A 115,343-nucleotide genomic window follows, 5' to 3' on the forward strand; every position below is an offset into this window, starting at 1 on the left:
CAGGTGACAACGTTCAAATTAACCCATATTTAGGAATATTGGATAATTCCATGTTAGGTTTGACGCATCGCTAGTGCGGCCAGAGCCGCTTTTTGTCCCAAAATCGACATTTCCGGATTCTAACGGAAGCCACAGCCGTTATTTTCCCCCAAACAGGCGCTTATTGAGGCTGCACAGGCCAAATAGCGGCGCGCTCACTTCCGTTAGATTTCCAGTCTCCCGTTTTTCCGCCCGATAAGGGCTCTGGCTTCCGTTAGTGACCTCCGTCTCCGGTAATGTGACCAAGATCCGGGCGCTTCTTCGTTTGGAAGAAGGATTTTCCAATGGGAATGGCGAATGGATGATTATGGTTCTCATTATTACAAATTTACGAAGGATACGGAGAATGAAATGAAGGATTCATACATTACGGTTTTTGATTTTGAAACGTCGGGGCTGGATGCGGAGAAGGACCGGGTGATAGAAATTGCGGCTATCCGCTGCAAAGGCGGCAAGGTGGTCAGCGAGTTTTCCACCTTGGTCCGGTTCGACGGGAGGCTCCCTCCCAAAATTACCGAGATTACCGGAATCCAGGATGCGGATCTGGTGGACGGTATGGATGAGGATACGGCTTTCCGGATCTTGAACCGGATGGTGAAGGACAGCATATTGGTGGCCCATAATGCGGCCTTCGATCTGGCTTTTCTGCACCACACCCTGATGCGGTTGGCCAAACGGAGCTTTGACAATGCATTCGTGGATACCTTGACCATCAGCAGGGATTTGCTGTTTTATCCCTACACGCTCCAGGAAACCTGCAATCAGTATGCCATTACGCTGGAGGGCGCACACCGGGCCATGAACGACGTGTACGCCTGCTGGGAGCTGTTCCAGCGTTTCTCCCAGGAGGTGGACATAGGCGGCTACCTGAATAAGCTGTCCTATCTGAAAAAGTACGGCCCGCCCAAATGGACACCGCCTCATGCGGTTCTTTATCCCACGGAAAACCGGTATCGGTCATAGAGGGGCATGGGTTGGGTGAAAAGGCGGGAAAACAAACAGGCCCATGCATTTGCGCATGGGCCTGTTTGTTGTACATCGTAAGGATTAACGGCTGTAGAACTCGACGATTTGCTTTTCGTCGATGTCTTGGGACAGCTCGGCGCGTTCCGGATAACGGACGAAACGGCCTTCCATAGCGGATTCATTGAATTCCACATAGCTCGGGATGAATGCGCGGCCGGCCATAGCTTCCTTGATAACAGTCAGGTTGCGGCTTTTTTCACGCAGACCGATTACGTCGCCTGTTTGAACCAGGTAGGAAGGGATGTTAACCTTCTTGCCGTTTACGGTAATATGACCGTGAGCGACCAATTGGCGGGCGCCTGCACGGCTGTTGGACAGGCCCATGCGGTAAACCAGGTTGTCCAGACGGCTTTCCAGCATGAACATGAAGTTTTCGCCGTGGATACCCTTGATCTTGGCGGACTTGTTAAACAGGTTGCGGAATTGCTTTTCGTTCAAACCGTACATTTGACGCAGCTTTTGCTTTTCTTGCAATTGAACGCCATAACCGCTCAATTTCTTCTTTTGGCCGGGGCCGTGCACTCCGGGAGGGAAAGGGCGCTTTGCCAATTCTTTACCTGTGCCGGACAGGGAAATTCCCAGACGGCGGCTCAACTTAAACTTAGGACCTGTGTAACGTGCCATGTATCAACGAACTCCTTTTAATTTTCAATTTGTTGGAGTGATCCATGGTGAACGTAAAGTGCCTGACTTTGTTTAAAGGCCTGTCCCCAAGGGGGCCTGCCTGACAGGAAAGTTCAGCCGCTGTCCCATCAGCAACAAAATCAGTAAGGGTGACACTTGTCATTCCACCTGCGGAAAAATTCCGCGTGAACTCAACAAACTATATTATAAGAAATGGGGCTAAAAAGTCAAGCGGCAGAATCATCATTTTTTATTAAATGCTTAGGTGCATCTTGGTTAAAAAAATAGTATCATAGAACTAACTGAAAAATTCAGAGAGGCACCCCAGTCCCATGGGAGTGCCTATCGGGTATTAAAGAAGAGGGATTCGTAATGGAAAGCCAGAGCATACGCCGGGAGCCGGCATCCGAAGAGAGGTTACGGGAGAATGGAGCAGCCGATGCCGCCCCGGTCAGTTTGCAGCTGATCCCTGATTACTGTGATGCTTCGGCTGCATTGTTTGGCAACGATATACAATGGATTGCTCTGGCCAAAGCCGCATTTTCCGATTGGGCCAAGCAGGCAGAGCCGGTTATGCATGCGGAAGCCAAGGGCTGGTTTATCCGGGACGTATCGGGCAGCTGGCTGGAATTCCGGGAGGCGGAACTGTTTGGCTGCGCGGCGGAGGAGCTGCGGGAGGGTTTGCTGGGGCTTGGCCTGGAAGAGCCCGGCAATGTCCTGTTCCAGCTGTCAGGGGAGCGGATTGCTCAGGTTGTGCTGCATGACTGCCGCGGCAACCCCGCCCTGCTGTTGGGGATGGTCATGCGGGAAGGATATCCCGCAAGCCTGGATAATTTAATGAGGCTTGCATTGGGCTTCCCTAGCTGGCTTTACGTACATATCGAAAAAACGGCAGGCGCCTTTTTACGGGCTGAGCGGCTTGTGGAGGAGCGGGAGGCCCGCAAGAAGGACATCCTGTTCCAGATGGCCCTGGACCTCTATTCCAAAATCGATACGGACGAGGTGCTTGGGGGCATCATCCGCCGGATTAATGAGCTGTATCCGGAGGCGCGGATCGACCTCCTCATGACCCAGGATCAGCCCCGTTCGGGACTGCCGGTGAAGGTTCTGAATTTTACGGGCATGGACGAGCATGTCTGCACCAGAGCGTTTATGGAGGGCAAAATCGTCATTGACGAATGTTTGCAACCCGGTGAATTTCAGATGGCCGTTCCCATCAGCGGGAAACAGGGGATTTACGGGGTCATGCACCTGCATTCCCATAAGGGCAACTTCGGCCCGTCGGATGCCCAGATCATGAAGGTGCTCTCCAGCGCCGCCGGATCGGCCTTCGAGAATGCCAAGCTGTATGAGCAGTCCAATCTTCTGGTGAATGAGCTGCGGCTGATTAATGAGCTGACCAAACAGCTGAACCAGAGTCTCAAAATGCATGATATTTTCAACTTCGCCTCAGCTGAGCTGATGCAGATATTCAAGGCGGATTACTGCTGCATCCTCCAGCTTGACCAGGAGACCGGCAAATTTGCGGTGCATGCGGCCAATGTTCCGGCCATCCTGCATGAAACCTTCGATGAAAACTCCGGCTTCGCGGGAATGGTGTGCAAATCCAAGGAGCCGGTGATCATCTCCGACTATTGGGCCAAGCCGCAAGCCCCTGTTTCCCGGCTGATGCAGCTTACCGGCGCCCGCTCCCTGATCGTGGCTCCCCTGATTGTCCATGAAGAAGCCAAAGGGGCCATTCTGGTGGCCCATCAGCAGCCCGGTTTCTTTTCCTACGACAATTACAAGCTGCTGCAGGTTCTGGCCGGGCACATCGGCTTGGCGCTCACCAACGCCTCCCTGCATGCGGAGGTGCGGCGGATGGTGATCACCGACAACCTGACGGGGTTATATGCCCGCAATTTCCTGGACGAGCAGGTGGGCAACCATCAGAAGAAGGATATTTGCGGCTCCCTGATTGTGGTGGACATCGACTATTTCAAGCAGGTCAACGATACATACGGGCATCAGGTGGGAGACGAAATCCTGATCCAGGTAAGCAAAATCATCCGCTCCTGCATCCGGGACACGGACATAGCAGCCCGGTGGGGCGGCGAGGAGCTGGCCATCTACTTGCCGCAAGTGATGACGGAGCAGTCCCTGAAGATTGCCGAACGCATCCGCTTCCGTGTGGAGAAGGATACCCGCCCTTCCGTGACCGTTTCCTGCGGGGTGTCCGAGTGGCACTGGAAGGATGACAAAATCAGTGTGGAGAGCCTGTTCTACCGATCGGATATGGCGTTGTACAAGGCGAAGCATGTGGGGCGCAACCGGATCATGATCGGGTAAAATTCCAGAGTCACAAGAAGACCGAAACCACCTTAGGGTGGTTTTTTGCGTTTTAAAGACGGGTAAACAACCCCGGCTTGGGATAAGCTAACTTATCTGTTGAGCGGTTGGCATTGAATCAATGGTTCGAAGGAGGGCTGTTCATGCGTGGTATGAAGCCTGCAATAGCGGCAGCGGTCATCGGAGCGGGCATGTGGCTCTCCGGGGGCTGCAGCGGAGCGGAAGGGCCGCAGATGGCCGGTGATTCGGACAGGGGAGAGAGCCTTCTGGTCAGAGCCTTATCCGAGCTGGACAAGGGCAGAATCACGGTGAAGGCGTCCGGGGCGGAAATTGTCACCGACGGTATCGTCCTGCCTGCGGTTCAGCCGGATCTACTGGCTTCTACTTGGGGCCGCTGGTCTGCAGACTACCGGGAAGCGGTCAAGCTGGTGCAGCTGATGGACCGCTCCGTTGAGATCCAGCGGCCCACGGCCCAGCTGCAGGCGACGACTCTGGTGGTTTCCTTGGCGCCGGAAAGCTGGAGCCGTGCCGTGAAGGAAGCAATGGAGCTGCGGCTGGCGGAGCTGCGGCGGGCAACGGAGCTGCTGGCGGACCAACAGGCCCGAGGCGCAGCAGAAAAGGAGCTCGATGCCTTAGAGGCAATGGCCCGATCCTTGACAGCGGAGGGCAGCTGCACCATCCGTCTGAACCCGGCTACGGGGAAGCCGGAGCGGCTCATTATGGAGAGCCGGATGGTTTATGGGGAAACGGGCGGGGCGCGGGGGGAAACAGTTCGAACAATATACGATTTTTAAGGCGTTTACATCATGTGCAAACATGGTACAATAGGGGAGGGAATTGGACAGGGGGTTAATTTTTTGGTTAAAAGCTGGCAAAAGGCGGGGCGGATTCTCCTCCCGGTCTGTTTAATTGCGGCGGCGGTGGCATTTATTCTGTTTACCGATACCGGCAAGCATCTTACCCGTATGAATGTGCAGCAGCTCTCGGACTATTTGCGCTCTTTCGGAGCCTTTTCCGTCATTTTGGGAATGGCCATTGTTTATGTTCAGGTTATGGTGCCGTTTATTCCGTTTGTCCTGGTAGCCGGAGCGAATGTGCTTGTATTTGGGCTGGGCTGGGGGATTGCCATCAACTATCTGATGGCCGTGCTCGGGGCCATTACAGCCTTCGGGTTCGCCCGTTCGGCAGGCAGAGCCAAGGCTGAGAAAACCCTGTCGCGTTACAATGCCGTCCGCGTGTTCAACAAGCGGATGGAGGAGAACGGCTTTTTTTACGTCCTGCTGGGCCGGCTGATTCCGGTTATCCCCTCAACTGCCGTAAGCCTGGGGGCAGGGGTGGTCAAGATTAAGGCGCGGGATTATATTCTGGCTACCGTTATCGGCAAGCTGCCCATTGTTCTGTTGGAATCCTTCATCGGCCATGATCTGCTCCACTTCAGCCAATACAAAGGCAGGCTGGCCATTTTATGCGCCGTCTTTGTAATGCTGCTGGCTCTCGGCACGGTGTTCAAGAACAAGCTGACCGGCAAGCCGGTCAAATAACCGGGGCCGCTCTGTCGCAGCAACTGCGGAGGAGCGGCCCGTCATGTGAAAGGAGACATTATGCGCGATCCCAGACTTCAAACCTTGGCGAAAAACCTGATTGAATATTCCCTGGATGTACAGCCGGGGGATAAGGTGCTTATCGATATGTTGGGCTCCGAGAAGGAAATTGTCCGGTGCCTGGTGGAAGAGGTCTACAAAAGGGGCGGTATGCCGTTTGTGGAGCTGCGTGATGCCGCTGTGCTTGCCAGCATCCTCAAAGGCTGCACCGAGGAGCAAATCCAAACCTGGGCCAAGCTGGATCTGGCCCGGATGAAGGAGATGCAATGCTACATCAGCATCCGCGGAGGAGACAACCAAAGCGAGCTGTCGGATGTGCCCGAGGACAAGATGAAGCTGTACAGCCGGCTGTACAGCCATCCGGTTCATATGGAGCAGCGTGTGGAGCATACCCGCTGGGCCATTCTGCGTTATCCCAATGCGGCTATGGCTCAGCTGGCGGGAACCAGCACTCAAGCCTTCGAAGACTTCTACTTCGATGTATGCAACCTGGATTACGCCCGTATGGCGGAGGCCATGGACCCGCTCCAGGAGCTTATGAACAAAACCGACCGGGTGCGCATCACCGGCCCGGGCACGGACATTTCCTTCTCCATTAAGGGCATCGGCTCAGTCAAGTGCTGCGGCCGCCGCAACATCCCGGACGGAGAGCTGTATACCGCTCCCGTACGCAACTCCGTGAATGGTGTCATCAGCTACAATACACCCTCCATCAATGGTGGCGTAACCTATGAAAACATCCGGTTTGTCTTCAAGGACGGCAAAATTGTGGAGGCCACCGCCAACCATACGGACCGGATCAATGCGGTTCTGGATGCGGATGAAGGAGCCCGGTATATCGGGGAATTCAGCTTCGGCTTTAATCCGTATATCCAGCATCCGATGAAGGATACCCTCTTCGATGAGAAGATAGACGGAAGCCTCCATTTTACCCCCGGACAGGCCTATAAAGCTGCGAACAACGGCAATGTGTCCAGCGTGCACTGGGATCTGGTGCTGATCCAGCGTCCGGAATACGGCGGCGGGGAAATCTGGTTTGACGATGTGCTGATCCGCAAGGACGGACGCTTTGTTCTGCCGGAGCTGGAGGTTTTGAATCCGGAGAATCTGAAGTAGAGAAAGCTGAAAAGTTCAGCTTGCTTGTAACCCTTTTCACATGTATTATTAAGGTAAGTTTTTCTAGGGTTCACCCAAAAATAAAAAGTTGCTTAACTATGGAGGGATTACAATGCCTAATGCCAATAACGCTGCGATTGTAGAAATTTCCCAAACTGCCAACAAATTCCGGTCTTCCATCGTCCTTCAATACGATAACAAGTATATCGACGTGAAGAGTATCCTCGGATTGTTCACTACGCTTCTGGCAAGCGGTACATATAATCTGCATGTTCACGGTCCGGATGCGGACGACGCCAAGAAGGCCATGGTTGAGGTGTTCGCCAAGCACAACATGACCGTAAACGCGGTTAACGACTAATTTCTTAGGAGCGGCCGCCAACGGCTGCAAGTGAAACCTGCCTGTAGAGGGCAGGTTTTTTCCTATTATCCGAATTCTGCAAAGGCCTTAGGGTGTGTTTGAAACTCCGAGGGGAGCAAATTTTAGCGAGTTTTCGTTCCAGGCAAGGCACTTGCCCGCGGGCGTACCGGGCGTACGTCAAGGGGAAGTAACGAAGTCAGGGGCGAAAAGGCGTTGAAAGGTGCCCTCAAGCGAGTTTTCAGACACGCCCTAGGGCGGCTTACTTGTTTATTCTTTCATTTTCGAATAATATAGAGCATAAGAGATGTTTTTTTGGAGGCAGGGGGAGTTCTAGAATGCAGCAGCCGGAAATCATGCGGGATCTCAAGCAGAAGTCTCTCAACCTTTTGCAGGAAGATGCGGAGCGCATTGAGAAGCTGATTGAAATACAAATGGAGAATTTGACCACCCGAAAGTGTCCCCTCTATGAAGAGGTGCTCGACACCCAGATGTACGGGCTTTCCCGTCAGGTGGATTTTGCCATACGTGCAGGACTGGTGGTTGAAGAGGACGGCAAGCAGATCATGAGCAGGCTTGAGCGGAATCTGGCCCTTCTGTTTGAAGCACAAAGCCCGAAGGAGTAACCGGCAGGTTGCTTCCTCGGGCTTTTTTTTGTGGGTATTTATGGGGAACGGTCGGCTTCAGGCTGTAAATGACATTACATCAGGAGAAAGAAGGCAAAACCGAGAATCACGTAAACGGTCAGCAGCAGGACACCCTCGTACCAGTTAGTGGAGCCGTCCCGGGAAATGGAGGAGGCAATAAAGACAGCCACCCCAATGGCCACCAGCTCGTGGATGGTGAACACAATATCCATGGTTTGACCCATCAAGGCGCTGACGATTACAAGAACCGGAGCCACAAACAGGGCGATCTGCAGGCTGCTGCCAACAGCGATTTCCACAGCGGCGCCGATTTTGTTCTTCAGGGCCAGCATAATGGCGGCGGAGTGCTCTGCAGCATTGCCTACAATGGCGATGACGAAGGCGCCCACGAACAGCTCGGATAAGCCGAACCGGTGGGAGAAGTCCTCCAGCGTCCCTACCATCCACTCGCTGACCAGGGCTACCATAACGGTTGCCAGGACCAGAAACAGGATCGAGAGCTTTTTGCTCCAGGCGGCTTCCCCATGTTCTACCGCCTCGTCGGCCAATTCATTCTTATGGGTGACCATGGAAAACAGCAGCCAGAGAAAATAAGCGGCCACCAGCAGAATAGACACCGTCAGGCTCAGTGTGGTCAGATGCTCGTGGTTCATCCGCGAGGCGAACATAGCCGGGATAAACAAGGCGATGACCGACAGCAGCATCAAGGACGAGCTGTGGGAAGCCATCCGGATGTTGTAGGTCTGGTTCTTGAATTTGAGCCCACCCAAAAGCACGCTTAATCCCAATACCAGAAGCAGGTTGCCGATAATGGAGCCGGTAATACTGGCCTTGACGGTATCGAACAGGGCGGGTTTGCCGTTAACGGCATCCTTGATCAGGATGATGGCGATAATCAGCTCGGCGGCATTGCCGAAGGTTGCATTCAGGAACCCTCCGAGCCGGTCACCGGCATAGTGGGCGACACTTTCCGTAGCCCTGCCCAGGAATCCCGCCACAAAAATAATCGCAACGCCGGCCAAAGCAAACTGGAGAATCGACGACAGCCCCAGATAATGGGCACTGCCGCTGGCAATAAAGGTCAGGCCCAAGGCGAGATAAAACCAATTTTTCTTCAACAGCAACATGCAGCATGCGCCACCCTTTCCGTATGAATAAAATGCGTCCTCTGCCCGCTTTTTGGAGCGGGAATAAGAATCCTAATCGATTATATACAGGACTGGCTTTTTCTGACAAGCTGAAATTGCGGGGAAGAAAGGAGACCGGCCTGTCTGTCTCGTTGACGTTGGACGGCTTCCGTTATTATAATGAAGGGGAAACGATTGCAGCAAAGGAGTGGAAGCCATGTCCGACATGATTGAAACGGGATTGATCCGCATATCCGATGATGTGGTGGCAACCATTGCAGGCTTGGCGACCTTGGAAACGCCGGGTATCACGGCTATGTCCGGAGGAATCTCCGAAGGGTTCGCCAAACGGTTGAGCGGCAAAAATGTGCAGAAGGGGATTACCGTGGAAGTAGGCCAGGTAGAGGCCATTGTCCATCTGCGCGTAATCGTCCAGTATGGCTCGAAAATTCAGGAAGTATGCCGGGAGCTGCAGTACAATGTCCGGGAAGCCATTGAGAATATGACAGGCCTGCGGGTTGTGGAGGTCAATGTCAAGGTGGAGGGTGTGTCTTTCCGTGAAGAAGAGACGGAGGAGCCCCAGAAGCTGCTAAAATAAGTGCTCCGGATACGAAGAAGGAGAGGCTCCGATTGGGGCCTCTCCTTCTTTTCCCGATTTACCGGGATACCGCCTGTTTCTTCCGGTTATTGTGCGCCGCTGTACCGCGGCTGTGGGCTTCCTCCGCCTCCCGGTTATAATCCCGGGATATCCCCAGGAGTATGCCGAGGCTGGCCAGAGTGACCAGCACCGAGGTGCCCCCGTAGCTGATCAGCGGCAGCGTCACTCCTGTCAGGGGAATGGAATTGGTCACTCCGCCCAGATTGATTAACGCCTGAATGGCAATGGTGCCGATAATGCCGATCCCCGTCAGGCTGGCGAAGGTGTCCGTTGCACGCAGCGCCACAATGATGCCCCGCCAGATGAACAGGAGATAAACCAGCAGGAAGAGGGAGCTGCCGAGAAACCCCAGTTCCTCCCCGATAATGGAGAAAATAAAGTCATTGTGGGGCGCGGGCAAAAAATGAAGCTTTTGGATGCTTTGGCCGAAGCCCGCTCCCGTCCAGCCGCCATGGCCAAAGGCATAAAGCGATTGGATCACATGAAAGCCCGAGCCGGTTTCGTCCGCCCAAGGGTCCAGGAAGGTGGTAATTCTCTCCATCCGGTAGCCGAATTCGGAATTGGCCAGGAACATAATAACCAGGACCACAGAAACCAAGGCTCCACCCACGGCTCCCAGGAAAGCCAGCTGCTTCAGATTGGCTCCTCCGACAATGATGACCAGGAGCGCCCCCATGGAGAGGATCACGGCAGAGCCGAAGTCCGGCTGCAGCATAATCAGGAACGCTACCATACCTACGATGAACAGGGCGGGAAGCAGGCCTTTTTGGAAGTCGCGGAACTTCTCTTCCTTCTTGGCGATCAAAGCGGCCAAGTACATCACAACTGCAATCTTGGCAAATTCCGAGGGCTGCAGCTGAAGAGGTCCGATGGGAAACCAACTCCGTGCGCCTTTTACTTCTTTGCCGATAAACGGGACCAGGACAAGAGAGATCATTACGATCATGAAAAAGAGGGGAGTCAGCTTCTTCAGCTTGGTATAATGGATATTCATGCAAAAAATCATGCCGATAATGCCCAGCACGATGCCGAGAATCTGTTTCTTGGTAAAAAACAGGGCATCCCCGTTGTAATAGGCTGCCGACATGGAGCTGGCGCTGAACACCATAATGAGTCCGAATGCAACCAGGGCGAAAGTCAGAATCAGCAGCAAAAAATCGGGAGTTCCCCTGCGGGTTGTATTCATGGCGTTGCATCACGCCCCCTACCTATGTAATCGAATCTCAGAACCTTAAGAATCCGGCTCCCAATGGGAGTACGATTCATGTTATCATGATAGTATGTTTCCGGCACTTCCGCAAGGTGATGAAGCAAGAGAAAGAAGCGTCTTGGAATAGATAGATTCAGATCAAATAGTCGGAGGAGCTTTGTCATGGGAGGACCAATAACGCTTGAAGCACTGTTTCCGGATATGGTTGCCTGGCGCAGACATTTGCACCAGAATCCCGAGTTATCATATCAGGAAGAAAGGACATCTGCTTTTGTGGCGGACCATCTGGAGGCGTTGGGGCTTCAGGTGAAGCGACATGTAGGCGGCTACGGTGTGGTCGGGGAGCTGAAGGGCGGCGGAAGCGGCCCTGTGATTGCTCTGCGTGCGGACATGGATGCGCTGCCCATTCAGGATGAAAAAAGCTGCGATTATGCCTCCGCAGTGCCCGGAGTGATGCATGCCTGCGGCCATGATGGCCATGTAGCCGCGCTGCTGGGAACCGCCCGGTATCTGGCCTCCCGCAGAGGGGAGCTGAACGGGACGGTCCGTTTTATCTTCCAGCCGGCGGAGGAGCTGAGTCCCGGCGGCGCCCAGCCCATGATTGCCGAAGGTGTGCTGGACGGTGTGGACGAAATCTACGGCGCACACTTGTGGACGCCTTTTCCCGCGGGGGAGATTATGACCCGCAGCGGGCCCATTATGGCGGCTGCCGATGAATTCCTGCTGGAGATTATCGGCAAGGGCGGACATGGCGGCCTGCCCCACGAAACCATTGACAGTCTTATGGTGGGGTCCCATCTGGTGGTGAATCTGCAGTCCATCGTCAGCCGCAGCCTCAATCCGGTGGAGCCCAGCGTTATCTCAGTGGGATCCTTCCATGCGGGCTCTGGCTTTAATGTTATTGCGGAAAAAGCCATCTTAAACGGCACCGTCCGGACCTTCGAGCACGGCCTCCGTATGCTGGCCCGGGAACGGGTGACCCGGGTTACGGCCGATACCTGCTCCATGTTCGGAGCCGACTATAAGCTGGATTACAAGCTTGGATACCCTCCGGTTATCAACCATAAAGCAGAGACCGAATGGCTGAGGGGGACCGCGGCGGAGCTGTTCGGAGCGGATCGGGTGAAGGAATGCCCTCTGATTATGGCGGGTGAGGATTTCTCCTTTTACCTGGAAAAGGTTCCGGGCTGCTTCTTCTTCGTTGGCGCCGGCAACAGGGAGGCGGGGATAACCGCCCCGCATCACCACCCCCGTTTCGATATTGACGAGTCGGCCATTCTGCAGACCGCCAGACTGTTCTCGGGCCTTGTGCTGCGCAGGCTGACTGGGACATTTTAAACCGGGTAAAGGACTGTCTCCGCGGGAACTCTAGAGCTGCACCTTTTAGCTACCCTATAGGACCCCTAAGGAGGCAGGAGACCCATGAACAAAACGGTAAAGGATATTATGACTACGGACTGTGCCACCGTTACGCTGAAGGACAATGTGTATGAGGTGGCTGTGGCCATGTCCAAGCAGGATGTGGGCTTTATCCCTGTAGTGGAAGGCAAGCAGCTGATCGGCTGTATTACCGACCGGGACCTGGTGGTCCGCGGTTATGCACAGAAGAATGAAGGCTCGGCCAAGGTGGAGAAGGTGATGAGCCGCGATATCACCACCGTAACGCCGGACACCTCCGTGGATGAGGCTGCCCAGCTTATGGCCGATAAACAAATTCGCCGTCTGCCGGTTGTGGAAAACGGCAACCTGGTAGGTGTGGTCTCCATCGGCGACCTGGCAGTCCGCAGGAATTTCGAGAATGAAGCCGGAGACGCCCTGAGCAAAATTTCCGAGAAGGAATTTGCCGGCGCGGTGCACTAGCAGCTGCAGCTCCTCCGTAAGCCCTGTCCCCCTGTGGGGATGGGGCTTTTTTTGCGTGGGCATACTAGGGAGTGATTGAGAAACCGGAAGCGAGGATACACATATATGGAATGGAAAACCGGGGAGCCGCCTCTTTGGCTGCAAAAAGATCTCTCCTTATGGCTGGAAGCCGACCATCCGGAGGCTGCGGAGGCTGCAGCCATGCTGTCGGGGTTCGCCGAGCTGGTCAAAACACCGGGCAGCATGCACCAGTACCGGATGACCCCCTTTACCTTGTGGAATGCCGCAGCATCGGGCTTAAACGCCGACCGGATCTGCCGCTTCCTGCACGGGGCAAGCCGTTTTGGGCTGCCGCAGACGGTGCAGAATCAGATCCGCACCCTGATGGGCCGCTACGGCATGTTCCGGCTGACCCCAGCGGAGAATGGCCTTCTGCTGACAGCAGAATCCGGTGATGCACTTGGTCTGCTGGAGCAGCTGCCCGGGGTAAGCCGTTTTTTCGGCAGGCGGATGGACGAACGGAGTGTGGAGGTTGGGACAGCCTGCCGGGGGCTGCTGAAGCAGGAGATGGCCCGGGCCGGTTATCCGGTGGTGGATGAGGCGGGTTTTCTGCCCGGGGAAGCGCTGGCTGTCCGGTTTAAGGATAAGCTGATGAGCGGAGCCCCTTTCAGCCTGCGCAGCTACCAGCAGGAAGCGGTGGCAGCCTTCACCCGGCCGGATTACGGGGGCGGCAGCGGCGTTGTGGTGATGCCCTGCGGGGCGGGCAAAACGGTGGTTGGTTTGGCGGTGATGGCCAAATATGCCTGCGAGACCCTGATTCTCACGGTCAGCGGCACCTCCGTCAGCCAATGGAAGCGGGAGCTTCTGCAGAAAACCTCCCTTTCCGGGGAGTTCATCGGTGAATACAGCGGCGAACGCAAGGAGGTCCGTCCCGTAACGATTGCTACCTATCATATCCTGACCCACGGGGCGGGGCGCAAGGAAACCGCCCATCTGGACCTGTTCCGCAGCCGGAACTGGGGCCTGATTATTTATGATGAGGTGCACCTGCTTCCGGCGCCGGTATTCCGGATGACGGCGGACCTGCAATCCGCCCGCAGGCTTGGCCTTACAGCCACCCTGATCCGGGAGGACGGGCTGGAGGCGGATGTGTTCGGGCTGGTGGGGCCCAAGCGCTACGAAATCAGCTGGAAGCAGCTGGAGAAGGAAGGATGGCTGGCGAAGGTGGAGTGTACGGAGGTGCGGGTTCCTTTTTCCGGGGAGGACCGGGAAAGCTACGATCAGGCGCTCCCCCGGGAGAAGATCCGGGTGGCGGCGGAGAATGCCCGCAAGCTGGAGATTCTGCGGAAGGTTCTGGAGGACTGCCGGGGGGATCGTGTGCTGATTATCGGACAATACCTGAACCAGCTGCGGCAGGTGGCGCAGGAGACAGGGATTCCGCTGATATGCGGAGATACGCGGCATGAGGAACGGGAGCGGCTGTTTCAAGCCTTCCGGCAGGGAGAGGTGCAGACACTGGTGGTTTCCCGGGTGGCCAATTTTGCGGTGGACCTGCCGGATGCTTCCGTGGCGGTGCAAATCTCCGGCAGCTTCGGCTCGCGCCAGGAGGAGGCCCAGCGGATGGGCAGGATCCTGCGCCCCAAATCCGGGGCGAATGCCGCCCGTTTTTATACGCTGGTGACCGAGGACAGCCGGGAACAGGATTTTGCCGTCAACCGGCAGCTGTTTCTGCTGGAGCAGGGGTACCGGTATGAGGTGAAAAGCGCTGCTGAGCTGGCAGAGGCGGCGGCCGGCCGGGAGCCCTTATGAGCGTTCATGATCCGGACCTTGTCGCCATGAAGGAGGAGCTGGAAGCCGCATATAACGGTCTCCGGCCTTGGGCGAAGGAGGTTCTCCGCCTTCTGGTGGCCCGTTTCGGCCCTTTGCCGGCTGAGCAGGAGGAGCTGGCCCGGCTGGCTCTGCGGGAGGGACTGAGCGGAGCCCATGTCCGGGCTTCTTTGCGTCTTCTGCAAAGCAACGGACTGGTTCATGCGGTTCCCAAAGGCTGGAGGGAGCACCAATACCGGGTGCCGGAGGGGCATGCGGCCTTTTGGCAGGAGAAGCTGTTCCCGCGGCTGGAGCCGGAACCGGAGGAGGCGAGCTTCGGAGCGGAGGGTGTCCGTAATGAACCGGGAGATGCGGTGAAGGATGTGCTGCAGGTGCTTTTGGCTGCCTCACGGGGAGAGCTGAAGCTGCTGAAGTCGGGGGGATTGTCAGGCCAGTCCGTTCGCAGGCTGGAGCAGGTGCTACTGGCCCGGGATGGGGAGCTGGAAGCAAGCGGACTTGCAGCAGCCGTCCCCCACCGCTATGGCCCGGCTGTTGCGGGAGCACTTCATATGGCCGCGGCCTCCGGTCTTCTCCAGGTGGAGAACGGCTTGGTAAGGCCGGCAGGTGAGGCTGCTGCGGCTTGGCTCGGGAAGCCCTGCCGAGTCCTCCATCAGGAGCTGTATGCCATCTGGAAGAAAGCGGTTGCCCCCACCTTCAGCGGTTGGGAATTTCATGCCCTGTACGCGTTGGAGACGGCGGAGCCCGGACGCTGGTATCCCTTGAATCATCTATTTGACTGGTTGCGGGTGTGTGGTATGATGGATTTAGACTGCATGGCACAGATGGGTTTCATTTCCACACGGCTTGTTCCGCTGGGCGCGTGGGGATGGCTGTGTCTGGAGCAGCGGGATTCCGGCATGGCGTTTATGCTGCCGGCGCCTGTTGCCGCCCTGCGGGAGAAGGATTTTGAGCCCCGTTTTGCGGGGATTATCGTACAGCCTGATCTGGAAATCATTGTCCCTCCGGATCCGCCCCCTGGATTATGGTGGGTCCTCCTCCAATGGTGCGAATGGACAGTCCGCGGGGAAATTTCCGTGTTCCGTTTGACTCCCCGGAGCATAAATGCGGGACGGACTGCCGGAGGCTCTGTGGAAGCGCTGATTAGGCAGATGAGGGATTACAGCAAGGTTGATATAGATGAAGGAGTCATCCGCTTTATCCGGGAGCAGGGCCGAGCCCGTCCTGCGGAAAGCACTGCTGGCCCGGATATTCATGCCAAGGAGCCACCGGGTCCGGTCCGTGCGCTGGAGCCGCTGTTTGCCGGAGCGACGGCAAAGGATGGGCTTGTCCGGGAGCCCGGTGTTGCTGATGCGGCAGCTCCGGAACCGGAACCGCTGCCTGCGGAGGTTCCTGCCGCGTGGTGGACCTTGAACAGGCGCGGGCATCCCTCTACGGAGAAGGAGATGGTCCGCAGGGCCATCGCCATGAAGACGGCTCTCCGGGTCGGAACCGCCTGCGGAGAAGTGATGCTGGTGCCGCTGCGGATTCATGAAGAGGCGGAGGACTGGGTGCTGTACGGTATGCAGGGCAGGCTGGAGGTTAGGCTGAAGCCCCATGAATGGACAGGTCTCCGGCTGGTTTGGCCGGGGATACATGAATAGATGAAAGGCGTGAGGCTGCCGTGAGCATAATGGAGAAACAAGCATTGGATATGTCGGCCCTGCTGCTTCGCGCATATGAATTGGGCGATCTGATTCTCGCCTCGCAGGAGGCGGCGCGGTATTTGGCCGAAAAGGAGAGGCTGTCGGGGGATCCGGTGGCCCAGGAATTGATTGTAACGCTGGGGAAGAAGAAGGAGCTTTTCGAGGAATGCCAGCGCTTCGGGCATTTTCATCCCGAGTATCATAAAGCTATGGATGCGGTTAAGGAGATTCAGGACCGGCTTGATGCGCTGCCCAGTGTGCAGGGTTTCAAGGAAGCGGAGAAATCGCTGGATGATTTGCTGTACGAGGTATCCGCACTGATTGCCGGAGCCGTATCGGATACGGTGAAAGTGCCCTCTAACGACCCGCTGCCCAAACAGGGCGGCTGCAGCTCCGGAGGGAGCTGCAGCGGGCGCTGCGGTTAAAGGCTGCGAAGCCGGCCGGAGAGCCTTGATCTCAACAAGGAGAACATCAGCCTTCCTGCCGGAGACGGAAAACAGGGAGGATTTCTCCTACCTCGGTGCCTTTCCAGTTGCGGACAACCGGTTTATGGAAGCCGGAGAGGGCGTCGCTTTCAGGTCCGGTCAGCCAGCCTAACTGAACCAGAGCTTCTGTGACGGCGGGGTAGATGGCCCGCTGGGCTCCGTCCTCAATCTTGAGGGCCAGTCCCAAGCCAAGCTCCGGTGCTGCCACGGCGAAGACGCCTTCGGCGCCCATCTTGCCGATGAGCCGGCCTTGGGTCACTTCGATCAGCCGGGTATCATAACGCCCGGTTCCCGCCAATTGGCCAGGGTGGGCGGCGATGGCCGAGATAATCCGCTTGGCTGCTGCGGACAAGCGGCCGGGCTGTTGCTCCGGACTCCGGCTAAGCTCTCCGAGCCGGGCGTAAGCTGCCGCCAGCCGGACCAGCGGCAGACCGAAGACGGGCACGCCGCAGCCGTCGGTGCCCAGCACAATCTTGGCAGCCGGGTATCCGGACAGCAGGCTGACCGTCTCCAGCATCCGCTGCTGGACGGGATGCGCCGGGTCCATGTAGGTGCCGGTATCGGCGCCGAGGTGCAGAGCCAGCGCCAGCATTCCGGCATGTTTGCCGGAGCAGTTGTTGTGCAGCTCCGAGGGTTCGATGCCCGCTTGGGCCAGACAGGCGGCGCTTGGTGCATGGTAAGGCGCGTGGGGACCGCAAAGCAGGCAGTGCTCGTCTAATCCCAGCTTATCCAGCATGGATGAAACGGTTGCGGTGTGGAACTCCTCCCCGTTGTGGGAGGCGGCGAGAATGGCGATTTCCGCATCCGTAAAGCCGTATGCGGCTGCTGCCCCCGTTTCCAGAACCGGCAGCGCCTGAATGGGCTTCATGGACGACCGGGCAAACATGAAGACTTCCGGATTCCCGGCGGAGGCAAGGATCCGCCCGGCGGAGTCAGTAACGGCAATATGGCCTCTGTGGAGGCATTCCACAAGCGCCCCCCGGGTAACATGAAGCAGGATTTCTGAGTTGTGCATCGTAAACATCTCCGAATTCGTGATAAAGTAGCATACTCGCGCGAGAAGCGCATTGGCGACCAGAAAAGAGGGAGAGCAATGATTACAGAAAGAACCGGACTGATTATATGGGTGAACGACATTAAACCGGCCAAGAACCTGGAACGCTTCGGCAGTATCCATTATATCTCCAAAAAGATGTCTTATGTAGTCTTGTATATTTATTCCGATAAACTCGAGGAAACCTTGAAGGGGTTGCAGCGCCTTCCGTATGTGAAGAAGGTGGAGCGTTCCTTCCGCAACGAAATCAAAACGGAATACAGCCGCAATAACCAGGAGGGGCTGGAAAAAAGCCTGAATCCCCAGGAAATCAGCGAGTCGTAGGTGTTTGTTCGTCCCGGATTGCCGCAGATCAGCAATACCAAAAAGACACGGCCGCGGCGGCAGTGTCTTTTTGGTATTGGATTCACATAGGCCAAGCAGGAAATCAGCTCAGCGACACCTGAACCAGACTCCGCAGGTACTGGTCGCCTCCGGGAACCTGGATCAAATCCCGGGAATACCCCTTCAGCGGTCCTACATAATCCAGTTCGCCCTCTACAAAAACCGTTACATTGCATTTGTTGACTACCGCATACTCCAGATCCGTATCCTTTTGCAAATATCCGCCTACTGTCATGATGAAAATCCTCCTTGTGTGGTTTTGTTATACAGACACTTCGAAACGGCAGGGTGTAACGGCGTTCACAAAACCTTCAATATTTAACCGGATAACGGACAGAAAAAAAGGCGGATACCCGTCTATCCGACTTGGAGACCATGGCAATTTTGCAATATAGCGAAAATAATGATTGCGTTATCGTGCAGTAATGTGATAAATATAGGAAAAGAAGGATATTGGCTTTTGATTTTATTACCAGATTTAAGGGGATTGTTTATATATTTGAATAGAATTTTAGTTATAATCGGGATGATTTAACTTGGAATTCAACGTTGCATCAGGTATCATAATTATATAGCCTAGACCATCCGGGTCTAAAGTCCTTCCAGGGTTATTAAGGAGTGAAGAGCATGAGAGATAAGCAAATGGATAGATGGAGCACTTACGAGCCCTTTTTCGTTGTTTTGGGAGAGAAGAAGATTGCCGATATAGTGATTACTCATCATGCCCGCTCCCGTTGGTTGGACCGGGTGGAGAGCCAAAAGGCAGGATACGAGGATATTTCTTCTTTTTTATGGGATAAGCTCAAAAACGGCCAAATCCGCAATTATTACCGTCATGAGCAGGATGTGTATCTGATTGATGAAGATCTGGTGATGGTAGCCGAATTTGTTCCGCTGGATAACGAAACGGATCTCACCGGAGGCCCGGTGTTCAAGATGATTGTGGTCACCTTCCTTGGGCGTATGTCGGAAACCATGGAGCTCCGCGATCTGAAAACCTATTATTCCTGGCTTCGCCATTCCCGTCGGATGACGCTGGTGAAAAACAGCCGCAAGCGCAAATAATCCAATCTGCCCCTGTTGGCCTATGCCATAGCCAGATATCACTATCAGCATTCCCCAAAAGAACTCATTGGAGACTTCTTTTCGCGGGGATGCTTTTTATTTATATGTGGGAAACGGTAGCACAGAAGCTTTTTACGCAACTTTGTTATAGAATGGGAAGGAAGGGACGGTGGGCGTGAATGGCGTTAAATTTCCATCAGCTGCATATCTTCTATACGGTGTCCGAGAAAGGCAGCTTCTCCGGTGCAGCCCAGGCGCTGCATATGACTCAACCGGCAGTGACCATGCAGATCCAGTCGCTGGAGGATTATTTCGGGGCCAAGCTGTTTTTGCGCACCACCAAAAAAATTGAGCTTACCGAAGCGGGGCGGGCGCTCCTTCCCTTTGCCAAACGGAGCATTGAGCTCATGCGGGAGACGGAAACCGGCATGTCCCGGTTCACGCATATGCTGGAGGGCCGGCTTCAGCTGGGAGCCAGTTTGACCATCGGTGAATATATTCTGCCCCGGCTTTTGGGTCCCTTCGGGCAGGAGTTTCCCCATATTTCAGTCAGTCTCAAGGTGATGAATACCGCCCAGATTCTGGAGGAGATCATGCAGCATCAGCTGACCTTCGGGCTGGTGGAAGCGCCTATTGAGCATCCGGATGTGCTCATGGATCCCGTATTAAGCGACGAGCTTCTGCTGGTGCTGCCTGCCGGCCACGAGCTGGCACAGAAGGAGGAAATCACACTGGAGGATGCGCTGCGCTATCCTTTTGTGGTCCGGGAGAAGGGCTCCGGCACCCGCCGGGTGATGGAGGAGGAGCTCCTCCGGCGCGGGATGGATCTGTCGGATATGAAAATCCTCATGGAGCTGGGCAGCACAGGGGCTGTCAAATCGGCGGTGGAGGCCAATCTGGGCCTGTCCATTCTGTCCCAATCCTCCATCAAGCATGAGCGGGCCCTGGGTGTTCTGGCGGCCAGAAGCATAGAAGGCATCCGCTTTATGCGGAGTTTTTATTCCATTCATCTGAAATCAGCATTGCTGCCCATATCGGCGGTTACCTTCCTCACCTTTATGAAGGAACGGGATTTGAAGCAGTGGCTGTAGTGTTATCTATATATCCATACGATTTTTGGGGAAAGGACTGCTGCAGGTATGAGTGAAATTATGGAAGGGTACGCTGATTTACATACCCATACCCGGGCTTCAGACGGGACGGGAACCCCCTCGGACAATGTGCGCCTGGCCGCGGCGGCGGGTTTAAGCGCCGTATCCATTACGGACCATGATACGGTGGCCGGTCTGGAGGAAGCGTTGGAGGCTGGCAGGGCTGCGGGGATCACCGTGGTGCCGGGAGTGGAAATCAGTTCCTCGGAGAACGGCAAGGATATCCACGTGCTGGGCTATTATATGGACGTGGCTGATCCGCTCTTTCTAAGCAGGCTGGAGGAATTGCGGAATGTGCGGGAGGGACGCAATGAGCGGATGCTGGAGCGTCTCCGGGAGCTGGGTTATGCCATTACACTGGAGGAAGTGCTGGAGCGCAGGGGACCCGTGGAGCACAAGGATACCACTGTGGGCCGCCCGCATATTGCCCAGGTGCTGGTGGACAAGGGCTATGCGGAGTCTCAGCAGGATGCCTTCAACCGGCTGATCGGTGAAAACGGAGCTGCCTTTATTAGCCCGAAGCGCATCTCCCCGGAGACGGCCATCGCCTGGATTCATGAAGCGGGCGGTGCTGCCGTTTTGGCCCATCCCGGGCTGTACGGCAACGATACGCTGGTGGAGCGCCTGGCAGGCACTGGCCTGGACGGCATAGAAGCCGACCATTCCGACCATTCCCCGGAAGAGGTGGAGAAGTACAGGGAGATTACCCGGCGCTATGGGCTGGTTGCTACGGCAGGCTCCGACTATCACGGGGAAAGAGGCGGCGAGGTGTTTCACGGTCCATTAGGCGGAAGGCGCGTAGAGGCTGCGGTTCTGCCGCTGCTGCAGGAGCGGGCAGAAAATCGTTCCGGGGGTATGAGCAAGTGAAGGAGGTTTAACACATGCGGATTAAAAAGGCCATAATTCCTGCTGCGGGTTTGGGCACCCGGTTTCTGCCGGCCACCAAAGCCCAGCCCAAGGAGATGCTGCCCATTGTGGACAAGCCCTCCATCCAATATATCGTGGAAGAGGCCATCGCGTCCGGCATCGAGGATATTATTATTGTCACTGGCCGCAATAAGCGGGCCATTGAGGACCACTTTGACAAATCGGTGGAGCTGGAGCTTATGCTCTCCAAAACAGGCAAGGATGATCTTCTGCATATGGTGCAGACCGTATCCAATCTGGCCGATGTCCATTATATCCGCCAGAAGGAGCCGCTGGGGCTGGGGCATGCCGTGCTGTGCGCCCGTAAATTCATCGGGAATGAGCCCTTTGCCCTGCTGCTGGGGGATGATATTATTGCCTCGGAGCCGCCCTGCCTGAAGGGAATGCTGGATCTCTATGAGCAGGTGGAGACCTCTGTCATAGCGGTTCAGGAGGTGCCCTGGAGCGAGGTGGACAAGTACGGCATTATTTCACCTGCCGGCATGGAGAGGGAAGTGGAATTTATCCGCGATCTGGTGGAAAAGCCGGAGCGGGAGTCAGCCCCCTCCAACCTGGCGGTCATCGGCCGGTATGTCATCGAGCCGGAGATTTTCGCTATTCTCGAGCATCAGGAGCCGGGCCGGGGTGGGGAGATTCAGCTGACAGACGCCCTCCGGGTATTGAACAGGGTTAAGCCCATGGCGATCTTCCGCCAGACAGGGGACCGGTACGATACCGGCGACAAGCTGGGTTATATCCAGGCCACCATCGAATTCGCATTGAAGCGGGAGGAGCTGGCCCCGGCGCTCCGCAGCTATCTGCAGGAGCTGGTGCGTCGAATGGAATAGGAGTCTTTGCCCCCCATAAAAAAACACCCCCTCCACTTCCGCCGGATTTCCGGTGAAGGAGAAGGGGGTATTTGGCGCGCGGGATAGCCGGTTCTGCCGGTTAACCTAAACCCGGAGCGGGTTCGTTGTCCTGGAGGAGAAAGCCGTAGTGTTCGCGGATAAAGGCCAGCACACGTTCGGAGATGATACGGTGCCCGTCCTTATTGGGATGGATCCCGTCCATACAGATGAACCGGGTAAAGTCGGGATGCTCCAAAAAAGCGCCGCGGATATCAATATATTTGGTTTTGGTAGCTTCCGCCACCTTCACAATGGTAGAATTATAGCGTTCCTGCCACCAATAGATTTTGGTGACGCTACCCAGCCACTGGAGAATATTCCGCTCCGCCTCCGGATTGCTGCGGCTGACCCACTTGAAGTATTGATCCGCATTCAACGGGGGCAGATTCATGAGAACGGGGACAACGTCCTTGCTGCGCAGAAACTCGATGGTTTCGATCAGCATCTTTTCGAATACATTAAAGTCTGTTTTTGGGGTATGGTCCCCACCTGGATTCTCGGCAATTTCGTTCCAGTTGAAGTCGCAATCATTCCCGCCGTATTCGATCAGCACCACGTCCGGCCTTTCGTTAACCACATCCCGCTTCAGGTGGCCAATTCCCTTCAAGAGGGTATTGCCGAACCGCGCAGTATTGTGAATGACCCCCTTCAGCTTGTCCTGCAGCAGGGCCACATAGTTCTCTTCCAATACCACATATTTGTTGCGGACCTCGTCAAGCACCACACCCTTGGAGATGGAATCTCCGGAAACCATATACTTGGCGATTTTTCCCGAAAGCGGATTGTTCATGCTCTTCACCTCTGTTTTTTTCCTGTTTTCTATTTTCTACTGTAGCATAGTCCGACCCTCAAGTAAAAGCCTTCCTGTCTATGAAAGCGGGTTGACGACAAGACCTCCAGAGACTGATCAAAAAGGGTGAACCGGTTTTGCGCACGAAACAAAGAGGCCGTTTTTATATAAAATTATTGGTATTCTGCTTTATTCTGGCATCCCTTCCCGTTTTGCTCCTGGGTATTATTTCGTACGGCAAATCCGCCCAGGTGGTGCGGATGAAGGTGAGCGAGCAGAAGGCGTTAAGCCTCCGCCAGACCCAGCTGGGTGTGGAGGAGACGCTGAAGGTGGCGGACCAGGCCATGAGCCATTTTTTCAGCTCCCGGCTGATGGTGTCCGTCCTGTCGGAGCCGCTGCGCCCCGACCAGTTCCAGCTGTACAACCAGGTCCGCACGGAGCTGACCAATATGCAGCGGCTGGATACGGGGATCGAGGAGGTGCGGGTGTGGAGTGTGGCCGGCAACTGGATGATCACCAACGAAGGACTCTCCCGGCTGGATGCCTGGACACAGGGCCACCCGGAGGTCCGAATTCCTGAGCTGGCGGAGGTGACGGTGCACCGTTCCTCCGGGAGCACTGCTGACGACGGAGAGGCCGGCTGCGGCAGCTATCTTTTGCTGCAAAAAGGCCTGCCGTTGACGGCCTATTCCAGTCTAGGCATGGCAACAGTGAAAATCCCCGCCTGCCGGCTAAATGAGGTGTTTATGGCGGAGGAGCAGAAGGAGCCGCTGTACCTGTTTGATGACCGGGGGGAGCTGATCCTGCAAAGCGGCAATACCAACGCCCAGCTGAATGCAGCCGTTGGGCAGACAGCCGGGGAACTGGCTGTTGCTGACGGGAAGCCCTTTGTGCTGAAGGCGGGAAACGAAAGGTATGCGGTGAATTATCTGGTTTCGGAATATAACGGCTGGACATATGTATCCGCCGTGTCCCTGAATGAGCTCAACCGCAATTCCCGGGAGATCGGCTGGTTTACCTTTTATATCTGTCTGGGTCTCCTGATGCTGTTTATCCTGCTGGCTTACCTGGGCTCCAAGAAGCTCTACCGCCCCATCGGCAATATTGTGAAGCAGGTTATGGCGGGGCAGCCTCCGTCAGGAAGCGGAGCATCGGGGGATGAGCTGGCTTTCATCGGGGAGCAGGTGCATGTGCTGTTTGACGCCAAAAAAAGTCTCGAGGAACGACTCTCCGGCCAAGGGGAACTGTTGCGCAGCTTCTTCATGATCCGGCTGTTTCTCGGCGGATTGAAGGAGGAGGAGGTGACGGAGCGCCTCCTGGAGTACGGTCTGAATGCAGACCTGCGGTCCTTCTGTGTGGTGGCGGTGCAGACGGGCAATTTGCAGGAAACCCGTTTTACCGAGAAGGACCGGGATCTGCTGCTGTTTGCGGTGAACAACATAATCGGGGAATTGATTCCTGCCGGCCGGCGGCTGGAGCCAACCGTATTGGGCAAAACCCAGCTTACGGTGATTACGTCCTCCGGTGGAGAAAATCTGGAGGAAGAGGCGTACCGGATCGCCAAGCGGATTGTGGACACCCACACGGAGCTGCTTGAGCTTCCCGTGGCGATAGGCATCAGTCTTGTCCACTCCGGAGCTTTCTTCATCCCGCAAGCCCATGATGAAGCGGTGGAGGCTCTGCAGCGCCGGGCGGCCTTCGGGAACCAGCCCGTGGTCCGGTTTGCCGACTTGGGTGAATCCCATGCCCTGCATGACCGTTATCCCCGTAAGCTGCAGGAGGAGCTGTTCCAGTCCATCAAGCTGCTGGAGCGGGAGCAGTCGGAGGCGCTGGCGCTTACGCTATTGGGACAGATACGGGAGGCGTATCCCGTTTTGTATGACCGGCAGTTCCAGTATGTCCGTCTGCTGGTAAATCTGCTGGCTCTGGCTAACAGCATTGCCCGCCAGGCGGTGCCGCCGGAGCAGCAGCAGGTGCTTATCGACCAGCTGTTTGCCTTGGACAAGGAGGATGCGGCAGCAAGGTGGTTCATGGAGAAGATGATCGGCCCGCTTCTGGACAATATGGAGGAGCAGTCCGAGGTCCGGCATATGGCCATCGCCAAGGAAATGGTGCGGATGGTCCAGGAGGAATACGATTCGGATTTAACCTTGGATACCTGTGCAGACCGGCTTCATTACCAGAGCGGCTATGCCGGGACCATTTTCCGCAATTGTATGGGGATGACCTTCGCCGCCTATTTGGCCCGCTACCGCCATCAGATCGCCCTGCAGTGGCTGAAGGAGACGGATATGCCTGTTAAGGATATCGCAGCCAGGCTGCAGTATAACAACCCGCAGAATTTTATCCGCTCCTTCCGCAAGCTGGAGGGTGTGAGCCCGGGCAAATACCGGGATAACCAGGCCGATGGTTTAAAACCGGAATCAGGTGACGGGGAGGAGGCAGAATAGATGAGGCTTTTGCAAAAAGCGGTTCCCGCTCAAGTCCCGGAACATGCTTACGATGCGGCTGATCGGGTGACAGAGGGATGGATGTTGCTACTGAAAGGCCCCCGTTTGGTCCTGATCCCCGTTATACTGTCCGCCATGTGGCTGCTGACGTCCTGTCAGGATAGCAGCAGCGGGCCGACTCCCACGGATAAGCCGGCGGAGGAAGCGGTAATCCGGATGATGCTGGTGCAGAATACCGGGGACCCGCCTCTGCCGGGCATTGTGCCGGAGCTGGAGAAGCAGACCGGCAAACGGCTGGGCCTCACCTGGGTACCCGAAAATCTGTATTCCGACCAGATGGTTTCGGCTTTGGCCAACGGGATCCTGCCGGAGGTCCTGTCCGTCAAGGCGGTGGACCTCAAGCATCCGTCCGTAGTCAACGCTATCCGGGCAGGCGGATTTTGGGAGATTGGCCCGTACCTGTCCCGTTTTCCGCTGCTTACCCGTTATCTGGACCCGGAGGTCCTTCATAACGGCTCGTATTTCGGGAGGGTCTACGGGCTGTATTGGGAACGCCCGGTCTCCCGGCAGGGCATCCAGTACCGCAAGGATTGGCTGGAGCGCCTGGGGCTTGCCGAGCCGCGGACGGTGGAGGAGCTGTACCGGGTGCTGCGGGCCTTTACCTCTGATGATCCGGACGGCAACGGCAAGCAGGATACCTACGGTTTAATGGACCGTAACGATCTGGTATACGGCGCCTTCCGCAATCTGGCGGTTTATCTGGGGGCTCCTAACGGCTGGGCGCTGCAGAAGGAGGGATTGGTCCCGGATTTTTATACCGAGGCTTACCGGGACGCCATGAAATTTATGAAGACGCTGTATCACGAAGGTATCCTGAACCCGGATTTTACTGTGACCAGCAAGTCCCAGCAGGAGGAGCGGTTTGTCCGCGGGGAAGCGGGAATGATGATTACCAACATTTTGTCGTCGGGCACTCAGGATAAGATGTCCAAGCTGAATCCCAAGGCTGTTATCGGTATCCAAAACCGTATATCCGGGCCCCAAGGTGACCGGGTGTGGGGCGGTCCGGGCTTCGGCGGACTGTTCCTGTTTCCGAAGAGCAGTGTCAAGACGGAGAAGGAGCTGCTGGACATTCTTGACTTTTTCGAAAAAACGCTGGCTCCCGAGGTTCATAATTTGCTGTCCTTCGGCATCCTGAACAAGCACTACACCCTTCTGGAGAACGGGAGGGTGAAGATTTGGCCGGATACCAAAACCATGCGGGAGCGGGAGGTGGAGCCTTATACCACGGCACTGCGGCTCATGCAGATCCCCTACCTTAGCCAGGACAAGCTCAGTGTGGCTCAGGAGCAGATCAATGCCATGACCGAGGATAACAAAACCATCGCGGTAGCGGATCCCGCCACGGCCCTGATTTCCCAGATGCAGGCGGAACGGGGCAATGAGCTGGGGGAGATCATCACCAATGCCACCTATCTGTACATTCTGGGCCAGTTGGATGACGCGGGTTTTGACCGGGAGCGGGAGCGTTGGAAGGAGGCTGGGGGAGCGCAGGTGATCCGGGAGCTGAACGAAAGCTATAAGGAATCGGAACGGCGCAAGCATTAGGTAAGGGCTGCTTTCTGCAAGGCCTCTGTGGAGATGATCCGCAGGGGCTGTTTTGTCGTGGGAGGGATGGGGGGCGGTGCGGGCCGAATGGGGGAAGAAGCGGCGTAGAGACCCCACGGGTTTACGTGTAATGAACTGAGCGCCGGTTAGCTGTTAAACACATCCGGAGCATGAGTGGCTGTAACGGAACTGAGCGCTGCTTAGAGGCTGAAAATCCAGCGATCGTAGCTGTAACGGAACTCAAAAGCTGTTACAGCGGGAAAACGTCTGCCTGGAGCTCTTTTTGTGCTGCTAAGAGCCGCTTGGCTCCGTTACGCTGTTAAAACCATGATTTTCCGGAGCGAAGAGTCAGATAGTTCCGTTAGCGCTGAAGACGGAGGCATATCCGCCGGCTTTGCGTGAAAAAGCCCGTCACAACAGGCTTTTGCTGCCGATAATCATGCAAGTTCATAGGAAATGATTATAGTCACGTCCGTGGTTGGCGTCCATAATGATAACCGACCGGCCAAGCGTTTGCCCTATTCCGGCAAGCGCGGACGGCGGTACATATACCACAAAAAAAGGGAGAGGAAACGCCAACCATGAAACAGAAGAAAACATGGAAGCAGGCCGTTAGCGCCATGCTCACAGCAGCGCTGCTGCTGGGCTCCATTCCCCTGTCAGGGGGAACGGCCTATGCATCCCCGGTCGCCCCTGCGGGGAGCACGGTGCTGCTGCAGGAGGATTTTGAGGGAACGTATGCGGATAACGCCCCTCTGAACGGACTCGCCAATGGGGATAACCAATCCTCCATTGCCGGGTTTGGAACGGCCTTTACCGGTACGCCGGGAGCGGGGGAAATGATCGAACTGGAGGCCCCCAACACTGTATTGTCCTCCAAGGCCTTGAAGATTTCACAATCGAGCTCCGCCGTCTCCACATCCGGTATTAAACGCAGCTTTTCCGCTAACGGTGTCGCCACAGGAACCGTAACGGCAGAGTTGGATTTCGTTTTGTCCGACGTCTCCAAAAACGGAATGATTCTGCAGGTCCTGGATACAGAGGGCAAGGTGATTGCCGATCTCCAAAATAAAAATAATCCTGCCTCTGGGTATTCCGGAAAGTTCGTTTGTTTCGTGGATGCAGGCGGAGCCTTTGTCCCCGTGGGAAAAAAAGACTCGGCTGACGCGGCCATACTCAGCAAAACCGGCTATCATCTGAAGGCTGTGCTGGATATGGATGCGAAGAAAGCCAATTATTATCTGTATTCTCTCTCAGGCACGCTGCTGGGAGAACTGGCGGGCCAGCCCTTTAAGACGGAGCCGTCCGCCGGAGGACTCAAGTCCATCGCTTCTTTTACCAAGTCGGGCAGTTCCGGAGCTTGGAGCCAGGTTCTGGACAACATCCTGGTTTACCACAGCCTGCTCCCCAAAGCCCCTGAAGGTGTAAAAGCCACTGGCGGCAACAGCAAGGTGGAGCTGGGCTGGAATTCGGTAACGGACGCCACCTACTATACGGTCAAACGCAGTCTTGAGAGCGGCAGCGGGTATACCGTTATTGCGCCTCAGGTTGCGGCTCCGCAAGGTGTGACAGAGGTCACCTACACGGATGCTTCGGCCGTAAACGGCACCACCTACTATTACGTGGTCACTGCTACAGCGCCAACGGGAGAATCTGCACCGTCCGCGGAAGTGAGTGCTATTGCGGCGGCAGGGCCGATTTTGCCGGCAGCACCCCAGAATGTAAGTGCAGCAGCGGGGAACGGCCAGGTTGACTTAAGCTGGGCGGCCGTGAACAGTGCTTTGTCGTACACGGTCAAACGCAGCAGCGACGCCCAAGGCACGTACACGGCTGTAGCAACCGCAATAACCGGTACCAGCTATAAGGACACCGGACTAACCAATAACAAAACCTATTATTATACGGTGACCGCCGTTAATGCGGCAGGGGAAGGAACTCCGTCCCAGCCGCTGGCAGCGACACCGGGCGATTTCCTGATCGGCGACAGCTTTGAAGGCAGCGCCTTAGGCACACTGCCCGCCGGATACCGCACACCTTTGGGCAGCGGTGTCATTACCAAATTTGATGCAAGCAATAACACAGCTGTGATATCCAATGCCTATCCGGCCAACAGCTACGGCAATATCTCCGGCACCATCGCCGGCAACGACAGCAACGTGCTGTGGATCAACGACGGAGCAGGACGGGGCGGCTTTAACCGGCCCTTCACCCCGGTAACCGCCGACAGCAACGAAGGCATTACTGCAACCCTGGAGTTTATGCAGCCTAAGAAAGTCGGCGATTCCTATATGCTGGAGCTGTTGGACAGCAGCAACAAGGTCGCCCTCTCTTTCAACATTAATTCTTCACCTGTCAATATCGAAATCAACAAGTGGTACAAGGTTACCTATGTGGCCGATGTGAAGGCGAACACCGCCGATCTCTATATCACTGCCAAGGATAATGATAAGGGCGAATTGGCGGCGTATTACGGGAATGTGGTATTTTCGACGCCCGTCACCGATATCGCCTCCTTAAACGTTCGTATGGCCGGCTCCTCCACCGGATCGGCTTATGTGGATAATATCCAGGTTTATGAGCAAAAAACAGCGGTTCCCCAAGCCTTGACGGGAGAAGGCTCCGACCGGAAGACGCGTCTCACCTGGAATGCTGCCAGCGGTGCAGAGACCTATTCCGTCTACCGCAGCGCTGAGGAAAACGGCGTATTCGCGAAAATTGCCGACGGTATTGAAACCAATGAATATACCGATAACAGCGGCTTGGAAAATAACACGCCTTACTATTACAAGATAACGGCAGTCCGTACAGGCCTCGAAAGCGGCTTTTCGAATATCGCCAAGATTAGTCCTACGGATAAGAAACCGCCTGCCAAGGAAGTGGAGGGGCTGCATGCATTGGTCAGAGATGGCCAACTGACCGTAGCCTGGAATAAAGCAGAGACAGCCGAGTTTTATACTATCGAACGGGCCACCAATCCCAACGGGCCGTTCCTGCCTCTTTTGCTGAACGGCAAAACCAGGATTTATGCTGAATCCTATCTGGATATGGGATTGCGTGAGGACACAGCGTATTACTACAAAGTGACACCGGGCAACCCCGGCGGCATGGGCCCAGGTAAGGTGCTGGAGGCGGTTTCCCCTGCTTCCGCCCTGCAATCTCCGGTTTTGCTTGCGGCTGAAGCAGTAAACGGCGCAGTGGAGCTTCAATGGTCCTCTGTTCCAGGAGCTGAAGCTTATCATGTGGCACGAAGCACGGTAAACGGCGGCCCTTATGAGCGGATCAGCCAGGAAGCCGTTACGGCAGCCACTTATACAGACAGCAAGGCAATAAGCGGAGTGACCTATTATTATGTGGTGTCCGCAGCCAATGCCAAGCAGGAGAGCAGAAGCTCCAACCAGCGCAGTGTTTATGCTTATACAGCTCCTGCAGGTGCCCCGGTTGCACCGGTGAATGTGCGTGCCGAAGCCGCTACAGGCAAGGTAACGCTGAATTGGCAGGCGTCAGCTGCTGCGGAAGCTTATCAGGTGGAGCGCAAAACAGCCAGTGGCGCTTTTGAGATGGTGGGAACTGTAACCGACACCGTTTTTGAGGATGTCTCAGCTGCTAACGGCACCATCTATACGTATCGCGTAACCGCCCGGAATGCATCCGGAGCAAGCGCTCCATCGGCAGAGGTCCAGGCTTTGCCTGCCCAAGTGCTGAAGGTAGACGGCAAGGCAACCGCCAATGGTACGGATGTATTCCAAACTGTACAGGCTGCAGTTAATGCGGTGCCTGCCTCCAATACGGAGCGTGTGATCATCTCCATTGCACCAGGTACGTACACGGAAAAGCTCGTTGTCACAAGCCCCTACATTACCTTGGTGGGAGCCGGCATGGATGAAACGGTGATTACCTATGGCGATTATGCCGGGACCACCGCCACTACAGGCCAGACCGGTCATACGGGCAACACCTTCCTGAGCCAGACGGTGGATGTGAAGGCGGACTATTTCCAAGCGTTTAATCTGACCATTGAAAACAGTTCCGCGCCCCGCTCCAAAGTGGCTCAAGCTGTGGCCCTTTCGCTGAAAAGCGACATGGCTGTTCTGGAGGGTGTCCGTCTGAAGGGCTACCAGGACACTCTATACAACGGTCTAAACGGGCAAAATGCGGGCCGCCACTATATCGCCAACAGCATCATTGAAGGCGATGTGGACTTTATCTTCGGCGAAGCGCCTACTGTGGTGCTGGACAATGTGACCATGCTTCTGGTCAGCACAGAAGGCGGAGGCGGGCATATTACGGCCGGTGCCCAGAAGAACGTGGATGATATCGGCTATGTGATTATCAACTCCCGGGTGGAGGATCATGCTTCTGCCCAAGGCGCTTATGATTTGGGACGTCCCTGGAAGGATTACGCGGATGTCAGCTTCATCAACACCTTCATCAATTCCGAAAAAATGATTTCCGCCGGTTGGGTGACCGCATGTGCGGGAACCTGCAAAACCAGCGAGCTGTCCGAATACAACAGCTATGGCCCCGGTGCAGCCGCATCCAGCCGTACGGCAGCCGTGATGGAAACGGCAGCGGAGGCGGACCGGACCATTCCCCAGCTGTTCGGCGGATGGGATCCGACAGTGGCCGTTGCGATGCCCGGGCTCAGCTACCGTCCAGCTCTGGCTTCCACGTATGCCCGTTTTGACGGTCATGCGGCCCGGCAGTCCGATGTTTATCTGATGGCGGAGAGCCAGGGGCAGGCCTTGAAGAAAGTAACCCTGAACGGAGCAGAGCTGCCAACGTCCGCCTATGCATTGCAAGGTGATGTGGTTGTGCTGCGCCAGGAATATCTGGCCGGACTTCCGTCTGGCACGGCACGGTTTGTTTTCCATTTTGACAATGGGACTGTGGAGTTCCCTGTGCAAATTGCCGATACCTCGGTAGTGGAGCTGGGCAGGCAGGTGCTTCCTTCCAATGACGGCTGGGCCTCACTGGGGACGGGTACCACTGGCGGCTCCGCTGCAAGCAGTGCCAATGTGTTCTATGTAAGCAAGCGCAGCGAGCTGATTAAAGCGGTCAGCGGCAACACACCCAAAATCGTGTATATTACCGGCACCATCGATATGAACGTGGACGACCAGGATCAGCCGGTAGGGTTGGAATTCTACCAGGATCCTGCTTACAATCTGGAAGCGTATCTGGCTGAGTACGACCCGGCTGTATGGGGCAAAAACCTCCCCTCCGGCGAGTTGGAAAATGCCCGTTCCCGCTCTGCAAGCAATCAGGGAGCGCGGATCAAGATCACGGTTGGCTCCAACACCACTCTGGTGGGTCTTCCCGGCGCCAAAGCCCAAATTCTGGGCGGCAATGTGAACCTGGATAAGGTGGATAATGTCATCATCCGCAACATTGAGTTCGCCAACACCTTCGATTATTTCCCGCAATGGGATCCGACGGACGGTGAATTCGGCAACTGGAACTCGGCGTACGACAGCATTTCTGTCAAGGGCTCCACACATGTGTGGGTGGACCGCAACACCTTCAGCGATACTGGCGGGCTGGATGATCCCCACCATACGTATTTTGGACGGAAATTCCAGCAGCATGACGGAGCGGTAGACGTAACCAACGCCTCCGATCTGGTAACCGTGTCGTATAACTACTTCCACGATCATGACAAGCTGAATCTGGTGGGCGGAAGCGACCAGAACACGGCCGATGACGGCAAGCTCCGGATTACGTTCCACCATAACTATTTCAAAAATGTGGGCCAACGTGCGCCGCGTGTACGGTTCGGTCAGGTCCATGTGTACAACAACTACTATGAAGGTTCGGCACAGGCATCCACGTACCCGTCGCTGTACTTCATGGGTGTGGGCTACAAATCGCAAATTATCGCCAACAATAACTATTTTGTGCGGGAAGCGGGCGCCCTTTCCCAATCCCTGATCCAGGTTTCACCTGGCGGGACCATGTTTACCGATACAGGCTCCTTGTTGAACGGTGTGCCTGTGAATATTGCGGCAGCCTACAACAACGCATCCGCCGCCGCACCGTTGAGTCCGTCTGCGTGGACGCCGACGCTGTTCACAGGGATGGACGCCACTGCCGATGTACCCAAAGCCGTCCTGAGCGGAGCCGGCTCTGAAGGCACCCTGAAGTGGGTGGAGCCTGATGATTCCGACTCTGGGAGCGGAACCACTGCACCAGTTGTACCTTCCGTACCGCAGTCGGATGCTGTGAAGCTGACGCCTGCTTCTGTTCCGGCAACACTTGCCGACGGACGGAATGCGGAGAAGTTCACGCTGACGGACAGTGAAGTGGAGAAGGCGCTGCAAGGACTCAAGGCAGAGTCCGGCAAAACCCCTGTGCTTACTGTAGAAGCACAAAGCAAGGAGCCCGTGGCACAGGTGGAGCTGAGCGCAGCTGCCCTGGATTTGGTCAAGGCGAAGGCTCCGGCTGCACTGCTAGTCATAAATGCATCATCGGGAAGCTACCGGATTCCGGTCCAAGCGCTTGATATGGATAGTCTGGCAAAACGTTTGAATGCAGCTAAAACAGATCTTGTACTGACACTGCAAGTTGGTCCGGCAGGGGCGGAAACGGCTGCCGCCATTGCCAAAGCAGCGGAAGGAGCGGCTGGCCTGCTGTCTGCTCCCGTCGAGATTAAGCTAACGGCTGACGCCAAGGGTTCCATCGAAGAAATAAAGGATTTCGGTACCCGTTATGTGGAACGGATTCTCCGGACAGAGAAGGCGGTTAACCCCGCTCTGGCAACAGCAATGAAATATGATCCGGTGAAAAAGACCCTGCAATTTGTGCCTGCCCTGATTACCCTTGATGGCAGCGGCTTGCAGGCAGTCATCAAACATCCGTCCAACGGCATCTTTGTCCTGGTGCAGACTGCGGAGAAGTCCTTCGCCGATCTGGCCGGGCATTGGGCAGCCAAGGATACAGAGCTTCTGGCGACAAAGGGGATTATTGACGGCATCGCCGACAATCGTTTTGCCCCTGAGGGTGTCCTGACCCGTGCGGAAATCGCCTCACTCCTGGTCCGGGCTGCCGGTCTGGAGGAAAAGGCGCTGTCTGCGGCCACTATGAACGATGTTCGGGGGGACGACTGGTACGCCGGTTATGTGCAGGCTGCCGTTTCCGCCGGCTTGATCGACGGTTACGAGGACGGCACCTTCCGGGCAGGAGCAGCTGTTACCCGAGAGGAACTGGCTGTGCTGCTCACCCGGGCGCTGAAGCTTGCCGGCCGTCCCGCTGAGGGAACCGGCACTGCAGCAGCCGCATTCACCGACAGCACTAGTGTAAGCGCGTGGGCTAAGGACGCTGTCCGTACCGCACAAGTGGCGGGACTGGTAAACGGACTGGAGGACGGAAGCTTCCGTCCTCAGGCCCAAGCGACCCGTGCGGAGGCTGCAGTCATGATCAAACGTTATCTGCTCAAGGCAGAATTTATGAACGAATAGAAAAAACAGCGGCAACACACAAAAGCAGAGGTCCTCTGGGCCTCTGCTTTTGCATGTTTGTTTTCCGTAGGGTATTGGGTTCCGACCTTTGAGTGGGAAGGTTCAAATGCAAAAGTGCAGTTAATTTTGGCACAACCCGCCAAATTGAAAGGGTCTTAATGCAAAAGTGCAGTTATTTTTGATCCCAGTGGCCTTTTAGGAGGCTGTAGGGGATTTAACTGCACTTTTGCATTACAGGGGCGGGGTAGAGGGTTAGCGGCAAGAAATAACTGCACTTTTGCAGGTAACCTCTTGCCTCCAAACAAATTAGCTTGTCAGCCCGCAGATCCCTGCGGCGCCCAACCCGACAAGCCCGGCAACTCAGAGCTCAGCTCTCTGCAGCGCCAACCCAACAAGCTCGGCAACTCAGCCCTCAGCCCCCCGCAACGCCAACACGACAATCCAGCAATTCGCTCCCTGGGCGCCAACCTACCAACCCCCGCCTCACCCCTTCCAAGCCGGGAGAGATTTAACCAGCTCCTCGTCCGGTGTGACGAACAGGGTTTTCTGGTGGTCGTAAATGACGAAGCCGGGTTTTGCCCCGTTGGGCTTCCGCACATGACGGATCAGGGTGTAATCCACCGGAACCAGGCTGGAAGCCTTGCCTTGGCTGTAATAAGCCGCCAGCTGCGAGGCTTCATGCAAGGTTGCATCGCCGAAGCTGGAGCCCTTGATGACCACGTGGGAGCCCGGCATATCCTTGGTGTGCAGCCAGGTGTCGGAGGGATGAGCCAAGCGGTTGGTCAAATATTCGTTTTGGGTATTGTTTTTCCCCACATAGATGGGGATACCCTCGCTGGATTGGAAACAAGCGATAACCGGCTTATCGTTTTTCTTTTTCTTCCGGCTTTTTTTGCTCCGGTCCCGCAGATAGCCTTGCTCAACCAGTTCCTCACGGATTTCCGCCACATCCTGCATAGCTGCATTGTCCAGCTGCTGGAGCAGGGAGTCCAGGTATGTGATTTCCTGCCGCGCACTCTCCATCTGCTCGCCCACCACCGCCAGACTGTTCTTCATTTTGGTGTAGCGCTTGTACAGGCGCTGAGCGTTCTCCGATGGAGACAGCAGCGGGTCCAGCGGAATCGTTAGCGTTGGCTGGTCCTCTTCATAATAGTTGACAACCTCAACAGCCTTGTCGCCTTTTTTGACCAAATGCAGGTGTGCCGTTACCAGCTCCCCCTGAATCCGGAAGCGGTCGGCGTTTTTGGCCTCCTCCAGCGTTTCGCCAAGCTTTTCCAGCTTCTTGATGTTCTTGTTCCGCTCATTCTGGAGGAATTTAAGCAAATCCGCTGTCCGCTGCTTTACCGTATCCCGCTCTGCCTTGTCGCCGTAGAACCATTCCAGCAGCTCACTGACAGAGCCTGCATGGCGCCGCTCCCCCTCCAAATGACTAAGGGCGATTACCGAGAAAGAAGAACGTCCTTTGGCATCCGTCACCATATTCAGTGAAAACCGCCCTGACCGGATATCCTCCATCACCTGGCTGAAGGTTTCCCACAGCGCCTCTGCATTCCCGGTTTCGCCGCGAAGCTCATAGCTGCGGTGGGCGATTTCCCGTGCCGCCAATGGCGAAATACCGCTGTAAGCGCCCACCAGCGCCTCTTCGGCTCCCCGGCCGGTCTGGGTGTCCGGATCACCGACGGCGGCCCGGAAGCTCTCACGGTCTGCGTCAAGTGGGTTGGACTTGCCCTGGTCCGGAGGAGATACATAAGCTGCGCCGGGCATAACGATCCGGTAGCTGCTGATTGCCGGTGTAACATGATGGATACCGTCCAGAATAAGGCCCGTCTCCGGGTCCGTCAGGATCAAATTACTATGCCGTCCCATCAGCTCAATCACCAGCAGCTTGACGCTGACATCACCCAATTCGTCCAGTTGACGGGTACGGATGCGAATAATCCGCTCCATGCCCACTTGCTCAACCGCTTCGATGACGGCGCTCTCGCAATGTTTGCGCAGGAGCATGCAAAACATGGGAGCTTCAAACGGATTCATAAAACTCTGCTCGGTAAAATGGGTACGGGGATAGGTGGGGTTGGCGGAAAGCAGCAGCTTCCGGTTGGCCCCTTGGGCACGCATCTGGATGACAATATCGTGATCCGAGGGTTGGTGTATTTTGTTAATGCGTCCGCCCACACAAAGCTGAAGCTCTTGGACAAGGGCATGGACGACCAGGCCGTCTAATGACATGATTACAACTCCTATCTGAAAACCTTAAAAGGTAACGTTATTATATTGCCATATTCCGGGGAATAAAGTAAGCGACATAGACGATTATAGCTGATTTTTCGGGTGGGGGACAGCATAGGGGCTCCGTTTCAGTCAAACTGGAGCCGGGGATGTGGCTGCCGTTGTGTTTTTTGAGGTCAAATAAGAGCAGCAGGCGCTTGTCTTTTTTTTACTGTGCTAATCCGCTGCTTGTCTGAATAAATTTAGGCTATAACAGGACAAACAGGGGATGTCCGTAGATTGGACTTAAGGAGGAGTTACAACCATGAGCGAAAAAACCTGGCATCAGTTGTCGGCAGAGGAGGTGCTGCAGTCCCTGGATACCCATCCGGAGAAGGGGTTGTCTGCGGCCGACGCTGCAAAGCGTCTGGAACAAAAAGGGCCGAATGAGCTGACAGAGGGGAAAACCGTCTCGCCCATTACGCTGTTCCTGAATCAGTTCAAGGATTTTATGGTGCTGGTGCTGATGGGCGCCACTCTGATTTCGGGCATGCTCGGGGAGTATTTGGATGCCATTACCATTATCGCGATCATTATTATGAACGGTATCCTGGGCTTTATCCAGGAATTCCGGGCAGAGCGGTCCCTGCGGGCGCTGAAGGAGCTGTCGGCACCCCATGCCAAAGTCCTGCGTGGCGGGGAAATCGAGCAGGTTCCCGCCAAGGAGCTGGTTCCCGGCGATATTATCCTGCTGGAAGCAGGGGACCGGGTGCCCGCCGATATCCGTTGGCTGACCGCCAACAACATCTATGTGGAGGAGTCCGCCCTCACCGGGGAGTCAGTCCCTGTCCGCAAGGCTACCGAGGCGCTGGGTCATCCTGACGTACCCCTGGGAGATCAGCGCAATCTGGGCTTTATGGGCACCTTGATTACCATGGGGACCGCTACGGCTGCCGTCATCCGGACCGGCATGGAAACGGAGATGGGCAAGATTGCCGGACTCATCGAAAGCACCGAGGAAATGGAAACGCCCCTGCAGCACCGTTTGGAGCAGCTGGGCAAAATTTTAATCATCGTAGCGCTGGCGCTGACCGTTCTTGTGGTCATCGCAGGCATCCTGCACGGCCAGCCGGCGTATGCCATGTTCCTGGCCGGAGTATCGCTGGCAGTAGCAGCCATTCCCGAAGGCCTTCCCGCCATTGTGACCATTGCCTTGGCGTTGGGCGTGCAGCGGATGATCAAGCGCAAGGCCATCGTCCGCAAGCTTCCCTCCGTGGAAACCTTGGGCTGTGCTTCCGTCATCTGCTCCGACAAAACGGGTACTCTCACTCAGAATAAAATGACCGTCACCCATTTATGGCTGGGCGGCAAGCTGATGGAGGTCAGCGGAGAAGGCTATACCCCCCGTGGCGAAATCCGCTGGGAGGGCAAAACTGCCGATGTGCGCAAGGACCAGATGCTGCGCCGGCTTCTGCAATCCGCCGCATTGTGCAACAACGCCAGACTGATCCAGGAGGCGACCGCCCCGGCTAAGGGCAAGAAGGAGAAGGGCTCCGAGGAGGAAGGGGAATGGCGCATTGCCGGCGATCCCACAGAAGGGGCGCTGGTGGTATTGGCCTCCAAAGCAGGGCTGTCACCCGCTTCTCTGGACGGCTTATACCGCCGGGTGAAGGAATTCCCCTTTGATTCCGACCGCAAGCGCATGTCGGTTCTTCTGGAGCATCAGGGCGGCAGACTGGTATTTGCCAAGGGCGCACCGGATATGCTGTTGGACAAGTGCTCGTATATTCTCTGGGAGGATAAGGTAATTCCGTTTACAGGGACACTGCGTCAGAAGGTGATGGCGGCCAATGAGGGCATGGCCAAGTCGGCTCTGCGGGTCCTGGGGTTTGCCTATAAGGAAATCAAACCCTCCGAGCACTGCGAGGACAGCGATACGGCAGAGCAGAATCTGGTGTTTGTGGGCTTAAGCGGCATGATCGATCCCCCCCGCCGTGAGGTCAGAGAGGCCATCTCTACCTGCCGCAAGGCTGGCATTAAAACAGTTATGATTACAGGCGACCATCAGACCACGGCTGAGGCTATTGCCCGGCAGTTGGGGATGCTGCCGGGCAACGGGCTGGTGTTGAATGGAACACAGCTGGCCGCCATGAGCGACGAGCAGCTGGAGAACCGGGTGGAGGATATCTATGTTTACGCCCGTGTTTCTCCGGAGCATAAGCTGCGGATTGTCAAAGCGCTGCAGAAGAAGGGGCATGTCGTAGCCATGACCGGGGACGGAGTTAACGATGCACCTGCCATCAAGGCTGCGGATATCGGGATCTCCATGGGGATAAACGGGACGGATGTATCCAAGGAGGCGTCGGCGCTTATCTTAAGCGACGATAATTTTGCCACTATTGTAGCGGCAATTGAGGAAGGCCGGGGGATTTACGAGAATATCCGGAAGTTCATCCGTTATCTCCTCGCATCTAATGTCGGGGAAATTCTCACCATGTTCCTGGCCATGATGATGGGGCTGCCGCTGCCTCTGGTGCCGATCCAGATTCTGTGGGTCAATCTGGTGACGGATGGTTTGCCGGCCATGGCCCTGGGTGTGGACCAGGCGGAAAAGGATTTGATGCAGCATAAGCCGAGAGCAGCCAAGGAGAGCATTTTCTCCCGCCGATTGGGCTGGAAAATTATCAGCCGCGGGATCTTCATCGGCGTATGTACCTTAGGCGCCTTCTGGATCACCCTGCAAACTGGTCCTGACGGGGATGCGGATACCTTGATGAAAGCACAGACCGTAGCCTTCGCTACCTTAGTGGCGGCTCAGCTGATCCATGTGTTTGATTGCCGCAGCTCCCGTTCCATTTTCCACCGGAACGTCTTCCAGAATAAAGCGCTGGTGTTCGCGGTGCTCTCTTCCCTTGCCCTCATGCTGGCAGTTATGTATATTGATCCGCTGCAGCCTATTTTCAAAACCGTAGATCTGGGACTGAAGGAATGGATTTTGGCTTTGGTTGCCGCAGGCATTCCCACCTTTTTCTTCGGCATCGGCAGCATGGTCAGCGGCACGAAGAAAAAACGTCCGCCCCTTGTGCAAAGCGGAGCCGCCTCCGGCAAAAAAGCGGCGTAAGTATAATCTTTTGCGCAGGCAGCTTGTTCCGTCCTTTGTCCGGGCTAAGAAAGCCGGATGGGATGGAAGGGCTGTTTGTTCATTCCGGCTGCTGCGGAAGAATGAAAGAGATGATGAATTTGCTGCCCCGGCAGCCGGTTTCCACCCGGATGGAGGCGTTATGTCGGGCGGCAATGCTGTAGCAGACGGCAAGTCCCAGTCCGGTGCCGCTGTCCTTAGTGGTATAGAAGGGAGTACCCAGCTTCTGCACCACCTCCTCCGACATTCCGCAGCCTTCATCGGCAATGCTGAGGTTAACGCAGGCCCCGTCCAAAGAGGTTTCGATACGCAGTGTACCCCCTGCCTCCATGCTGTCCAGGCCGTTTAAGGCCATATTCAGAATCATCTGGCGGATTTCCTTCTCATCCAGCCGAAGATCGGGGGTGGGCGTAAGCTCCGCTTCCGCCTGCTTGCTGTTCATCACGGCTTCCGCCTGGATCAGCGGGAAAATGGATTGGACAATGGCATTCAGGCTGCGCGGCTGCAAATCGGAGGATTTGTTTTTGGCTAAGGTGAGAAACTCGGTGATAATGCTGTTGGCCCGGTTGATTTCCTCCAGCATCATGTTCACCGACTCCTCCGTCAGCTCCCGGCGCTGCCGTTTGTATAACTGGAGGAAGCCGCTGACCGTAGTCATGGGGTTGCGGACCTCATGGGCGATGGCCGCTGCCATTTCGCCGATCAGGTGAAGCCGCTCCAGCCGGGCGGACTGGCTTTCCCAATGCTCCTTTTCCGTGATGTCCAGAATGACAATCAAGAGCTTGGGGACTCCCTCCAGCATCAAGGGCTGCTCGGAAAGCAAGCCGAACCGGACAGTGCCGGCTTTGGTCAGAAACTGAATTTTGGTGTTGCGGTAAAAGGGCGCATTCGCCCCTCCGGTGAAGGTGGTCTCCTGCTTCAACACCTTCATGTCAAGATAAGGCCCGGACATCTCGTTCATATCCTCAAGTGAATAGCCGGACAGCTCCCGCCACGTGTCGTTCACATCAATGAAGGTGTCCTCCACGGAACGGATGGCCAGCATACACGGACTGGTGGAAAAAACGGTGTGGAACAGCAGGTGGGATTGTCGGATTTCCTGGTAAGCCCGGACCAGGGAGGCAGTCCGTTTTTCCACCGTCTGCTCCAGCTCCTGGTTGGCCCGATTCAGCTTTTCCTCGGCTGCCGCCAGCATCATATTGTTTTTCTCCAGCTCCAATGTTTTCTGCCGCAACCGGCGGTTGGCCCGCTCCAGCTCCTGCTGATAGTGATGGACCCTCACCAAGGCCCTGATTTTATAGCGGAGAATATCCGGATTGAAGGGCTTTTGCAAATAATCAATGGCTCCGGTGGAATAGCTGTTGGTGATGCCTGATTCGGATTGGCTGTGGGCGGTGACGAACAGAATGGGGATATTGCGGAAGGATTTGCGGCTTTTGATGAACCGGGCGGCCTCCAGTCCGTCCATACCCGGCATTTGGATATCCAGCAGGATCACGGCCACCTGGCTGACATCCGCATTCAGCATATAATCCAACAGCGCTTCTCCCGAATTCAGGCAGGTCAGCTTGTAGGCGGGATCAGCCAATACCGCTTCCATTGCGAACAAATTTTCCTTTCTGTCGTCAACGATGATGATTTCTACTGCTTCACCGGAAATGTCCGCTGCTTGTTGCATAGCGCTTATTCTCACCCCTTTCTATTGATTCTGGTAGCGGTAGATTCTGTGCTGCAGCATAAACGGCTCCCATTCCAGGCGTTCATTTTCCCTAAACAGGGTGAGGGCCTCCTTGCTTCCTAAAGCCAAAAAACCTCCGGCGGACAGGCTTTTCATAAACAGTCTCAGTACATCTTGCTGCAGTGAGCGCTGAAAATAAATCATCACATTACGGCAAATGATGAGATGGAATTCATTAAAGGATTTGTCCGTGGCCAAATTATGCTTGGCGAAGGTAATATTGCTCCGCAGCTCCGGCTCGATTACCGCATGATGCTCCGAAACCGTGTAATAATTCGAGAAGGGGAGATATCCGCCGGACAAAATATAATTGCGGGTATAGTTTTGCATCCGGTCAATGGGATACCTGCCCTCCTTGGCCTGTGACAGCCAGTCGTCATTCAGATCCGTGGCAAAGATGCTGCATTTGTCATACAAATTCTCCTCTTTCAGGAGAATAGCCAGAGAGTACACCTCCTCGCCGGTGGAGCAGCCCGCATGCCAAATCTGGATCCGGTCCAGCTTGCGCAGCTCAGGCAGCAGCTGCTGTCTGAGCACCTGGAAAAAGGGAGGGTCCCGGAACATTTCGGTGACGGGGATACAGATGTCGTTAAAAAGCTTTTTCCAGAGGGCGGGCTCCCGGAGAATTCTCTCTTGCAATTGGGATATGCTCGGCAGCCCCTCCGCCTTCATCCGGTACAGAATGCGCCGGGTCACCGAAGACTCGGAGTATTGGCGGAAATCATAGCCGTACATCTGATAGATGCCCTCCAGAAGCAGCCTGGCTTCAATTTGCTCGGCGGCGTTGGCCGTTGGGTTCAAAAGATCGGTCATGACGAATTCCTTCCGGGCAGCCAAACCTGAATGATCGAAAGCAGCTTGTCCAGTCTCACAGGTTTGCTGATGTAATCATCGGCTCCAGCCTCAATGCATAAATCCCGGTCTTCCTTCATTGCCTTGGCTGTCAGGGCAATAATCGGGATTTTCCCGAACACGGGTGATTGGCGGATGACACGCATGGCTTCATAACCGTCCATATCGGGCATCATAATATCCATCAACACCAAATCAATCTCCTGGGTCTCCAGCATGGACAGGGCTTCTTCGCCGTTGGCCGCACAGATGACCCGGTAATTGTATTCCTCCAGCACAGCCGAGAGGGAATAAATGTTGCGCATATCGTCATCCACCAGAAGGATGGAGAAGGTCTGCTCCGACATATGCACATGCAGGGGCGCAATTTCTAGAGCAGCGGCGCTTTCCGGCAGTCTGGCGCAGTAGGTTCCTTCTACAGGCAGGGTCAAAAGGAAGGTGCTGCCGGCATGAAGTGAGCTTCTCACCGTAATGGAGCCGCCCATCAGGGATGCCAGCTCCTGTGAAATTGCCAAGCCCAATCCTGTTCCGCCGAACTTCCGACTGGTATTGGACTCCACCTGGCGGAATGCCTCGAAGATGCCGAGCTGGTGTTCCTGGGAGATGCCGATGCCTGTATCCGTTACCTCAAAGCCCAGGGTGAACGGATCCTCTTCATGGATATACACCCGCAGGGTGACGGAGCCGGATTCGGTAAATTTCAGCGCGTTGGACAAAAGGTTACGCAGGATTTGGAGCAGCCGCTGCTTGTCCAGGCTCACGCTCATCGCCTTCAACTCCTCAGCCATCAAGAGATTGAAGGTAAGCCCCTTCCGGTCCATCATAGGCAGGAATTGATGGTTCAGCTCCTGAATCGGCTCCTGAAGCGGGAAGCTTTCCTCCAGGAGGGTCATTTGGCCTGCTTCAATCTTGGACAGGTCCAGAATATCATTGATCAGGTTCAACAGCTGATTGCCGGACATCACCATGGTTTCGGCATATTCACACTGCTTCGAGCTCATGTTGCCGTCCTTGTTCTCGCGCAGAATCTGGGCCAGCACCAGTATACTGTTCAGCGGGGTGCGCAGCTCGTGGGACATATTCGCCAAAAATTCGGATTTGTAACGGGAATTCATCTCGGAAATCTTAACCTGCTCTTCCAAACGTTCGTTCAGGCTGCGGAGGGCTTCCTGCTGCTGCAGCAGCTCCTCGGATTGCACCTGGAGCTCTTCGTTGTAGGTTTGGGACTCGGAAAACAGCTGTTCCACATGCTTCTGGTACTGCAGATTGCGGATGGAGGTGCCCAGCGAATGGTTGGTAATCTCCGACAAAAGGGTCATACCGCCGCCTTCCACAGGCTGAAAGGAAGCCAGCTCCAGCACAGCGATCACTTCTGTGTTGTGGCAGATAGGCAGGAGCAGCAAGTGTTCAGGCTGCGCCGAGCCCGTACCGGAAAAGACGCGGATATAGTTTTCCGGCACCCGGAGGCTCAGAAGTTTGGCCTCCTTGGCGCATTGGCCCACCAGCCCTTCTCCGTGGACAAAGCTGCTTTGCGCATCTGAGCGGATATCCCAGGCATATGTCCCTGACCGGACATACATCGGGGTTTCGCTGCTGTGGTCCATCACGTACAAACTGGCACAGGAGGCGCCTACCAGCGGTACAATTTTGGACAGCAGCTTCTCGCTTAAGGCAGTCATGTCGCGGTTATCCTGGTATATCGAAGCGACTTCCGCCAAGTTGGTTTTAATCCAATTTTCGGTTTCCAGCTCCTGCTGGTACAATTTCTCCCGGTTTTCCCGTTCTTCCAGGGCGTCGGCCATCCTGTTGTAGGCAACGGCAATGTCGCTGATTTCATCCTTTTCCTCGATGGTTATCCGCGGCAGCGCTCCATGGTGCCCGGCTTCGAAATCATCCATCACGCTGCTGATCCGGTTAATGCTGCGAAGCGCCCCCCGCATCACATTGGAGCCGATCAAGAGAGCCAAAAAGACCAGCAGCAGCCAAAATCCCACAATGATCAGCTTGGAACGCTCTATCGATGCTTTGGCGTTATTGGAGGTGGTCATCATTACATCTTCCTGGAAGTCGATGTATTGGCCCATATCATCGGCGAAGGCTTTGCGGACCATTTCCAGATTGTATACACTCATAAGGCGGGCATTGTCATTCAAGCCGGAGCTTTCATTGACGAGAGCGGTGGTTTTTTGGGTTGCAACCTCATAAACGCTGAAGCTTTCCCGGGCTTTTTTCAAAAAAGTCTTCCCTTCGGTCAACCGGGTCAAATCGTCCAAGTGTGTAAAATCCTCGTGAATTTGGGAGGAAAGGAGCAGGAGATCACGCTGGTCGACGGCTTTCATGCTGGGATTAAGCGTGGTCAGATTAATCTGGTTCTGGATTTGACTGGCATTGGCAAGAATTTTCTCTCCCAGCCGGACCTTGGTGTAACGGTCGTTTACAATATTGTCCACCTTTGTATCGAGTGTATTGCCGAGGTAGTAAACAATCGCGCTGAATATCGTAATCAGAAGAAGGATGGCGGAAAAACCGGCAATCAGTCGGTTGCGAAAGGTCATTTGAATTCTCCGATTTCGTTATTATTCTTGCTATCAATTTTTAAGTATAACAAATATTGATAGTTATTTCATTTCAATATAATGGAAACCGGCTCTTTTTTATAAAAGCGGGAGTTTGTGCCCATAGAGATTAGTCCTATGCTTTTGGGCGGGAATACGCTATGATTGTTCCCAATAAGCTCTTCGGCAGGCTGCAAAGCTACATGCGGCTTCCAGTGAAATAAAACATACTGAAAGTACATGGCGGCCGGCGGCGTTCTCACGTAAGCTTTTGATACATGCCGGTCCGTCAGCGGACTATTAAATAGAAGGAGCGGATTGAAAGATGGAATTTACCAAAATGCACGGTTTGGGCAATGATTTTATCCTGGTGGAGGGTGAAACGGCGCTGCCTGCCAATGCAGGTGAGCTGGCCGTCAAGCTGTGCGACCGGTTTTTCGGTATCGGAGCCGATGGTCTGGTTTATATTCTTCCGTCGGATAAGGCGGACTTCATGATGCGCATTATGAATTCGGACGGCTCGGAGGCCGAGCAATGCGGCAATGCCATCCGTTGTGTGGCGAAATATGTGTATGACCGCGGCTTGACGGACAAGTCGGAGGTCACCATCGAGACTATTGGAGCCGGCGCCCAAAAGGTGCAGTTGACGGTTGAAAACGGCAAAGCTGTAAAGGTAAAGGTGGATATGGGAGCGCCGATTCTGAAGGGCTTGCAGGTTCCCACTACAGTGGATGAGGACCGGGTGGTGGACTATCCCATTGTGGTGGATGGCCGGGAGTTCCGCTTTACGGCGGTATCCATGGGCAATCCCCACTGCGTTATTTATGTAGACGATGCCGTCAGCTTCGATCTGCATACCTGGGGACCGAAGCTGGAGAAGCATCCCATGTTCCCGCGGAAGGTCAATGTGGAATTCGCCACTGTCAAAACCCGGGATTACGCGGATATGCGGGTCTGGGAAAGAGGGGCCGGTCCTACTCTAGCTTGCGGCACGGGAGCTTGTGCTACACTGGTTTCTTCGGTGCTGAACGGGCTGACGGACAGAACGGCTGTGGTATCCTTAAAGGGCGGGGAGCTCTTGATTGAATGGAATGAGGCAGACAATCATGTTTATATGACCGGCCCTGCTCAAGAGGTGTACACCGGCAAGCTGTCGGTGTAAGAAGCTTCCGTAACCTATCCGGCCTTTGGCTTGGACCAGGTTACTTCGGGATAACCCCTCAAATCGGCGTGCCGATTTCGAGGCTTCCGTAACCTATCCGGCCTACGGCTTGGACCAAGTTACTTCGGGATAACCCCTCAAATCGGCGTGCCGATTTCGAGGCTTCCGTAACCTATCCGGCCTACGGCTTGGACCAAGTTACTTCGGGATAACCCCTCAAATCGGCGTGCCGATTTCGAGGCTTCCGTAACCTATCCGGCCTACGGCTTGGACCAGGTTACTTCAGATGCATATAGGAGTGATTATAATGGGGGAAGGTCTGCGGCTGCCTGATCTCCGGGAGGCCCTTCTTCACGGAAGGCTGACCGGAGACGGCGCCATGGGCACCTACTTGTATCAGCTGGGTTTTCCTGTAGGTGCTTCATATGAAGAATTTAATCTGGAGAAGCCGGATATTATTCTGGACATTCACCGCCGCTACGTGGAGGCCGGGGCGCAACTGGTGGAAACCAACACCTATTCGGCCAACCGCGATAAGCTGTCCAAGTTTGGCCTGGAGCAGGATGCGGCAGCCATTAACCGGGCTGGAGTGCGTTTGGCCCGCGAAGCGGCAGGGGATGCAGCTTATGTGCTGGGTGCCGTGGGCTCCTTGGCAGGCGGCCGGAAACGCCCAGCAGGCCGGGAGCGGGTCCGGCAGAATGTCCGGGAGCAGGCTGAAGCCCTTCTTGAAGAAGGTGTGGATGGCATCATTCTCGAAACCTATTATCTGCTGGAGGAGCTGGAGGCGGCTTTGGAGGCGGTTCGTCTGTTGGACGGACGGGTGCCGGTGATCTGCCAGCTGGCGACAGACGGCAACGGGCTGACCCTGGACGGGACCGCTTATGCCGGCGCCTTTCAGCGGCTTCTCGGAAGCGGCGCGGATGTAGTGGGCTTCAACTGCCACAGCGGCCCCGGCGGCATACTGCGCGCTCTGGACCGGCTTGGCGCCGACAGCGCCTGGACACCGGGAGTGCCCTTGTCCGTGTATCCCAACGCAGGGCTGCCCGGCATTGTGGACGGCCGGTATACGTACCTGGCCACACCGGAATATTTCGCGGACATGGCCCTGAAGTTTGCCGTGGCGGGAGCACGGATCATCGGCGGCTGCTGCGGTACCACCCCCGAGCATATCGCCGCCATTGCCAAAGCGCTGGAGAGTTATGCTCCCGCAGCGGGTGATGCGGCTGTTAAAGTGAAGGAGGCTCAGCCGGCGCAACGGGTCAAAGCGGTTGTGGCAGAGCCTGATCCGGTGCCTGCGGCTTCCGAAGGAAACCAACCCTCTATTGTGGAGCTGGTCCGGGAGTCCGTCACGGTTATTGTCGAGCTGGATTCCCCCCGGGACCTTGCCTCCGGGAAATTCATGACAGGAGCCGCCGCCTTGCGGGATGCAGGGGCCGATGCCATTACCATGGCCGATAATTCACTGGCCCAAACCCGCATGAGCAATCTGGCTATGGGCTACCTGGTCAAAGACAGGCTGGGGATGCGGCCGCTCTTGCACGTGGCATGCCGGGACCGCAATCTGATCGGCACCCAGAGCCATCTGATGGGGCTGCATGCGCTGGGCATCGACCACCTGCTGGCCATTACGGGCGATCCCGCAGGTGTTGGGGATTTGCCGGGAGCCAGCTCCGTGTACGATTTGAATTCCTTCGAATTGATCCGCATGTCCAAACAATTGAATGAAGGCATCGCCTTCTCCGGCAAACCCCTGAAGCAGCGGGCAAGCTTCGTGGTAGGGTCAGCTTTTGATCCCAATGTGAAATATATTGATAAAGCTGTCCTGCGGATGGAGAAGAAGATCGAGGCCGGTGCCGATTATTTTATGACCCAGCCGGTTTACGACGCAGCTATGGTGGAGAGACTGTATCAGGCTACACGTCATATCAAAACTCCCATATTCGTAGGAATTATGCCGCTGATCAGCGGACGCAACGCCGAATTTCTTCATAATGAGGTTCCGGGGATCCGGATTCCGGATTCGGTCAGAAGCCAGATGGCCGGTTTGGAAGGAGAAGAAGGCCGAAAAATGGGTGTGAAGCTGGCCAAAGAACTGCTTGATGTCATACTCGGCAGATTCAACGGTATTTACCTGATGACACCCATGCTGTTTTATGAAATGACGGCAGAGCTGACACGCTATGCCAAAGAAAGGGTTTTTCCACTTGTACCCTTGGGCAAAATGAATTAGAATAGGATATCGGATGTGATGGCATGATTCGCAGTATGACCGGCTTTGGCCAGTCCGGCCGGAGGATTCCCGGATTCCGCATGCAAGTTGAGGTAAGATCTGTAAACCACCGCTATGCGGAGACCTCGGTCAAAATCAACCGGGAATGGCTGTCCTTGGAGGACGGTATCAAGAAGCTCGTAGCCCGTGACATCAAGCGGGGACGTGCGGACGTATATGTCACCGTGGAGCCGGATGGGCAATCCGGCAAGAAGCTGGTGATTGACTGGGAACTGGCTTCCGCTTATATGGAGGCGGCCAACCAGTTGAAGGCGAAGTTCGGCCTTACGGATGAACCCAGGCTGGAGGATCTGCTGAAGGTCCCGGAGCTGCTTCATCCCGGTGAAAGCGCCTTGGGCGAACCTGCTTTTCCCGAGCAGGAGCTAATGGCCTGTGTGGAAGAAGCGGCGGCACAGCTGTCCGTTATGCGTATGGCTGAGGGTGCCCATCTTCATGAGGATTTGATCCGCAGGCTTGCTGTCCTGGACGGACATCTGGCCGATATGAAGGCCATTTCGGCAGAGGTAGTAGGAGATTACAGCCGGAAGCTTGCCTCCCGGATCCAAGAGCTGCTCCCTCAGGATGCGGTTATGGATACAGGCAGGCTGGAGCAGGAAATTGCACTAATGGCGGACCGCTGCAGCATCGACGAGGAGCTGACCCGGCTAGCCAGCCATATGGCGCAATTCTCCGGTCTTTTGGACACTGAGGAGCCTGTGGGGCGCAAGTTGGACTTTCTTATCCAGGAGATGAACCGGGAGGTTAATACCGTCGGCTCCAAGGCCAACCGCTATGAACTGTCCAAGCTTGTGGTAGAATTGAAGGCGGAGCTTGAAAAAATCCGCGAACAGGTGCAAAATATCGAATAAGCGGGAATAAGAAGGACGATACTGGTGTAATACTCGCGCCTTCCTGATATAGATGGCAGATTGCCAGATCTGCTTCATTTTCCAACATTTTTGCCTGCCGGCATGTAATCCCTTATAAGGCCCGGGGAACCGGCATAGGCGAGGAGGACCAAGATGGCCATCAAACTTATCAACATCGGATTCGGGAATATCGTATCCGCCAACCGCATCATCTCCATTGTCAGCCCTGAATCGGCGCCGATCAAGAGAATTATCCAGGAAGCCCGGGACCGCCATATGCTGATCGATGCAACTTACGGAAGAAGGACAAGGGCCGTTATCATCACCGATAGCGACCACGTAATATTGTCTGCGGTTCAGCCCGAAACCGTTGCCCATCGGCTCTCCAATAAGGACGATGACAATGACGAATAAGAATAGAGGCATTCTGCTGGTGCTGTCTGGCCCTTCGGGTGTCGGCAAGGGCACGGTATGCAACGCTCTGCGCAAGATGGGGACGGAGCTGGTGTATTCCGTTTCCGCGACTACCCGTACGCCGAGAGAAGGGGAAGTCCACGGCGTTAACTATTTCTTCAAGAGCCGTGAGGAGTTCTCCTCCATGATTGAATCGGACGATCTTCTGGAATATGCCGAGTATTGCGGCAATTATTACGGGACGCCCCGAGAATTTGTGGAGGATACATTGGCTTCCGGGCAGGACATTATTTTGGAAATTGAAGTGCAAGGCGCATTGAAGGTCAAGAACAAGTTTCCCGAAGGAGTTTTCATTTTCCTTCTGCCCCCGTCGCTGGATGAACTGCAAAGCCGAATCGTCACCCGTGGCACCGAGACGGAGGATGTGATTAAGAGCCGGATGAGCATCGCCCGGGATGAGCTGCGGCTCATTGAGCATTATGATTACGCCATCGTCAATGATCAGGTTGAGGCTGCCTGTCACCGCATCCAGGCTATCCTCACAGCCGAACGCTGCCGCAAGGAGCGTATGGTGACCACAATAAAACAATGGATTGAAGAGGTGCAATAATATGCTATATCCATCCATCGACAAGCTGCTGGACAAGGTAGACAGCAAGTATTCCCTGGTTGTCGCCGCTTCCAAGCGCGCACGCATGCTGAAGGACAATGCCAAGACGGATCTGAAAAATCCGAAGGCCCACAAGCAAGTCGGCGTAGCTTTGGAAGAGCTTTACGGCGATTACATCCAATTCGAGAAATCGCCTGACCGGGACAACAATGGTCTGAACTTAAAGTAAACCAAGAGATAACAACCGGATAAGCGGTTGTTATTTTTTTGAAAATGTGCGAACATATATACGTCTAATGGAGCGGAAAAGGGCGTTTTATTTTTGCCCCGGCATGGCAGAGTTTAATAGAGGAAGCCATATTGCCTCTATTTTGGCGTAACGAGGCGGAATCATGTGATAGCGGGAGACGGGTTTCCTTTATTGTAAGATTGGGCGGGATAAAACCTCCGGCGGAGGGCCCGTAGGGGAAGATGGACTTCCGTTAAAAAGGAATAGCGGAAAGGAAGTTCCGCTATCTTATGCCGCGGCGGATGGAGGTAGTGAATAGCGGAAGGGTTTTTCCGTTATTTGTCCTGGTCTGCAGGTCACTCCACTTGTGCAGTATGATTAGCGGAAAAACCGTTCCGCTAACTGCCCTTCGTTTGGCTTGCCAGGAGGTTTAGCGGAAAAAGCGTTCCGTTATACAACCGGGAGAGCTCGAGGTTAGGTATGTGATTTGGATAAAAGGGGTCCCCGCAAAGTACCTGAATCTGCTTCGGAGCCTAGCATCACTTTGTGGGGATGATTTCAGGAAGCTGAGTCGAAGAAGGCCCTCAAATTGGCTTTGCCAATTTCGAGGCTTCCATAACATTATCCGGCCAGCGGCAGGGACCATGTTATTACAGGTTAGGAGGAGAACGGATATGCTGAAGGGAAAAACGGTGATTTTGGGTGTGTGCGGCGGGATCGCGGCTTATAAGGCGGCGGCTTTGTGCAGCAAGCTGGTGCAGGCGGGCGCCAAGGTGCGTGTCATCATGACAGAATCGGCAGCCAAGCTGGTGCAGCCTCTTACGTTTCAGGCACTGTCGAAATATCATGTGATTGTGGATGCCTTCGAGGAAAACGACCCCTCCGTCATCACCCATGTTGACGTGGCGGACAGCGCCGATCTGGTGATCATTGCCCCGGCAACGGCTAACATGATCGGCAAAATGGCCAACGGCATTGCCGATGACATGCTCAGCACTACCATGCTGGTGACTCAGGCGCCGATTCTTATCGCCCCTGCCATGAACGTGCATATGTATGCACATCCGGCGGTTCAGGCCAATATGCGGACCCTGGAGCAGCGGGGGGCTTATTATGTGGAGCCCGGTGTTGGCCTCTTGGCCTGCGGCTATGTGGGCAAGGGACGTCTGGCCGAGCCGGAGGAGATTGTGGCAGCGGCGCAGCAGCTGCTGGCGAGTCTGGCGGACAGGCCTCTGGCCGGCAAAAAGGTGCTGGTTACCGCCGGAGGCACAGTGGAGCGTATTGATCCCGTCCGTTATCTGACCAACGACTCCTCCGGCAAAATGGGCTTTGCAGTAGCCGAGGCAGCCCGGGAGCTGGGCGCCGAGGTGACAGTGATTGCTGCCCGGACCAGTGCTCCGAAGCCTGCGGGTGTGGAGCTGGTGAAGGTGGAATCGGCGCTGGAGCTCCGGGAGGAAGTGCTGTCCCGGTATGCTTTTGCCGATGTGGCGGTTATGGCTGCCGCAGTGGCGGACTACCGTCCGCTCCGCCAAGAGGAGCAGAAGATCAAGAAAACCGGGGACACCCTTACCCTGGAGCTGGTCAAAAATCCGGATATCCTGCAAGAGCTGGGGGAACGGAAGAACGGCCAGCTGTTAATCGGCTTTGCCGCAGAAACGGAAAACGTGGAAGCCAATGCCCGGGGCAAGCTGAAGCGCAAACATTGCGACCTCCTGGTAGCCAATGATGTCAGCGCGGAAGGAGCCGGGTTTGGCACCGATACCAATATTATTACCATATATGGCTCCGACGGCTCCTCTCTGCCGCTGCCCCTTGTGTCCAAACGCGAGGCAGCGCTCAGGCTGATGCGGCTGGCTGCAGAGAAGCTGGGTCCGGCGGCGAAAGGGCAGGCAGAATGATTGCAAAGGTTATTGTGGACGTCCCTGTTAAGGGAACCAACCGTCCGTTTGATTATGAAGTTCCGGCCCGGTATGTTTCCTGGGTGGAAGTGGGCAGCCGGGTGGCTGTCCCTTTTGGTCCCAGGGTGGTACAGGGATTTGTGGTGGATTTGGCGGAGGAGCCCTCCGAGGATGCGGCCGGGTCCGGCAGCCGCAAATTGAAGACGGTGGACCATGTGCTGGATGTGGAGCCGCCCTTGACTCCCGAGCTGGTAGAGCTGGCCCAATGGATGAGCCGCACGTATCTTTGTCACTTGTCTGTAGCACTGGCGGCGATGCTTCCTGCAGCCTTGAAGGCCAAGGCTGAACGCAGGGTGGGCATCGGCCCGGAGGCGCTCCGGGACGGCGGCCTGGCTGAATACGGTCTGATGACAACGGAGGAAACGGAGCTCCTGGAGCATATCCGCCGGAGCAAGGGAATGCTGCCGGTGGAGCAGCTTCTGGAGCGTTTCCCGGGTTCCGAGGCGCTTCTCCGCCAATGGGTAAGGCAGGGTATTCTGGCCGAGGAGCAGGTGCTGAAGGACCGGATGAACGTCAAAAAAGTGCTGACGGTGTTTGCGTGCCTGTCTCCCGAGGAGATGCTTCTCCGCGGACAGGAGCTGCCCGCTAGTGCCAAACGTCAGCGGCAGGTTCTCGAGTATGTAGCCGATCACCCGGACCCCATCCGTTTGACGGAGCTGACCTCCCTGTTAGATGTTACAGCCGGGACGGTGAAAGGTTTGGCGGATAAGGGTTTGGTCCGGCTGGAGGAAGTGGAGGTGGGCCGTGATCCGTATGCCGACAGAAGCTTCAAAAGAACCTCTCCTTTGCCTCTTACTGTGGAGCAATCACAGGTATTTTCCAATATATGCCGCGCGGTAAAATCGGCAACCCACACCATGTTCCTGCTTCACGGTGTAACCGGCAGCGGCAAAACCGAGGTCTATATGCAATCCATCCAGACATGTCTGGATGAGGGGAAAGAAGCCATTGTGCTGGTCCCCGAAATATCCCTGACTCCGCAAATGGTGGAGCGCTTCAAGGGCAGGTTCGGGGCTGATGTGGCGGTGCTCCACAGCCGGCTGTCCAACGGGGAGCGCTACGATGAATGGCGCAAGATCTCCGCCGGGCGCGTGAGAGTGGTGATTGGCGCACGCTCGGCGGCTTTTGCCCCTTTTAAGAAGCTGGGGCTGGTGATTATCGATGAAGAGCATGAATCCTCCTATAAGCAGGAGGAAAGCCCCAAGTATCACGCCCGGGAGGTAGCCGCCGCCAGAGGGAGAGCCTCAGGCGCTTCCGTTGTGCTGGGCTCCGCAACCCCCTCGCTGGAAAGCTGGCAGGCTGCCGTCCAGGGCAAGTATAAGCTGCTTGTGATGGCCGAACGGGTGGAAGGGCGCCCCCTGCCTCCCGTACGCATCGTGGATATGCGCCAGGAGCTGTATGGCGGCAACCGGTCCATGTTCAGCAAACCCCTCTTCGAAGGAATCAAGAGCCGCCTGGAAAAAGGCGAGCAGTCGGTGCTGCTTTTAAACCGGCGGGGGTATTCCACCTTCGTCATGTGCCGCTCCTGCGGTTATACAGCAGGGTGTCCTCATTGCGATATTTCACTGACCTACCATCAAACCTCAAGCATGATGCGCTGCCATTACTGCGGGTATACGGAGCGCCAGCCGGCGGTTTGCCCGGAGTGCGGGAGTGAGCATATCCGATATTTCGGCACCGGCACCCAGCGGGTGGAGGAGGAGCTGGCGAAGCTGTTCCCGGGTATCCGGGTTATCCGGATGGACGTGGACACCACCACGGAGAAGGGCGCCCATGAGAAGCTGCTTACCCAGTTCCGCCAAAAAAAGGGGGACGTTCTTCTTGGTACACAGATGGTGGCCAAGGGTTTGGATTTTCCCGATGTGACACTGGTGGGGGTGATTACGGCGGATACCATGCTGAACCTGCCGGACTTCCGCTCCTCAGAGCGGACCTTCCAGCTTCTCACCCAGGTGGCCGGTCGTGCCGGCAGGCATCATCTCCCCGGGGAGGTATTCGTGCAGACCTATACGCCGGAGCACTACAGCGTTACGGCCGCCGGAGGCCATGATTTCCACCGCTTCGCGGAGCAGGAGCTGGAGCACCGGGTGCGGGGAGGTTACCCGCCGTTTTGCCGGCTGATTCTCATAACCTTAAGCCATACGGAGCTGGCCCTTCTGGTCAAAACCTCGGAGGCGATGGTGAACCGGCTGAAGGCGCTGGCCAGAGAAGAGGGGATTCCCGGCTTTATAGAAGAGGCGGGCGGAGCCCAGAAGCGTGCCTTGGACGTGCTGGGGCCGGTTGCGTCGCCCATTCCCCGAATCAAGGATAGATATCGGTTCCAATGCATGGTAAAATATCGGGGAGATCAACCGGCCTCCGACCTGGTGGCGCAGGCTGTGGAAGCCTTCGATGAGGTTTGCCGGCAGACCAAGCTGACCATCAGCGTGGACGTGGATCCTCAGGTGTTAATGTAGCGGGAAACGCGGGACGTTTCTAGCTTAACGCTTATACAATCCAAAACTCTGTTAAGGCAGGTGCCCTTATGGCAATTCGTTTTATTGTAAAAGAACCAGATCCGGTGCTGCGGGAGCATGCGAAACCGGTACCCAAAATCACTCCCAACATCCACAAGCTGTTGGATGACATGGCGGACACCATGTATGAAGCCCAAGGAGTGGGCCTGGCTGCACCGCAGGTGGGGATTTTGAAGCGGGTCATTGTAATGGACTGCGGTGAGGAATACGGCGGGCTGATCGAGCTGATCAATCCTGAAATCATCAAGAAGGAAGGGGAACAGTTCGGTCCGGAGGGCTGCTTGAGCATACCCGGTCTGCAAGGGGATGTGCGCCGCGCCCAGAAGTGCACCGTGAAGGGCTGGGACCGCAACGGCCAGGAAATCGAGATTGAGGGCGAGGAGCTCCTGGCCCGCTGCATCCAGCATGAGGTGGACCACCTGAACGGCGTCCTGTTCCTTGACGTGGCTGAGCGGGTGTACCGTCCCGATCCGGAGGAAGATAGAGCGTGAAGGATACACTCCGGATCATATTTATGGGCACCCCGGATTTTGCCGTTCCTTCCTTGCAGGTGCTGCTGGAGGAGGGGTATCAGGTGGTGCTTGCCGTCACCCAGCCGGACCGTCCCAAAGGCCGCAAGCGGGTTCTGACCCCGCCGCCGGTGAAGGAAGCAGCGCTTCGCGCCGGCATTCCTGTCTTCCAGCCGGAGCGGATCCGGCGTGAGGAAGCCATCCGGCAGGTAGCCGAATACAAGCCCGATCTGATCGTGACCGCTGCCTTCGGACAGTTTCTGCCCAAGGCGGTGCTGGAGATGCCCAGATACGGCTGCATCAACGTTCACGCCTCCCTGCTGCCCAAATACAGAGGCGGCGCCCCCATCCATCATGCGGTGATGGCCGGGGAAGCGGAAACAGGCGTAACCCTTATATACATGGCGGAGGGGATGGATACGGGGGACATGATCTCCCGTGTGGCCATTCCCATCCGTGACGAGGACAATACGGGGATTCTGTTCGATAAGTTGGCCCGGGAAGGGGCCGAGCTGCTGCGCCGCACCCTGCCGGAGCTCCTGGCGGGCCGGATTCAGGCGGAGCCGCAGAAGCATGAAGAAGCCATCCTGTCCCCCAATATCCGCCGGGAGGATGAATTTGTAGATTGGAACCGCCCGGCGCGGATGGTATGGAACCATATTCGTGGGCTTAGTCCCTGGCCTGTGGCCTCCACTACCTGGAACGGAGAGAATTTCAAGCTGTGGGCAGCGCGTATTCCGGAAGCGGCACAAGCAGGCGGAACACCTGCCCTGCCCGGAACAGTGCTGGCCGTGGAGGATCAGGGCATTCTGGTTATGGCCCAGGACGGTCCGGTTCTGCTGACAGAGGTGCAGCCCGCAGGCAAAAAAGCCATGCCCGTTTCCCAGTTTCGCATGGGATCAGCCATGAAGCCGGGAGATGTGCTGGGGCAAAAGGAAATACCGAATGAAAATAAGCCGGGATAATGCGGAGCACTATATATGGGGTGAAGCCTGTGACGGCTGGCATCTGGTCAAGGATGGGCAGCTCAGCGTCATCCATGAAAGAATGCCTCCCACCACGGCTGAGGTCCGGCATTACCATAGCCTGTCCAGGCAGTTTTTCTTCGTGCTGTCCGGGCAGGCGGTTTTGGAATCGGCAGGGGTGCAGGTTGTGCTGAATCCCCGGGAGGGATTGGAGATTCCCCCGGGCGTTCCTCACCAGATGATGAATCTGTCGGGGGAGCCGGTGGAATTTCTTGTGGTTTCCACACCGCCCGCCCAAGGGGACAGGATCGCAGCCGGTCCGCCGGACGGCGGGCTTTAAGTTTATAATGGAGCAGGAGGAGCAAGACGTTGACTAAAGGTTCGATGAATCGTCCGGGAAAGAAACCCGGGGCACGCGAAGCGGCCATGGATGTGCTGACCCGGGTAGATCAGGATCAGGCTTACAGCAATCTGCTCTTGAACCAAACGCTGGAGAAGCTGAAGCTGGAGCGCCACGAGGCGGCTTTGGCGACAGAGCTGGTTTACGGCACCATCCAGCGGCTGAACACGATAGATTATTTCCTGGGGCGTTTCGCCGCCAAAGGACTGGAAAGGCTCCAACCGTGGGTTCGGAGCCTTCTTCGCTTGAGTTTTTACCAAATTCGCTACCTGGACCGGATTCCTCCCCATGCTGCCGTCAACGAGGCGGTGGAGCTGGCCAAACGCCGTGGCCATGCGGGAGTCGCCGGCCTGGTCAACGGCATTCTCCGCAATGTGCTGCGGGAGAAGGCGCGTTTGACACTGCCGGAGGGCCTGCCTCCCGTGCAAAAGATCGCATTGGAGGAATCCCATCCGGAATGGATGGTCAAACGCTGGCTCGCCCGGTACGGGGAGGAAGAGGCCCGTGCCATATGCCGGACCAACAACGAACCGCCTAAGGTGAGCCTGCGTGTGAACCCGCTCAAGGGCGGGCGTGATGCGCTTGCCGGGCGGCTGGCGGAAGCCGGGGTGGAAACGCAGCCCTCACTGCTTGCGCCGGATGGGCTGGTAGCTGTTTCAGGCGGCAGGCTGGGCGGCCATCCGCTGTTTACTGCCGGAGAGTTCTCCATCCAGGACGAAAGCTCCATGCTGGTAGCCCGTGTTGTGGCTCCGGCGGCAGGGATGCGCGTGCTGGACTGCTGTGCCGCCCCCGGAGGAAAAACGGCCCATATGGCCGAGCTGATGGAAGGAAAGGGTGAAGTAGTGGCGGCGGATCTCCATGAACACAAGGAGGCCCTGATCCGGGACCAGGCTAACCGTCTGGGACTTCGGAATATCCGGACTGTAGTGTCGGATGCCCGAAAGCTGGATGAGAAGTTTCCCGCTGCGAGCTTCGACCGGATTCTTCTGGACGCGCCTTGCTCAGGCCTGGGGGTCATCGGGCGCAAGCCGGATTTGAAATGGACCAAAACCGAAGGGGACATTGCAGAGATTGCAGGGCTCCAGCGGAGCATTCTGCAAGCCGTCCACAAGCTGTTGAAGCCGGGCGGGATCCTGGTCTACAGCACCTGCACCACGGAGCCGGAGGAAAATGCCGAGCAGGTGCAGCGTTTCCTGGCCGAGGAGCCGGGCTTCGTGCTGGAACCGTTCCCCGAAGGGCTGCTCCCGGAAGGAGTAGCCAGGGAAGCAGGCGCGGCGGGTATGCTGCAGCTCCTGCCGCAGGACTACGGCTCGGACGGCTTCTTTATCGCCCGTTTGCGGAGGCAGGAGTAAGCGTCCCTGTCCCGTTGCCCGGTAGGGTTGCCCAGTTTGGCTGCTGCTCTCCATGATACGGATCTACGATCCGCTATTTAGCTCATGTTGCCGGTTTTTTGATTTTCGCGGACAGAGGATCCGTTATTTGGCTCCATGTGGGCTCAAATCCCCTGATTTTCAGTAAATAGCGGCTTTAAGTGTCCGTGTAAAAGGAAAACCGGCGGATTCCCGCCAAATAGCGGAACCACGGTCCGCCAAGGAACTTTTTCCGGCAGCGGCGGGGCGGGATTGCGTTATCCCGCCTTTTTTCGTTACAATAATATAGTGGAGACTGTCCGGGAGTACGCCGCCGGACAAACTCACGAGATACGAAATCTAAAAAAGCAGGTTGTGAGAATATGAAGCCTTTTGTATATGATTATTCGCTGGAGGAATGGCAGCAGTGGATGAAGGACAACGGCGAACAGGCTTTCCGCGGCGGACAGGTATTCGATTGGCTTTATGTCAAGCGGGTTTCGTCCTTCGAGGAAATGAGCAATCTTTCCAAGGGATTGCGGGAAAAGCTGGCCGCCCAGTTCGAATTTGTCACCCTCCGGGAAATCGACCGTTACCAGTCCAAGGACGGTACGGTGAAATTCCTGTTTGAGCTGCAGGACAAAAACGCCATTGAAACGGTTATCATGAAGCATAACTACGGCAACAGCGTCTGTGTCACTACCCAGGTAGGCTGCCGGATCGGCTGCACCTTCTGCGCGTCCACCCTGGGCGGTCTGAAGCGGGATCTGCGCCCCGGCGAAATCGTAGCCCAAATCGTCAAGTCCCAGCAGCTGCTTGACGCAACAGAGGAGCGGGTATCCAGCATTGTCGTAATGGGCATCGGGGAGCCCTTCGAGAACTATGAGGCCACCATGAAGTTCCTCCGGCTCATGACCCATGAAAAGGGGCTCAACATCGGCCAGCGGCACATTACTGTGTCTACCAGCGGCATCGTTCCGGCTATCTACAAGTTCACGGAAGAGGATACCCAGATTAATCTGGCCATCTCCATCCATGCGCCCAACGATACCCTCCGGTCCAAGCTGATGCCGGTGAACCGGCGGTATCCTCTGGCGGACCTGCTGGATGCTTGCAGACACTATACGGAAAAATCCGGGCGCCGGCTGACCTTTGAATATGCGCTGATGGGCGGTGTCAACGACAAGGCGGAGCATGCCGAGGAACTTGCTTCGGTGCTCAAGACCATCCCCTTAAGCCACGTGAATCTGATCCCGGTGAATTTCGTCCAGGAAAGGAATTATGTGAGAACCACCCGGGATGATATCTTCAACTTCCAGCGAATTCTGGAACGCAACAAAATCAATGCCACGATCCGGCGGGAGCAGGGCGGAGATATTGCCGCCGCATGCGGCCAGCTTCGGGCGAAGCATATGGAGTCGAGTCAGAGGTGAATAGGATGCGGACAGCGGAAAGAACGGATGTCGGCAGAATCCGCTCGGTCAATGAAGACCGGGCGGTGATCCTGCCGGAAAAATACGGTACGGTGATTGCCATTATTGCCGATGGTATGGGCGGCCACCAAGCCGGTGATATTGCCAGCCAGCTGGCTATTGAGAAAATCCGGGAGGAGTTGTCCGGATTGCCCGAAGGGGCTACGTTGGAGGAGCGCAAGGTTGCCATCCGGCTGGCGGTAGAGGCGGCCAACGCCGAGGTCTACCGGCAGGCCTCCCAGCGGGAGCAGCTGCGGGGAATGGGCACCACCGTTGTAGTCAGTCTGGCTACACCCGACCAGCTGGTGGTGGGCCATATCGGCGACAGCCGCGCTTATCTGGCGGCAGACAGCCGCTTGGTTCAATTAACCGAAGACCATTCCCTGGTGAATGAGCTTTTGAAGAGCGGGCAGATTACCCGGGAGGAAGCGGACCACCATCCCCGCCGCAATGTACTGCTCCGGGCCTTGGGCACGGATACGGAGGTTCAGGTGGATGTGGTGGAGCACAGTTGGACAGAAGGGGATATTCTTCTGATGTGCAGCGACGGGCTCAGCAATATGGTGAACGAGGAAGAATGCCTGGAGGTTTTGCAATCGGAGCATTCGTTGGAGCATAAGGTGGACGAGCTGGTGGAGCGCGCCCTGTCGGCCGGCGGGGACGATAATGTGACCGTTGTTTTGATTGAGAACCGGCCTGCGGAAGCTTCCGGTAAAGAGGGGTGAGATGCATTTGATCGGTGAAACGCTTGGCGGAAGATATGAGATTTTGGAGCGGGTCGGCGGCGGGGGAATGGCTTTGGTTTACAAAGCCCAGGACCTGTTGCTTAACCGCTACGTCGCCGTGAAGGTGCTGCGCCAGCAGTATGTCCACGATGAGGAGTTTATCCGGCGGTTCCGCCGGGAGGCCCAGTCTGCCGCATCCTTGTCCCATCCCAATGTTGTCAGTATGTACGACGTCGGCCAGGAAGGCGACAACCATTTTATCGTGATGGAATATGTGGAAGGGATGACCCTGAATGACCTGATCCGGGAGAAAGCCCCCCTTCAGGTAGAGGATGCTCTGCATATTGCCACCCAGATTTGCGACGCGCTGGAGCATGCCCATCATAATCAGATTATACATAGGGATATCAAGCCCCATAACATTCTGATCGGCAAAAACGGGCGTATTAAGGTAACCGACTTCGGGATTGCCCGGGCGACAACCTCCTCTACCATCACGCAGACCGGGTCTGTGGTCGGCTCGGTCCATTATTTCTCCCCGGAGCATGCCAAGGGGGTTTCCACCGGCGCCAAGTCAGACCTCTATTCCTTGGGGATCGTCCTCTACCAGATGCTGACGGGCAAGCTGCCCTTTTTGGGGGAAAGTCCTATCAGCGTTGCTTTGAAGCATCTTCAGGAGAATGTGGAGGAACCCCGCAAGGTGAACCCGCTGATTCCGCAAAGCGTGGAGAATATTATCCTGAAGGCCATGCGCAAAAATCCGGACGAGCGCTACCAGTCTGCTGCCGACATGCTCCAGGACCTGGAGACGGCTTTGGACCCCAAACGCCGCAACGAACCCAAGCTGACGTTTTTTGATGACGGCTTGGACGCGGATGCCACCCGGGTTGTGCCGGCCTTGCGTCCGGGGGCGGGACTCGAAGTGGATGAACGGAACGATTACGATGCGGAGCCACGGAAGAAGCGTAATATTTGGATCGCTCCGGCAATATGGACAGGTATTTTTCTTGTTTTTCTGGCGGTTATGTGGTTTTGGGTGATTCCCGGCTTCAAGGACAAGATCATTCCCAAGGATGTGGATGTGCCGCAGGTGGTAGGCAAAATGCAGGCCGAAGGGGAAAGTCTTCTCACTCAAGCGGGCTTCCAGGTGGTGGTGGAGCCGCAATACAGCGATAAGCCGGAGGGACAAATCACGAAACAAACGCCCGATAATGCGAAGCTGAAGGAAAAATCCAAGATCACGCTCTCCGTCAGCAAAGGCGCCGAGAAGCAGATGATGCAAAGCTACAAGGAAAGGCTCTTCAAGGATGTGAAGGCGGAGCTGCTGGCTGCAGGCTTAAAGCCGGAACAGATTCAATCCGAACCCAAATTTTCCGATCTGCCTGAGGATACGATCATCAGCCAGGAGCCGGGAGTGGGTGCCGAATTCGATCCTGTTAAAGGCACCGTGAAATTCTACGTCAGCAAAGGCAAGCAAATGGTCGTGATGCCTGATCTCATCAACAGCACGGTGGCTGAAGCTGAGGCCAAGCTGATGGCTGTGGGGCTAAAGTTGGCTCCCGGAGACAAGGGCAAGGAAAATATTGAAAGCTTTGAGATTGCCTCCGGCCGGGTTGTGGATACGCATCCCTTCAAAAAGGGTGAATCCGTAGACCCCTCCGTGGAACTTAAGGTGTTCGTCAGCTCCGGCCAGCCTAAGGATGCTGGGACCTATAGTGCCAGCAAAAAGCTGACAGCTGCCACCAATGGGAAGTCCTCCATCTTCCGCATCGTGATTTCCGATGCCAGGGTTGAAAATGAGGATTATAATACTTTGGAAGTTGTGGGGTCCGAGTTAACGACTGTCAAGGTAACCGTGACCAAGGCAAAAGGCGCCACCATCCTGATCTACCGTGATAATGTTCTGTGGGATTCGGAAACTGTTACCTACCAGAACTATCTGGACCAAAAGACGAAGCCGTCGGCTTCCCCGTCGCCGTCAGCACCCAGCGCAAGCCCGTCGCCTTCGGCCTCGCCTGCGGCAACTAAGGCTGCGCCTTCCGGGTCCGTTAAACCGAGTCCGACACCATCAGGAGGATGAAATAAGATGCCAGATGGTCTGATTGTCAAAGCGTTAAGCGGTTATTATTATGTGCTGCCGGACGGGGAGGAGCCTGGCCAAGACGGCCAGCTTCCTACCGTGCAGTGCCGCGCCCGTGGTGTGTTTAAGAAACGCAGCATCAGCCCCTTGGTAGGGGACCGGGTCAGCTTCGAGCATTCGGAGAACAATGAAGGGACCGTTACCGAGATCCACAAGCGCCAAAGCGAGCTGATCCGCCCGCCGGTAGCCAATATCGAACAGGCGGTGCTGGTGTTTTCCCTGGATGAGCCGGCCTTGAACCTGCAGCTGCTGGACAAATTCCTGGTGCATATCGAGCATTCTGGCCTGGAGGCCGTGATTTGCTTCAGTAAGCAGGATTTGGTCAAAGGGGACGGCGACGGGGCGGATCAGCTGGATTCCAGCGCCGTGCAGAAGCTGTATGAGGAGATCGGCTACCGGGTTTTCATAACCAGTGCCAAGGAGGGGGAAGGCCTGGAGCCGGTCCGCCATATTCTGAAAGAACGGCTCAGCGTATTCTCCGGGCAGTCCGGTGTGGGCAAATCCACGCTGCTGAATGCGCTGTTGCCAGAGCTGAACCTGGAGACGGGGGAAATCAGCATGCGCCTCGGCCGGGGCCGGCATACCACCCGCCACGTAGAGCTCCTGGCTCTGCCGGACGGCGGCTGGGTGGCGGATACGCCGGGCTTCAGCCAGCTGGATTTTATGGAGATGGAGCCGGAGGATTTGGGCGGGACCTTCCGGGAGTTTCTGCCTCTGGCGGAGGAATGCCGCTTCCGCGGCTGCCTCCACCACAAGGAGCCGGGCTGCAGAGTCCGTGAGGAAGCGGAGGGCGGCGGCCGTGTGGCGCCAAGCCGGTATGAGCATTATCTGATCTTTTTGCAGGAGATGAAGGACAGGAAACGGAGGTATTGATATGTCCATCTATATTGCCCCTTCTATTTTGTCCGCGGATTTTGCCCGGCTTGGGGAAGAAGTCCGGGAGGCGGAGCAGGCGGGAGCCGATTTTATACACGTGGATGTGATGGATGGGCATTTTGTTCCCAACCTGACTCTGGGGCCGCTGGTGGTGCAAGCCATCCGGCCCGTAACCAAGCTGCCGCTGGATGTGCATCTTATGATTGAGAATCCGGATGCGTATATTCCGGCCTTTGCCAAAGCGGGCGCCAATTATATCACGGTCCATGCCGAGGCGTGCACCCATCTGCACCGGACCTTGGGCTTTATCCGCGAGAACGGGGTGAAGCCCGGCGTTGTGCTGAATCCGGCGACGCCGCTTGCGGCCATCGAGTATGTGCTGGACCAGGTGGAGATGGTGCTGCTGATGACGGTGAATCCCGGCTTCGGCGGGCAGAAGTACATACCGGCGGTCACCGGCAAGATTAAGGCCCTGCGGGACATGCTGGACGCCCGCGGACTTACGTCCGTGCTGATTGAGGTGGATGGCGGTGTCAACGCGGAGACAGCCCGTATGGTGGCTGAGGCGGGGGCGCAGGTGCTGGTGGCGGGCAATGCGGTTTTTGGCGAGCAGGACCGGGCGGAGGCTATCCGCAGCATCCGGGCATCCGGCTTGCAGGGATTTGAAGGGAGGAGCAAGTAACGGTGACTACCAGCAAGTGGCTTTTTACCGGGCTTATGCTAGCGGCCGCGGTCCTATTGTGCATGTTTATGTATACAAGCGGCCCGTTTAAATATGTGTTTTCACTGGGCGCCGTGCTGATCGGCATGGAATATTTCAAGCGGGAGGAAACCACTAAATACCGGGTATGGTTTGCGGTGCTGGCGTTTGTGGGGGCGTTGTTCTTTTCGCTGGTGTATACGTTTTTGGCGCTGGGGTATGGATGGGTAACACCGGAGCAGCTGCCGCAGTCGCCATTTTAACTGGGAATAACTTTGGTACATGCCGAAGGCCGTATAAAGTTATGGACAGCCTCGAAATCGGCACAGCCGATTTGAGGGGCTTCAGTGCAGTCCGGATATGCTGTGGAAGCATCGAATTTGGCGAAGCCAAATTGAAGGGGCATACAGCCTCGAAATCGGCACAGCCGATTTGAGGGGCTTCAGTGCAGTCCGGATATGCTGTGGAAGCTTCGAATTTGGCGAAGCCAAATTGAAGGTAGCTCTAGGCGGACAACACGTCAGGAATAATTATAAGCTGGTACACATACATTGGGTTACGGGGGTGAAAGCCTGCCGGGCCCTTTTTTTGTGGAAATGCGTGGCACACGCATTCTCCGGTAGGGCAATTCATAGGCACATATTTTGGGTGCTGCGAATATATATAGAGTAGCGGAGCAGGGGAATGAGGCTTGTTCATGGAGCGAAGGAAGCAACATGACGGTGGACGGCTGCAAGCTGGCAAGGGCTGCACGGCAGCCTGCGCGAAAAGCTTATGCTTACGATGCTGGCTTTTCTGACGAAAAGCGCTTAGGGAGGGGTTAGGATGAAATTTTACACCATCAAGCTGCCTAAATTTTTGGGGGGCTTCGTGAAGGCGATCCTCAATACCTTCAGCAAACACTAGAGGCACTCCGGCAAGCCAGCAGACAACTTGAGATGATCACAGCCGGGAGACCGACAGGAGCTGCGAGGAACTGCCGCCAAAGTCCCAATGGTCAGCGTATGCTTACGACGCCGGCTTTCCGGAGGATAGCCGTTAGGGAGCTTTGGACAACAAATAGCGGTGCTTTGGCCATTGCGCAAGTAAACACCGCTTCGGAAGCATAGGCTTTTCGCCGCAGTCGCATAGACAAAAAAAGCACCTCTCGCAAAAGCGGTACGGGTGCTTTTTGTCTATTCCGCACGGTAAGGTAACGGAATGATTAAACGCGGGTCACAAGGCCGGACTTCAGAGCGCGGGCGCTAACCCAAACGCGCTTCGGCTTGCCGTCAACGAGGATGCGTACCTTTTGTACATTCACTCCCCAGTTGCGCTTGGTCTTATTGTTGGCATGGGATACGTTGTTGCCGGTTTTGGGGGCTTTGCCGGTGATATAACACTTACGGGACATCTATGACACCTCCTTAAAATCGAGCTGCGGAGTAATCCGAGATCTGCATGTTATTGGAACTCTTTTTGAAACATACTATAACATAATAGCATAAGGCCCGGTTGCGGTCAATCGGTTGGGACAAGCATTTCCTCGTTTCTCCTGGAGATTGAGGAACACGCCGACTTACGGTATAATAAGGTTCGCATGCTTCCAAGAATTATAGTACAATGAAGAATGGACCATAATGTTTTAAACCACTTGTCAGAAAAAGGAGTTGGTACAAATGCCAATTCAACAGGCCAATGAATTCGGGAAAATCAATGTGTCGGATGAAGTAATCGCAGTATTGGTTGGCTCAGCCGCATTGGAATGTTACGGGCTGGTCGGCATGGCTTCCCGCAAGCAATTGAAGGATGGCATCACGGAGCTTCTGGGGCGCGAGAACCTGAGCCGCGGCGTGGAAATCCGGCAGGAAGCGGACGCATTGCATATTGATTTATATATCATCGTCAGCTACGGTACGAAAATTTCCGAAGTGGCGCACAATGTGCAAAACCGGGTCAAGTACACGATGAACGATGTCGTCGGTCTGCAAGTGGAGACCGTCAATATCTTTGTGCAAGGGGTTCGCGTATCTCGTTAACCAGGAAGGGGAATTATTCTTGAGTAAGCGCTTTATTTCACTTGATGGAACCGACTTTTTTCAGATGGTGCTGGCGGGAGCGGGCAACCTGACAGCCAATGTGAACCGTGTCAATGCACTGAACGTATTTCCTGTGCCGGACGGTGACACGGGCACCAATATGAATCTGACCATGACCTCCGGTGTGGAGGAATTAAAGAAGCGCCAGAACCCGCATTTGGGCAAGGCGGCGGAGGCCCTTTCCAAGGGCCTGCTGATGGGCGCCCGGGGCAACTCCGGCGTTATCCTGTCGCAATTGTTCCGCGGCTTCGCCAAATCCGTACAGGAGCTGGAGAGCGCCAATGCCCAGCAGTTTGCCGCAGCGCTGCAGAACGGTGTGGATACCGCATATAAGGCAGTGGTCAAGCCTGTAGAGGGCACCATCCTCACTGTCTCCCGGGAAGCGGCCAAACACGCCGTTGCCGTGAACCGGAGATTTCCTGATGTAGTGGAGCTGATGGGCGAGGTGGTGCAGGCCGGCAACGCGGCTTTGGCGCGTACACCGGATCAGCTCCCCGTGCTGAAACAGGTTGGGGTAGTGGATGCCGGCGGCCAAGGCCTCATGTGCATCTATGAAGGGTTCCTCGCCGCGTTGAGAGGCGAAACAGTAGCGGTTCTTCCTCCGGTCCAGGCTGCGCCTGCCGCCGTGCCGGACAAGCCGCCTGCCGCTGCAGCCTCCCGTGAAGGCAAACACAGTGCCCAGTCCATGCTCAGCACCGAAGATATTGAATTTGGTTATTGCACCGAGTTCATCGTCACGCTGACGCCGGGCAAGGTGCCGGGATATGTATTCGATGAGCAGGCATTCCGGCAGGAATTGGGCAAAATGGGGGATTCCCTTCTGGTAGTGGCCGATGATGACCTGGTGAAGGTCCACGTCCATGCCGAATACCCGGGTAATGCCATGAATTACGCCATGAATTTCGGCGATTTGTCCAAGATTAAGATTGAGAATATGCGGGATCAGCATACCCATATCCTGATGGCCGATGAATATGAATATATCGCACCTGAGAGCGATATTGCCGCCCTGAAGCCCATTCCCGTGCATGGGACCATAGCGGGAGCGGACGGTTTGGGACAAAGCTCCAAGTACGGCTTCGTGTCCGTGTCCATGGGAGACGGAGTAACGGAGATTTTCAGCAGCCTGGGCGTGAACGCGGTCCTCTCCGGAGGCCAAACCATGAACCCCAGCACCGAGGACATTGTGCATGCAGTGGAGGGTGTGGATGCGGAGATCGTCTATGTGCTGCCCAATAATTCCAACATTGTGATGGCTGCCAAGCAGGCGGCTGACTTGGTGGAGGGCAAAACCCTCGTTGTGATTCCTACCAAGTCCATTCCCCAAGGAATGGCCGCCATGCTGGCCTTTGACGAGTCGGCTGATCAGGATGAGAATACTGAGGCTATGCTGAAGGCCATCGCCGGAGTCCAATCCGGCCAGGTCACCTTTGCGGTGCGGGACACCTCTATTGATGGCATTGAGATCAAGGAAGGGGACTTTATCGGCATCCACGACAGCAAAATCGTCACGGCTAACCGCAACGTCCAGGAAACCTGCCGCAATCTGCTGGACAGCATGCTGGAGTCCGGCGGAGAAGTGGTCACCATCCTGACCGGAGAGGAAGCAAATGTTGCGGATACCGAAAGCCTCAAGGCTTACCTGAAGGAGCAGCACGCTGACGCGGAAGTGGAGATTCACTACGGCGGGCAGCCGTTGTATGCTTATCTGATCGCAGTGGAATAGAGTAAAGAACGAAACGGAGGTGAACCCTTGGGCCGGATTTGCATTGTGACAGACAGCACCTCGGATATCCCGCCCGAGCTTCGGGAGTCGCTTTCCATTGAAATGGTTCCGCTGAAGGTCCACTTCGGCGACGAGGCTTATTTGGACGGCATTACCATTTCGCCGGAGGACTTCTATGTGAAGCTTGCCGGGGAAAAGCGGCTTCCTACCACCTCCCAGCCTTCCCCGCTTGATTTTCTTGCGGTGTACAACCGGCTGGCGGCGGAGCCTGGCACAGTTATCATATCCATTCATTTGTCATCCAGCTTCAGCGGTACCTACCAGTCGGCCTGTATGGCCAAGGGAATGCTGGAAACGCCCGCCGATATTACCGTTGTGGATTCACGCACCGCCACCTACGGCATCGGGCTGCTGGTGGTGGAGGCGGCCCGTGCCGCCAAGGCCGGCGAAAGCAAGGAGTACATTCTGAAGCGGGTGGAGGAGCTGCGCAAGCAAACCACCCTCTACTTTCTGGTGGATACGCTGGAGTATCTCCATAAGGGCGGACGGATTGGCAAAGCCGGGGCGCTTTTGGGGTCTCTCCTGCAGATCAAGCCGATCCTCTCGGTGGAGGACGGCACGGTGGTATCCGTGGACAAAATCCGCGGGACCAAAAAAGCTATGATCCGTATCATGGAACGACTGGCGGAGCGTTACCAGGGCCCTGTCCGGGTGGCGGTGGCCCATGCCAATTCTATGGAGTATGCGGAGGAATTAAGTGCGCTGATACACCAGCAATTTGAGGTGGTAGAAATGATGTATACAACAATCGGACCGGTCATCGGCACCCATGTGGGCGGCGGGACGGTCGGGGTTTTTATGGTTCCGGCTCATGGCGGCCGTTGATTTATATACCATCCCCCTGCGGCAGATCCGCGGCGTCGGTGCGGAGAAGGCCAAGGAGCTCGACGCACTGGGGCTCCACTCCGTAGGGCAGCTGCTGGAATATTACCCGTTCCGTTATGAGGATTACCGCCTCCGTGATCTCACCGAGGTCAAGGATGGGGAGAAGATTACCATACAGGGCACTCTTTACGGAGAGCCCGTCCTGTCCGTTTACGGCCGGAGCAAGTCACGGCTTACCGTCAGATTGATGACGGGGGGCCGTTTCTTGATCACGGCTGTTTGGTTTAACCGGCATTATATGAAGGACAAGCTGACGCCGGGCAAGGAAATTGTGGTCTCGGGCAAGTGGGAGGAAAAGCGGCAGACCATCATCGTCAGTTCGTCGGAATTTCCCGAGGCGGCCGGGGATAAGGCCCGTACCGGGACACTCCAGCCGGTGTACTCCACAGCGGAAGGGATCACCCAGACCTTCCTGAGAAAGGTGATCCGGCAAGCTCTGGTGCAATTCGGCGACAAAATCGGCGAGGTCCTGCCCGAGGAGCTGGTGGAGCGCTACCGGTTTATTACCCGCAAGGAAGCGGTAGCCGTTCTGCATCAGCCTACGGATGCCCGTGAGGGTCAGGCGGCCCGCAGGCGGATGGTCTATGAGGAGCTGTTCCTGTTCCAGTTGAAGGTGCAGGCCTACAGGCTGCTGAACCGGACCAAGGCAGACGGTGTCCCCCACAAGGTGGACAGGCCCAAGGTTCGGGATTTTGTCCGGAGGCTGCCTTTTACCCTGACCCACTCCCAAAAGCAGGTTATCGCTGAAATTCTCGATGATCTGGAGGCGCCCCATGCCATGAACCGCCTGCTCCAGGGCGATGTGGGCGCAGGTAAAACGGTTGTGGCCGCTGCAGGCCTCTATGCAGTGATTACCGCCGGCGCACAGGGTGCCTTGATGGTACCCACGGAAATTCTGGCGGAGCAGCATAAAGCCTCCCTGGAGCGGTTGTTCGAGGGCTTCGGCGTCCAAATTGCACTTCTGACAGGCAGCCTGACGGACAAGCAGCGCAAGGATGCGCTGGCCGCCCTGCAGATGGGGCTGACGGATATTCTCGTTGGCACCCATGCCTTGATTCAGGAGGATGTATTCTTCCGCAATCTGGGGCTGGTCGTCACGGATGAGCAGCACCGCTTCGGCGTCCAGCAGCGGGGGATTCTGCGCCGCAAGGGGATGAACCCGGATGTGCTGTCCATGACAGCGACCCCGATTCCCCGAACCCTGGCTATAACCGCCTTCGGCGATCTGGATATTTCCACGCTGAAGGAGCTGCCCAAGGGGCGGAAGCCGATTCTGACCTATTCCGTCACCCACGACAAAATGGACCGGGTGCTGGGTTTTATCCGCCAGGAGGTGGGGAAAGGGCGGCAGGCTTATGTGGTTTGCCCGCTTATCGAGGAATCCGAGAAGCTGGATGTGCAAAACGCCATCGACGTGCATGTCCAGCTTATGCAGGCCTTCCCCGACCTCCGCATCGGTTTGCTCCATGGCCGGATGAGCAGCCAGGAAAAGGACGAGATTATGACTGCCTTTAAGGAAAACCAGGTGCATGTGCTGGTCTCTACAACGGTAATCGAGGTTGGGGTGGACGTGCCTAACGCCACTCTCATGATTATCTATGACGCGGTCCGCTTCGGGCTGTCGCAGCTTCACCAGCTCCGGGGGCGGGTAGGCCGCAGCGAGCTTCAATCCTACTGCGTGCTCATTGCCGATCCCAAAAACGAGATTGCCAAGGAGCGTCTCAAGGTGATGACGGAGACCAATGACGGCTTCGAGATTGCCCGGCGGGATCTGGAGCTGCGTGGCCCCGGAGACTTCTTCGGTACCAAACAGAGCGGGCTGCCCGAGTTTAAGGTGGCGGACCTGGTCAGCGACTTCGAGGTGCTGGAGCAGGCCAGGGAGGATGCCGCGGAGCTGGTGGCGGAGCCCCGGTTCTGGACTGCGGCGGAGCTCGCTCCATTGCGGGAGTTCCTGAACCGCGACGTGCCCGAGGGCGGAGAGCCCTTGGATTGATAGTGCAAGACCCAAATTGAAAAAGGCCTTCCTTCGGCAAACTGCCGCTGGAAGGTCTTTTTGTGTTGTACGGAGAGGGAGTTCCTGGAACAGGATGTGAAGCAGTGTTCCAACGGACACCAGAGACGCTATTGTGCGGAAAAAGGGTGTTTTTTCATCTATGCGGACCCAGGAGCCGTTATGTGCTGAAAAAAAGCCCAATAGTACGGTTTAGGCAAGCAATAACGTCTGCTGAGTCCGCGAAAACCGCGGAAGCATCGATTTAGCCCAAATAACGGCTTCTCGGTCCGGCAGCGGACAAATCGGCTTTAGTTAATCTCGTGTGCCGCATGACAGACGCCATTACTTTTGTGCCTGAAGATGTATTCTACATACTCCCTGGCGCTTTGGTCAATATGTGCGTCGCTGGCCTGGAAGGAGGAGCCGAACACGGCGAAATACGGCAGCGGCTCCGCCCCCACATGGATCATGCTTGCTTTGAAGGGGGCGATCATCTCATCCACTGTAAAGGATACGGAGCCGGCCGGCGAGTAGTTCTCCTGCTTGTCCCCGATGGTCATGGCGATGCCGAAGCGTTTGCCGCGGAGTTTATCCCCATTTGAACCGTAGGCCCAGCCGTAAGTGAAAACCTCATCCAGCCATTTTTTCAATAAAGGGGGGTAGCTGTACCAGTATAAGGGAAACTGCAGGATTACAAGATCATGGGCCTCCAACAGCTTTTGCTCCAGCGCGACGTCTATATTCCAGTCCGGGTATTGGGTATACAGCTCATGGACGGCAATATCCGCCGGGTATTGGTCCAGCTCCTGCTTCCATCTGCGGTTTACTCTGGAATGCTCCATATCGGGATGGGCTAAAATCACAAGGGGTTTCATAAGGTTAATCCTTCCTTTCGCATGTGTTTCATTGGATTGAACTCATTATCCCCTTCCCGCTCCCGTTCGTAAATACACACAATGAAGTCAGTGTATGGTTACTTTTCGGTAACTATTGGATAACCGGGAAGGCTTATGCGATAATGGATGCCATAGTTGGCCTTATCCGACAGGGGGATTCACGATGAAGCAGTACCGGCTGGGCATTGAAGCGACTCTCGAGATACTCGGCGGCAAATGGAAGGCTCTGATCGTCTGCCTGCTCATATCCGGGACCAAAAGAACCGGTGAGCTTCAACGCCTCATTCCCGGCGTTTCCCAGAAGGTGCTGATCCAGCAGCTGCGTGAGCTGGAGCGGGATGGCATAGTAGGACGGCGGGTGTATGATGAAATGCCGCCCAAGGTGGAGTATTACATCACCGAGTATGGCAGAACCGCCAATCAGATCATCGACGTGATGTGTCATTGGGGGAGAGATCATGTGAGAATGAAGCAGCAGCAGGGGGAGGCTATCGAACTGTTGGAGAATGAGCCCTGAACGCGGAGTCAGATGAATTCCAGGTATCACTCGTGTGCGGATGCCCATATACTGTACCAAACCCGGCACGCCGGGGAGGCTTCCCGTATTCGGGTAACACGGGCTCCCCCGGCAGCGGAAGAAAGGGGGGACAGCATATGGGCTATCAGAGCTACAGCGGATACGGCATTGAAAGGGAATGGGTGGAAAAGCTCAAGAAAAAGGCCAAGGACCCGCTTAGGAAGGAACGGCTGAAGGAGCTGGCAGACGGACTGACCCGGGAGGACCTGGCTAACCCGGAGACGGTAACTTTTCTGGTGGACCGGGGGCTTAGAATATTGAATGAAAAATCCCCGGAGCGCCAAAGGCAGCAGCTGGTCCGTTTTGTAATGGAGCAGCAAATCGACCCCAACAATATGCTGCATCTGTTGAGGCTTTGGAATATGTTCCGCTGAAAGTGACGATTTACAGTGCAGCGCCCTCATGTTACCATTAACGGAAAATGGTAACATGAGGGTTTTTGCATATGACTGCGATTATTGTAACGGTATGTATCCTGACAGGGCTGATCCATTGTGCGGAGACTCTGTCTTATTCCCTGCGTCTGGCGGGTGTACGGACGGGCAAGCTGGCGGTATCCCTTTCCTTGACAGGGATTCTGCTTCTGGTCTCCCGAACCGCCAACATGGTCCAGTCTCCGCTGGCCGGCGGTCTGATTGATTTGGCGCGGGCTGAGCCCGGTGTTCCCTTGAAGGAGGGTTACCATTGGATCATCATGGCTTCCAGTGTGGGCACCGCCGTGGCCATCATCCTGTTTCCTTCCTTCGTCCTGCTGTTCTCCCGGATGATCAGCCATCTGGAGACGGCAGGCTCCTTGCCCCGGATGGTAACCAGCGTCACGGTGGAGCAGCTCCGCAATGCCAGGTACCATCTGCGCCGTCCCCGGTGGAGCATGCTACGCAGCCTGCGCTATCACGGGGTGCCGTATTCCCTGTTCATAATGAATGCATGTGTGACCGGAATTTATACCGTGGGGGTGCTGGCTGCATTGTATGCGTCCTTTTTGTTTCCTGATATGGCAGCCTTCACCTCCCAGTCCTCCGGTCTAATCAACGGTGTTGCCACGATTCTGCTGACAGTGTTTATTGACCCCCACCTGGCTATGCTGACGGACAAGGCCCAGCGGGACCCGAAGGCGCAGGCCGGTTTAGGCCAAGTGCTGGGGGCGTTTATGCTCTCCAGGTTGGCCGGCACCCTGCTGGCCCAGCTGCTGTTCCTGCCTGCCGCGTATTGGATCGGCTGGGTTTCCGGACTACTTCATTGAAAAAGGGAGTGACGCTATGAACCAGCGGCATTCGGAAACCATCAGAAAAGCCACGAAGTACATTACTGCCCACCTGGAACGGAAGCTGTCGCTTCAGGAGGTGGCGGAGGCGGTATCCTTTTCCCCGTACTATTTCCACCGGCTTTTTATCCGGCACACAGGGGAGAGCCTGCACGCTTACGTCAAGAGGTTGCGTCTGGAAGAGGCAGCCCGGCAGCTTATCGAATACCGTGATGCCACGGCCATGGAGATTGCGGCGAGGACGGGCTTTTCCGGGCCTCCCGCTTTTTCCAGGGCATTCCGCGCACAATATGGCATGCCACCTTCCGAATATAGAAGAAAGGCGGGATATCAGACTTGCGGGAAAGGGCAGTATGATGCTGCTTGCCGCACAGAAGAAAATTCCTTCCGCATAACCCTGCACAATCTGCCCCGGTTCCATGTGGCGTACAAACGGGTGAAGGGAGTCCGTGGAGGCACGCCGGACGCCAAGGTTGCCGAAGCATTTGCTGATGTCTCCGCATGGTGGGCCAATCTTTCCCGCGGGAAACCTTGCGGCCCGTATATTCTCGCTTCCGTAGAGGAGAATTGGAGCTTGCCGCAGCCGGAACGGACTTATGATGTTTGCGTGGTAATCCCGCCCTTCAACTGTACAGGCCCAGTTGAATATCCGGTGAAGGAGCTTGAGGGCGGACTATTCGCAGTCTGCCGGATAGAAAAGAAAGGGGAAGTTCCTCTTGTTTTTGCGGAAGCGATCCGGGAGGCGACCTGGGCATCAGAATTCATGTATGACCACTGGATTCCGGAAAATGGGTACCTGCTGGATAACCGTCCGGGCCTACACCTGTTTTATACGGAACCGGAGAAGCTAGAGGTTGTGATGGAGTGCTGCCTCCCGGTCATTTTCGTCTGACGGAAGAAAAGAGCAAGAAATGGTAAGTAAATCAAACTCCCTGCTTGTTATGCTGATGCCATAACAAGCAGGGAGGCGACTAAATGGATAAAAAGGCAACAAATAAACAGTGTTTCTTGTTTCTGTCGATCACCTTTTTGTTTACGTGGCTGTGCTGGTTGGGTCTCCTGACAAGCGGGCTGGATCCTGCCGATCCCGAATCCAGCCGCCATCCGGCCATGCTGTTGTGGCCGTTGGGACAATTCGGTCCGTTCATAGCAGTATTGGTACTGGCGGCTGCCGGTTTGCGGACAGGCGGAGTCAAGAACCGGCTGCTTTCATGCCGATGGAGGCCAACCTTCCGGTTTCCGGCATGGTATTTGACACTACTGCTCCCGGTATTGTGGATTTGCCCGGCATGGTTCTATGCTTCTTGGAGCCTGACTGCTGAAGGAGCGGGAGAAGCGCCTAACCTGGCATCTGCTCTCCCGGCTCTCCTGTCCGCTACGGTGTTTGCCTTTGGAGAGGAGGCGGGGTGGAGAGGCTTTCTTCTGCCCCGACTTTTAGGCTATCGAAACAGATTGGTCTCCAGTGTAATGATCGGCATGGTCTGGTTTGTTTGGCATCTGCCTATTTTGTATCTGACATCCTACGAGACCCCGCTGCGATTCGCCGTCTTTCTGGCGGGTTATGCACCTACACTTGTGTTATGGTCGATCTTGCTTACTTGGGTCTTTGAACGAACCGGCCGCAACATTTGGATGCCGGTGCTGCTCCATGGCGCTTTTACCGCGACTTACAATTTGGCGGCACCTTATCTCGCAGGAGAGGGAACGGCTCCAAGCCTGCTGTCCCTTGTTTCGGCTCTGCTTTTGGCCGGTACGGTGGTGCTTTGTGACAAACCCTTCTGGACAAATCCGGTTCCCGCTGAGCGGCAGCGTTTTACAGATGGGGCAGAGCGTGCTACCATATAGCAAAACATTCTAGCGAACGGAGCGTGAAAGCTGTGCAAAGAAGACCAGAGCTGAAAGATTATCCGGATCATATTGTCCACTACCTGCGGCAGGTTCCGGAGGGGGATTTACTCGCTATTCTGAAGAAGCAGACAGAGGAGGTTCTTGCCCTGCTTTCTCCTTTGACTGAGGAAGAGAGCCTGTACCGCTACGCACCGGGCAAGTGGAGCATCAGGCAGCTTGTGGGGCATATTGCCGATACGGAGCAGGTGTTTGCTTACCGGCTTCTACGGGCGGCCCGCAATGACCGTACGCCGCTTCCAGGTTTTGATGAAAATGAGTTTGTGGATGCCGCCTTTTTTGATGAGAAGCCATTGTCCGCTCTTCTGGCCCGGTTTGAGGCAACCCGACGCACAGCCATTCTGCTGATGGAGAGTCTGAAGGAAGAGGAATGGAACAGCAGAGGTATCGTGAACGGCTATGAAGGAACCGCCCTGTCCTGGGGATGTGTCCTGGTGGGACATGCTGCCCACCATCTGCGGGTGTTAGATGAACGTTATTATGGGGACCAAGGAGGATTGCCCCGCCGGTAATCTTTGTCTGTCCTCTCCACAAAAAAACCGCCAAGCATCTTACGGCTTGACGGTTTTTTACGTTGCGTTTTATTGTTTGCCCAGCTGCCCAACCTCCACCCAGAAACGGCTGAGAGTGGATGTGCCTTTGCTGAAATTCTCCAATTGGAAGTACTCATTGGGGGCGTGCATGCCTTCCTCGGGCAATCCGAAGTCCAGCATAACCACTGGTGCGCCAAGCACCTTTGAGAAAACCTCGATAATCGGGATGGAGCCGCCGCTGCGGATATAGACCGGCTTTTTCCCGAAGCCTTCCTCATAGGAGACGGAGGCAGCCTGTATGTACGGGTGATGAACAGGGATGTAGAAGGGTTTGCCGCGGTGGGTCTGCTTCATAGTCACGGTGACCCCGGCGGGGGTATGAGCCTTCACATGCCGCTCCATCTTCCGGTAAATATCGTCCGGGTCCTGGTTGTCCACCAGGCGGCAGGAGATTTTGGCCCCCGCACCAGAGGGGACAATGGGCTTCAGCCCTTCTCCCTGGTAGCCGCCGTAGAGTCCGTTGATTTCCAGGGTGGGGCGGGCGCTGGTCCGTTCCAGGAAGGAATAGCCGGTTTCTCCGGCCAGCTCCTGCACATTCAGCTCCACACGGGTTTTCTCCTCATCGAAGGGGATCTCCCGGAAGGCCTGATGGGCAGCCTCATCCATGGGAATGACTCCTTCATAGAAGCCATCGATAAGAATCCGGTCCTGCTCATCCTTCATGGAAGCCAGGAGCTTAACCAGCGCTGTCGCCGGATTGGCCACACCGCCACCGAAAAGTCCGGAATGCAGGTCGGACTTGGGTCCCTGTACCTCCAGCTCCAGGCCGCAGATGCCTCGCAGGCCATAGCAGATGGAGGGGGTCTCTTCACTGATCATAGGTCCGTCAGAGATGGCGATCAGGTCAGCCTGGAGAAGCTCGGCATGGGCCTCCAGGAAAGGGGCCAGATGAGGGCTGGCAATCTCTTCTTCACCCTCAACGCAGAATTTGACGTTCACCGGCAGGTTGCCTTTGGTCTTGAGGAAGGCTTCCACGGTTTTAACCTGGGTGTAAAGCTGGGCTTTATCATCGGTTGCGCCTCTCCCATACAGCCGTCCATCCTTTAGAACCGGCTCGAAGGGATCGGTTTCCCATTGGTCTACCGGGTCGGCAGGCTGAACGTCGTAATGGCCGTAGACCAGTGCCGTCGGCTGGCCGGGATTGTGGAGCCAATCACCGTATACCACCGGATGGCCTTCGGTTTCCAGCACCTGCACATGCTCCAGTCCGGCCTCTTCCAGCCGGTCCGCTAGCCAGCGGGCTGCCTTCCGCATGTCTTCTTTATGCGCAGAACTGGCGCTTACACTGGGAATCCGGATAAAATCCTTTAATTCCTCTACATGCCGTTCGTGATGCTCTTCCAAATAGCGGGTGACATCCTGTGTCATCGGATCTTCTTCTCCTTTAACGAAAGTCTCGCTGGTAATTGTAACATATTTTTGCGGCATTTTCTTTAGCGGCAGGGGTTGCTGCTGTCATGGCATGTCATATCTTAAACAATTCTTAATTTTTCCAAAACCCATTATTTTGACCGTAGTAAATGGCGTATAGTTCTGGTATAGTGTGATGAGTCAGTTTGAAGAGAAGGAGAAATGCCGCGTGAAACAGAAAATCATGTCCACAGTAAAACAGCTTTTGCCCCTTGGCTGGCTTTTGACTGTTATGGCATGCAGCTATGTCTATGGGTTGACCAACGGGATCGCACGTCCGCTGCATACCATGGAAATTTGGCTGGACCGGGTTATTCCCTTTAATGAATACTTTATTATTCCCTATATTATTTGGGGCCCATGTATCTTTTTGTCCTTCGCATTCTTCTTCTTCAAGAACCGGGATGCCTATTACAGAATGATTATCTGCTCCGTTATCGGCCATATCGTTTGTTATGCCTTCTATATGACCTACCAAACCTATGTGCCGCGGCCCTTTATAACCGATGATACGATTTTCCTGAAGCTTGTCCACTATATATATTCCAATGACCAGCCGGTGAATTGTTTTCCCAGCATTCACGTCCTGACAACGTATATGATGATGCGCGCCTACCATTGGGAGAAGCTGTCCAAGAAGGTGGCGTGGATTCCGCAGTTTATCGGTCTTTCCATTATCCTGTCCACCGTCTTTGTGAAGCAGCATGTAGTCATTGATGTAGCCGGTGGAATTGTACTGGGTGAAGCCATGATTCTGCTTGTTTACCACCCGGCCTTCGGCAAACAGCTGTTTTCCATGCGCAGCCGGAAGGTTGCCAACAACCGCCAATTGCAGGCCTAAATTTGTTTTCAATTTGCTGACACATTGGAAAAGGCTCTCCGCCTAAGCGCGGAGGGCTTTTTTTGTTATGGCTGCAGCCTCCCCCGACTTTTTCTAGGGATAACGGGACGGGAACAAGGAAAAACAAAAGAGGGGCAGGATGAAGCAGGCGGAAAAATGAGAAGGCCGTGTTTTATCTCCTACATCGATGAAAAGACAGAAGGGAGAACCGTCATGAACAAAAAAGTAGCAGCTTTTGCAGCGGCACTGACGCTGTCTGCCGTGGTCGCGGCACCGGTATTTGCTGAGGACAGCAGCATGTATGGCACTGGCATGAGCACAGGAACAGCAACTGGGGGGACATCTCCTACAGCCACCAGCACACCGGGAACCGGCATGATGAACTGGGGGGCAACTGCATCGCCCAACACCTATTCCGGCACCACAGGCGTGAACAATTACGGCACCAATGGCAACAATGACATGACAGGCACCAGCGGAACCGGCGGAATTTTCGGCGGCGCAGGCGCTGACGGCAGCTATACCGGTCATGGTACAGGCACCGGTTATGGCATGGGCCACGATGGTTTAACCGGTACCGGTACTTATGGCACAAACAGCTACAACGCGTTGGCAACGGATGATGATAACATGGACTGGGGCTGGCTTGGTCTCCTCGGTTTGTTGGGTCTGGCCGGTTTGAGAGGCCGGAACCGCGACTCTGACCGTGGCGCCATCAAGTAATAACATAGCTAATACATGAGTAATTGCCCATCGGAGACTCCCGGACTGTGCCTTAAAACAGGCGGGAGAGCTGCCGGTGGGCTTTGCTGTGTTTACGGCGTGTCAGAACCCCCTTAGGGAACTTTTGTCGAAATCCGAACATTAATGTGGACTATAGGGATAAAATGCATGTTGATGCAGTAAAACACGAACATTTCCATTGACATTACCCCTCAACATTGTGTAATATCAATGAGGATGTTCGTATAACCCCTTAATATGGTCGGGGGTCTCTACCGGAAACCGTAAATTTCCGTCTACGAATGAGACTTTAACCACCTGGGAGGACAGCATCATGGCTGAATACGATCTGATTGTCGTCGGCGCAGGGCCGGCGGGCATTTTTGCGTGTTACGAAATGGTACTCAAAAAACCGGAAGCCAAGGTGCTTCTCATTGATAAGGGACATGATATCTACAAACGCACTTGTCCGATTCTGGAGGAAAAAATCAAGCTCTGCCCACCGGCTGCCGGCAAAAAGGAATTTGCCGGTTGTTTGCCTGCCTGCTCCATTACCAGCGGGTTCGGCGGAGCGGGAGCCTACAGCGACGGCAAGTTTAATATTACGACGGAGTTCGGCGGCTGGCTGACGGATTATCTGAGCCCGTCCCGCGTGCTGGAATTGATCCGCTATGTGGATGAAATCAACCTGAAGCATGGGGCAACGGACCATATTACCGATCCCACTACAGATGCGATCCGCAAGATTGAGCAGCGGGGGTATGCCGCGGGGCTGAAGCTTCTCCGTGCGCAGGTACGCCATCTGGGGACCGAACAGAATCTCAAAATTCTCGCAGCTATCTTTGAATTTCTCCGCACCCGTGTGGAAATGCTGTTTAAGACGGAAGTGCTGGACATCATCACCGAAAAAACCGGAACGGGTTATGTAGTGAAGGGTGTGGAGCTGAAGGACGGAACCGCGCATCATTCGAATTATGTGATGATTGCCCCCGGCCGCGACGGCTCGGCATGGCTGACCACCGTGCTTAAAAACCGCCGCCTCAAAATGTACAATAACCAGGTGGATGTGGGTGTCCGGGTGGAAACCTCCGATGTGGTAATGGCGGAAATTAACGAACATCTGTATGAAGGCAAATTTATCTTCAACACCTCTGTGGGCACACAGGTCCGCACCTTCTGCAGCAATCCCAGCGGACATGTGGTGGTAGAGAACCACAGCGGCATTATGGCGGCCAACGGACATTCCTACCAGGACCCGGCGCTGGGATCGGCCAATACGAATTTTGCCCTGCTGGTTTCCCATAAATTCACCGAACCCTTCGACAAGCCCAATGAATACGCCCGTGAAATCTGCAAACGGGCCAATGATTTGTCCAATGGGGGCGTTATCGTCCAGAAGTATGGGGACATTAAACGCGGAAGACGCTCCACGGTGGAGCGGATCAAGGAAGGATTCCTGGAGCCTACTCTGAAGGAAGCCGTCCCAGGCGATCTGGGTCTGGTCCTGCCCTACAATACCATGAAGAGTCTGATCGAGATGGTGGAGGCCTTGGAAAAGGTAACCCCCGGCATTGCCTCCGAGCACACCCTCTTCTACGGCGTAGAGGCCAAGTTCTACTCTGCACGCCCCAAGCTGACGGAGGAGCTGGAAACGGAAATTGCCGGCCTCTATTGCGGCGGCGACGGCGCAGGCATTACCCGCGGCCTGGCCCAGGCCGGTGCGGCAGGGGTATGGATTGCGCGCAGTGTGGTCAATAAGCTGGCATAATAGAGAAGCGTCTCCGGTATATGCCGGGGGCGTTTTTTAATAGATGGACGGCTGCAACAATTTGGAACGGACCTGCGTCTAGGGCGTGTGACAACCATAATCCGAATAGGAGGCAACCTTATGAAGAAAAGCTTAAAAACCATGACAGTCGCCTTGACGGTTCTCCTGACAGGCTCCTTGGCCGGCCAGGCCTTCGCCCAAACGGAATTTTCCGACCTTGCGGGAGTGAAGGAGAAGGAGCAGATTCTCGTGCTCCAGCAAAAAGGGATTGTGGATGGGGTAAGCGAAGGGATTTATGCGCCCCAATCCCAGCTGACAACCGCAGAAGGGATCGCTTTGATTGTCAACGCCTTGCAGAATAAATTCGGGCTGGAGACAGTCAAACTGGCTGGTCCCCATGCTTATTATCCGAATGTGGCCGACGGGGAATGGTATTCCTATGCCTTTTCTGTGGCCCGGTATAAGGAACTCGGTCTGCCTCAAAACGTGGACCCCGCGCAGCCGCTGACCAAGGAGCAGTTCATCTATTACCTGCAGCAGGGAATTGAAGCCACCGGTGATTACGCGATGATCAAAATTTTTATTCATATCGCCGATGAAGCCTCTATCACGACCGCCTACCAGGGTGCGATTCAACGCTCCCTGATTACCAAAATCAGCGCTTTGGATGCGGATGGCTTGTTCCATCCCCAAGCTCCGGTAACACGGGCGGAAGCAGCCGGTTATATATTTAATGCGGTCCGCTTTGTGGAGTCGGTGAAGCCGATACCTCCCTTGTCTGAGCAAGGTCAGGATGTGTACATCGCCGATCAGGAGCTGACGGCGGGGGAAGCCGTATCGAGGATTGCTATGGGTTTGCAGCTCCAGGCTAAGGATGATGCGGTAAAAGCCAGCAGCCTGTTCGGCAAGGTCGAGGATGATGCCTGGTATGCCCCCGCCTTCGTAGCAGCCCATGATGCCGGTATCGAGCTTGGCGAGGAAGTGGATCCCTCCCAAACCCTGACCAAGGAGGAGTATACCTTCTATCTGCAGCAGGCTCTGGAGAAATCCAAGCAGTACCCGCTAATTAACCTTGTACCTGCCGCTATCAGCGATGAGGCGGAGCTGAACCCTGGGTATCAAGGGGCCGTGCAGCGTTCCCTGAAATTCGGCATCACCTCGCTGGATGCGGATGGAAAATTCCACCCTAAGGCGAAAATCAAGCAGGAAGAAGCTGCAGCCATGCTGGATAAAGCTGTCGCTTATGCGGCAGAGCATCCGGGACCGGAAGCAGCCAAGTAAGCCTCTTAGCGCAGCTTTTTTGCACGAACGCCGTTTGCCCTGCCATGCAGGGTCAAATGGCGTTTTTTTGGTCAATTGCGTATATATAATCATGCCCTCACGACGGTTTCAGCTTTGTTTGTTTGAACGTTTCCCCATTCAGGTTAAAAGACTAAAAGTCCGTCCATATAACAGATTTGAAAAACAAAGATGGCCGAGAGGATGATGCATGTAATGAAAAAGGCGGAAATGGCCCGGGCTGCCTTCCGGCGAATGATGATTGCTGCATGTTGGCTGAGTCTGGCAATGGTGTTTAGCCTGTCGGAGGGCAAGGTGCAGGCTTCCCCTGCAGCCGGCAAAACCATTGAGGTTAATCTGGACGATAAAGCCTTGTCCTTCCCCATCGCTCCCTTGCTCGAAAATGGCACCACCCTTGTTCCTTTCCGTCCTCTGTTTGAGGCAATGGGCCTTGAGGTAGGCTGGAATCCTGAGAAGCAGACGGTTACCGGGCAAAAGGATGGCCTGACCATCGTTATGACCATCGGCAGCCAAGCGGCTACTGTCAACGGGAGCGGTGTTCAGATGCTGCAGGCTCCCAAAATTATCGACGGATACACAATGGTGCCCCTCCGTTTTGTAGGGGAGACGACTCAAGCGCTTGTGGCATGGAATCCGTATAAGCCGCAAATTCTTGTTTACACGGAATCGTACCTGGCTGCCAACGGCCTGACGAAGGCCACTGCCGAAGCGGAGATCAACAAGCAAATTGCCGAATTCAAAAAGAAATATGACGAGCTGACCGCCAATAGCCCGCAACAGCCGCAAACGCCGGTAGCTGTGCCGGACGCGCCTGCCGGGGACGGCTCTTACCAGCCTGCCGGCTCCGACCATTTAAATCTGAATCAGCTGCGGGGCATGTATTACGGCTTTAGCCCCGACTACGACGGCTACGAGTGCGGCGGCATGTGCTGGAATATCATCACCTTCCTGCCAGAGAACAAGGTTGTGGTTGGGGCTCCGCCACAAGGCGGGCCGGAAACCATCGACTGCTCCCGGGACGGCTGCCGGAGCTATACCATCCAAAACGGCTCTTTGGAGCTGGATAACGGAGACACCTATGAAATTGCGGTCAAATCCGGCAAGCTGTATATCGATGACGTAGAGCTGGACCGTGTCAGTACAGTCCAACCCGGGCTGACGCTTAACGGGACTTATGTCCACCGCGGCTTCCAGGGTCTCATCGGCATATCTGCCGGATCGACCTCCTGGACGCATACGCTCACGCTGAATGCCGACGGAACCTTCAAAACCGACAACATGATGATCGGCAACGTGCAGGGCAGCGCACCCACAACAGGGGCGGCCGGCGGTTCTGACAGCGGCTCTTACCGGATCAGTGGCAATACCATCGTATTCGCCTTCCAAAACGGCAAGATTGCCAGCTCCTTGTTCTTCGAGCATGAGGACGGCAGCATTCAGGTGGGTGACGAAAATTACGACAAGGAATAGGGCGGCCTGGGGGGTTATTTCCCCTCAGGCTTTTTCCAGCTGTCCTTCAGCGCTACAATCCGGTTGAATACCGGGCGGCCTTGTGTATGCAGCTCCTTGTCCGCGCAAAAATAACCGTGGCGGATAAACTGGAAATGCTCCTCAGGGAAAGCATCGCGGATAGCCGGTTCAATCTTCACATGTCTTAGCACCGTCCGGGAGGCGGGATTGATCCGTAAGCTCCAATCCGGCTCCTCCTCCTTGGGTAGCTCATCATGAATCAGCAGCCTGTCGAACAAATGTACCTCCGCCTCTACCGCATGGGAGGCGGAAACCCAGTGAATCGTCCCCTTCACCTTCCGCTCAGTAAACCCGCTGCCGCTTTTGGTGCGGGGGTCATATGTGCACAATAACTCGGTGATTTCTCCAGTATGGGGGTCCTTGACCACCTCCTGGCACCGGATGAAATAAGCCCCCTTCAGCCGTACCTCACCGCCCGGGAACAACCGGTGGAAACCCTTGGGCGGCTCCTCCATAAAATCCTCCCGCTCGATAAACAGTGTCCCTGAGAAAGGCACCACACGTTTACCCAATTCTTCATTTTCGCTGTTGTTTTCGATTTCCAGTAGCTCGACCCCGGCTGCGGGATAATTGGTGATGGTCACCTTCAACGGTTGAAGAACCGCCATTAGGGTGACGGTGTTGTGCTTCAGCTCTTGTCTGGCACAATGCTCCAGCAGTGTGATATCAACCGTTGTCTGTGCCCGGATATTGCCGGTCTCTTCAATAAAACGGCGGATGCTTGCGGGGGTGAAGCCCCTCCGCCGGAGGCCGCGGATGGTAGGCAGCCGCGGGTCATCCCAGCCGTCCAGATAACCCCCTAGGACCAATTGGCGCAAAAAACGTTTGCTGGTGACAACTCCCGTAATATTCAGCCGTCCGAATTCCCGTTGGCGGGGAGGCTCATGGATGCCGAGCCCCTTCAGCACCCATTCGTATAAGGGACGGTGATCCCTGAACTCATTGGAGCAGAGGGAATAGGTGATTCCTTCGATGGCATCCTGGATGGGATGGGCAAAATCATAGGTCGGATATATGCACCAGCTGCGTCCGGTACGGTAATGCTCCGCATGGATGATCCGGTAGAGAACCGGGTCCCGGAGATTGATGTTGGGGGAGGCCATATCGATTTTGGCCCGGAGCACCTTGGACGTGGCGGGATGTTCACCCCGCTTCATTTCCTCCAACAAGGCCAGATTTTCTTCGGGTGAACGCTCCCGCCAAGGGCTGTTCCGGCCCGGCTCCGTCAAGGTTCCTCTGTAGTTGGTCATTTCCTCGGGCGTCAGATCGCAGACATAGGCCTTGCCGGCCTGGATCAGCTTCACGGCAGCGGCATAAACCTCGGCGGAATAATCCGAGCCGTAATAAATATGCCGGCCCGGATCATAGCCCAACCACCGGATATCCTCGATAATCGCCTTGACATAAGCGGCGTCCTCCTTCAGCGGATTGGTATCGTCCATCCGCAAGTGGAACTCGCCGCCATAACGCTGAGCCGCCATATAACTGGTATGGATGGCATAGACGCTGCCGATATGCAGATAACCGTTTGGCTCCGGCGGGAACCGGGTGCACATCCCTCTGGAGAAAGGTTCCGAATCCAGCTCCTCCGCAATTTGCCGCAGCAGAAAATGTTCTTCCTCTTGATCCTTTTCGTAACTCATGTTAACCCCTCCTAAAGTGATAAATTGAACGCAAAAAAACTCCGACCTCCAAGACAAAGATTGTCTTGGGGACGAAGTTTCGCGGTGCCACCCCAGTTCAACAGGCATGTCGCCACACCTGTCCTTATCTTAAGTACGGCAAAGCCCAAAGGCTCTGCGATACTCCAGCTCTGTAACGGGAGCGCCCGTCAGCCATCCCCCTGCGGGTTCCGGACTGCTGTTCAGAGTCTTGGTTCGGGTCAAGGCGCCAGACTCCTTCGCAGCTGCCGGAGCTCTCTGTACAAGCGTGTTTGCCCTACTCTTCTCGTCATCACGTTTCGATTTATCTTGGATCATAACAAACTGCGGCAGGTTTGTAAACGGGCAGGTTGTGAGCTGGAGGGAGGTGGGAGGTGGATGCTGTTAATTGCATAAAAAATGATAACGAACATCAAATGTATCTCATTCCAAATAGCGATCATTTTATGGCGCTTACACAACGCCCTTACCAACGAAACCCCTGGAAACATGAAAGTTTGACCAAAAACAAAACAATACGAAAACAAACGAAAATATATTGATAATGAAATGAAAATAATAGATAATGAGTTTATTGAAAACGATGATAAACGGGAGTGAACGAAAATGAAAGACTGGTCAGCCCTTCCCAATTGTTATGATCCCATGAAGCTTCTGGGCTTGGAGCTTGTAGAGGTATGTGAAGCTGCGGCGGTGGCGTCCGCCCATTGGATCGGCCGGGGCAAAAAGAACGAAGCGGACGATGCGGCTACTACTGCTATGCGTCTTTTGCTGAACCGGCTGCCTATGCGGGGAACTGTGGTAATAGGCGAAGGGGAGCTGGACGAGGCTCCTATGCTCTACATCGGGGAAGAGCTGGGCACCGGCAGCGGACCTGCCGTGGATATTGCCGTGGACCCTCTGGAAGGAACCAGTCTTGTAGCGGACGGCCGGGAAAATGCCATTTCGGTAATCGCCTTGGCGCCCCGGGGAGGCCTGCTTCACGCTCCCGATATGTATATGGAGAAAATCGCTGTAGGGCCGGAGGCCAAAGGCTGTGTGGATCTGGACCGCAGTGTGGTGGAGAATGCCGTAGCGGTGGCGGAGGCCTTGCGGAAGCCTGCCTCAGAGGTCACCATCGCCATCCAGAAGCGTGAGCGGCATGAGGAAGCCATCGCCGCCTTACGGGAGGCGGGCTTCAAGGTGATGACCTTCCAGGAGGGAGACGTATCCGCGGCGGTGGCGACGGCGGTTTCCGGATCGGAAGTGGATATGTTCTATGGCATCGGCGGTGCGCCGGAGGGGGTTGTGTCTGCGGTGGCGCTGCGGTGCCTGGGCGGGGACATGCAGGGCAGGCTATTGCCCCAGGACCGGGTGGAGGCGGACCGCTGCCGCCGGATGGGAATCAAGGATTGCCGGGTCATTCTGCGTCTGGAGGATATGGTCCGCTCTGACGATTGTCTGTTTGCGGCGACGGGCATCACCGAAAGCCCGATGCTTCAAGGGGTGAAGAGGCAGCAGGATCAATGGCTGACCCATTCCATGCTGGCTTTGGGACGCAAGCGGCAGATGTATTTCCTGAAGAATCTCCGGGCCCAGCCTGCCGAAGAGAACAGCTCACCGGTCCAGCGTGAGCCGGCATTATGTGTTTGAATCTACCGGCAAAAGGTGGTAAGGTGGGTTTATCCTATGAATGCTGCAGGTGATTTCTGTTGTCCAAAAATTTAATGGCAGACGAGCGCAGGTCGCTCCTGATCGAATATTTGACCAAACACCAGCGGGCCACGGTAAAGGAGCTTTCCCTGGAGCTGCAGGTTTCCGAAGCTACGCTGCGGACGGATTTGAACCTGCTGGAGGAGGAAGGCATTCTCCGCCGGATACATGGCGGGGCTGTGCTGGTGGCCCAGCAGCAAGTGGTGCCTGCGGGCTCGTCCTTCAGCTTTTCCGCCCGGGAAAAGAAGAACACCGATGAAAAAGCGGCCATCGGCCAAAAGGCCATGGATTTCCTCCAGGAGGGGCAGTGCATCATGATTGATGCCAGCACCACCGCCCTGGAGCTGGCCAAGAGCCTCAAGCGGACCCAAATCAAGCTGACGGTGATTACCAGCGGAATTTATACGGCGTTGGAGCTGAAGGATAACCCGTATCTCCACGTGATTCTCATCGGAGGTGTGCTCCGTATGGGCTCGGGCGCAATCGAAGGCACCTTGGGTGCAGGTATATTAGGCGAGGTTCGCGCCGATCTGCTTTTTACCTCCCCCGCGGGTTTCAAGCCCGACAGCGGACTGATGGATTTTAACGTCTATGAGGTGGAGCTGAAGCGGAGGATGGTGGAGTCTGCGGACCGGGTTGTCGCCCTGATCGACAGCACCAAGTTCAATGTGGGCTCCATCGCCAGCTACGCCCAGTCCGGCAAAATCCATGACGTCATCACAGATACCGGAACACCCCCGGAGATGATCCGGCAATTGGAGGAGTCGGGAATCCGGGTGTCCACGGTCAGAGCACAGAGGTAGAAGCGGATGAGAATCGGAATAGGCAGTGACCATCTTGGTTTTGAATTGAAGGAAAAGCTGAAGGATTATCTGGCAGGCCGCGGCTATGAGGTGACGGACTACGGCTGTCCCAGCACGGAGCATGTGGATTATCCCGATATCGCGTTCCAGGTAGCGGGCCAGGTGCTGTCCGGGAACCACCCGAGAGCGGTGCTGGTATGCGGCACCGGCAACGGCATGACCATCGCCGCCAACAAGGTGAAGGGCATCCGGGCGGCGCTTTGCCATGATCCCGTATCCGCAGAACGGGCGGGCAAAAGCAACGACGCCCAGATTCTCTGTATGGGGGCGTTAATTATTGATTTCGAGAAGGCCAAGGAGGTTGTAGACCTGTGGCTGGCTTCGGAATTCCAGGGTGGCCAATCCGCCCGCAAAATCGCAAAAATCCGGCAGCGTGAAGAAAGCGGAGAGTTGGATTCGGAGTCTCCCGGCTTCTGCTGAATAAACCATCGTTACATAAAAAACCCCCTTGCTTCCTGACGGAAGTCCGGGGGTTTTGTGTTGATTTAACGTTCCAGCTTGAAGGCGGGAGTTTCGGCAATGACGGTATCCTTGCTATCAATCACATGGATCTTGATCTCCAAGGGAGTGCCGGCTTTGTTTAGCTCGGCAGGGATTGTAGCCAGAAGCTTCTCATGGCAATCATAGGTGCTTTTGACCGTTTTGCCATTGACTACAACGGTGGAGAGCTCGGGGAAGTTATGCCCCGCAATTTCCACCTTCATGTCATGTCCCGGGGCTGCTGCGGGATCCACGGGGGTAACGGAGGTGATGTCCATGGTCCCCAGTCCCAGTGTAAAGTTGGGCGACAGGATTTTGTCCTTAATCTCGGCGTAGCCGTGCTGTTCCCCAAACATGATATCGTACTGCAGCTTCTCATAATCCTTCAGATCCTCCGCCTTGATATTCATCTTGGCGTAATAATCCTGCGGCGGGATAACAGGGATTTTCTTGTAGAGCTCCTTCAGATAATCCGTATAATAAGTGCCCTTCAGCTGTGCCTTCTCCAGAATATACGGCCCCAGGAAGGAGGGGCTCATATAGAGATCCTCGCGCCCTTCGGGAAGATAATTGTTCCAAATCAGGAGCGGAGTGCGGTACATTTTGGTGAGAAAATCCGGATCGTCGGTTCCGCTGATGTACTTGGCATCAATAAAGCCCTTGTAATCATCGCCCAGGGAGGGCAGATGGTCCCCGAAGAACACCAGAATGGTCGGTTCGTTAGTCTGGCTGAAATGATCCACCAGCTTCAGGAGCATCCGGTCTGCGCCGTTAATGCCCTGGGAGAGTGTCTCCAAGAAACCCTTGGCCTGTCCGTCAACACCGCTGATTTTGAAGGTGTTTTCCTTGAACTTGCCGGGCCAGAAGTGGAAGTGGTTTTCCATGGTATTCGTGAAGATCATGTCAGGACCGGAGCTGGCCTTGCTTTCCTTAATGATGAGATTGGCGGCTTCGTCGTCAGCCAGATAAGGGCCTTCAAACTTCTGGTCGAAGAATTCCTGGCTGATAAACTTGGAGAAGCCCATATTCTTGTAAACCGTTTTGCTGTTGAAAAACCAGTTGTGGAACGGGTTGATGGACACCGTATTGTAGCCCTGGCGGGATGCAATGGAGGCCAGCGAATCTACCTGGCGGGTCATATACTGGTTATAGGGTGTGGAGCCCGGCGGCATAAAGCGCATGCTGTTGCCGGTAAGCACCTCATATTCCACATTGGCGGTGCCTCCGCCGTATTGGGGGGAGAGCAGCCAGCCGCTGGAGAATTTTTCGGACAGTTGGTGGAAACCGGGAATCGGGTCCTTGCTGAAGCTCAGGTTGGGGATAACCGTCGGATCCCAGAAGGCTTCACTCAGCACTACAATGATATTTGGCTTTACATCAGTCTGTCCCGCCTGTACCGGATCGCTTGCACGGTTGACGATGGCGGTAATGGCATTTTCGTCATAACCGGCCACCTTGCTGACATTCATATGATTCAGGTTCAGGAGGGTGGAGAGCATAAGACCGTTGGACAGGATATTATCCTTCTGGTTCCAAGGTTTCTCTTCAATGCCGAAAACCCCCTGCATCATGGCTTTGGGCTGATAATAAACGAACGCAATGAAGATGGCGGCAGCCGCCACAAAGGCGATTCTTTCCTTGCCGCGGATCTTGCGGACCATCTCGGGAATGAAATACAACAAACCAAAGCTGGAAGCCACATATACGGCGATGCCGATGAGTGTTTTCGGTTTCATGATATTCTGGAGATACTGGGTCATATCCTCCGTTTCGCTGGTGAGCACGAAATCGGTGGGAAGCAAAGGAACACCAAGGATCTTCATTTTAATGCCGCTGATCAGGGACAGTAAAAAAGCGATTGCAAAAACCGTCCAATACGCCCATCGGGTACGGCCGAAAATAGCTGTAAACAGCATAAGCAGACCGGTCAGCAGAACCATATTGGCAAGAAATGCGGGTATGTGATGATACGTCCATTGAACCGCATCCTTGGCGGAGGAACGGCTCAAAAACTCCATTAAAAAGACCAGCCATGCACCCAGTAAAAAAAGGACGTATCTGCTGCGCAAATAACGTCCCGTAGAAATCAGCCACTTCTTCATAGCATTTCTCCCAATGTAAACGTTGTGTAAAGCCACACTAAAACGTATTATACCATGGGCCTATTCTATGGGAAACGGCTTTTTTTCTCCATTATGCGATTTTCTCTTGAACGAATTATGAACGTTTATGGACATAGGGAACAAGGTTTACCAGCTCATCCTTTTGCGCAGGGAGGTGATGTGGGCGGTATGGTGCCTGCCATGCCAATCATACAAACCCAACGCTCTGCGGAGAGGCACCAGCTGCCGGCTTTCCGGATGGAAAAAAGCGCGGCTGAAATCTTCCTCACTCATCCCCTCCAGGAGCAGACACCATCTTTGGTGAAGCCCCTCTAGTAATTTCAGGGAAACCTCTATGGAGGCTGAAGAATCGGGCAGCTCCGCCCATAGCTCCTCCCGGTAAGGCTTGATTACCGGCTCCTCTTCAGTCAGGGCCAGCTTAAAGCGGATGTAGGAATTCATATGGGAATCCGCTACATGGTGGACCACCTGACGAACCGTCCAGCCCTCGGGCCGGTAGGGGGTATCCAGCTGCTCTTCCGTAAGGCCTGCAACCGCCTCTCTCAGCTGGTTCGGAAGCTCGCGGATGCCTTTCGTCCAGGCGGACCTCAGCTCATCATTCCAGTCCCCGCTCCAAGAAAATTGCCCCAGCGGAAAACGCAGCTCCTCCAATGTATCCTTCTTTTGTTCGCTCATTCGGCACGGCTCCTTTGCTTTTGTTGGAATAATGAATATTGTACCAAAAGGAGTCGGCCGGTTGTGATGAAGAGTGGCGATGGGAATCATCGGGCGGAGTGATGGGAAGCCAGACTGAGTTTATAAACAGACCCTACGAGGAGGCTGCCCGCCTTGGCCGCACGGAAGGGAGTTGCTTCGGCTGGGGCTGGCTGCGCGGGACTGCCGTTTTATCCAGCCCTTCCTGGTAGGCTTTGAAGCTGTGGCTGCTAAAAGGGTTAATCTTGCGGTTGTGAAGCAGGTAGCTCCGGCCGCCGTGCCGGTATCGCACCCCCAAGAAATCTTCCGGGGGCATAGTGATCACCCAGTCCCCTTCATTCACCACCCGGACGCAGGAGGAGGTGCGCTTGGACAGGGCTTCCGCAAAGGGAGGATTGCCCACCCGGGGAGCGCCGAAGGTATACAGTCTGACGGAGGAGGCGGTTTTTCTTACCGCCGGGTCCATAGCACACAGGCAGGCCAAAGCTCCTCCCAGACTGTAGCCGGTGACGTACAGCTGCTTGCGGGATTTGATCTGGGCCAAAGCCTTGCGCAAGCCGGGGCGGAGCAGCCCGTACAGCTCGGTAAATCCGGCATGGGTTCTCCAGCCTTTACCCGGCAGAAAAGGGTAGGCAGTTTGAGTGACCAGCAAATCCTTCTTCAAGTCCTCCGCATCCTTGGTGCCGCGGAAGACAATGATGAGCTGCGTGCGGGATTGTGCGATATATCCCATCCGGGGAAAACCCGGTGCCTCCAGCGCAGCAAGATAACGGAAGCCCCGGGGAAGCTCGGGGGGCAGACCGGTCCGGTAAAGTCTTATAGCTTGTGCAATGAAAGTGGCCATGCGCAGCAGCTGGCTGTGTTCGATCATACAGGCTCCCCCTTGTGAGTCTTTCGTTACTACACCTTATGCAAAGCTGGAAACACATGCTATAATGTCACGTAGAGCTTACATAAGGCGGTGGAAAACATCGGAAATTTACATTGGTCTACCTGGGTTTTGCTATTGTTTTGTCTCATTTGCGCCGGTTTGACGGCCAAATACTGGTCCTTGCCCAACCGCAAGGAGGCACGGGGCCTGAAGACGGCCGCATTGCTGGCCGGTTCACTGGCGGTATTGATGGGAGCGTTTAATTCCTCTGGAATGTGGGAGAGCCGGGATAAGAAAGAATCCATGAATCTGATCCAGATATATGGCATGACATATGACCGTTCCGGCAGCGGAATTATGGTTGCCACCCATGAAGGCATCAAATGGTGGCGGGACAACCGGTGGCAGTCGGAAGGGGGAGACCGTCATGATTTTGTGGCCTTCGCCCCGTTTGAGGGAGGATTTTATGCCAGCGGGAAGCCCGGGCCGGGCTCCAAGCTGCCTAACCCTTTGGGTCTGGCCAAAAGCACGGATGCTGGGCAAAACGTGCAGCTTCTAGCCTTGGAGGGAAAGGTGGAATTCCACTATTTGGCCTCGACAGTGCGCTCTCCCGCTACTATCTACGGCTATCATGAAACCTACGGGGTTCAACCCCTGCGTCAGCCCGGCTTGTATCATACGACGGATGAGGGCGGCAGCTGGATGAGGTCATCCATGAAGGGATTTGAGGGTGAACCTACCGGATTGGCGGTGCACCCAGAGCGGCCGGAGCTGGTGGCTATGGGGGCAAGAGACGGACTGTTTTTGTCCCAGGATAAGGGGAATACCTTTGAGAAGGTGCTGCCCGGTCTGGGAATCTCATCCCTCTCCTTTGATAGGGACGGTATGATCACTGCAGGAACCTTCAAGGATAAGCCGGCTCTCTTGCAGCTGGATTCCACCGGCAAACAGACAGCGGAGATTCCTCTGCCCGAGCTGAAGGGGGATGCGGTGGCATTTTCCGCGCACAATCCTGTGAAGCCGGAGGAACGGGTAATCAGTACCTATGAGCATGATTTGTATCTGACATCCGACGGAGGAGCGACCTGGTACCAACTGGCTGCAGGAGGCAAAACAAAGCCTGCTCCGGAACGGGTGCCTGTTGCCGGCCAGAAGCCGGAGGGGAAATAGCATAATATGAAGCCAGAGGTAAGGGGGAAGCTGCATGAAATTCCAGCGGACAGCTTTACAGGTTGAGGAAGCCGCGGCACGGATATTGGAAAGGCTGCAGCCGGGACGGACGGAAACGGTTCCCTTGGCGGAGGCATGGAACCGCTATCTGGCGGAGCCCCTGGCTGCAGATCAGCCGGTGCCCCATTTTCGGCGTTCGGGCATGGACGGATATGCTCTCCGGGCGGAGGAAACGGCGGGAGCGTCGGAGGATTCACCCGTTCGTCTGGCGGTTACGGGAATAATTCCTTGCGGCAGCATCTATGACCGGAGGCTTGAGCCCGGCCAAGCGGTCCGGATCATGACCGGGGCTGCGGTTCCCGATGGTGCGGATGCGGTGGTCAGGCTGGAGGATACCTTGCCGGAGGAGGAAGGGGAAGGCGGGGCGGTTTCCATTCTGCGGAGTGCGAAAACGGGTGCCAATATTTCCGAAATCGGGCTGGAAATTGTTCAAGGGGAGAAGCTGCTGGAGCCGGGCAGACGGATCGGTCCCGGAGAAGCGGCTTTGCTGGCCATGTTCGGAGCGGCTCAGGTAAAGGTGTATGCCAGGCCGCGGGTTGCCGTGTTCGCCACGGGCTCGGAGCTGCTTGCCGTAGAGGAGCCGCTTGCACCGGGCAAAATCCGTAACAGCAACAGCTATATGCTGCTGGCGCAGCTAAGGGAGGCTGGCTGTGAGCCTGTTCTGGCCGGGGCGATTCCCGATGAGCTGGAGCTGGCCCGTCAAGCCGTCACCGCTGCTATGGACGACTATGATATGGTAATTACCACCGGGGGTGTTTCGGTGGGGGATTACGATATCCTGTATGATCTGACCACGGGCTGGGACGGAGAGCTTCTATTTAATAAGCTCGCGATGCGTCCGGGCAGCCCAACCACCGCCAGTATCCGGCGCGGCAAGCTGCTGTTTGCCCTGTCAGGGAATCCGGCTGCCTGCTTTGTAGGTTTTGAGCTGCTGGTCCGGCCGGCGCTCCGGAAGCTTATGGGTGGAGTCGACGTGGGTTTAGGCGCTTTCCCCGCTCGGCTGAAGGCGGATAGGTTAAAAACCGACGCCAAGTTTACCCGGTTCGTCCGCGGGGTCCGCACCGTGGGGCCGGAAGGGCAGCTATGGGCGGCGCCTGTGGGCGTGGATGCCTCCAGCATTACCGTATCCCTGCGGGATGCCGACTGTCTGATCGTAGTGCCGCCGGGAGATGCCCCGCTGGTGCAAGAGACGCTGGTCCGTGTGATACCTCTTGGAGGAAGCCGCTTATGATGAAGCAGCAGCCCCTAGTGGTACAGGTGGTCGGCTACAAAAATTCCGGCAAAACCACTCTCGTTTGCCGGCTTGTGGAGCGGTTGGCCGCCCGGGGAATTATAGTCGGGACGGTCAAGCATGACGCCCACCGGTTCGAAATGGATGTTGAGGGCAAGGATACCTGGCGCCACCGGGAGGCTGGAGCCAGGGTGGTAGCTATTTCCTCCGAGGCTATGGGCAGAACCTGCTATCTGGAGGAACGTTATACGCCACTAGCGGAGATGCTGGAGCGGATGCGGGACATGGATGTGGTGCTGGTGGAGGGTTTCAAAACGGAAGGCTACCCCAAGCTGGCGATGATCCGCCAGGAGGAGCAGCTGGAGCTGCTGAGCAGGCTGGAGTCTCTTCTTGGAGTAGCCAGCTGGCTGCCTGGGGAGACGGTCCGGGGAGCTGCCGGAGAGGGTGTGCCGGTTTTGGACAAGGATGACGCCGAGGGGCTGGAGGCGCTGGTCCTGAAGCTGCTGGCCCGGTAGAGTATGGGCTGAGGTGCCGGATTCGAGGCTCAATCCGTCGTCTAACTGGGGCAGAGGGCGGCTGTTACTGTTGTCTGAAGGCGGCCGCTAACCCATTGTTAGGGTGGGATGACCTTTTGGCCGCCGGGAGGTTTAGCGGAAAGACCATTCCGCTATTGCTTGGGAGGGCTTCCGGCTGGATGGGATAGCGGAAGCCTTTTTCCGTTATCCGCTGGTTTTATCCCTAGCGGAGGCACGAATTGCTGCGATAACGGAAAACCTCTTCCATTTTCCCGCCGGAATTTTTCCTTTCCCGGAAAATAGCGGAAACCGGCTTCCGGTATGCCCGAGCAAGACCTCCGGGGTATAGAAAATGGGGGTTGCATTTCGGTACAAGCCGTGATATTATTACAAACGTTGCAGATCCGTAGCTCAATGGCAGAGCAACCGACTCTTAATCGGTAGGTTGTGGGTTCGACCCCCACCGGGTCTATATAAGCAAGGGAGAGCGCCCACGCGGCGCTCTTTTTTTATGCCCGGTTTCTGCCCACCCGTATCCCGTAAGGGGGCGGGTGGCGCGCCAAAAACCCGCGGGCCGTTATGGCTTCCGCGGGTTTTTGTTGTTCAGTATTAGGTTAGGCAACCGTTCAGGGACGAAACGGACTGAGAATCCGTTATTCTACTGAAAAACACACTTTTGGTGATTTCGTGGACTGAGGATACGTTATTTGCTCCCATGGTTGGTGAAACCTGCGGTTTGGCGTCACATAGCGGATTCTGTGTCCCTCAGTAGCGCCAAATCGGTCATTTTAGCTAAATAGAGGAACGTGGGTCCGCTAGCGGGGAGGGGCTGCCGGCAAGCCTGGGTTTAGAGCCCAACAGGCTCAGTAAACCGAGGTGTGGACTCAAAAAGGCCGCGACTGCAGGGGAAGAAACGAGCCGGTCTGCATCAATTAGCTAGGAAAAGCGCCGCTCTGCATCAGTTTGCTAGGGGAGCGCCTGGGTGCAAGCAAAGCTCTAATTAGTATCCATGCGACCAGATTGCGTCAGCAAAGCCCGGAAGCGCTGTAGGGCTGCGCCTTCCTCCTCGCCTGTAATTTCCCGGAGGAAAGCATCCACATCCAGCTCCTTCGCCACCGACAGCGGCGGGCCTTCCACCATATACACCCGGTCCGCAAGACAATAGGCCTCCTCGGGGTCATGAGTGACAAATAGGACCGTCTGCCCCTTACGGCGGCATTCCTCCCGCACCAATCCCATCAGCTCCTGCTTCAGCGCATAGTCCAGCCCCTTGAAGGGTTCGTCCAGGAAAAGCAGCTCCGCCTGACAGACCAGCGCCCGGGCAATGGCTACCCGCCGCTGCATGCCTCCACTCAGTTGGCTCGGCAATGCGCCAAGAAAATCACCCAACCCCACCCGTTCTCCCCAGAGCTCCGCCTCCGCAAGGGCAGCACTCCGGCCCATCCGGCTCTCCACCGAATACGCTATGTTGTCCCGGACCGTCAGCCATGGCAGCAGCCGGTCCTCCTGAAACACCGCAGCAACGCTAAGCTCATCCTGCGGCATCCGGATGCTGCCCGCATCGGGGGCAGTCAGACCGGCCAGTATCCGCAGGAAGGTGGTTTTGCCGCAGCCGGAGGGGCCGAACAGGCAATGAACCCGCCCTTGCTCCAGCTCCAGGGAGAAGTCTTCCATTACCTTCAACCCGGCATACCTCTTATGAAGACGCTCCACACTAAGCATCCGGTCTAACCACCTCCCTATTACCGGCGGGCAGCCGGCGGATCAGCAGGGTGAATAGCCGTTCAAACCCCATGCTGAGCACAATGACCACCACCGTCCAGGCAAACAGCTCCGCCGAATCCAAATAAGCCTTGGCTTCATACATATGGCTGCCGATGGATCTGGCCGGATGGCTCAACACCTCCGCAGCGACACCAACCTTCCAGCCGTAACCCAGCGCATTGAGACAGGCGGGCGTAAAGTAGGGCAGCAGAGACGGAACGTACAGCCGCCGGATGCGCACCCAAAGCCGGACGCGGAAAACCCGCGACATCTCCAGCAGCTGCCCGTCCACATTGCGGATGCCCTCCACCATAGGGGTCCACACAATGGGAAAGCACATCAGAAAGCAGATAAATACCGGCACCTGGCCGGAGGAAAACCAGAACAGTGCGATCATGATAAAGGACATCACCGGAGTCGCTTTTATAGCCGTAACCACCGGACTGATGAGTGCATGCACCAGGCGGCTGAGTCCCGATGCCACACCCAGCAGGACAGCCAGGGCCAAAGCCAGGATAAACCCCTCCGCTACACGCAGCACGGACCACAGTGTATCCACCCAGAAGGTCTTCAGCCGGATCAGCCCGGCTAACCGATGCAGAACAGTAAGTGGTGCAGGCAGGTACAGCTCCCGGTTCACCGCCAGATAAGCCAGCTGCCAGACCAGCAGCCAAAAAACCAGCACGGCGGCTTTTTTAAGAAACCCCATCCGGATTAGGCCTGCACCGCGTCTCCCGTCAGCCGGTGCTTTATTTGGAGTAATAGAAGCCTTCATCCGCCAGCTTGCCTCCTACGGACTTGGGCTCAAAGTCAAACAGCACCTTGTAGAACTGGTTCAGCATCGGTTTGGCTTCCTGAGCTTCGATGTAGGTAATGTTGGAGAAGGGAATGGCCTTCAACGCCACAGCCGCACTGGGCAAAATGGCATATTTGGCGATCAGCTCGGAAGCTTTAGCGCTGTCCTTATTGACGAATTCTGCAGAGGTCTTGTACTCGGCCAGGAAGGCCTTCACTGCATCCGGCTGGGCGGCAACGGTTTTTTTCTGAACAACAAGACTGCCCATGGCCAATTGGCTGCCAGCACCTGCGGCTTTTGCCCATTCCTTGGTCACGTCCAGGGCGATTCGCAGCTCCGGGTTCTTCAGCATGGCAGTGGTCACATGCGGCTGTGGAAGCAGGGCGATGGGAGCGTCCCCGGAAGCGGCAGCTGCCGCCAGCTCGGTCTGCTGAAGCTTGTAATCCAGGGTGACATCATTCTCGGGATCAAGCCCGTTCTGCTTCAATATGTAGCGGAAAGCAAAATCCGGAGTAGCCCCTTTGCCGCTGGTATATACGGTTTTGCCTTTCAAGTCGGCAATGGAGGTGATGGTGTTCCCTTTTTCCAGCACGTACAGGACCCCTAACGTATTAACAGCGGCCAACTGGATGGCGCCTCCCGTTTTGTTATAGAGGGTCAGGGCCAGATTGGTGGGAATCGCGGCGGCATCCAGCTCACCGTTAATGATCTTGGCAGTCATATCATCCGGGCTGTCCAGCAGTGTAAACTCATAGTCTGCTGACGCTGCGCCAAGCGCATCCTGCTCCATCAGCTGGGCCATGCCCATGCCTGTTGGCCCCTTCAGGGCACCGACCTTCAGCTTGGCCTTTGCGGCAGGTGCGGTGCTTGGTTTGGCAGTAGACGCCGTGGATGAAGAAGCCGCTGCGGGTACGGTCGCTGGAGCAGTAGAAGCCACGGATGAAGCGGAGCCGTTATCCCCGCCGCCGCATCCGGCCAGATTCAAAATCAGGAACGTGCCCAATAAGGCGGATAATGCCTGTTTGCAAATACGGTTCATGTTGTTCCCCCCAAAAGTAGATGGTTACTACATATGGCTACCCATAGTGAAGGTCTCCATAGGCTGCCATTTCAGTGAAAATCAGTCTCATTGTATGGCCCGGTTTTGGGAGATGTCAAGGACTTATGTAAGCCGTTTCAATGGGATGCGGCAAAGTTCGGTTTTTATCCACACTTTCGAATTGTTTCACTGGACTGCGAGATTAAATTTCTATCGAAAAAAATAAAATACTTACTCAATTTGAAATCGGATCACTAAGGATCTCCCTATACTCCCAAGGAGCGGCAGAATCCGATATGGAGTTTAATTTCAGTCAGCATAACGGAACCGGGAAAATGTCAATTGGGTTCAATTTTGAAGATATTGATCATGAAGTAATAAAGCTGAAAGAATTAGGTGTTGAAATTGTAGCCGGTCCGAAGACATATTCATGGGGAGCATTTAATGGTGAAAAGAATGAAAGCCCAAAGCGCCGGAACCGTCATCGTTCCTGACTTTGGGCTTTTATAAAATTTCGGGAGTTGGCTTATTCCTTAACGGCTCCCAGCACCATGCCTTTGACGAAATAACGCTGCAGGAACGGGTACACGGCCAGGATGGGCAGCATGGCGATGAAGATTTGGGCGGCCTTGAGGCTCCGGTTGGAGAGCTGCTGCAGGTCCTCGTAGCTGATACCCGCCTTGCTTAGGTCCAGCGCCACAACAATGGTCTGCAGGAGGGTGGCCAACGGCCATTGCTCCGGCGAACGCATGTACAGCATGCCGTCGAACCAGTTGTTCCAGTGGCCCACCATGGAAAACAGCGAGATGGTGGCGATGGCCGGCATGGAGATGGGCAGGTACACGGAGCCCAATATCCGGAAGGAGGAAGCCCCGTCCACAATGGCCGCTTCATCCAGCTCCTTCGGGATGGTCCTAAAGAAGTTCATCATGAGAATCACATTCCAGACACTCAGCAGATGGGGCAAAATGTAAACCCAGAAGGAGCCGATGAGATGGATTTTCTGGATCAGAAGGTAGCTGGGAATCAGGCCGGCATGGAAGATCATGATGATCAGGAAAAACCATACATAACGGTTGCGGGGAGCAAACTCCCTGCTGTTGCGGGACAGGGGGAAAGCCGTCAGGATGGTGACCATCATGGCCATCCCTGTGCCGATCAAGGCGCGGAGAACGGAAATGCGGATAGCGCTGACAAAGTTTCCGTTCTTCAGGGTTTCGGTATAGCTGTCCAGATTGAAATCGATGGGGAAAAAGGTAACCAGATTGCCCTCGGCAGCGGATTTGCCGCTGAGGGAAACGGCGAAGATATGGAGAATCGGCAGGACACACAGCACCGATACCAGCAGCAGGAGAAAAATATTGAAGCCGTAAAAAATCTTATAGGTTGAATTTTTGTGGTACATGGTTGCCTGCCTCCTTGTTTTGTCGTCCCGTCAGAATACCCGGTAATCCGTCCACTTGTAGGCGCAGTAATAGCCGCCGCTGATGAGGATAAAACCCACCACGGATTTGAACAGGCCCACCGCCGCCGCCAGACTGTACTGGCCGCCCTGGAAGTTGCGGAAAACATAGGTATCGATGATATCCCCCTGCTGGAGCACCAGCGGATTGATCAGGTTATAAATCTGGTCGAAGTTGGCATTGAGGATGTTGCCCAGGGATAAGGTGAACACCACGCTCATAATAGGCAGCAGGGACGGCAGGGTAATGTGGAGGGTTTGCTTCCAGCGCCCCGCGCCGTCGATTTCCGAGGCTTCGTACAGGTCGGGGTTGATGCCTGCCAAGGCTGCCAGGAAGACGATAGCCGAGAAACCGAACTCCTTCCACTGGTCGCTGACAATCACCGTCACCCGGAACCAGAAGCCGTCTCCCAGGAACAGGATGGGCTCCAGCCGGAAGAAGATCAGCGCCTGGTTCAGCAGCCCGTCCAGGGAGAGCAGATCCAGGAGAATGCCGCCCAGAATGACCCAGGACATAAAGTGGGGCAAATACACCATGGTCTGGATGGAGCGCTTCAGCTTCATAGCCCGGACCTCGTTCAAGAGCAGGGCGAAGGTGACCGGGACCGTCAGGCCGAAGAAGATTTTGAGCACGGAGATGGACAGGGTGTTCCAGATGACCTGGACCGAATCCTTCATGGTGAAGATCAGCTTAAAGTTGTCCAAACCCACCCATTCCGAGCCCTGGATACCCAGCCAGGGTTTGAAGTTCTGGAAGGCCATCACTATGCCCGGCATCGGCGCGTAGCTGAAGATCAGGGCAGTCAGAACAGCAGGGAGCAGCATCAGGTGCAATCTCCAATTTTTATAATGACGCATAATAATTTTCCTTTTTAAAACGTTTCCAACCCCGTATAATGGTGCAGTATCGGTTTTCCTCATTCTGGCCCCTCCTTGTGGATTCCTCTGTAGTTCCCATTGTAAGGCGGGGCGGGAAACGGTGTATAGAACAAGGTTTTAAGATCGGTGTCACTATCTTAAGACGCGGACGGCACGGTGTAACTTGGAGCGGGAGGGAAGCGGGATGCGGAGAAACCGGCCCATTTTTGTCAAAATGAATGTGGTGATGCTGATGCTGCTGGTGCCTGTGGTGATTCTGTTCGCCTATTTTAACAGGACCAGCCTGAAGGTGATCGACGACCAGATTACGGCGCAGAATACCGGACAGCTCCAATTTCTGAAGCAGCAGATTGAAGCCAACGCCGAGCGGCTGTCTCTCTCCTCCAGCGTGCTGATCCGGGATTCGTCGGTGCTGGAGCTGCAGACCAGCATGCTCAGGGACGATTATTACGCCATGATCAATACAGAGCGGCAGGTGAAGGAGAAGCTGTATATGCAGAGCTTTTCCAGCAGCTGGTCCAATCATCTGTCCATCTATTGGCCTACAGTCGGGCACCGGGTGTCCACCAACCCGGGGGACAGCTACGATCAGGCGCTGTTGGACCGCTCGGAAAACGGCAAATGGGCCTTCCGCCAAAACAGCCCCCTGGAGGAGCCCTATTACCAGCTGTTTATCTGGGATCCGTATTTCTCCAAAAGCAGCCCCCAAACGGCAAGCGCCGTGTACGAGGTCCGGTTCGGGCTTGACAATATCCGCAGGATGCTGCAGCAGTATCAGTCGGAGGCGGCAGGACAGTCCTTTTTGCTGACCAAAGGAGGAGCGGCCATTGCCGGAACAGCCGCCGGAGACGCGCGGTTCGGCGAGATGGGGAAGGAGCTGATGCAGGAGCAGCTGGGGGAGAGCGGCCACCGGAATATGGAGGAGGACAACCGGAAGGCCTATCTGAGCTATGTGCAGCTGCCCTCCTTGGACGCCTATTTGTTCCACTACGTGCCCCTGAACGTAATCCATGCTCCGATTATCCAGGCCCGGAATCTGTTTTATCTCAGTTTGGTCTTTCTGATTCTGCTGGCCTTCACCGTCGCCTATCTCTTATATCTGCATGTGCAAAAGCCCATATCCGCCATTGTGAAGGGGCTGAAGCAGTATGAAGGGGGCAATTATTCCTTCCGCATCCGCAAGAAATTCCATAACGAATTCGATTATATGATGCTGCGGTTTAACGATCTGGGCACCCAGATCCAGCATCTGATCCATCACGTGTACGAGGAGCAGAACCGGTCACGGCTGGCAACGCTCAAGCAGCTGCAATCCCAGATTAATCCCCATTTCCTGTATAACAGCCTGTCCTTTATCGCCGCCTGCGCCAAAGCGGGGGAGATGGACACCATCAAGCGTATGGCCTTCCACCTGGCGGATTATTACCGCTACACTACCCGTGTGGAGAATCAGCTGCCCCCACTCCGGGAGGAGCTGGAGCTGGTGAGCCATTATCTGAATATCTATGCCCTGCGGCTGGAGCGGCTGGATTACCGTATTGAGGTTCCTCCGGATCTGCTGGCGGAGCCGATCATGAGGCTGATCCTGCAGCCGGTGGTGGAGAATGCCATTGAACACGGGATCGAACCCAAACCAGGCCGGGGAACGGTCCGGATAACCGGCTTCCGGAAAGACGGCTGGAACCTGCTGGTTGTAGAGGACAGCGGGGCGGGGCTGGAGGAGCAGGCACTGCAGGAGCTGGTGCAAAGCCTGGAGCGTCCCATGGATGCGGAAACGGGCTGCGGCCTGTGGAATGTGCATCAGCGGCTGCGCTCACGGTTTGGCGCGGGTGCAGGCATAAGCCTGGACAAGTCGGAGGAGCTGGGCGGTCTGCGTGTTATTCTACGCTGGAAACAAGAGGAGGAGGGTCATGATGAACAAATTGCTGCTGGTGGATGATGAGCCGATGATTCTGAAAAGCTTAGTGAACAATGACTGGGCAGGTGTGGGCGTCGGCAGCGTGCATCAGGCGGAAAACGGGCTTGCCGCCCTGGAGGTGCTGAAGCGGACGGAGGTGGATATCGTGGTGACGGATATCCGGATGCCGGGGATGGACGGGCTGGAGCTGTGCCGCTGCATCCGGGAGCAGTATCCCTTGATCAAATGCGTCCTCCTCTCTGGCTACGGGGAATTCGAATATGCCCGGCAGGCTATCCAATACGGGATCTCCAGCTATTTGCTGAAGCCGGTGAAGGATGAGGATTTGCTGTCGCAGGTGGCAGAGCTTGTGGAAGCCATCCGCCTTGAGGAAGCGGAGAAGGGCTCCCTGGAGCAAACCAGGCGGACACTGCACACCCATTTGCCCATGCTGCGCACCGGGCTTTTGAAGGAGCTGCTGGCCGGAACGGCGCTGCCTGCCCGGGAGCCGGCTGCGCGGATGGAGGAATACGGCCTGTCCTTCCGGCCGGAGGTGCCCTGCTTTATGGTGCTAGCCCGGCTGGAGGGGGTGTTCCGGCAATCCGGGGACCGGGATCTGGCCCTGTATGAGTATGCGGTTCAGAATATTGCCGGTGAGCTGTTGGAGTCACGCTGCCGGATATGGTCCTGCAAGGACACCAATGACTATTTGGTGTTTGTGCTGCAACCCAAGGAAGAGGCGGAAGACACTGGCGGCGCTGCATCCATGGCCGAAAGCGCTGCGCTGGAGCTTCAGGAGAAGGTGTCTGACTTCCTGAAGGGCCAGGTTTCTGTATGGGTCAGCGGCGGCTTCCGACTGCCGGAGGAGCTGGCGGATTCCTACCGCGTTGGTTTGAATGAGTTCCGCAAGGTGCCCCGCAGCGGGCAGGGCCGTCTCCTGCGCAGCGGGGAGCAGCGCAGCCAGTCCAAATCCCTGCAAACCCTGCACAGCCCGCCGGGCTTCCAGCAGCTTCTGGAGGCGGGGCGTTATGATGATGCACGATCAAAGCTGGACCAGATGTTCGCCGAGATGGAGGAGCGGATGCTGGATTCGGAGGAGCATCTGATGGAGATTGTGTATACGCTGGCCAATGCCTTCCTGTATTTGGCTCATCTCCAGGGGAAGACTCTGCTGGAGATGTCCGGCTGGGAGGCGGGACTGACGGCAGACCCCGGGCTGTTCAGGCATCCCGGACGGGTGCGGGGATGGGCGCTGGATGCCCTGCGGAACATGGAGGCGGCCAGCTTCCGGGATCTTAAGGACAGCAAGGGCCAGCTGATAGCCCGAATTCACCGGTTTATCGAGGCCCAAATTGCCGGGGATGTGTCCCTGCAGACCATTGCCGATCACGTGGGGCTGCACCCTGTTTATTTGTCCACCCTTTACAAGCAGGAGATGAAGGAGAATATCAGCGACTTTATTATCCGCTACCGGATGGAGAAGGCAGGAATGCTCCTGCGCACCACTGACATCAAAATTTATGAGCTGGCCAGCCGCCTCGGCTTTCAGAATCCCCCTTATTTCAGCAAGCTGTTCAAGCAGCATTACGGGGTGACGCCCCAGGAATTCCGGGACCGGCTAGGCCTGTAGCAGATCGTGGGGACCTTAACAAATTAACAGGCAATCTTAAAACTTTCTCTCTTACCGGGTTGTAAGCGCTGTAATAAGATAAGAATTGCAAACGGATTACAGTCCGAAAGGGAGGTTCGAAAACAGATGAACAAAAAATTCGCATGTATGGCGCTTGCTGCGGCAATCGCCCTCTCCACGGCAGCGGGATGTGCGGACAGCAAGGATAACGGCAGCGGCACAGCAGAGCCGGCAGGCTCACCTGCAGCCACAGCCGCAGCCAAGAATGAAACGGCTGAGGCCATCCGGAACGGTACGTACAAGTTTGACCCGCCGGTGACCATCACCACAGTGAAAGCCACGGACTCCACCATCAAATTCAAAAACGGGGAGACCATGGAGAACAACGTCCATACCAAATGGGCGCATGACCAGTTGGGCATTGACATTAAACATCTGTGGCAGGTGCCGGGTGACCAGTTCAATACCAAGCTGCGGCTGATGCTTACCGCCAACGAATCCCTGCCGGATGTGATTACCACCCAGGATATGACCCTGCTGGATGAGCTGATTCAATCAGGCAAATACCGGGATATCACCGCTGATTTTGAAGCGTATGCCTCTCCCAAGGTGAAGGAAATATACAATTCCAACCCCCTGAACTGGAGTCAGGTGACTTATGGCAACAAGAAGATGGCCCTGCCCAATTTCGCCAATGCGGGCAACGACAACTCCGTGCTGTGGATCCGCCAGGATTGGCTGGATAAGCTGGGGATGAGCGCTCCCAAAACCTTTGCGGAGCTGGAAACCCTGATGCAGACCATCCTGGACAAAAAGCCCGGCGGCAATGACAATGTGATTCCCCTGGGGGTCAGTTTCGGCTCCGGCGGTTCCTACCCCAACCCCTTCACCAGCTGGCTGGGGGAAAGCTCCTGGGTATTCGGCGCCTTCGGCACCGTCCCGTATCAATGGATTGTGCAAAACGACAAGCTGGTCCACGGCTCCACTGTCCCCCAGATGAAGGGCGGTCTGACCAAGCTGAAGGAATGGTACAACAAGGGCTTCATCTCCAAGGAAGCGGGCTTGCATGACGAGAACAAGCTGGCGGAGCTGATCGCCCAAGGCCGGGTTGGCATTGTAGCTGCTCCGTACTGGATGGGCACCTGGCCTGTACCTGATCTGCAGAAGAATGTGGCCGGCGCAACCATGAAGCCGTATCCGCTGCCCACCCAGAACGGCAAGGTGGCGGCCCGGGACACCACCTATCTCCGTGGCGGCATGCTGGTCAAAAAGGATTTTAAACATGCGGATGCGCTGTTCCTGTATCTGAACCGGATTTTCGAAGCCGTCAATGCCAAGGAAGGCAGCGAGTTCGTCAACGGCTGGTATAATGATTACGATTACACCCTCAAAGCAGACGGTACCCGGTCCGTAGAGGACAAGGATATTCCCGGCGGCAAGGTGGGCCCGGCCAAGTATCTGCTTATCGAGCCCAAGGATCCTTTTGTAGGGCTGAAGACCAACGCCCGGCTGAGCCGGGGAGAGGCGCCTGTCACTCCTTCGGAGAAGAGGGCGGCCACCAGCAACAAGGATGTGATCAAAGCCTCGGAAATCGTGGACGACGGCTGGAAAGCGGGCATTTTTGTGCCGCAGGCCTTCACCGGAGCCAACACCCCGGCCATGCAGGCGAAGGGCGGTATTCTCGCCAAGCTGGAGGGGGATACCTTCATCGGCATGATCTATGGCAAGAAGCCCATCGAGGAGTTCGACAACTTCGTCAAGGAATGGAAGAGCCTAGGCGGGGATGACATCACCAAGGAAGCCAACGAGTGGTACCAGAAGATGAAGAAATAAAGATAGCTGCAAGGAGCCTGCCGGAGACGGCGGGCTTTTTTTGTCCATCCGGGGAGCCTCTTCAATCCATCAGGCGGATGCCGGAATGCGCGGCAGACTCCGGGCGATTGCCGGCTTAAGATCTTATAAGAACTTCGAAAGATCCAAGCAATAACCCCCATAGCCTGCATGCTAAGATATAGAAAAATAAGGAGCAGTGATGATATGCAGACGAAATGGGCAGCAGGACCAGGCTCCGGCATTCTACCCGCCAGCCTAAAAACCCGGATTAAGACAATCCGCAGGTATAAAACCATGTACCTTTTATTATTTCCCGCGCTGATCTACTTTGTTATCTTCAAGTATATCCCGATGGCGGGAATCGTGATTGCGTTCAAGAATTACAATATGGTGCTGGGACTGTGGGACAGCCCCTGGGTAGGGCTCAGTAATTTCAAGGATTTCATCAATGGAGTGTACTTCTGGGACATTATGGGGAACACCATCATCATCTCGCTGTATAAGCTGTTAATCGGGTTTTCCGCTCCTATCCTGTTAGCCCTGCTCCTGAACGAAGTGCCGAAGCAATGGTTCAAGCGGATTGTGCAAACCATCACCTACCTGCCCCATTTCCTGTCCTGGGTCATTGTGTACGGCTTAATGGTATCCCTGCTGTCTCCGGGAGACGGCCTAATCAATATGCTGTTAAAGGAAAACGGCTTCAATCCCATCTCGTTCCTGACTGAACCCTCCTGGGGCAGGCCGGTGATCATCATGTCCGAGGTCTGGAAGGACATCGGCTGGGGAGCTATCTTGTACCTTGCTGCCTTGGCGGGAATCGATCCCAGCTTGTATGAAGCAGCCCGTATGGACGGAGCCTCCAAGTGGAGACAGCTGTGGCATGTGACACTGCCCGGCATCCGGGGCGTCATCGTGTTGATGCTGATTCTGAAGCTGAGCCACATTTTGGATGCCGGCTTTGACCAAATATTCATGTTCTCCAACACCTTCAACCAGGAGAAGATCGACATCATCGATACCTGGGTGTACCGGGAGGGCTTGGAACGGTTAAGGATCGGCTTGGCGACTGCAGTGGGTTTGTTTAAAGCCGTGATCGGATTTGGGTTGGTGCTGGCGTCCAACAAGCTTGCCAAAAAATTCGACGGGCAAATCTGGTGAGGAGATCGATTATGGTAAATCAGACGTTTGGAGAAAAAGTGGGACAAGTCTTTGTCTATAGCATACTGGTGTTGTTATCCGCGCTTTGTTTGTTTCCCTTCCTGTATGTGGTTGCCGTTTCCGTTACCTCGGAGGCGGAGGTGCTAAGAAGAGGGGTTGTGATTATCCCCGAGGCGGTTACCTTCGCGGCCTACAAGGAAGTGCTTTTCTCCCAGGGTCTGGGGCAGGCGTATAAGGTTACCCTGTTTCGTACCCTTGCGGGGACAGCACTCAACATGCTTTTTACCGTGATTGCCGCTTATCCCCTATCCAAGAGATATTTGCCGGGACGCAGTCCCTTCCTGTTGTTTATCGTCTTTACCATGATGTTCAGCGGGGGCCTCATCCCTTCGTACTTGGTCATCCGTTCCCTGGGATTGCTGAATACCCCGTGGGTGCTTATCGTTCCGAATTTGATCAGCGCCTTTAACCTGGTTATTATCAAAGGCTTCTTCGAGCAGCTTCCTCCCGAAATTGAGGAGTCGGCACGGGTGGACGGAGCCAGCGAGCTGCAGTCTCTGTGGAAGATTATCCTGCCTCTCTCCATGCCCGTCTTAGCAACCATTTCCTTGTTCTATGCAGTCGGGCATTGGAACAGCTACTTCGATGCCATCGTGTATATCAATGATACGAAATGGATGCCGCTTCAAGTGATTCTGCGCAATATCCTGCTTAATGTTCAGGCGCAAAGTGCGGATATGGGCTCCAGCTCGGAGCATGTGAGCACCATTGCCCTGCAGATGGCTGCTGTTGTGGTGACGACGGTACCGATCCTCATCGTCTACCCGTTTTTGCAGAAGCATTTTACCAAGGGCGTACTTGTAGGCTCCATTAAAGGGTAAGAAGGGCGGTGGCTTTAACGCCGGAATGTTCTTCCTTTCCACGATCTGCGCTGTGAGGGTATAGGGCATTCCGGTGTGATACTATATATACAAAGGAGAGGTCAACATGCAACGTAAAAAGATTATTTTTCCCGTGCTGGCTGCAATAGTCGGCTTGGGAGCGGCTGTGTCAGGCTGCGGAGGAAAGAATGAGGCTGATCCTGCAGCCGCAACGGCTGCTTCGGGCAGCCCGAAAGCCGAAGCCAACAAGTTCGCCAACAGGTTGAAAATCACGATGTTCAATCAAGGTACCTTCAACGCGTCGGCTCCGGTTCCACCCCTGGAGGAGGATATTCAGCGTCAGATGCTGGGGAAAGCGGTAAATATCGATCTGGATATGATTATTCCCCAATCTGGACAGGCGACCACCAAATTGAATACGCTGATTGCCGGCGGAGATATTCCCGATCTGATCTTCCTGAAAACCCGGACGGACCTGGCGCAATATTACGACCAGGGGATTCTGGCGGACTTGACTCCGTATCTGGAGCAATTCCCCGAATTGAAGAAGCGCTTTGGCAGCGGCTCCTGGGATGCGGCCAAATATAAAGGAAAAACCATTGCCGTTCCGGGCTACGACAATGTAAACGGGATGATCAACAGCATCTATATCCGCAATGATTGGTTAAAGAAGCTGAACCTGAAGGTGCCGACAACGCCTGATGAGCTGTTCGAGGTAATGAAAGCCTTTACAGAGAAGGACCCTGACGGCAACGGCAAGAACGATACCTACGGATTCATCGGGGGTATGAATAAGGAAGGGACTCTTACATCCTATGGCTTCGACACCCTGATGTGGATGTTCGGTGTAAACCCTCCGGGTGCTATTGACGTCAAGGATAATAAGGCAGTTATGCTATTCACGGATCCTAAAATGAAAGAGGCGCTTAGTTATATCAATAAGATGATGGAAGCCAAGCTGGTGGACCCCGACTGGGTAACCATGAATACCTCCGATCTGCTCGATCAGAAGCTGTTTAAGGGCAAGGTCGGTGTGATGGTAAGAGACGCGCGCAGGATGGAGCCGGATGCCCAGCAGAAAATGAAGGAGGTCGGCGGAGAAATTCCGGATTGGGTCATTATTCCTCCCATGAAGGGGCCGTACGGGGATCAGCTTCTGGAGAGAAAAACATACCAAAGCAACACCTGGGCGATTTCCGTAAAAGCAAACAAGGAGAAAATCACCCGAATCCTGGCCATGCTGGAGTATGTTTTTACGGATAAAGAGGCCTACCCCCATTTTGCATACGGAGTGAAAGGAATCCATTGGGATTTGGTAGACGGCAAGGCAAAGAATAAAATCCCTGAGTTATCCAAAGAGGTGAAGGATAAATACGCCTGGGTGGACCATTATAAATTCCCCCGGCGCGGTGATGACGCGGAATACTTCAGCTTCAAAAACCCGAAAACCATAGAGGCCTTCGAGAACAATCAGAAGTACGTAGCTCCTACTCTGCCCGGAGCCTCCTTGACGGCTGATGCCAACGATACCAAGGCAGTGGAGCGGGTACGCTTCATCAATGAATCCTTAATCAAGTTCATGAGCGGCAAGGAACCGCTCTCCAACTGGGATAGCTTCATCAAAACCCTGGAAACCAAGTTCGACCTGCAGAAATATAAGGATAATGTAGATCAGCAGCTGAAGGAACTGGGATATATCAAGTAAATACAGGGAAGAGGGGAGCGAAGTGCTGCTCCTCTCTTTGTTGGATTATGGTATGCTTGAATGAAATCTGCATAAAGGGAAGACAGCCGATGCGAAGAAGAACAAGCCTGCCTATGAAACTATTTCTCATGTGCTTTGCATTTGTTTTAAGCTGCATCATCTTGATCAGCCAATTGTCTTACCGATATATCCAGATGGAGGTAAGGGCTAATGACGACTATTATCTCAAGCAGATCCTCGATAAGGTGGATCAATATTTAACCGTCAACTTTTCCTCCTTCCAGACCATTCTCTTTTCCCTGCAAACATCGGTGCAGGCCAATCTGGGCAACACGGATATGATCCGGGATCAGGTCAGGCAGCTGTATGAGCTGAACAGCAATTATGTCAACAATATTTATTTGATCAACAGCGATCTGTCCATTATCGGCGGAAGCACGGCTACCCGTATCTTTGACGAAGCGCTGCCTGACCGGAAGCCTCTGCTTGAGGCGGCGGACAAAAACAGAAGGGCAACCTTTGTAAGCGAGCCTTATCAATCCGCATATTCTGGCTGGACGGTGACTATGGTCCGGTATTTAAGCGGTACTCCAGTCCCCCTAGCAGTGGCAGTTGACTTGGATCTGAATGCCATCGAGGAAGCCTTATTCAAGATTAATAAACAGGAACAAATGAATCTGGCGCTTATCACCTCAACAGGTAAAATAATCGCCGGCTTCTCCGAAAATAGAGAGCCTCTGGAAGTAGATGACCACATGTTTTTCATTGGGGAGACGTCAGGGGAACAGATTCTGGACAGCAGCGGGTCCAGTATGCAGGTCAGCACCAAGGAAGGGAATCCGGTTTCCATTTTGAAGCAGCCTACAGAAAAGTTCAATTGGTTCATCATTTCGATTAACGATGAATCGCGTTTGGAGGCGGCGCTGGCCAGATTGCAAACGTACTACTTCGGGCTGTTGCTTGCCGGCTTAGTGCTAAGCCTGCTCATTTCCTACTTCATTGCTAAGTATATCCGCATTCCGCTGTATTACCTGAAGGCCAAAATGAACCGGGTGGAGCAAGGCGATCTGAATGTGACCATATCCATAAAACGGAGTGATGAGTTTGGCGAGCTCTCCCGGGCATTTGACAGGATGCTGCAGCAAATCGGCGAGCTGATGCAGCGCTCTGAGCAGCAAAACGAGCTCAGGAGAAGGCTGGAAATTCAGGTTCTGCAATCGCAGATTAACCCTCATTTCCTGTATAACACGCTGGGCTCCATCAGCAATGTCGTCCGTCTGGGACAGCTGGATAAGGTTGATGTGGTGATCGGCTCGCTGATCTCCTTATTGGAATACGGAATATCGGAAGCTTCGGAGCAGGTTGAGTTGCGTTATGAGCTGCAGAATGTTTCCGACTATATTGCCATCCAGAATATCCGCTATAACCGGAGCTTTCAATTGATCGAGCAGATTGAGGAAGGGCTTATGGCGTTCCCGGTATTTCGGATGCTGCTGCAGCCGTTAGTGGAGAATAGTGTTTTTCACGGATATAGCGGCGGGCAGCTGGAGGGATCGATTGCCATTCGTGCTTATGGCGAGGGTGAATTCACTGTCATTGAGGTGGAGGATCAGGGTGCAGGGATCACAAAGGATAAGCTCGGGCATCTGTTGGTGCCCGATTCGGCCGGTTTGGAGCCTAAGCGCAAAAGAATCGGGATGAACAACATTCACGAGCGAATCAAATTGCATTACGGAGAGCAGTATGGTCTGCAGATTATCAGTATCCCCGGCAGGGGAACCAAAGTCCGTGCGTTATTCCCGCCCAGTCCGGCAAAGGAGCTGCATAAAGATGAGAACCTACACCTGCCTCATTGTTGACGACGAGGATTTGATTCTGCAAAGGCTGGAGCTGTTCTTCCAGGAGCTGGCCCGCAGGGATAAACGGTTTCTTCTGGTGGGTAAGGCATACAGCGGGATAAAGGGGATGGAGGAGGCGCTTAGACTGAAGCCCGATATCATCCTGTCGGATATCGTCATGCCGCAGCTGGATGGAATATCCATGATTGAGGAGCTGAAGCCCAAGCTTCCCAACACCCGCTACATTCTCCTTACGGCATACTCGTCGTTTGAATATGCCCAACGGGCGATCCAGGCCAATATTATGGAATACATCATCAAGGTTCCCCTTCGGGAAGAAGCCCTGCAGCGGGCATTGGATAAGGCGGCCGCCTCCATGGAGGAAGCCAGAAGAAAGGAGGACGAGCTGCTATCCCTGAATGTGGCGGTGCAGGAGAATAAGTACCGGGTACGCAAGCAGTTTTTCAACGAGCTGGTCAGGGGGGAGGTTCCCCCCCACCGGGCTGCGGACTTCGGAAAACGGATGCAGCTTCAATTTTTTGAGGCTCATTATTGCTGCTTTATTGCAGAGATGAACCACTATGACACCTTTCGAAACGAGTATTCGGCAGTAGACCAGAGTATTCTGAAATATGCGGTTATCAATATCATCGATGAAACCCTGGTCAGCTTCGGTGCAGGAGCGGCCTCCGAATTGCTCGACAATCATTTTATCGGATTTCTTGCCTGGAGCCATACCCGCAGTGAAATGGATACGGAGCTGGTCTGCCAGACGATGGGACGCCAGATTGTGCAGAACTTGAAGCAATTCCTGAATCAAGAGGTATCTGTTGCCTTCGGCAGTCCCCACCGGGGCTGGGAGTCGGTTAACCAAGCCTATACGGAGGCGGCTGGTGTGTGTGCGGACTTCTATTTTCATGAGGATAAGACGGTCATTACCTTAGCACACCGCATCCCTTACCATAATGACCGGCGGGAGGCCCTTCAAGAGAAGCTGGCGGATTTTCTTGACTGGATGTTCAGGGATGTTACCAGAGCGGAGCTGGATGAACGGATGGCAGAGATAAGCCGGTTTTTCTCGGATAATAAAATTCATAAGTCCATCTTGGCGCCTATGCTGCGGAATTTTTATCGAGGCATTTCAGCAAAATTGAAATCATGGAGTGTTATGGAGTCTGAGGACGAGGAGTTCCCGCTGCAATTTATGACATTCCGGGAGCAGCTCAGATTCATCAGCAGCTTTATCACGGAATGTCTGCAGGAGAACAAGCTTGTTCACCGCACAGAGATTACAAGAGCCCAGCGGTTCATTGAGCGGAATCTGAAGCTGCGCCTGAGTCTTCAGGCCATTGCCGATCATGTGAACCTGGCCCCCACCTATTTCAGCAGCCTGTTCAAGAAAACCATGAAGGAAGGAGTCGTGGATTATATTAACCGCCGGAAGATTGAGCTGTCCCTGGAGCTGTTGCAATCGAGGGATTACTCCATTATGGAATTATGCGAGGAAGTGGGAATTGTGAATGAAGGCTACTTCTGCAAGCTGTTTAAGCAGTATACGGGAATTACACCCAAGCAATACCGTAAAAAAATCCACGGGCTGAAGTAGCCTTATCCGCCAACGGATAAAAATCTGTGAATTTTTCATAAAATCCTGTAAACAAGCGGCTCCGAGAAAGGTTACCATGAATAGCAAATCTATTCATGGAGGTTATCACAATGGAGCTTATTAAATCGGATGTGACCGTCATTGGCGGAGGAATTGCGGGAATATGCGCCGCCATTGCCGCTGCACGGAACGGATTGAAGGTAACCCTCATTAATGACCGTCCTGTTCTGGGCGGGAATGCCAGCAGTGAGGTCAGGGTTCATATCAACGGCTCGGCTTATCACGGGATCAGCCCATCCTATTATGCCCGGGAGGGCGGGCTGGTGGAAGAGCTGAAGCTGAAGATTTTCCATTACAATCCCTTGTATAACAAAAAGATCATGGCCTCGGTGTCGGATTCGGTCCTATTGGACATGGTGTACGGGGAACCGGCCATCTCCCTTTTCCTGAATACCTCCGTGTATGAAACAGGGATGGAGAACGGAAGGATAGGCTGGGTGGACGGTCTGCAGTTGGCCTCGGAACGGAGGCTGCGGTTTGAAAGCCCTTATTTCATTGATTGCTCCGGCGATGGAGTGGTGGGATACCAGGCAGGCGCTCTTTATAAGCGGGGGAGGGAGGCCAAGGCCGAGTTTGACGAAGATTTGGCCCCGGACACCGCAGACCACTACACCATGGGGGATACGATCCTTTTTCAAACCCGAGATGTGGGCTATAAGGTCCCGTTCCGAAGGCCCGAGTTTGCATACGATATTACCAAGCTGGATTTCTTCGATAGTATCCGCAGAGGCTTGAATTATCGTGCGATTCCCCGCAAAATCAATGGAATTGGCGGGTTATGGTGGCTGGAATTCGGCGGGCATCTGGATGTAGTTCGGGACAACGAGGATATCACGCTGGAGCTGCGTAAGCTGGTTTACGGGATCTGGGATTACATCAAGAACAGCGGCGAATTTGATGATGTGGACAATGTCATCCTGGATTATGTGTCTCCGATCGCCGGGAAACGGGAATCAAGGCGTTTTGTCGGGGATTATATGCTGTCGCAAAAGGATCTCACGGAGAAGCCGTATTTCCCGGATGCCGTGGCTGTAGGAGGCTGGGCTATGGACCTGCACGCTGCCAGGGGGATCTATGATGAAGGACCGGCTACGGCGTGGAATTTTGTTCCCGGGCTGTACAATATCCCGTTCAGAAGCTTGTATTCAGCCAATGTTCCCAATCTGATGATGGCAGGCCGGAATATAAGCGCCACCCATGTGGCCTTTGGGTCCACCCGGGTGATGGCTACCTGCGGCTGTATGGGGCAGGCGGCAGGAACGGCTGCCGCTTTATGTGTGCAATATGGTGTGAACCCGTCTGCTCTGGCAGCAAATCATGCGCCGGAGCTGCAGGCGGCCCTGCTAAGGGACGGGCAGACAATCTCCGGGCGCAGGGAGGAGCCGGACCCTTATTTCGCAGAGGGGTTAACGGTGCGCGCTTCGTCTCAGCGGGCGTACAGTAATGCAGTGGGTGCTGAAGCCGTTTCTTTGGATAAGTCTCTATGCTTGGTGCTGCCTGTTCATACGGAGCATGTGGAGAGCGTAAGCGTGAGGGTCAGGAATCAGGGAGCAGCAGCGGAAACCCTGTTCGTACAGCTCTTCGGTGGAGACCGGAAGGAGACGTATATTCCCGGCAGCAGGCTCAGGAGCAGCAGTGTGGATATCGCGGCAGGCTTCGATGGGTGGATTACTCTGCCTTTGGATTGCAGCAAACCCGCGGACGACAAGCTTTATATCGTGCTTGAGGGTACAGAGCAGCTTGCTGTGTATTGCAATGATGATCAGCTTACGGGGGCGGTCAGCTTCCAGTATCAACCGGAGGTGCCGGCCAAGCTGAAGAAGTGGAGCAGGAATATATGCTTCAAGGATCTGCTTCCCGCCCAGAACATGTATG

Annotated in this window: 94 protein-coding genes, 1 tRNA gene, 2 pseudogenes and 1 riboswitch (1 of these 98 running past the window's edge); of the genes and pseudogenes, 75 read left to right on the forward strand and 22 right to left on the reverse strand. The window is 55.3% G+C overall.

The features are described 5' to 3' along the window. The first annotated feature begins 336 nt into the window (after window positions 1–336). Window positions 337–1,002, forward strand: coding sequence for a 3'-5' exonuclease (locus tag ACI1P1_RS17850; RefSeq protein WP_416217794.1), 666 nt, complete (start codon window positions 337–339; stop codon window positions 1,000–1,002). Window positions 1,003–1,086: 84 nt separating this feature from the next. On the opposite strand, the gene rpsD is transcribed toward ACI1P1_RS17850, so the two are convergent. Then, the gene (rpsD, locus tag ACI1P1_RS17855; RefSeq protein WP_416217795.1) at window positions 1,087–1,689 is read right to left on the reverse strand and encodes a 30S ribosomal protein S4; all 603 of its coding nucleotides are present in this window, start codon (window positions 1,687–1,689) and stop codon (window positions 1,087–1,089) included. Window positions 1,690–2,061: 372 nt separating this feature from the next. Here rpsD and ACI1P1_RS17860 point away from each other — a divergent pair, with 372 nt between their 5' ends. The 6 genes from ACI1P1_RS17860 (at window position 2,062) to ACI1P1_RS17885 (ending at window position 7,718) form a co-directional block, all read left to right on the forward strand. Further along, window positions 2,062–4,017, forward strand: a complete 1,956-nt coding sequence (locus ACI1P1_RS17860; protein ID WP_416217796.1) for a sensor domain-containing diguanylate cyclase — start codon at window positions 2,062–2,064, stop codon at window positions 4,015–4,017. Window positions 4,018–4,160: 143 nt separating this feature from the next. Continuing rightward, window positions 4,161–4,811, forward strand: coding sequence for a hypothetical protein (locus ACI1P1_RS17865; RefSeq protein ID WP_416217797.1), 651 nt, complete (start codon window positions 4,161–4,163; stop codon window positions 4,809–4,811). A 63-nt stretch (window positions 4,812–4,874) separates the two neighbouring features. After that, window positions 4,875–5,558 (forward strand): TVP38/TMEM64 family protein, encoded by a 684-nt coding sequence (locus tag ACI1P1_RS17870; protein ID WP_416217798.1) that lies wholly within the window; start codon window positions 4,875–4,877, stop codon window positions 5,556–5,558. Between the two features lie 60 nt (window positions 5,559–5,618). Further along, on the forward strand, window positions 5,619–6,734 hold the full coding sequence (locus ACI1P1_RS17875) for an aminopeptidase (RefSeq protein WP_416217799.1): 1,116 nt from the start codon (window positions 5,619–5,621) through the stop codon (window positions 6,732–6,734). A gap of 112 nt (window positions 6,735–6,846) precedes the next feature. Beyond that, a complete protein-coding gene (locus ACI1P1_RS17880) occupies window positions 6,847–7,095 on the forward strand; it encodes an HPr family phosphocarrier protein (RefSeq protein WP_416217800.1) in 249 nt (82 codons plus the stop codon). Window positions 7,096–7,430: 335 nt separating this feature from the next. Then, window positions 7,431–7,718 (forward strand): Fpa/YlaN family protein, encoded by a 288-nt coding sequence (locus ACI1P1_RS17885; protein ID WP_416217801.1) that lies wholly within the window; start codon window positions 7,431–7,433, stop codon window positions 7,716–7,718. Window positions 7,719–7,792: 74 nt separating this feature from the next. Here the strand turns inward: ACI1P1_RS17885 and cax are convergent, their stop codons facing one another. Continuing rightward, window positions 7,793–8,857 carry a calcium/proton exchanger gene (cax, locus tag ACI1P1_RS17890; RefSeq protein WP_416217999.1) on the reverse strand — a complete coding sequence of 355 codons (1,065 nt, stop codon included), beginning with the start codon at window positions 8,855–8,857 and terminating at the stop codon, window positions 7,793–7,795. A 226-nt stretch (window positions 8,858–9,083) separates the two neighbouring features. Here cax and ACI1P1_RS17895 point away from each other — a divergent pair, with 226 nt between their 5' ends. After that, a complete protein-coding gene (locus ACI1P1_RS17895) occupies window positions 9,084–9,464 on the forward strand; it encodes an Asp23/Gls24 family envelope stress response protein (protein ID WP_416217802.1) in 381 nt (126 codons plus the stop codon). Window positions 9,465–9,522: 58 nt separating this feature from the next. On the opposite strand, the gene ftsW is transcribed toward ACI1P1_RS17895, so the two are convergent. Beyond that, window positions 9,523–10,710 carry a putative lipid II flippase FtsW gene (gene ftsW, locus ACI1P1_RS17900; protein ID WP_416217803.1) on the reverse strand — a complete coding sequence of 396 codons (1,188 nt, stop codon included), beginning with the start codon at window positions 10,708–10,710 and terminating at the stop codon, window positions 9,523–9,525. Between the two features lie 186 nt (window positions 10,711–10,896). Between ftsW and ACI1P1_RS17905 the strand changes: the two genes are divergently transcribed. From ACI1P1_RS17905 to ACI1P1_RS17925, 5 genes are all read left to right on the forward strand, one after another. Beyond that, window positions 10,897–12,072, forward strand: coding sequence for a M20 metallopeptidase family protein (locus tag ACI1P1_RS17905; protein WP_416217804.1), 1,176 nt, complete (start codon window positions 10,897–10,899; stop codon window positions 12,070–12,072). Between the two features lie 84 nt (window positions 12,073–12,156). Then, the gene (locus tag ACI1P1_RS17910; protein WP_416217805.1) at window positions 12,157–12,594 is read left to right on the forward strand and encodes a CBS domain-containing protein; all 438 of its coding nucleotides are present in this window, start codon (window positions 12,157–12,159) and stop codon (window positions 12,592–12,594) included. A gap of 105 nt (window positions 12,595–12,699) precedes the next feature. Next, a complete protein-coding gene (locus ACI1P1_RS17915) occupies window positions 12,700–14,403 on the forward strand; it encodes a DNA repair helicase XPB (protein WP_416217806.1) in 1,704 nt (567 codons plus the stop codon). Continuing rightward, window positions 14,400–16,061 carry a helicase-associated domain-containing protein gene (locus ACI1P1_RS17920; RefSeq protein ID WP_416217807.1) on the forward strand — a complete coding sequence of 554 codons (1,662 nt, stop codon included), beginning with the start codon at window positions 14,400–14,402 and terminating at the stop codon, window positions 16,059–16,061. Before ACI1P1_RS17915 ends, ACI1P1_RS17920 begins: the two co-directional genes overlap by 4 nt. 20 nt (window positions 16,062–16,081) lie before the next feature. Next, window positions 16,082–16,528 carry a YlbF/YmcA family competence regulator gene (locus ACI1P1_RS17925; RefSeq protein WP_416217808.1) on the forward strand — a complete coding sequence of 149 codons (447 nt, stop codon included), beginning with the start codon at window positions 16,082–16,084 and terminating at the stop codon, window positions 16,526–16,528. A gap of 46 nt (window positions 16,529–16,574) precedes the next feature. On the opposite strand, the gene ACI1P1_RS17930 is transcribed toward ACI1P1_RS17925, so the two are convergent. Further along, window positions 16,575–17,603 (reverse strand): asparaginase, encoded by a 1,029-nt coding sequence (locus ACI1P1_RS17930; protein WP_416217809.1) that lies wholly within the window; start codon window positions 17,601–17,603, stop codon window positions 16,575–16,577. A gap of 78 nt (window positions 17,604–17,681) precedes the next feature. Here ACI1P1_RS17930 and ACI1P1_RS17935 point away from each other — a divergent pair, with 78 nt between their 5' ends. Continuing rightward, window positions 17,682–17,966, forward strand: coding sequence for a YlbG family protein (locus ACI1P1_RS17935; protein WP_416217811.1), 285 nt, complete (start codon window positions 17,682–17,684; stop codon window positions 17,964–17,966). A 103-nt stretch (window positions 17,967–18,069) separates the two neighbouring features. Here the strand turns inward: ACI1P1_RS17935 and ACI1P1_RS17940 are convergent, their stop codons facing one another. Further along, entirely contained in the window at window positions 18,070–18,261 is a 192-nt protein-coding gene (locus ACI1P1_RS17940; RefSeq protein WP_416217812.1) for a hypothetical protein, read from the reverse strand. Window positions 18,262–18,653: 392 nt separating this feature from the next. Here ACI1P1_RS17940 and ACI1P1_RS17945 point away from each other — a divergent pair, with 392 nt between their 5' ends. The 4 genes from ACI1P1_RS17945 to galU all read left to right on the forward strand — a co-directional run bounded on the left by ACI1P1_RS17945 (window position 18,654) and on the right by galU (window position 21,996). Continuing rightward, a complete protein-coding gene (locus ACI1P1_RS17945; RefSeq protein WP_416217813.1) occupies window positions 18,654–19,091 on the forward strand; it encodes a hypothetical protein in 438 nt (145 codons plus the stop codon). 179 nt (window positions 19,092–19,270) lie between these two features. Continuing rightward, the gene (locus tag ACI1P1_RS17950) at window positions 19,271–20,182 is read left to right on the forward strand and encodes a selenium metabolism-associated LysR family transcriptional regulator (protein ID WP_416217814.1); all 912 of its coding nucleotides are present in this window, start codon (window positions 19,271–19,273) and stop codon (window positions 20,180–20,182) included. 48 nt (window positions 20,183–20,230) lie between these two features. Continuing rightward, window positions 20,231–21,109, forward strand: a complete 879-nt coding sequence (locus ACI1P1_RS17955; protein ID WP_416217815.1) for a PHP domain-containing protein — start codon at window positions 20,231–20,233, stop codon at window positions 21,107–21,109. 14 nt (window positions 21,110–21,123) lie between these two features. Then, entirely contained in the window at window positions 21,124–21,996 is an 873-nt protein-coding gene (gene galU / locus ACI1P1_RS17960; RefSeq protein ID WP_416217816.1) for a UTP--glucose-1-phosphate uridylyltransferase GalU, read from the forward strand. A gap of 100 nt (window positions 21,997–22,096) precedes the next feature. Here the strand turns inward: galU and ACI1P1_RS17965 are convergent, their stop codons facing one another. Continuing rightward, on the reverse strand, window positions 22,097–22,846 hold the full coding sequence (locus ACI1P1_RS17965; protein ID WP_416217817.1) for an SGNH/GDSL hydrolase family protein: 750 nt from the start codon (window positions 22,844–22,846) through the stop codon (window positions 22,097–22,099). Between the two features lie 137 nt (window positions 22,847–22,983). Between ACI1P1_RS17965 and ACI1P1_RS17970 the strand changes: the two genes are divergently transcribed. The 5 genes and pseudogenes from ACI1P1_RS17970 (at window position 22,984) to ACI1P1_RS17990 (ending at window position 34,358) form a co-directional block, all read left to right on the forward strand. Further along, window positions 22,984–25,296 carry a helix-turn-helix domain-containing protein gene (locus ACI1P1_RS17970; protein ID WP_416217818.1) on the forward strand — a complete coding sequence of 771 codons (2,313 nt, stop codon included), beginning with the start codon at window positions 22,984–22,986 and terminating at the stop codon, window positions 25,294–25,296. Next, window positions 25,297–26,904, forward strand: coding sequence for an extracellular solute-binding protein (locus ACI1P1_RS17975; protein ID WP_416217819.1), 1,608 nt, complete (start codon window positions 25,297–25,299; stop codon window positions 26,902–26,904). Window positions 26,905–28,118: 1,214 nt separating this feature from the next. Continuing rightward, window positions 28,119–31,778: pseudogene (locus ACI1P1_RS17980) on the forward strand (pectinesterase family protein); the annotation flags it as partial. Between the two features lie 12 nt (window positions 31,779–31,790). After that, window positions 31,791–33,026, forward strand: a pseudogene (locus tag ACI1P1_RS17985) (pectate lyase family protein); the annotation flags it as partial. A gap of 639 nt (window positions 33,027–33,665) precedes the next feature. Next, window positions 33,666–34,358 (forward strand): S-layer homology domain-containing protein, encoded by a 693-nt coding sequence (locus ACI1P1_RS17990; RefSeq protein ID WP_416218000.1) that lies wholly within the window; start codon window positions 33,666–33,668, stop codon window positions 34,356–34,358. A 483-nt stretch (window positions 34,359–34,841) separates the two neighbouring features. On the opposite strand, the gene ACI1P1_RS17995 is transcribed toward ACI1P1_RS17990, so the two are convergent. After that, window positions 34,842–36,587 (reverse strand): Rqc2 family fibronectin-binding protein, encoded by a 1,746-nt coding sequence (locus tag ACI1P1_RS17995; RefSeq protein WP_416217820.1) that lies wholly within the window; start codon window positions 36,585–36,587, stop codon window positions 34,842–34,844. Window positions 36,588–36,891: 304 nt separating this feature from the next. Here ACI1P1_RS17995 and ACI1P1_RS18000 point away from each other — a divergent pair, with 304 nt between their 5' ends. Next, window positions 36,892–39,687 (forward strand): calcium-translocating P-type ATPase, SERCA-type, encoded by a 2,796-nt coding sequence (locus ACI1P1_RS18000; RefSeq protein WP_416217821.1) that lies wholly within the window; start codon window positions 36,892–36,894, stop codon window positions 39,685–39,687. A 79-nt stretch (window positions 39,688–39,766) separates the two neighbouring features. On the opposite strand, the gene ACI1P1_RS18005 is transcribed toward ACI1P1_RS18000, so the two are convergent. The 3 genes from ACI1P1_RS18005 to ACI1P1_RS18015 are packed head-to-tail and all read right to left on the reverse strand — an operon-like array spanning window position 39,767 to window position 44,850. Beyond that, entirely contained in the window at window positions 39,767–41,383 is a 1,617-nt protein-coding gene (locus ACI1P1_RS18005; protein ID WP_416217822.1) for a response regulator, read from the reverse strand. Window positions 41,384–41,404: 21 nt separating this feature from the next. Beyond that, window positions 41,405–42,256: a CheR family methyltransferase gene (locus ACI1P1_RS18010; RefSeq protein WP_416217823.1), complete on the reverse strand. Its 852-nt coding sequence runs from the start codon at window positions 42,254–42,256 to the stop codon at window positions 41,405–41,407. After that, window positions 42,253–44,850 (reverse strand): response regulator, encoded by a 2,598-nt coding sequence (locus ACI1P1_RS18015; protein ID WP_416217824.1) that lies wholly within the window; start codon window positions 44,848–44,850, stop codon window positions 42,253–42,255. Before ACI1P1_RS18015 ends, ACI1P1_RS18010 begins: the two co-directional genes overlap by 4 nt. Window positions 44,851–45,175: 325 nt before the next feature. Here ACI1P1_RS18015 and dapF point away from each other — a divergent pair, with 325 nt between their 5' ends. The 19 genes from dapF to spoVM all read left to right on the forward strand — a co-directional run bounded on the left by dapF (window position 45,176) and on the right by spoVM (window position 64,919). After that, the gene (gene dapF / locus ACI1P1_RS18020) at window positions 45,176–46,012 is read left to right on the forward strand and encodes a diaminopimelate epimerase (protein ID WP_416217825.1); all 837 of its coding nucleotides are present in this window, start codon (window positions 45,176–45,178) and stop codon (window positions 46,010–46,012) included. Window positions 46,013–46,319: 307 nt separating this feature from the next. Then, window positions 46,320–48,242 (forward strand): bifunctional homocysteine S-methyltransferase/methylenetetrahydrofolate reductase, encoded by a 1,923-nt coding sequence (locus ACI1P1_RS18025; protein WP_416217826.1) that lies wholly within the window; start codon window positions 46,320–46,322, stop codon window positions 48,240–48,242. Between the two features lie 23 nt (window positions 48,243–48,265). Then, complete coding sequence (locus ACI1P1_RS18030; RefSeq protein ID WP_416217827.1) at window positions 48,266–49,150, forward strand: YicC/YloC family endoribonuclease; 885 nt, start codon at window positions 48,266–48,268, stop codon at window positions 49,148–49,150. A 153-nt stretch (window positions 49,151–49,303) separates the two neighbouring features. Further along, window positions 49,304–49,564, forward strand: a complete 261-nt coding sequence (gene remA / locus ACI1P1_RS18035; RefSeq protein WP_040948586.1) for an extracellular matrix/biofilm regulator RemA — start codon at window positions 49,304–49,306, stop codon at window positions 49,562–49,564. Then, entirely contained in the window at window positions 49,554–50,174 is a 621-nt protein-coding gene (gmk, locus tag ACI1P1_RS18040; RefSeq protein ID WP_416217828.1) for a guanylate kinase, read from the forward strand. The genes remA and gmk overlap by 11 nt, the downstream gene beginning before the upstream one ends. A gap of 1 nt (window position 50,175) precedes the next feature. Next, entirely contained in the window at window positions 50,176–50,403 is a 228-nt protein-coding gene (gene rpoZ, locus ACI1P1_RS18045) for a DNA-directed RNA polymerase subunit omega (RefSeq protein WP_416217829.1), read from the forward strand. A 674-nt stretch (window positions 50,404–51,077) separates the two neighbouring features. Then, window positions 51,078–52,301 carry a bifunctional phosphopantothenoylcysteine decarboxylase/phosphopantothenate--cysteine ligase CoaBC gene (coaBC, locus tag ACI1P1_RS18050; protein WP_416217830.1) on the forward strand — a complete coding sequence of 408 codons (1,224 nt, stop codon included), beginning with the start codon at window positions 51,078–51,080 and terminating at the stop codon, window positions 52,299–52,301. Beyond that, window positions 52,298–54,817: a primosomal protein N' gene (gene priA / locus ACI1P1_RS18055; protein ID WP_416217831.1), complete on the forward strand. Its 2,520-nt coding sequence runs from the start codon at window positions 52,298–52,300 to the stop codon at window positions 54,815–54,817. The genes coaBC and priA overlap by 4 nt, the downstream gene beginning before the upstream one ends. 68 nt (window positions 54,818–54,885) lie before the next feature. After that, on the forward strand, window positions 54,886–55,368 hold the full coding sequence (gene def, locus ACI1P1_RS18060) for a peptide deformylase (protein ID WP_416217832.1): 483 nt from the start codon (window positions 54,886–54,888) through the stop codon (window positions 55,366–55,368). Then, a complete protein-coding gene (fmt, locus tag ACI1P1_RS18065) occupies window positions 55,365–56,351 on the forward strand; it encodes a methionyl-tRNA formyltransferase (RefSeq protein WP_416217833.1) in 987 nt (328 codons plus the stop codon). Before def ends, fmt begins: the two co-directional genes overlap by 4 nt. Continuing rightward, complete coding sequence (locus ACI1P1_RS18070) at window positions 56,332–56,691, forward strand: cupin domain-containing protein (protein ID WP_416217834.1); 360 nt, start codon at window positions 56,332–56,334, stop codon at window positions 56,689–56,691. Before fmt ends, ACI1P1_RS18070 begins: the two co-directional genes overlap by 20 nt. A gap of 29 nt (window positions 56,692–56,720) precedes the next feature. Continuing rightward, window positions 56,721–58,103, forward strand: a complete 1,383-nt coding sequence (rsmB, locus tag ACI1P1_RS18075) for a 16S rRNA (cytosine(967)-C(5))-methyltransferase RsmB (RefSeq protein WP_416217835.1) — start codon at window positions 56,721–56,723, stop codon at window positions 58,101–58,103. Between the two features lie 380 nt (window positions 58,104–58,483). Then, window positions 58,484–59,533 (forward strand): dual-specificity RNA methyltransferase RlmN, encoded by a 1,050-nt coding sequence (gene rlmN / locus ACI1P1_RS18080; RefSeq protein ID WP_416217836.1) that lies wholly within the window; start codon window positions 58,484–58,486, stop codon window positions 59,531–59,533. A gap of 5 nt (window positions 59,534–59,538) precedes the next feature. Continuing rightward, a complete protein-coding gene (locus tag ACI1P1_RS18085) occupies window positions 59,539–60,297 on the forward strand; it encodes a Stp1/IreP family PP2C-type Ser/Thr phosphatase (RefSeq protein ID WP_416217837.1) in 759 nt (252 codons plus the stop codon). 7 nt (window positions 60,298–60,304) lie between these two features. Next, window positions 60,305–62,377 (forward strand): Stk1 family PASTA domain-containing Ser/Thr kinase, encoded by a 2,073-nt coding sequence (pknB, locus tag ACI1P1_RS18090; protein ID WP_416218001.1) that lies wholly within the window; start codon window positions 60,305–60,307, stop codon window positions 62,375–62,377. A 6-nt stretch (window positions 62,378–62,383) separates the two neighbouring features. After that, entirely contained in the window at window positions 62,384–63,310 is a 927-nt protein-coding gene (gene rsgA / locus ACI1P1_RS18095) for a ribosome small subunit-dependent GTPase A (protein WP_416217838.1), read from the forward strand. A gap of 1 nt (window position 63,311) precedes the next feature. After that, on the forward strand, window positions 63,312–63,995 hold the full coding sequence (gene rpe, locus ACI1P1_RS18100; protein ID WP_416217839.1) for a ribulose-phosphate 3-epimerase: 684 nt from the start codon (window positions 63,312–63,314) through the stop codon (window positions 63,993–63,995). A gap of 2 nt (window positions 63,996–63,997) precedes the next feature. After that, window positions 63,998–64,276: a hypothetical protein gene (locus ACI1P1_RS18105; protein ID WP_416217840.1), complete on the forward strand. Its 279-nt coding sequence runs from the start codon at window positions 63,998–64,000 to the stop codon at window positions 64,274–64,276. A 562-nt stretch (window positions 64,277–64,838) separates the two neighbouring features. Beyond that, a complete protein-coding gene (spoVM, locus tag ACI1P1_RS18110) occupies window positions 64,839–64,919 on the forward strand; it encodes a stage V sporulation protein SpoVM (protein ID WP_113023234.1) in 81 nt (26 codons plus the stop codon). Window positions 64,920–65,217: 298 nt separating this feature from the next. Here the strand turns inward: spoVM and rpmB are convergent, their stop codons facing one another. Beyond that, entirely contained in the window at window positions 65,218–65,406 is a 189-nt protein-coding gene (gene rpmB / locus ACI1P1_RS18115) for a 50S ribosomal protein L28 (RefSeq protein WP_416217841.1), read from the reverse strand. Between the two features lie 265 nt (window positions 65,407–65,671). Here rpmB and ACI1P1_RS18120 point away from each other — a divergent pair, with 265 nt between their 5' ends. Genes ACI1P1_RS18120 through recG form a run of 4 tightly spaced genes read left to right on the forward strand, consistent with a single transcriptional unit; the run spans window position 65,672 to window position 70,755 of the window. Next, complete coding sequence (locus ACI1P1_RS18120) at window positions 65,672–66,031, forward strand: Asp23/Gls24 family envelope stress response protein (RefSeq protein WP_416217842.1); 360 nt, start codon at window positions 65,672–65,674, stop codon at window positions 66,029–66,031. A gap of 19 nt (window positions 66,032–66,050) precedes the next feature. After that, window positions 66,051–67,817 carry a DAK2 domain-containing protein gene (locus tag ACI1P1_RS18125; RefSeq protein WP_416217843.1) on the forward strand — a complete coding sequence of 589 codons (1,767 nt, stop codon included), beginning with the start codon at window positions 66,051–66,053 and terminating at the stop codon, window positions 67,815–67,817. Window positions 67,818–67,844: 27 nt separating this feature from the next. Further along, window positions 67,845–68,702, forward strand: coding sequence for a DegV family protein (locus tag ACI1P1_RS18130; RefSeq protein WP_416217844.1), 858 nt, complete (start codon window positions 67,845–67,847; stop codon window positions 68,700–68,702). Beyond that, window positions 68,689–70,755, forward strand: a complete 2,067-nt coding sequence (recG, locus tag ACI1P1_RS18135; protein ID WP_416217845.1) for an ATP-dependent DNA helicase RecG — start codon at window positions 68,689–68,691, stop codon at window positions 70,753–70,755. The genes ACI1P1_RS18130 and recG overlap by 14 nt, the downstream gene beginning before the upstream one ends. A gap of 308 nt (window positions 70,756–71,063) precedes the next feature. Here the strand turns inward: recG and ACI1P1_RS18140 are convergent, their stop codons facing one another. Further along, window positions 71,064–71,630 (reverse strand): NAD(P)H-dependent oxidoreductase, encoded by a 567-nt coding sequence (locus tag ACI1P1_RS18140; RefSeq protein WP_416217846.1) that lies wholly within the window; start codon window positions 71,628–71,630, stop codon window positions 71,064–71,066. Between the two features lie 184 nt (window positions 71,631–71,814). Here ACI1P1_RS18140 and ACI1P1_RS18145 point away from each other — a divergent pair, with 184 nt between their 5' ends. From ACI1P1_RS18145 to ACI1P1_RS18170, 6 genes are all read left to right on the forward strand, one after another. After that, complete coding sequence (locus tag ACI1P1_RS18145) at window positions 71,815–72,168, forward strand: winged helix-turn-helix transcriptional regulator (RefSeq protein ID WP_416217847.1); 354 nt, start codon at window positions 71,815–71,817, stop codon at window positions 72,166–72,168. A gap of 137 nt (window positions 72,169–72,305) precedes the next feature. Beyond that, on the forward strand, window positions 72,306–72,602 hold the full coding sequence (locus tag ACI1P1_RS18150; RefSeq protein ID WP_416217848.1) for a stage VI sporulation protein F: 297 nt from the start codon (window positions 72,306–72,308) through the stop codon (window positions 72,600–72,602). A gap of 71 nt (window positions 72,603–72,673) precedes the next feature. Then, window positions 72,674–73,471: a lipid II flippase Amj family protein gene (locus tag ACI1P1_RS18155; protein ID WP_416217849.1), complete on the forward strand. Its 798-nt coding sequence runs from the start codon at window positions 72,674–72,676 to the stop codon at window positions 73,469–73,471. 16 nt (window positions 73,472–73,487) lie between these two features. After that, window positions 73,488–74,384 carry a helix-turn-helix domain-containing protein gene (locus tag ACI1P1_RS18160; protein WP_416217850.1) on the forward strand — a complete coding sequence of 299 codons (897 nt, stop codon included), beginning with the start codon at window positions 73,488–73,490 and terminating at the stop codon, window positions 74,382–74,384. 83 nt (window positions 74,385–74,467) lie between these two features. Then, window positions 74,468–75,337: a CPBP family intramembrane glutamic endopeptidase gene (locus ACI1P1_RS18165; protein ID WP_416217851.1), complete on the forward strand. Its 870-nt coding sequence runs from the start codon at window positions 74,468–74,470 to the stop codon at window positions 75,335–75,337. Window positions 75,338–75,369: 32 nt separating this feature from the next. Next, entirely contained in the window at window positions 75,370–75,909 is a 540-nt protein-coding gene (locus tag ACI1P1_RS18170; RefSeq protein WP_416217852.1) for a DinB family protein, read from the forward strand. Between the two features lie 69 nt (window positions 75,910–75,978). Here ACI1P1_RS18170 and ACI1P1_RS18175 read toward each other — a convergent pair whose 3' ends face one another. Beyond that, window positions 75,979–77,358, reverse strand: a complete 1,380-nt coding sequence (locus ACI1P1_RS18175; protein ID WP_416217853.1) for a dipeptidase — start codon at window positions 77,356–77,358, stop codon at window positions 75,979–75,981. Window positions 77,359–77,569: 211 nt separating this feature from the next. Here ACI1P1_RS18175 and ACI1P1_RS18180 point away from each other — a divergent pair, with 211 nt between their 5' ends. From ACI1P1_RS18180 to ACI1P1_RS18200, 5 genes are all read left to right on the forward strand, one after another. Beyond that, a complete protein-coding gene (locus tag ACI1P1_RS18180) occupies window positions 77,570–78,241 on the forward strand; it encodes a phosphatase PAP2 family protein (protein ID WP_416217854.1) in 672 nt (223 codons plus the stop codon). Window positions 78,242–78,454: 213 nt separating this feature from the next. Continuing rightward, entirely contained in the window at window positions 78,455–78,964 is a 510-nt protein-coding gene (locus tag ACI1P1_RS18185; protein ID WP_416217855.1) for a WGxxGxxG family protein, read from the forward strand. Between the two features lie 221 nt (window positions 78,965–79,185). Then, window positions 79,186–79,283, forward strand: a riboswitch (purine riboswitch). A gap of 15 nt (window positions 79,284–79,298) precedes the next feature. Next, window positions 79,299–80,732 (forward strand): NAD(P)/FAD-dependent oxidoreductase, encoded by a 1,434-nt coding sequence (locus ACI1P1_RS18190; RefSeq protein ID WP_416217856.1) that lies wholly within the window; start codon window positions 79,299–79,301, stop codon window positions 80,730–80,732. 120 nt (window positions 80,733–80,852) lie between these two features. Continuing rightward, window positions 80,853–82,013 (forward strand): S-layer homology domain-containing protein, encoded by a 1,161-nt coding sequence (locus tag ACI1P1_RS18195; RefSeq protein ID WP_416217857.1) that lies wholly within the window; start codon window positions 80,853–80,855, stop codon window positions 82,011–82,013. Window positions 82,014–82,226: 213 nt separating this feature from the next. Further along, entirely contained in the window at window positions 82,227–83,501 is a 1,275-nt protein-coding gene (locus ACI1P1_RS18200; RefSeq protein ID WP_416217858.1) for a stalk domain-containing protein, read from the forward strand. 14 nt (window positions 83,502–83,515) lie between these two features. Here ACI1P1_RS18200 and ACI1P1_RS18205 read toward each other — a convergent pair whose 3' ends face one another. Continuing rightward, complete coding sequence (locus ACI1P1_RS18205) at window positions 83,516–85,204, reverse strand: glutamine--tRNA ligase/YqeY domain fusion protein (protein WP_416217859.1); 1,689 nt, start codon at window positions 85,202–85,204, stop codon at window positions 83,516–83,518. Between the two features lie 663 nt (window positions 85,205–85,867). Here ACI1P1_RS18205 and glpX point away from each other — a divergent pair. Genes glpX through rpiB form a run of 3 tightly spaced genes read left to right on the forward strand, consistent with a single transcriptional unit; the run spans window position 85,868 to window position 88,197 of the window. Next, window positions 85,868–86,854 carry a class II fructose-bisphosphatase gene (gene glpX / locus ACI1P1_RS18210; RefSeq protein WP_416218002.1) on the forward strand — a complete coding sequence of 329 codons (987 nt, stop codon included), beginning with the start codon at window positions 85,868–85,870 and terminating at the stop codon, window positions 86,852–86,854. Between the two features lie 59 nt (window positions 86,855–86,913). Continuing rightward, window positions 86,914–87,717 carry a DeoR/GlpR family DNA-binding transcription regulator gene (locus tag ACI1P1_RS18215; protein ID WP_416217860.1) on the forward strand — a complete coding sequence of 268 codons (804 nt, stop codon included), beginning with the start codon at window positions 86,914–86,916 and terminating at the stop codon, window positions 87,715–87,717. Between the two features lie 6 nt (window positions 87,718–87,723). Beyond that, a complete protein-coding gene (gene rpiB / locus ACI1P1_RS18220; protein ID WP_416217861.1) occupies window positions 87,724–88,197 on the forward strand; it encodes a ribose 5-phosphate isomerase B in 474 nt (157 codons plus the stop codon). Between the two features lie 65 nt (window positions 88,198–88,262). On the opposite strand, the gene ACI1P1_RS18225 is transcribed toward rpiB, so the two are convergent. The 3 genes from ACI1P1_RS18225 to ACI1P1_RS18235 form a co-directional block, all read right to left on the reverse strand. Next, window positions 88,263–90,359 carry an LTA synthase family protein gene (locus ACI1P1_RS18225; protein ID WP_416217862.1) on the reverse strand — a complete coding sequence of 699 codons (2,097 nt, stop codon included), beginning with the start codon at window positions 90,357–90,359 and terminating at the stop codon, window positions 88,263–88,265. A gap of 147 nt (window positions 90,360–90,506) precedes the next feature. After that, the gene (locus ACI1P1_RS18230; RefSeq protein WP_416218003.1) at window positions 90,507–91,031 is read right to left on the reverse strand and encodes a YfiT family bacillithiol transferase; all 525 of its coding nucleotides are present in this window, start codon (window positions 91,029–91,031) and stop codon (window positions 90,507–90,509) included. Window positions 91,032–91,188: 157 nt separating this feature from the next. Beyond that, complete coding sequence (locus ACI1P1_RS18235; protein WP_416217863.1) at window positions 91,189–91,944, reverse strand: lipase family protein; 756 nt, start codon at window positions 91,942–91,944, stop codon at window positions 91,189–91,191. A gap of 135 nt (window positions 91,945–92,079) precedes the next feature. On the opposite strand from ACI1P1_RS18235, the gene ACI1P1_RS18240 reads away from it, so the two are divergent. The 4 genes from ACI1P1_RS18240 (at window position 92,080) to ACI1P1_RS18255 (ending at window position 95,392) form a co-directional block, all read left to right on the forward strand. Continuing rightward, window positions 92,080–93,114: a F510_1955 family glycosylhydrolase gene (locus tag ACI1P1_RS18240; RefSeq protein ID WP_416217864.1), complete on the forward strand. Its 1,035-nt coding sequence runs from the start codon at window positions 92,080–92,082 to the stop codon at window positions 93,112–93,114. Between the two features lie 34 nt (window positions 93,115–93,148). Then, window positions 93,149–94,405 (forward strand): molybdopterin molybdotransferase MoeA, encoded by a 1,257-nt coding sequence (locus tag ACI1P1_RS18245; protein WP_416217865.1) that lies wholly within the window; start codon window positions 93,149–93,151, stop codon window positions 94,403–94,405. Next, window positions 94,402–94,920: a molybdopterin-guanine dinucleotide biosynthesis protein B gene (mobB, locus tag ACI1P1_RS18250; protein ID WP_416217866.1), complete on the forward strand. Its 519-nt coding sequence runs from the start codon at window positions 94,402–94,404 to the stop codon at window positions 94,918–94,920. Before ACI1P1_RS18245 ends, mobB begins: the two co-directional genes overlap by 4 nt. A 400-nt stretch (window positions 94,921–95,320) precedes the next feature. Next, window positions 95,321–95,392: transfer RNA gene (locus tag ACI1P1_RS18255), tRNA-Lys, on the forward strand. A gap of 524 nt (window positions 95,393–95,916) precedes the next feature. On the opposite strand, the gene ACI1P1_RS18260 is transcribed toward ACI1P1_RS18255, so the two are convergent. Genes ACI1P1_RS18260 through ACI1P1_RS18270 form a run of 3 tightly spaced genes read right to left on the reverse strand, consistent with a single transcriptional unit; the run spans window position 95,917 to window position 98,519 of the window. Beyond that, window positions 95,917–96,642, reverse strand: coding sequence for an ABC transporter ATP-binding protein (locus ACI1P1_RS18260; RefSeq protein WP_416217867.1), 726 nt, complete (start codon window positions 96,640–96,642; stop codon window positions 95,917–95,919). Beyond that, the gene (locus ACI1P1_RS18265; protein WP_416217868.1) at window positions 96,635–97,459 is read right to left on the reverse strand and encodes an ABC transporter permease; all 825 of its coding nucleotides are present in this window, start codon (window positions 97,457–97,459) and stop codon (window positions 96,635–96,637) included. The genes ACI1P1_RS18260 and ACI1P1_RS18265 overlap by 8 nt, the downstream gene beginning before the upstream one ends. Beyond that, window positions 97,434–98,519, reverse strand: coding sequence for an ABC transporter substrate-binding protein (locus tag ACI1P1_RS18270; protein ID WP_416217869.1), 1,086 nt, complete (start codon window positions 98,517–98,519; stop codon window positions 97,434–97,436). Before ACI1P1_RS18270 ends, ACI1P1_RS18265 begins: the two co-directional genes overlap by 26 nt. Window positions 98,520–98,746: 227 nt before the next feature. On the opposite strand from ACI1P1_RS18270, the gene ACI1P1_RS18275 reads away from it, so the two are divergent. Next, window positions 98,747–99,013 (forward strand): VOC family protein, encoded by a 267-nt coding sequence (locus ACI1P1_RS18275; protein ID WP_416218004.1) that lies wholly within the window; start codon window positions 98,747–98,749, stop codon window positions 99,011–99,013. A gap of 32 nt (window positions 99,014–99,045) precedes the next feature. On the opposite strand, the gene ACI1P1_RS18280 is transcribed toward ACI1P1_RS18275, so the two are convergent. After that, a complete protein-coding gene (locus ACI1P1_RS18280) occupies window positions 99,046–99,924 on the reverse strand; it encodes a carbohydrate ABC transporter permease (RefSeq protein ID WP_416217871.1) in 879 nt (292 codons plus the stop codon). Between the two features lie 30 nt (window positions 99,925–99,954). Then, window positions 99,955–100,839: an ABC transporter permease gene (locus tag ACI1P1_RS18285; protein WP_416217872.1), complete on the reverse strand. Its 885-nt coding sequence runs from the start codon at window positions 100,837–100,839 to the stop codon at window positions 99,955–99,957. 205 nt (window positions 100,840–101,044) lie between these two features. Between ACI1P1_RS18285 and ACI1P1_RS18290 the strand changes: the two genes are divergently transcribed. From ACI1P1_RS18290 to ACI1P1_RS18330, 9 genes are all read left to right on the forward strand, one after another. Then, a complete protein-coding gene (locus ACI1P1_RS18290; protein WP_416217873.1) occupies window positions 101,045–102,799 on the forward strand; it encodes a sensor histidine kinase in 1,755 nt (584 codons plus the stop codon). After that, window positions 102,771–104,387: a response regulator transcription factor gene (locus tag ACI1P1_RS18295; protein WP_416217874.1), complete on the forward strand. Its 1,617-nt coding sequence runs from the start codon at window positions 102,771–102,773 to the stop codon at window positions 104,385–104,387. The genes ACI1P1_RS18290 and ACI1P1_RS18295 overlap by 29 nt, the downstream gene beginning before the upstream one ends. Window positions 104,388–104,513: 126 nt before the next feature. After that, window positions 104,514–106,220: a type 2 periplasmic-binding domain-containing protein gene (locus tag ACI1P1_RS18300; protein ID WP_416217875.1), complete on the forward strand. Its 1,707-nt coding sequence runs from the start codon at window positions 104,514–104,516 to the stop codon at window positions 106,218–106,220. 204 nt (window positions 106,221–106,424) lie between these two features. After that, window positions 106,425–107,378, forward strand: a complete 954-nt coding sequence (locus ACI1P1_RS18305; protein ID WP_416217877.1) for an ABC transporter permease — start codon at window positions 106,425–106,427, stop codon at window positions 107,376–107,378. Window positions 107,379–107,389: 11 nt separating this feature from the next. Continuing rightward, on the forward strand, window positions 107,390–108,259 hold the full coding sequence (locus tag ACI1P1_RS18310) for a carbohydrate ABC transporter permease (RefSeq protein WP_416217879.1): 870 nt from the start codon (window positions 107,390–107,392) through the stop codon (window positions 108,257–108,259). Between the two features lie 106 nt (window positions 108,260–108,365). Next, window positions 108,366–109,964: an extracellular solute-binding protein gene (locus tag ACI1P1_RS18315; RefSeq protein ID WP_416217880.1), complete on the forward strand. Its 1,599-nt coding sequence runs from the start codon at window positions 108,366–108,368 to the stop codon at window positions 109,962–109,964. Window positions 109,965–110,125: 161 nt separating this feature from the next. Further along, window positions 110,126–111,823 carry a sensor histidine kinase gene (locus ACI1P1_RS18320; RefSeq protein ID WP_416217881.1) on the forward strand — a complete coding sequence of 566 codons (1,698 nt, stop codon included), beginning with the start codon at window positions 110,126–110,128 and terminating at the stop codon, window positions 111,821–111,823. After that, the gene (locus tag ACI1P1_RS18325; protein WP_416217882.1) at window positions 111,795–113,408 is read left to right on the forward strand and encodes a response regulator transcription factor; all 1,614 of its coding nucleotides are present in this window, start codon (window positions 111,795–111,797) and stop codon (window positions 113,406–113,408) included. Before ACI1P1_RS18320 ends, ACI1P1_RS18325 begins: the two co-directional genes overlap by 29 nt. A gap of 110 nt (window positions 113,409–113,518) precedes the next feature. Further along, on the forward strand, window positions 113,519–115,343 hold the 5' portion of the coding sequence (locus ACI1P1_RS18330; protein WP_416217884.1) for an FAD-dependent oxidoreductase. 377 nt of this gene lie beyond the right edge of the window; the window shows 1,825 of its 2,202 coding nt (coding positions 1–1,825); its start codon is at window positions 113,519–113,521; its stop codon lies beyond the right edge, outside the window.

Origin of the sequence: Paenibacillus mesotrionivorans (assembly GCF_046098205.1) — a bacterium.
Classification (GTDB): Bacteria; Bacillota; Bacilli; order Paenibacillales; family NBRC-103111; genus Paenibacillus_AR; species Paenibacillus_AR mesotrionivorans.

Excerpts from the sequence above, each read along its gene's own strand:
- ACI1P1_RS17950 (WP_416217814.1), top strand. The coding sequence starts at position 19,271 with ATGGCGTTAAATTTCCATCAGCTGCATATCTTCTATACGGTGTCCGAG.
- ACI1P1_RS18010 (WP_416217823.1), bottom strand. The coding sequence starts at position 42,256 with ATGACCGATCTTTTGAACCCAACGGCCAACGCCGCCGAGCAAATTGAA.
- def (WP_416217832.1), top strand. The coding sequence starts at position 54,886 with ATGGCAATTCGTTTTATTGTAAAAGAACCAGATCCGGTGCTGCGGGAG.
- rpsD (WP_416217795.1), bottom strand. The coding sequence starts at position 1,689 with ATGGCACGTTACACAGGTCCTAAGTTTAAGTTGAGCCGCCGTCTGGGA.
- ACI1P1_RS18000 (WP_416217821.1), top strand. The coding sequence starts at position 36,892 with ATGAGCGAAAAAACCTGGCATCAGTTGTCGGCAGAGGAGGTGCTGCAG.
- ACI1P1_RS18270 (WP_416217869.1), bottom strand. The coding sequence starts at position 98,519 with ATGAACCGTATTTGCAAACAGGCATTATCCGCCTTATTGGGCACGTTC.
- ACI1P1_RS18290 (WP_416217873.1), top strand. The coding sequence starts at position 101,045 with ATGCGGAGAAACCGGCCCATTTTTGTCAAAATGAATGTGGTGATGCTG.
- ACI1P1_RS18205 (WP_416217859.1), bottom strand. The coding sequence starts at position 85,204 with ATGAGTTACGAAAAGGATCAAGAGGAAGAACATTTTCTGCTGCGGCAA.
- ACI1P1_RS17920 (WP_416217807.1), top strand. The coding sequence starts at position 14,400 with ATGAGCGTTCATGATCCGGACCTTGTCGCCATGAAGGAGGAGCTGGAA.
- ACI1P1_RS17895 (WP_416217802.1), top strand. The coding sequence starts at position 9,084 with ATGTCCGACATGATTGAAACGGGATTGATCCGCATATCCGATGATGTG.
- ACI1P1_RS18015 (WP_416217824.1), bottom strand. The coding sequence starts at position 44,850 with ATGACCTTTCGCAACCGACTGATTGCCGGTTTTTCCGCCATCCTTCTT.
- rpiB (WP_416217861.1), top strand. The coding sequence starts at position 87,724 with ATGAGAATCGGAATAGGCAGTGACCATCTTGGTTTTGAATTGAAGGAA.
- remA (WP_040948586.1), top strand. The coding sequence starts at position 49,304 with ATGGCCATCAAACTTATCAACATCGGATTCGGGAATATCGTATCCGCC.
- rlmN (WP_416217836.1), top strand. The coding sequence starts at position 58,484 with ATGAAGCCTTTTGTATATGATTATTCGCTGGAGGAATGGCAGCAGTGG.
- ACI1P1_RS18295 (WP_416217874.1), top strand. The coding sequence starts at position 102,771 with ATGATGAACAAATTGCTGCTGGTGGATGATGAGCCGATGATTCTGAAA.
- ACI1P1_RS17915 (WP_416217806.1), top strand. The coding sequence starts at position 12,700 with ATGGAATGGAAAACCGGGGAGCCGCCTCTTTGGCTGCAAAAAGATCTC.
- ACI1P1_RS18245 (WP_416217865.1), top strand. The coding sequence starts at position 93,149 with ATGAAATTCCAGCGGACAGCTTTACAGGTTGAGGAAGCCGCGGCACGG.
- ACI1P1_RS18260 (WP_416217867.1), bottom strand. The coding sequence starts at position 96,642 with ATGCTTAGTGTGGAGCGTCTTCATAAGAGGTATGCCGGGTTGAAGGTA.
- ACI1P1_RS18235 (WP_416217863.1), bottom strand. The coding sequence starts at position 91,944 with ATGATCGAACACAGCCAGCTGCTGCGCATGGCCACTTTCATTGCACAA.
- spoVM (WP_113023234.1), top strand. The coding sequence starts at position 64,839 with ATGAAATTTTACACCATCAAGCTGCCTAAATTTTTGGGGGGCTTCGTG.
- ACI1P1_RS17940 (WP_416217812.1), bottom strand. The coding sequence starts at position 18,261 with ATGACAGTAGGCGGATATTTGCAAAAGGATACGGATCTGGAGTATGCG.
- ACI1P1_RS18175 (WP_416217853.1), bottom strand. The coding sequence starts at position 77,358 with ATGACACAGGATGTCACCCGCTATTTGGAAGAGCATCACGAACGGCAT.
- rpoZ (WP_416217829.1), top strand. The coding sequence starts at position 50,176 with ATGCTATATCCATCCATCGACAAGCTGCTGGACAAGGTAGACAGCAAG.
- ACI1P1_RS17860 (WP_416217796.1), top strand. The coding sequence starts at position 2,062 with ATGGAAAGCCAGAGCATACGCCGGGAGCCGGCATCCGAAGAGAGGTTA.
- ACI1P1_RS18285 (WP_416217872.1), bottom strand. The coding sequence starts at position 100,839 with ATGCGTCATTATAAAAATTGGAGATTGCACCTGATGCTGCTCCCTGCT.
- ACI1P1_RS17975 (WP_416217819.1), top strand. The coding sequence starts at position 25,297 with ATGAGGCTTTTGCAAAAAGCGGTTCCCGCTCAAGTCCCGGAACATGCT.
- ACI1P1_RS18025 (WP_416217826.1), top strand. The coding sequence starts at position 46,320 with ATGGGGGAAGGTCTGCGGCTGCCTGATCTCCGGGAGGCCCTTCTTCAC.
- ACI1P1_RS17945 (WP_416217813.1), top strand. The coding sequence starts at position 18,654 with ATGAGAGATAAGCAAATGGATAGATGGAGCACTTACGAGCCCTTTTTC.
- ACI1P1_RS18150 (WP_416217848.1), top strand. The coding sequence starts at position 72,306 with ATGGGCTATCAGAGCTACAGCGGATACGGCATTGAAAGGGAATGGGTG.
- ACI1P1_RS18005 (WP_416217822.1), bottom strand. The coding sequence starts at position 41,383 with ATGCAACAAGCAGCGGACATTTCCGGTGAAGCAGTAGAAATCATCATC.
- ACI1P1_RS17955 (WP_416217815.1), top strand. The coding sequence starts at position 20,231 with ATGAGTGAAATTATGGAAGGGTACGCTGATTTACATACCCATACCCGG.
- ACI1P1_RS18120 (WP_416217842.1), top strand. The coding sequence starts at position 65,672 with ATGCCAATTCAACAGGCCAATGAATTCGGGAAAATCAATGTGTCGGAT.
- ACI1P1_RS18280 (WP_416217871.1), bottom strand. The coding sequence starts at position 99,924 with ATGTACCACAAAAATTCAACCTATAAGATTTTTTACGGCTTCAATATT.
- ACI1P1_RS17905 (WP_416217804.1), top strand. The coding sequence starts at position 10,897 with ATGGGAGGACCAATAACGCTTGAAGCACTGTTTCCGGATATGGTTGCC.
- priA (WP_416217831.1), top strand. The coding sequence starts at position 52,298 with ATGATTGCAAAGGTTATTGTGGACGTCCCTGTTAAGGGAACCAACCGT.
- ACI1P1_RS18265 (WP_416217868.1), bottom strand. The coding sequence starts at position 97,459 with ATGAAGGCTTCTATTACTCCAAATAAAGCACCGGCTGACGGGAGACGC.
- ACI1P1_RS18140 (WP_416217846.1), bottom strand. The coding sequence starts at position 71,630 with ATGAAACCCCTTGTGATTTTAGCCCATCCCGATATGGAGCATTCCAGA.
- ACI1P1_RS18195 (WP_416217857.1), top strand. The coding sequence starts at position 80,853 with ATGAAGAAAAGCTTAAAAACCATGACAGTCGCCTTGACGGTTCTCCTG.
- ACI1P1_RS18155 (WP_416217849.1), top strand. The coding sequence starts at position 72,674 with ATGACTGCGATTATTGTAACGGTATGTATCCTGACAGGGCTGATCCAT.
- dapF (WP_416217825.1), top strand. The coding sequence starts at position 45,176 with ATGGAATTTACCAAAATGCACGGTTTGGGCAATGATTTTATCCTGGTG.
- galU (WP_416217816.1), top strand. The coding sequence starts at position 21,124 with ATGCGGATTAAAAAGGCCATAATTCCTGCTGCGGGTTTGGGCACCCGG.
- ACI1P1_RS18165 (WP_416217851.1), top strand. The coding sequence starts at position 74,468 with ATGGATAAAAAGGCAACAAATAAACAGTGTTTCTTGTTTCTGTCGATC.
- ACI1P1_RS18145 (WP_416217847.1), top strand. The coding sequence starts at position 71,815 with ATGAAGCAGTACCGGCTGGGCATTGAAGCGACTCTCGAGATACTCGGC.
- ACI1P1_RS18300 (WP_416217875.1), top strand. The coding sequence starts at position 104,514 with ATGAACAAAAAATTCGCATGTATGGCGCTTGCTGCGGCAATCGCCCTC.
- ACI1P1_RS18200 (WP_416217858.1), top strand. The coding sequence starts at position 82,227 with ATGAAAAAGGCGGAAATGGCCCGGGCTGCCTTCCGGCGAATGATGATT.
- ACI1P1_RS17865 (WP_416217797.1), top strand. The coding sequence starts at position 4,161 with ATGCGTGGTATGAAGCCTGCAATAGCGGCAGCGGTCATCGGAGCGGGC.
- ACI1P1_RS17995 (WP_416217820.1), bottom strand. The coding sequence starts at position 36,587 with ATGTCATTAGACGGCCTGGTCGTCCATGCCCTTGTCCAAGAGCTTCAG.
- ACI1P1_RS18185 (WP_416217855.1), top strand. The coding sequence starts at position 78,455 with ATGAACAAAAAAGTAGCAGCTTTTGCAGCGGCACTGACGCTGTCTGCC.
- rpmB (WP_416217841.1), bottom strand. The coding sequence starts at position 65,406 with ATGTCCCGTAAGTGTTATATCACCGGCAAAGCCCCCAAAACCGGCAAC.
- ACI1P1_RS18070 (WP_416217834.1), top strand. The coding sequence starts at position 56,332 with ATGAAAATAAGCCGGGATAATGCGGAGCACTATATATGGGGTGAAGCC.
- rsgA (WP_416217838.1), top strand. The coding sequence starts at position 62,384 with ATGCCAGATGGTCTGATTGTCAAAGCGTTAAGCGGTTATTATTATGTG.
- glpX (WP_416218002.1), top strand. The coding sequence starts at position 85,868 with ATGAAGCTTCTGGGCTTGGAGCTTGTAGAGGTATGTGAAGCTGCGGCG.
- ACI1P1_RS18325 (WP_416217882.1), top strand. The coding sequence starts at position 111,795 with ATGAGAACCTACACCTGCCTCATTGTTGACGACGAGGATTTGATTCTG.
- ACI1P1_RS17875 (WP_416217799.1), top strand. The coding sequence starts at position 5,619 with ATGCGCGATCCCAGACTTCAAACCTTGGCGAAAAACCTGATTGAATAT.
- ACI1P1_RS17935 (WP_416217811.1), top strand. The coding sequence starts at position 17,682 with ATGATTACAGAAAGAACCGGACTGATTATATGGGTGAACGACATTAAA.
- ACI1P1_RS18225 (WP_416217862.1), bottom strand. The coding sequence starts at position 90,359 with ATGAAGAAGTGGCTGATTTCTACGGGACGTTATTTGCGCAGCAGATAC.
- ACI1P1_RS17965 (WP_416217817.1), bottom strand. The coding sequence starts at position 22,846 with ATGAACAATCCGCTTTCGGGAAAAATCGCCAAGTATATGGTTTCCGGA.
- ACI1P1_RS18315 (WP_416217880.1), top strand. The coding sequence starts at position 108,366 with ATGCAACGTAAAAAGATTATTTTTCCCGTGCTGGCTGCAATAGTCGGC.
- ACI1P1_RS18310 (WP_416217879.1), top strand. The coding sequence starts at position 107,390 with ATGGTAAATCAGACGTTTGGAGAAAAAGTGGGACAAGTCTTTGTCTAT.
- ACI1P1_RS18160 (WP_416217850.1), top strand. The coding sequence starts at position 73,488 with ATGAACCAGCGGCATTCGGAAACCATCAGAAAAGCCACGAAGTACATT.
- mobB (WP_416217866.1), top strand. The coding sequence starts at position 94,402 with ATGATGAAGCAGCAGCCCCTAGTGGTACAGGTGGTCGGCTACAAAAAT.
- gmk (WP_416217828.1), top strand. The coding sequence starts at position 49,554 with ATGACGAATAAGAATAGAGGCATTCTGCTGGTGCTGTCTGGCCCTTCG.
- ACI1P1_RS17880 (WP_416217800.1), top strand. The coding sequence starts at position 6,847 with ATGCCTAATGCCAATAACGCTGCGATTGTAGAAATTTCCCAAACTGCC.
- rpe (WP_416217839.1), top strand. The coding sequence starts at position 63,312 with ATGTCCATCTATATTGCCCCTTCTATTTTGTCCGCGGATTTTGCCCGG.
- ACI1P1_RS17930 (WP_416217809.1), bottom strand. The coding sequence starts at position 17,603 with ATGCACAACTCAGAAATCCTGCTTCATGTTACCCGGGGGGCGCTTGTG.
- ACI1P1_RS18190 (WP_416217856.1), top strand. The coding sequence starts at position 79,299 with ATGGCTGAATACGATCTGATTGTCGTCGGCGCAGGGCCGGCGGGCATT.
- ACI1P1_RS17910 (WP_416217805.1), top strand. The coding sequence starts at position 12,157 with ATGAACAAAACGGTAAAGGATATTATGACTACGGACTGTGCCACCGTT.
- ACI1P1_RS18085 (WP_416217837.1), top strand. The coding sequence starts at position 59,539 with ATGCGGACAGCGGAAAGAACGGATGTCGGCAGAATCCGCTCGGTCAAT.
- recG (WP_416217845.1), top strand. The coding sequence starts at position 68,689 with ATGGCGGCCGTTGATTTATATACCATCCCCCTGCGGCAGATCCGCGGC.
- ACI1P1_RS18030 (WP_416217827.1), top strand. The coding sequence starts at position 48,266 with ATGATTCGCAGTATGACCGGCTTTGGCCAGTCCGGCCGGAGGATTCCC.
- ACI1P1_RS18305 (WP_416217877.1), top strand. The coding sequence starts at position 106,425 with ATGCAGACGAAATGGGCAGCAGGACCAGGCTCCGGCATTCTACCCGCC.
- ACI1P1_RS17885 (WP_416217801.1), top strand. The coding sequence starts at position 7,431 with ATGCAGCAGCCGGAAATCATGCGGGATCTCAAGCAGAAGTCTCTCAAC.
- ACI1P1_RS17990 (WP_416218000.1), top strand. The coding sequence starts at position 33,666 with ATGAAATATGATCCGGTGAAAAAGACCCTGCAATTTGTGCCTGCCCTG.
- ACI1P1_RS17850 (WP_416217794.1), top strand. The coding sequence starts at position 337 with ATGGATGATTATGGTTCTCATTATTACAAATTTACGAAGGATACGGAG.
- ftsW (WP_416217803.1), bottom strand. The coding sequence starts at position 10,710 with ATGAATACAACCCGCAGGGGAACTCCCGATTTTTTGCTGCTGATTCTG.
- coaBC (WP_416217830.1), top strand. The coding sequence starts at position 51,078 with ATGCTGAAGGGAAAAACGGTGATTTTGGGTGTGTGCGGCGGGATCGCG.